Here is a 90830-nt window from a genome sequence, read left to right as displayed (position 1 = left end):
TCAATAGAATATAGAAGTCTCTACAATAATCTCAAGCAACTTCCTAAACGCCCAACCCGCAATCACCTCAATGATTTAATTGTACATTCAATCTGGCTTGATTCTTTGGGAGATATTAAACCACTCCTTGCTGATATTACAGCAGCTAAGATTCAACACTTTGCTGCCGAAGCGAGAGTATTAGATGCAAGCGAAATCAAAGAGTTTAATTTACCAAAACGAATTACTTTAATACTATGCTTGATTTACTCAGCGAGCGTGATGACGCGAGATAACTTGGTTGAGATGTTTCTCAAAAAAATGCAGTTAATTCATAATCATGCCAAGAAAGAGTTAGAACTTATCAAACAAAGATATCACGAGACTGTTGAGAAGTTACTGGGGGTTTTCAGTAATGTTCTACAAGTATTGGTTGATGAAACGCCAGAAGTTGGGGCTGTCGTTAATGTCAAAAAAGTTGATAAGGTCGAGCAAGTTAATCAAGTACTCATTCCATCTGGTGGTGCTGAAAAACTATTAAGTGAATGTGAAGCGATAAATGCCTATAAGGGAAATAATTATTTTCCCCTATTGTGGCAATTTTATAAAAGTCACCGCAGTACTTTTTTCCGGTTGCTAGGTGCTTTGAAGTTTTCATCTACTACCAACGAACAAAGTGTAGTTGAGGCATTGAATTTTATTTTAGAAAATCAGTCACGGCGGGGCCAATTCTTCAATAATACTATTGATTTAGATTTTGCTTCTCCTCAATGGCAGAAACTTTTATTTGTCGAACAAGGAAACAAAACTAAAATTGTGCGTCGCCATCTGGAAGTTTGTGTTTTTTCTTACTTAATGGCTGAATTGAGGTCGGGGGATATTTGCGTAAAGGGAAGTGAAAATTACGCTGACCACCGAGAACAATTGTTGCCTTGGTCAGAATGTTTACCACTGATTGACCAGTATTGTGGAGATTTGGGTTTTGCTAGTGATGCGGTTGGTAATGTTTACCAACTCAAGTCTTTGTTGACTGACACTGCGGCTATAGTGGATGCTGGTTATCCTGATAATCGTCAGCTTGTCATCAATGACTTGGGAGAGCCAGTATTAAAAAAGTCTGTGCGTCATGAGTTAAGTCCAGCAGCCAAGGTTTTACTAGAAGCGGTAGAAGAACGGTTCCCGGAACGTAATTTGATTGATATCCTGCGAAATGTTGATTATTGGACTAATTTTACACGCCATTTTGGGCCGATGAGTGGCAGCGACCCGAAATTGTCACGGGCGACGGAACGTTATTTGTTGACTAGTTTTACCTATGGTTGTAATTTGGGGCCGACTCAAGCTGCAAGACATATGCGGGGTATTGTCACAAGTAAGGAAATATCGTTTGTTAATCGCCGTCATGTAAGTGTGGATAAACTGAATGCAGCCCTTGTGGATATTATTAATCGTTACAATGTTTTAAAGCTTCCGAGCATTTGGGGTGATGGGACAACGGCGGCGGCGGATGGGACTAAGTACGAACTCTATGAGGAGAATCTGCTGTCTGAGTATCATATCCGCTATGGTGGCTACGGAGGGATTGCTTACCACCATGTTTCCGATACCTATGTGGCGCTGTTTAGCCATTTTATTTCCTGTGGGACTTGGGAGGCTGTTTATATTATTGAGGGTTTGTTGAAAAATCTTTCCGATATTCAGCCTCATACGATTCACGCAGATACTCAGGGACAATCAACGCCTGTGTTTGCATTGTCACATATGTTGGGGATTAAGTTAATGCCCCGGATTCGGAATTGGAAAGATTTAAATTTCTTCCGTCCAGATAATGATACGGTTTACAAGCATATTGATTCTTTGTTCAAAGATGCGATTGATTGGGAGAAAATTCAAAACCATTGGCAGGATATTTTACAAGTTGTGCTGTCGATTCAAACTGGCAAGATTTCGAGTGCGGTGCTGTTACGAAAGCTGGGAAATTATAGTCGTAAAAACAGATTATACCAAGCTTTTCAGGAGTTAGGACGGGTAATCAGAACGGTATTTCTGTTGCAATATATTTCGGATATGAAGTTACGACAACAGATTACTGCGGCTACGAATATCGTTGAGTCTTATAACGGTTTCTCAAAGTGGTTTTTCTTCGGTGGTTTTGGGGTTATTGCTAATAATGACCCAATTGAGCAGGAGAAGATTGTTAAATATAATGATTTGGTTGCTAATGCTGTGATCTTCCACAATGTTGTGGATTTGACTGAGATTTTACGGGATTTGCTGAAGTCTGGTTATTTGATTACTCGTGAAGATGTGGCGGCGTTGAGTCCTTATATGACAAGTCATATCAAGCGTTTCGGCGATTACTTGATTGATATGGAGACTGTGCCGAATTTGTTGGATGATGACAAGCTCTTAGTTTTGGTTTGAGAAATTGTGAAGGTAGGTCTGGCAAGGGTTGTAGAGCTATTGTTTACAAAACTTTACAACGTGTCCCATTTTGCACGTATCCCGGCTGTACCCCATTTTCGGCGGAGTTTTTGCCGCATCATATTTTTACAAAATTATTCCCGAAACATTTTTAGAATCAGTCAGAGATTTTTTAGAGCCCTCAGATCTGTTTATTATTTTGCTAAAAGGGTTTATTTTTGGTGTGCTGGTTGCGGTTATTGGCTGTAGTTGGGGATTAACTACTAAGGGAGGAGCAAAAGAAGTAGGAGAATCGGCAACGAAAGCAGTGGTTACTAGTTGGATATCAATTTTTGTGATGGATTTTTTCCTTTCGGTACTGCTGCTTGAACAGCCTGCATTTTGAAACCAAGCATTGTACAAGATTCCCGGCTTTTTTAGCCAGTTGGGAACCTGAGCCAAAAAGGAAGTTGTAGGTTAAGCAATACTGGTTCTGAAGCGTTGGCGCAGCCCGGCGCAGGCATCGCTAGCTTTTTTAGGTATACTTTATAACGTTAGCGAAATTTAGGAATATATTAACTTGTAGATTAGCGCACCCAAGGCCAAACCGATCAATGAAAAGGTAGATGTAGTCCAAAAGGCTAGCCCTTCCCTAAGACCTGCTGTTTGAAAGTCTATCTTGACTAATATAGTTGCCGAAACGATCAGCAAAGTATCAAGAAATACCCGAAACCAGGCAATCATAACAAAGAACAAGAAAGCTCCTAAAACGGCAACGGCGAAAGACCTCGTATTTGATTTCAGCAAAATACTGAAATAATATCTCATTTTCATCCAAGGAATGGTCAACGTTACTATTAAAAGCAAGATAGCAACGACAGTCGCCACCCACACAGACACAGGAGCGAGTGTTTCAGCTATTACCCAGCCCAAAGTACTGTAACTAAGCAGTACTAATGCCAGGGACACCCAAGGAACTCTTTGCAAAATTGACATGGGTTAATACTCCTAGTACAGGGTCAACAAGAGGAAAAGGGGCAGGGAGCTCTTAGCTGGGGGGAAATCCTCATACATATAATGTAGGGCTGCTGAAAGTTTGGACGTATTATTTCTGGTGTTACACATCTCGTTCGCGCAGCGTGCCGTAGGCATAACAAATATCTTTACTTTTGAGTATAAATAAATTTATAGCTGCTGAAACCCTTGTGGCAGGTGAATTACAGTATTTTTCCCCTGCTTCCTTCCCCGTGCTCCCCTGCCTCTTAGGTCAAGGTCTTATTCCATTATTGAATCTTATAACTATTGACTAATAGCTAAACAATCATTTTCTGCCCACCAAGCGTAGATGGGCGTGTCGCGGTCTGGTAAAACGCCAAAAGTATTCGGTTGCAACACATTTATGCTAATGCCATTTGTTAATTCCACAACATAATTAACATGTGTGCCCAAATACATAACATTGACAAGCCGTCCTTCAAAACAGTTAGTTGGCAAATTAGGTGGATAAAGCGAAAGCTGTATTTTTTCTGGCCGCACGCAGACTACCACTGGTTGTGATAATTCTGATGGTGTATCTTCAGCGCGGCTAATGACAATTGAGAGTCCCGTTTTTGTCGAAATTTTAATATTAGAAGAGTCTACTGCTACAATTTCACCGCTAAATAAATTAGTATCGCCAATAAAATCAGCAACAAAGGATGTGCAAGGACGTTCGTAGATTTGGCTCGGAGTGCCAACTTGTTCAATTTTACCTTGGTTCATCACAGCAATGCGATCGCTCAAACACAATGCTTCTTCTTGATCGTGTGTCACCATCACAAAGGTCACTCCCAAATCTTTGTGTAAATTTGATAACTCCACTTGCATTTCTTTACGTAGCTTTAAATCTAACGCCCCTAACGGTTCATCGAGTAATACGACGGTGGGACGGTTGACTAGGGCCCTTGCTAAAGCGACTCGCTGCTGTTGACCACCAGAAAGTTGATTGGGAAAGCGCGATCGCAAACTTTCCATTTTCACGAGTTTTAAAGCTTCTTCGACTCTAGCTTCAATTTTCGCATTGGGTATTTTTTTTAACCGCAGTCCGAAGGCAATGTTATTCCAGACATTCAGGTGGTTAAATAGAGCGTAACTTTGAAATACAGTATTGACCGGTCGGCGGTAAGGCGGCACATTAGTCATAGACTGACCCTGAATCAACACCTTGCCAGCGTCAGCGATTTCAAAACCAGCGATTAAACGCAGTGTTGTTGTTTTACCACAACCGGAGGGGCCTAAAATACTAAAAAATTCTCCCTGTCTGATATCCAAATCAATTCCATTTACTGCTGGTTCTTGGTTAAAAAACTTGAACACGTTACGCAGTTCAACATCAAGTGGCTGAAAAGTTGTTATCCCCCTTTGATTCTGCATGACAATTTGAGCCATAATCCTCAGTAAAATGCCGTGATATTACGTGATTTTGTCAGTAGTCTATTGGGCAGACTAGATTTGACACTTTGGTTTATTGTATCTGCCAAAAACAATTGTTCAAGAATATACTTGCCCAATTCTTTTATACCCAATACTGGGCATGAGTTTAGGGTAATTGTATACAGATAATACCCCTATTGGAATCATTATTTGTCTTATGTCTTTATTCCCATCAATTGGCAGCAAAAAAGATACACGTACAGTTGGACGTGGTTTCCAATCAATATTTTTAATCGTATTTACCGTATTAATACTCGCTGGTATTGAGGCTCGTTTGGCATATTTGCAAATTGTTGAAGGGCCAAAACTCCGGGAACGAGCCGAAGAAAACCGCGTTCGGATGATTCTTAAACAACCCGAACGGGGAAATATTTTTGACCGCAACGGTAAACTTTTAGCCAGTACTCGTTATCCTAGTTCTGTATATTTGTGGCCGATGGCACATACTAAGCCTTCTTGGTCTGTAGTCGGCCCGCGTTTAGCGCAAATTCTCAACATTCCCCAAGATGAAATGGAAAAGAAATTAGAACAAGCTGGTGCTAATTCTTCTTCACTCATCCGGGTTGCTCGCGATCTAAATGAAGCAGAAATCACAGCATTAAAGGAGTATAAAAATGAACTTCCGGAAGTAGAAATCAATACAGATTCTGTGCGTTATTATCCCCACGGCGAGCAATTGGCTCATGTACTAGGCTATACGCGAGAGTTGACCCCCGACCAGTTAAAGGACAAGAAGCAGCAAGGCTACCGACTCGGAGATGTAATCGGTCAAATGGGGGTAGAAAAGGCTTATGAAAAAATGCTGCGCGGTGAATGGGGCGGTCAGCAGGTGGAAGTAGATGGTGCGGGTAGACCAATCCGGGTTTTGGGGGAGAAACAGGCAAAAGCTGGTAACGATTTGCACCTGACCATAGATTTGGATGTGCAAAAGGCAGCAGAAAAAGCCTTGGGAAATCACCGAGGTGCGATCGCAGCAATCGATCCGAATAACGGTGCTGTTTTAGCACTGGTATCTTACCCCACCTTTGATCCGAATATCTTCTCTAAACAAAAACTCTCCCAGAAAGATTGGGAAACCTTGCAAGGAAAAGATCACCCCTTAGTTAATCGTGCCCTGAGTGCCTTTCCCCCTGCCAGTACTTTCAAAATTGTCACCACGACAGCCGGGTTAGAATCAGGTGAATTTTCTCCTGATACAATATTACAGACCTTTGGTTCTCTGACCGTTGGTGGGGTGACTTTTGGTGAGTGGAACCACGCCGGATTTGGGCCATTAGGATTTCCCAGAGCGATCGCTATGAGTAGTGATACTTTCTTCTATCAAGTTGGTAGAAAAGTCGGTGGCCCAACTTTAATCGAATGGAGCCGCAAATACGGATTTGGTCAAAGAACTGGCATTGAATTTCAGGGCGAAGAATCAAAAGGTTTGGTTCCAGATGAAACATGGAAGAAGAGAGTTTTGAAAACACCTTGGACTGTAGGCGACACCATTAATATGTCAATTGGTCAAGGTGCTTTGCAAGTGACACCCCTGCAATCGGCGATTATGTTTTCTGTCCCTGCTAATGGCGGGTATCGAGTTCAGCCGCATTTGCTCAAAGACAACGAACAAGCAAAAAGTTGGCGAGAATCCTTAAATATGAAGCCGACAACTATTAAAGTTCTCCGCGACGGACTGCGGCGGGTAGTGAGTGAGGGTACTGGTAAACGCTTGGACGTGCCGACAATTGCCCCAGCGTCTGGAAAGAGTGGCACTGCTGAAGCTGGTGTTGGTCGCCCAAATCATACTTGGTTTGGTGCTTATGCCCCCACTTATAAGCCGGAAATTGTGGTTGTGGCCTTTGGGGAAAACTCCGGCGAACATGGCGGTACTGTTTGCGGGCCAATGGTTTTACAAGTGCTAGAAGCTTATTTTCAGCATAAGTATCCAGGTAAGTATCAAAAACCTCAGCCCGATCCATCAGATGCTAAAACTCAGAGTTCAGGACATGGAACTGGAGACTAGTGCCGCAGGGCGGAAGTCAAAAGTCAAAAGTCAAATAGGTGTACATTATACTTCTTGCTCATCCACGCTTTTTCTTTCTTTAGCGATCGCCTGTAAGCTTGTGGAGACGGATGCACCTTTGTTGCATTGCTCTGCATGTTTGTTGTATCGCCCTGCACCTTTGTTGCATTGCTCTGCATGTTTGTTGCATCGCCCTGCACCTTTGTTGCATTGCTCTGCATGTTTGTTGCATCGCTCTGCATGTTTGTTGCATTGCTCTGCATGTTTGTTGCATCGCCCTGCACCTTTGTTGCATCGACCTACAAAAATTAACCCACCTAGGTTACACAGCAACTGTGTACACTGTAGCCTTTTAGGAGAGAGGCTTTAAATCTTACTCCCCAACGCTAGAAGGGAAGGGGTTAGGGGTTAGGTTTGTATTTCATGCAATTGGCAACCGCTATATTTAATCAGGAACTAATATTAACCCGCAAAATTAATGGGACAGAGGATTATATGCCTTTAAGGTCATAAATTCGCCTACGCCTTACCCCCATGCTTGAAAGCAGGGGCTTCCACGGCGCGAGATGTTCTGTAAACAAGTAGCAATTAATAATAAAGTAATGTCTGACTATATGTGACTATACAGAACTGAACTATGAGATACTCAAATCATTTTTTCTTAGCGCTGTTCACTGCATTTCTATGCATAGCCTTATCCCCTGTTTTAGCAAAACCTCCTGTCGTCTACTCTGCCATGCAAAATTTGACCGAGCAAAAGGAGTGGGGAAAACAAGGAAGTAGTGAAAGCAGGGAATTGATCAATGCCAAATCCCCTACTGTCTATTCCCTACTTCCCCTTAAAAGCGGCCCATCCCAAACAGCAAGTGTAGTGGAACAGGGCAAAATATTATACGACAGGGGACAGTTTACTGAAGCGATAAAAGTTTTGCAACAGGCTGCTGCTGCGTTTAAAACCTCTAGGGATGGATTACAAGAAGCGATGACGCTGAGTAATCTCTCCTTGGCTTATCAGCAACTTGGCTTGTGGGCAGAAGCTGAGGAAGCGATCGCCCAAAGTTTAAAATTATTACAGTCAGGGGAAAATACGGGCAGTTCCGGTGAGCGTTCCCAACTTATTGCCCAAGCCCTAGATGTGCAAGGACAGTTACAACTGTCACAAGGACAAGCAGAAGCGGCTTTAACTACCTGGCAAAAAGCCGCTAATATTTATCAGCAAATAGGCGACAAGGCTAGATTAACTCGTAACCGGATTAACTCTGCACAAGCTTTGCAAGCTTTAGGGCTTTACCTTCAGGCTAACAAAACTTTAAACGAAGTACAGCAAACCCTTACCAGCCTTCCAGACTCACTTGTTGTAGCTACAGGGCTGCGTAGTCTTGGTAACATCCGCCGAGTTGTCGGTGATTTAAACGTATCACGGTTGGTATTGGGGAAAAGTTTAGCAGTGGCAAAACGAGTGCAATCTCCAAAAGCGATCGCAGAGGCTCAACTCAGTTTAGGCAATACAGCCCGCGCCCAGCAAGACACTGAAGCGGCTTTGCAATACTATCAGGAGGCTGCTGCTGTATCTGTTTCCTCCATCACCCGCATCCAGGCTCATCTAAATTTACTTAGTTTACTTTTGGAGAAAAACCAAGATCAAGATGCATTGGCGTTGTCGTCTCAAATCCAGACGGCAATTAGCAACTTGCCACCCAGCCGAACATCAGTATATACTCGCATTAAATATGCCCAAAATCTTACACAATTAAAAGAAAAAATTAGCATAGATACCCCCTCGTGGCTGAACATTGCCCAGCAATTCTCCACCGCGATCGAACAGGCACAGAACTTGCAAGACCAGCGAGCAGAATCTTATGCTATGGGTAGTCTTGGTGAGTTGTATGAAAAAACCGGGCAGTTAACTGATGCTCAAGAGCTTACCGAGAAAGCTTTATTCACAGCGCAAAGTATTAATGCATCAGATATTGCTTATCAGTGGCAATGGCAACTAGGACGCATACTGAAAAAAAAGGGAGATATTAAAGGCGCGATCGCATCCTATGATGTAGCCTACAAGACCCTTCAATCTCTGCGTGGTGATTTAGTAGCTCTCAATCCAGACGTTCAATTTTCCTTTCGGGAAAATATCGAACCAGTATATCGAGAGTTAGTTGAATTGCTGTTGCGTTCTCCCCAAGGCAGCAGCGCTTCTGTTCCCTTCGAGAAGCTAGAGCAACGGGATGCTTCTCTATTAAAGGCTAGCGCTAACGGTTCACTCTCGCGATCGCCACAAGAGGATATCAATCAAGACAATCTAAAGCTTGCTCGTGATGTAATTGAATCTCTGCAATTGGCAGAACTGGATAACTTCTTTCGGTCAGCCTGTTTAAATCCTACACAGGAACTTGACCCAGTGGTTGACAAAAAAGACCAACGAGCAGCAGTGATTTATCCAATTATTTTGCCAGATCGCCTAGATGTTATCCTCAAATTGCCTAATCAAGACTTGCGCCACTACAAGACTGTAATAGCTCAAAATGATGTGGAAAACACAATAGCAGAACTGAGGAAAAACTTACTAAATGTCACCGCAACTGCTCGGGTTCAGCAGCAGTCTCAACAAATATATGATTGGTTAATTCGACCAGCACAAACAGAGTTAGTCAATAGTGGGATAAAAACCTTAGTGTTTGTACTTGATGGTGATTTGCGGAATATCCCGATGGCGGTTCTCTACGACAAACAACAGAGGCAATATCTAGTAGAGAAATATGCGATCGCCTTGACACCAGGTTTGCAACTCCTCGATCCCAAACCTTTGCGACAGGTACAGCTAAATGCTTTAACAGCAGGAGTCAGCGAAAAACGCCCAGTAGAAGGCAAAGAATTTCCTGAATTAGAAAATGTACCACGGGAATTAAAAGAAATCAAATCTGAAGTATCCAAGAGTGAAGAACTGTTAAATCAACAGTTTACCCAAACAAACCTGCAAAATAAGTTGCAAACAGTTCCCTTCTCCGTGGTTCACCTAGCAACTCACGGTGAATTTAGTTCTGATGCTGAAAAAACCTTTATTCTTACCTGGGATAAACTGGTTAAGGTTAAGGAATTTGATAATCTACTGCGAGTTAGCGACAAAAACAGATTTAGTAGCATTGAATTACTCGTTCTCAGTGCTTGCCAAACTGCTGAGGGAGACAAACGAGCAGCTTTGGGACTGGCTGGGATAGCTATGCGGGCGGGGGTACGCAGTACACTAGCAACATTGTGGTCAATAGATGATCGCTCCACTGCCGATGTAATGAGTGAGTTCTATCGACAGCTAAAGGCTGGGGCCAATAAAGCCGAGGCGCTCCAGAGTGCCCAATTAGCTGTTTTTGCTAAGGAAAAAGCTCCATATTTCTGGGCACCCTATGTTTTAGTAGGCAATTGGCTCTAATGCGCTTCAGAAACAAGAAGCAGGAGTAAACCAGGAACTATGAGGCAAAGCTTTCGGCGCATTAGCCGTGAGTACAACTTCACCTTTAGCATTTCTCACCCACCCTTGCGCTTCCACAATCGGCGCTGGACTGGAACTATTTACCTGATTTGAATTTGTAATAACACGGTTTTCACCCTTTGGGTTAAGAGTTACCCAATCTAATTCAACTGCATCAGGAGTGAGTGGTTCGGTTCTAGGGTTGGGTGGTAGGCCGCCGCGTCCGGTAATCGTAAAACTACTTTGATTTTGTGCTGTAAGCGCTTGACAGCCTTGGGACACTTTGGTGTCAACTGGTACGCCTGGTAAGTTAATTAATCCTTGAGAGGGGTCAACATCAAGCGTGTTGATATCTACAATGCCGCTTAAATCAGGTCTTGTTTGGGAAATTGCCGTAATATCATTTGTCTGAAGTTGACGCGGGTCTAAATCCGTAGGGCGCAACCTTTTAAGGTCTTCCTCAGTTAGTGATGCAATGCCAAAAATATTAGTAGCTTTAATTGTGACTCTCCCACCACTACCACTAAATGCATTGGCGGTGATATCGCTGTTTTCATTTGGGTTGGCGACGATGAAGCCGTCAGGGATATTGATGGTGATATTACCGCCATTTCCACCAGACCCTCTAGTACCTGCTGAGGTAGAAATCTCACTGTTGCGGCGCAGTAACAATAAGTCTTGCAAGTTCAGCGTAATATTGCCACCATCACCGGAGTTTGCTTGCCCAATCAGCTTACCTTGGTTATCCAATTTGATAGAACGAGCGGTGATTTCCAAATCACCTGCCTTGTTTGTGCCTTGACTGCTCACAGTTATGTCAGCGTTATTTAAGACATTTAATTCTCCAGTCTTAACTATAATGCTTCCCCCCTCTCCAGTAGATTCTTTAGAAGTGGAAGCTGAAACCTGCGCTCCATCTTGAACAATCAATTGCCCAGTTTCTATATTTAAATTTCCAGCATTTCCAGTAGCTTCAGTCCCAACAAATAAGCCACTAGATCCCATTTGCGAGGTTCCAATTAGTTGGATAGAGTCTGCGGTAACAGACAAGGTTCCTCCCCTTCCCTGACTACGAGTATTAGCTGAAACCTGCGCTCCATCTTGAACAATCAATTGCCCAGTTTCTATATTTAAGTTTCCGGCATTTCCAGTAGCTTCAGTCCCAACAAATAAGCCACTAGATCCCATTTGCGAGGTTCCAATTAGTTGAATAGAGTCCCTGGCGTTGATAGACACAGTTCCTCCCTCTCCAGTAGATTGTGGAGAAGTGGAAGCTGAAATTCTTGCTCCATCTTGAATAATCAATTGCCCAGTTTCTATATTTAAGTTTCCGGCATCTCCAGTAGCTATAGTCCCAACAAATAAGCCGCTTCTACTGTCACCATTTGTTCCAATAAGTTGGATAGAGTCCCTGGCATTGATAGACACAGTTCCTCCCCTTCCCTGACTACGAGTATTAGCTGAAACCTGCGCTCCATCTTGAACAATCAATTGCCCAGTTTCAATCCTTAACTCTCCAGCATTTCCAGCACCTTGGGTGACAGTAAACAAGCCACTAGGTATGGGTTTTTCACCTTCTATAATTTGCGAGGTTCCAATGAGTTGGATAGAGTCCCTGGCATTGACAAACAAAGTTCCTCCCCCTCCTGTAGATTGTGGAGAAGTGGAAGCTGAAATCTGCGAACCATCTTGAACAATCAACCGCCCAGTTTCAATCCTTAAGTCTCCGGCAGTTCCAGAGTTTGTTGTCTCAGTCAGCAGACGGCTTCCTCGCAAGAGTTCTACTGACTCCGATGCATTTATCCCTAATGTTCCTTCCGATTTTGAGACTAGGGTATTAACCGCAATATCTGAACTATCGAATGTAACGCGCCTGCCTTGTATTTGGATACCACCGCCGCCTTCACCACTAGCACTTACTGTAGTGAAATTGGTAAGAGATACATCTGCTCGCGCTACATTCTCAGGAAAACTTAAGCGGAAATTGTTGTTATCAATGTTCAACCCTACCGTTCCCCCTGCTGCCAATCCTCCTAATTCGATTCGACCATCTGGAGCGAACACGATCGCTCCTTCTAAATTCACATCGCCTCCCAATAGCACTAAACTCTGACTCTCAGGAACGAATAGAAATGCTTCATTGAGTTGAATCGGCCCAACAGGCTGGGATGGAATTTGATTGAATAGAAATGCAGAAGGATTCACACTCAGCAAAGGGTTAAGCGGATTGACAGGTGAAGTCATGGAAAATTCTCCACCACCCGGAAACTGGATCGCATTAGCTGTTGTGCCAATAAATGAACCATTAACATTTAATGAAGCACTTTGTCCAAATATGATGCCGTTAGGATTCATTAAAAAGAAATTAGCATTACCTTGAGTTTGAAGTATTCCCTGGATATCGGAGGGATTTATCCCTGTAACTCGCACCAAAATATTGTTAATGGTAGGGGCGTTTTGGAAATTAACTACCTGCTCACTTGGAATACTAAAGTTGCTAAAACTATGGAATAGATTTGTATTGCCAACGGTTGTACCCCCTGTAATATTCAAGGTAGTGTTGTCGATTTGCTGCACTTGAGTTCCCACAGAAGGATCAGCAGTGACCTGAGCGGATGTGCGTAAGCCTCCTTGTATTCCAATTGCACCCACTAGAATCACCAAGCCGGACAACCCTAAGTGACAACCGTGACCAAACCAACTTCTTAAACTCACAGAACTTATCTCCTAACCCTTGATAGTTACTTGATTGCAAGACAGAAGACTACTTTAGTAATGCTTGTGCGAACCTTTGCCCGTACCTCTCTCCAGGTAACTCTGTTGGAAGGTTAGGTTTTTGATTACTAATCTGCTGTTGTAACAGTAGTGACTGTATGAATTTTAAGACTTAACGTGACTTAGACAAACCTCTGCCAGCCTTGAACTTTAATTCAAGACTCTCCCTCTCCGACTCCGAGAGGGGCGATTTTGCGTAGTAAAATCAAGGAAAGTCCTTTTTGATTGAGCTAAATTTTGGGGACACTAGATATAAGCCGTTGAATTCACATTAAGACTTACGCACTTTACCAAATAATCATCCTGTATTTGAACCTAAATAAGTCTTTTCAGCCTTTTGCAAATCACCCTCTATTAGCTTGTGTAGGCTAGCAAAAACCACAGCAAAAAGTCGAGCCAAGCGCTAACAGATGATTTCCCGACTTGTACCCCTGCTTTTAAAGCTTGCTAGCAAGAGCGTCTTTGAACAGGAGAAGCAACTGGCGGCGGAGCGGCGGTTCCCGGTGATAGTGCAGCGTAAAGCTTCCGGCATAGCTTTGGTTAGAGCGAGTCCGTGAACGTCTGCCTGTGGCAACGCCAAAGGCGAACTGAAGTTTTCAACACAGGCATCGCAAAAAGGTAATTTAAAAATCTAATTAGAAGCCTTGAAAAGCATACCTGCTATTTTCACTTTTCTGTCACTGGCTAAGTCATGCACTGTTAGGAAAGCTAAGGTTACGAGGTAGCCAAGCTAACTGCTGATCGAGATAAAATAGAGCACCAGTAGCTGCGTTATAGCTACAATAACTAGGCAGTCCCACACCCCCGCCAATTATTGCTGCTGAAGGTTCTATAGCTATAGGATCAGCAACTCTCATGTCCTCAATCGAAACTTTTGTTAATGGTAAAACATCAGTTATAGAGTTAGTCAATTGAATAGCATTCTCAGAAGATTTAATAGAAGGCAAGGTGTTACTATTCTTGCCACCAGTGAGAATGTCATTATCAACTCCTCCTGCTAAAGAGTCTTGACCCGATTTACCTATTAAAGTGTCATCGCCTGTAGAACCTTGAGAGATGGCGTTAGTGCTGCTAATAGGAGGGGTATTAATTTTAAGAATATCGCCGTTAACTGAGAAGTCTGTAATTCTATCAATACCGCCGCTTGAGCAATCTAAGACAAAGGTATCTCTACCACTATCACCAGTGAGAATGTCATTACCACTTCCTCCCTCTACGTAGTCATTACCTAACCCACCTTTTAGAGTGTCATTACCTGCATGGCCGTATATTTGATCGTTTACTGAAGTCCCAGATCGATAGTCGTTTCCAGATGTGCCGTGAATAATTGCCACGTTCCTTACTCCCGGAGAAATTAGTGTTTCTACTGCTGATTTTAACTGGCAATTAGCATTACAGATGACATTGGTCAAAAAACAAAACAACGCGATCGCACCTAGAACACCAATTCCGTAATCAAAGCGCGAATCCCTTGCTTGTCTCTACACCGTATAAGGGAAGTTTGATTCCCCCAACTTTAGTAAGAAACTCTGCTAGAGAGTTAAATTTTTCATTCATCAATATTATTAGTTCTCGAAGCCACTACAACAGCTGTATTCCAGTTAAGGTTAGGAGATAGCCAAGCTATCTGCTGATCCAAATAAAATAAAGCACCAGTGCTTGCCTCATATGTAAAAAGACTAGAAGATCGGCTAGTGTTACTCGACCCGAGCGTTACGGAACGATTGGTAGACTTAGGAGAAACCATACCAGCATCTTCACCCACTTCATAATTGCTCAGAGATGCTCGTGTACCTATAAGATATCTAGAAGCGCTAATAGTTGATGTAGTAACTTTAAGAACGTCATTACTAACCGAGAAGTCTTTAATTCTATCAATACCGCCACTTGAGTAATTCAGGACAAAGGTATCTCTACCACTACCACCAGTGAGAATGTCATTACCACCTCCTCCCACTAAGTTGTCATTACCCAACCCACCTATTAGAGTGTCATCGCCTTCATAGCCATATATTTGATCGCTTCCTTGAGTCCCAGCTAGATAGTTGTTTGCAGAGTTGCCCTGAATATTTGCCATGTTCTTTCCTCCGATAATTTAGTGTTTCCACTGCTTATCTTAACTAGCAACTAAGTAGGTGGGCGCTAAAAAGGACAACAAATTAAGAAATATAAAACTCTTAAAAGCTTATACTTAAGGTGTTTCTAATGCTTTACATAAGTTTATGTGGTTAGTTTAATGATGCCTAGTTACTTGACAGATGTTGTATATTTGTTAACCGTCAATATTGAGTATCCTCTGTTTATCCACGGCTTTAGCTGCATCGCAATTATTTTTCCAAACCATAACGTCTAACAATTGGCGCAAAGGCAAATTCTGACAAACCAACAGTTTTTAACAAATAGCCCAATAGAAATCTCCAAGTACCCGTGATACCACGTTAGTCGCGATCGCTTCTGTATTGAGGGTAATTGATAATTCATAATTGATGATTTCAAAGCAATTACCACTTGGTAATCTCAAATCTAAAAATCGCTACGACAATTAGCTGGGTTCTGCCACGAACTATGAAGCGTGTTTGTGGGCGCATTAGCCGTGAGTACAACTTCACCTTTAGCATTTATCATCCAGCCTTGCGCTTCCACAATCGGCGCTGGACTAGAATTATTTGCCTGAGTTGAAACACTTGTACTAGAGTGGTTTTCACCCTTTGGCTTGAGAGTTACCCAATCTACTTTAACTACATCAAGACTGAGAATGTCTTTGGTGGGGTTGGGTGGTAAGCCGCCGCGTCCGGTGATCGTAAAACTGCTTTCATTTTCACCAGGACGCACTTGACAAACTTGAGACACTTGAGTATCAATTGGTACGGCTGGTAAGTTAATTAATCCTCGATAGGGATCAACATTGAGCGTATTGATTTCTACAATGCCGCTTAAATCAGGTCTTGTTTGGGAAATTGCCGTAATATCATTCGTATGAAGTTCACGCGGGTCTAAATCCGTAGGGCGTAACCTTTTAAGGTCTTCCTCAGTTAGTGGCGCAATTCCAAAAATCTTAGTAGCGTTGATTTTGACTTTTCCCCCATTACCATTGTAGGCATTGGCGGTGATGTCGCTGTTTTCATTTGGTTTGGCGACGATGAAACCGTCAGGCGCATCGATGGTTATATTACCGCCATCTCCACCCTGTTCATTAGTGCCTGCGGTAGCAGATATCCGACTATTACCGCTTAGTAACAATAGATCTAGATCATGGAGTGTAATATTACCGCCATTACCAGATGCAGTTTCAGCAGTGATTTCCCCTCCATTGTCTAAGCGAATCAAAGGAGATTTTACCTGAAGGTTGCCTGCACCCTTTGACCCTTGAGAGCGAACAAACAAGCCACTGTTAAGAGACTCATCCTCAACAAGGCCCCCATCAATTCCTCGGACAAGCCGTTTGAAGGGAGCGCTGCCAGATATAGTCACCCTATCAGTAGCAGTAACTGTGATATCACCTGCAAATCCACTGCTGCCTGTGAAAGCATTTGCAAGGATTTGTCCGCCATTAACCGCTTCCACAGTATTCGCGTTCACCGTGATATTGCCAGCATTCCCCTTACCCAAAGTACGGGCATCTACAACCCCATTGTCTGCTACCTGAAAAGCATTGGTATTAATAATGATGTTTCCTCCCTGCCCCCCTTGAGTGGTACGTGAAAATAATCCACTTGCCGTTCTATCTATGCCAACTCCAAAAATGTTAACAGCATCAAAGGCATTAACTTCTATGTCTCCACCGTTTCCCTCCCCCAAAGAACCAGTAACTATCTGTGCGCCATTTCCCACAATTAACTGCCTAGTCTTAATCGTCAAATTACCAGCATCTCCAACATTGTCAGTCAGAGTAGATAAAGTGCTAGCACGCTGCCCATTGGATGATATTCCTGTTCCTTGTAATTCCACCAAATCGATAGCATCCACAAACAAATTTCCTCCCTTTCCTTCACCTTGAGTACCAGTTAATACTTGTGCTCCATCCTGGACACTCAAGTGTCTGGTCTTAATTGTCAAAGTTCCAGCATTTTTAGCACCTAAAGTTTGAGCGAACAAGCCGCTACCAACACCAACAACTTCCAGCAAATCAGTGGCGGTTACAGTCAAATCTCCCCCCTGCCCCTCGCCTGAAGTAGAAGTTGATACTCGCGCTCCATTCTGAGAACTTAATCTTCGAGTAGCAATTGTCAAGTTTCCAGCATTCCCAGCACCTAAAGTTTGAGTAAACAAGCCGCTTCTTGTTGTTCCTGATAGTTCCACAAACTCCGAGGCGCCAATGGTAAGATTTCCCCCTCGTCCCGTCTCGCCTAAGCTACCAGCTCTGATAAATGAGCCATCCCCTTGGATACTCAACTGTCCAGTTTCAATCGTCACATCTCCCCCGGTTACAGTTGCTGTTGATAAAATATCGGCTTTAATCCGCGAACCCTCAGTGAGAGTAACCGCCTTTGTTGTGTGGACAAGCACCTCTCCACCAGGCTCTGTACCTATTGTATCGGCAAAAATCCGTGAGCCTTGAGTTAGAGCCAAATTACTGCTCTGAATCTGAACATCACCACCGCCAGCACCGGTAACAGCGACATACGCTTTGTCTTCCAATCCAATATCGCCAAAATTATTTACAGAGGTGTACCCCAATACCCAATCGTTATCTTTCTGGTTCAAGCTCACTTCTCCAACACCAGCGACACTACCTAGCTCAATCCGTCCTCCTGGAGCTTCCAAATTCGCTTGTGGTCGATTTAAAGCTGCCCGTTCACCTCCCTGCAAAGTCACATCACCGCCCACAAGTGCTAAAGTTTTACCAGGTTGCACTTTAAGGTCAGATCCTTCTACACGAATATCTCCTGCTACTCCCTGAAATTGCAAGCCAATGGGAACACTTACTGTTAGCAGAGGTGGGTTTTGGGGAGGAAACGCGCTAAACAGAGCGCCATCTGCAAATTTGAGACGGTTTGCTGTAGTTGCAATGAAAGAACCCTTGATGTCCAATTGGGCATTAGGCCCAAAAATAATTCCATTGGGATTGAGAAAAAACAAGTTAGCAGAGCCATCACGATTGGCTCTAATCAGACCATCAATGAGAGAAGGAGAATTACCCGTGACGCGGCTGATGATATTTTGAACATCTAAACGGTTGTTGAAGTAAGCCTGACTGCCAGTGGGTACAGAAAACTGCTCAAAACTGTGGAAAAGATTACTTCCAGCTTGAGTTCCTCCTTCAATAATTCTGGTATTCCCCTCTAATTTGACAGTGGAATTATTGGGTAAAGTGCTATCAGGCGTAATTTGAGCAAAGGTGCAATCCCCAGCATTGACGTATGCGCCACTAATAGCTGAAGAAATCATTAACTTTAAAAGCCAGCACGAACCGCGTAAGTTTTCAGTCATTTGATGAATTTCCCTTAACAACAGTAATGATCAGGGTTTTGTGTGCAGTTTTGACAGCATAAATTATAAAGTTTTGTGAAGAATCGGCACAATTGGCAGAAAAATTTATACTGTAAGTTTGGTTGTTAAATAGAGGTGATTTTACCTCTAAGGTAAAACAATTAATTGGGTGATTACTATGCATCATTCCTTGAAAATAAAAATCCTGGATTTAGACTATATTGAATCAATTGTTGAGCAGGACATCATGGATGTGGAGGCTGAAAAAATTGTAGGAGGAATACAAGCTGTAAAAAGAGAAAAAATTGTAAAAGAAGAAATTATTGTAGGAGAAAAAGTATGTGCTGACGATGACTACTACTGTAAAATGAATGTAGATCCTATGCATGACCCCGGTTCTCCTACCTTGTCCTGGAGACTTGCCTATAATCTCAAGTTAAATGCATCTAAATTACTCTTGAAAAACACCTCGGCTAATGCATTAAAAAATTAACCTATGTAACGAAATTTAAAAGCCGCCACTTTATTCTTTAAACCACAATTTTTCTGAGCCATAACGCGCAACAATTGGCGAAGAGGCAAATTCTGATAAACTAATAGCTTTTAACAAATTAGTCCAATCATCGCAACAAGAGCGATCGCCTGAATTAGTGCGGCGCATATCTGCTACATTAGTTACAAAAGATAATTAACAATATAGGCAACGTACTCTCGATTTTGCCGTCTTTAAGTTACTTTTAAGGTCGCTTGTTAGCGACACCCGTTGTACCCATGATCTTAGATGAAAATACTCAGATGTGATTTAGCGATCGCTACAAGAAACTTTGAAGTACCATTAATACTTGTTGTTTGTTTTCAGAGCTTCTTGCAGACTTGGAAGTAAACCGATGCCATCACACCAGATTTTTTAGCCAGCCTCAAAGCCGTTTGGTAGATGTCTTTGCCCCTTTAATCTTGAAATAAAAACTCTCCAGTGCATAAGCTTGTAAGTAACTATGGTAGATAAATCCAAAAGGTCGGATACTCAGAGACTGTTAATGTAAAATTTACTTTGACAAAATTTATAAATCCTAACGAAAAAGGGTAAGGTGCGATCGCCACCTTATCCTTTCATATTTAAAACCGAACGGCAAAATGACAAACTTTTACGCCAACGCCAATTATTTAGAGATTATTCGGGTTGATTCCCTTCTGTTCTAATCTAGATAAAAGTTCCTGAAGCTGTTGTTGTGTTTGCTCTAGTTGTCGCTGTTGCTCAACTGTCACTTCTTCTGGTGTTGAGTATCTATTACCACTTTCATCATACCAATACAACCATTCTCGCGTGATTCCTTGGTAGGTTCCCCGTTCACGTCCCATGCCTAAACCAATTTCTGGCATCCAGATTTTATCGCCTGGTTGTAAAATATATTCACCATTAACTAAACGATAAACTTCTAAACGCTGACGCTTACGACGTAACCGGGTTGGTGCATAAATGACATAATACAAAATGCCTAATTGGGCATAATCTGCTTTCTTTTGTTCGTATTCAAAATTGTAAGTTTGGGAAATAATTTCTAAGGATAAGATTGGGGAAATGCCATCTTCTTCCCAAAGTACATAACTAGAACGCCCATTTTCTCCAACAAAACGTTCTACACCCAAACTTAAAAACCCATCGGGGACAATGGCAGGTTTATTGATTGTATAATAAATTCCCATGTTGATCCCAAAGAACCAATCATCGCGGGTTTGCCAAATAGCAGCTAATATCGCTAACAATAAGTTGGGAATTAATATTTGCAGTTCGTTATCCACAGGCGTGTCATCAGAATCTGGCAATTCTGCTGATGAAGGTAGGCACTCTAATGGATTGTAGTTGAACATAAGCAGTTCTCAATCCCAATTGATAAATATAAACCTGTTTTACCATAGCTTTAGGGTAGCTCAGGCTGCACATAATACTTGGTGAGTTCGTTGCCCTTAATTTCGGTAAATCACTACCTCTTGCATAAATGAGAAATAAAAAGTCTATCTATTGAAGACTAAGTAAGGGTTGTAGTCCATGATTAGTGGACTTAGGCTATAAGAAAAGAGAATTTATTCTTAGGTGGGATAGGCAGGTGCAATATATAACTCACCCTAAATGCAGAAACTGTCCTGGCAACATCACAACTGAAGTGGCTCCCGTTAAGTCTGAAGTGGTTCCCGTTAACTCTGAAGTGGCTCCCGTTAACTCTGAAGTGGCTCCCGTCAAGTCTGAAGTGGTTCCTGTTAAGTCTGAAGTGGTTCCCGTCACGGCTGATACAGCAGATTGCAACAGGCGTGAGGTAGAGATAATCGTAGGGGCACAACATGTTGTGCCCCTACCCGTGTACTTCATTTACTTGAAATACGCTGTATCATGTCTGCTTGATTACTTACTAAGCCACAAGAACCCCAAAAAACCAAAGCTACGCTTCGTCTCCCCTCTACGGTGTACACACAAGTCGAAGTAAACTACGTATCTAGGGTGTGAGTGCAGGAGTCACTGAAAATTCATTTCTTTAGTTTATCTAAAGTCGCATCTAAGTTATCAAATTACCTTTCTAAGATAGAAGCAGCAACCATAAGTTGCCATACACGACTAAAACCCAATTAACAGCTAGTGGCTGCGGAGAACACAAAAATGGCTAAAGCGCCAGATTCAATAGATTCGTCTATCAATGAAATTACAGATAAATCCTTAGATCGTGATTGTACAACCTTATCGCGTCACGTCTTACAGCAACTTCAGAGTTTTTCGCCAGATGCACAGGATTTAAGTGCGTTGATGAATCGCATCGCCCTTGCAGGCAAACTGGTTGCTCGCCGCATGAGTCGCGCTGGTTTAATGGAAGGCGTTCTCGGATTTACTGGGGAAGTTAATGTCCAAGGAGAATCCGTCAAAAAGATGGATGTCTATGCCAATGATGTATTTATCTCAGTATTTAAGCAAAGCGGCTTAGTCTGTCGCCTAGCTTCTGAGGAAATGGAAAAACCCTACTATATCCCTGAAAATTGCCCCATTGGTCGCTATACCCTCCTGTATGACCCAATTGATGGCTCATCCAACACTGATAATAATCTCAGCTTGGGTTCTATTTTCGCCATTCGCCAACAAGAAGGAACTGATAGCGATGGTAAGGCAACTGACCTCCTCACCAACGGACGTAAGCAGCTTGCTGCTGGATATATTCTGTATGGCCCCTGCACGCTGCTGGTTTATAGTATAGGTAAGGGGGTTCATTCCTTTGTTCTTGATCCCAGCTTAGGAGAATTTATTCTCACAGAAGAAAACATTCGGATTCCTAACCACGGTTCTGTTTACAGCGTGAATGAGGGTAATTTCTGGCAGTGGGAAGAATCAATTCGAGAATACATCCGCTACGTTCATCGCACAGAAGGCTACAGCGCTCGTTATAGCGGCGCAATGGTGAGCGACATCCATAGAATTTTAGTTCAAGGGGGCGTGTTTCTCTACCCAGGCACAATTCAAAACCCAGAAGGTAAATTGCGCTTGCTTTATGAAACTGCTCCTCTAGCCTTTTTGATTGAACAAGCAGGTGGTCGCGCCACTACAGGACTGATGGATATCTTGGATGTAGTGCCGAAAAAATTGCATCAACGCACACCTTTAATTATTGGTAGCAAAGAGGATGTAGCAAAGGTGGAGTCTTTTATTCAAAACGGACACTAGCACCGCAAGGCGGAAGTCAAAAGGAGCCAGTGCGTTGGGCGGCTCTGCCGACTTGTTCGCTCTTAGCGTTCCCGCAGGGTAGCAACTGGCGTTCAAAAGTCAAAAGTCAAAAGGCTTTAATTTTGGTCTTTCTGGCTGTAATGAAATGGCTGCTGACATGTATTAGTGTAAAAAGGCACAATTTAGGAGCAAATAAAGCTTGTAAATAAAGCTTTTTAAACTTTTTCAACTGGATAGTTATTTTTGCCATGCTGCACTAGAAGACGGTAATAAAAGGATCAAGGATGCGTCTAGCATCTGGCATTAATTAAAAGTTAATCATGGTGATTTAGGATTGGCAATGCAGAATAGCACTTCTTAAAGATGTATTAAAGATTATCTCAGCTGGCCGATGCGATAAGTGATTGGCAACGCCACAATTCAAAAGTAACCATCAAATTTTGATGGCTTTTGCCAACTTACTTAGAAACATCACTATACAGGAGTGAAACAAATTAGAGCTATGTCTACCAATCATCTACTAGAAATTAACCAATACGGTCAAAGTATCTGGATGGATAATTTGAGCCGTGACATTATTCAATCAGGCGAACTCAAGGACATGGTTGAAAATCAAGGTATCTCTGGGATTACTTCTAACCCAGCTATATTTGAGAAAGCGATCGCAGGTAATGTCATTTATGATGCTGATATCGAAACCGCAGTTCGTGCTAATTTACCCACAGATAAAATTTACGAATCGCTAGTTTTTGCAGATATCCGTTATGCATGTGATATTTTACGCCCCGTTTATGAAGCTTCGGATAGACTAGATGGTTATGTGAGTATCGAAGTCCCACCAACTATCGCCCATGATACTGAAGCAACAATAACCGAAGCCCGGCGCTATTTCCAAGAAGTTGGTCGGGAAAATCTAATGATTAAAATTCCCGGTACAAAACCTGGTTTGCCAGCAGTGGAACAGGTAATAGCCGAAGGGATGAATGTTAACATTACCTTGCTGTTTTCTGTAGAAAGCTACGTAAACACAGCTTGGACATATATTCGGGGCTTAGAAAAACGGCTGGCTGAAGGTAAAGATATCAGTAAAATTGCTTCAGTCGCTAGCTTCTTCCTCAGCCGGATTGATAGCAACATTGACGCCAAAATAGATGCTAAGTTGAAAAAAGGCGTTGATGATATTTCCCTGGAAGCAAAGCTAAGAGCTGTTAAAGGGAAAGTAGCGATCGCTAACGCCAAGATTGCCTACCAGGAATACAAGAAAATTATCGAGAGCGATCGTTGGAAAGCTTTGGCAGAAAAAGGGGCCACAGTACAACGGTTACTTTGGGCTAGTACTAGCACCAAAGACCCCAGCTACAACGACGTGATGTATATCGAAGAGTTGATTGGGCGAGATACCGTTAACACCGTACCACCAGCGACGATAAAAGCTTGTGCCGATCATTGTAACGTAGGCGATCGCTTAGAAACAAATGTAGATAATGCTTACACGCTGATCGAAAACCTCAAAGATCCCGACATCAACATCGATCTTGATGCCGTCATGGATGAACTGTTAGTTGACGGTATTGACAAGTTCATTCAGCCCTTCCAGTCCTTGATGAACTCTTTAGAAGAGAAGATCAAGGTATTGTCACCAGTGTAGGGACTAGGGACTAGGGACTAGGGACTGGTGACTGGGGACTGGGGACTGGTAAACAATTTTCCTAATACTAAACCCCCAATACCCAATACCCAATACCCAATACCCAGTCCCTAATACCCAGTCCCCAATCTCAAAATCCAAAATCCAAAATCCAAAATTCCTATGGTTAGTCTGTTAGAAAATCCCTTGCGCGTTGGTCTGCAACAACAAGGGATGCCCGAACCCCAGATTATAGTTATCTTTGGCGCTTCTGGTGATCTCACCTGGCGCAAACTAGTGCCAGCACTTTACAAATTGCGGCGAGAACGGCGGATACCGCCAGAAACTACCATTGTCGGCGTAGCCCGTCGAGAATGGAGCCATGAATACTTCCGTGAACAAATGCAGAAGGGCATGGAAGAGGCCCATCCTGATGTCGATTTAGGGGAACTTTGGCAAGACTTCTCTCAAGGTCTGTTTTACAGTCCTGGGGATATAGACAACCCCGAAAGCTACAAGAAACTAAAAACCTTATTGAGTGAATTAGACGAAAAACGGGGCACGCGAGGTAATCGCATGTTCTACCTCTCCGTTGCCCCCTCATTCTTTCCCGAAGCGATTAAGCAGCTAGGAAGCGGTGGGATGCTAGAAGATCCCTACAAACATCGTCTAGTAGTTGAAAAACCCTTTGGTCGGGACTTGGCTTCTGCCCAAAGTCTTAACCAAGTGGTACAGAAATATTGCAAAGAAAATCAAGTATACCGCATTGACCACTACTTAGGTAAAGAAACAGTCCAGAATTTGCTGGTGTTTCGCTTTGCAAATGCGATTTTTGAACCCTTGTGGAATCGTCAATTTGTTGACCACGTACAAATTACCGTGGCAGAAACCGTGGGTGTGGAAGACCGGGCTGGTTACTATGAAAGCGCCGGCGCACTGCGGGATATGTTGCAAAATCATCTCATGCAACTTTACTGCTTAACGGCGATGGAAGCACCCAACGCAATGGATGCCGATAGCATCCGCACAGAAAAAGTGAAGGTACTCCAAGCTACTCGTTTAGCTGATGTTCACAATCTGTCGCGGTCAGCAGTGCGTGGTCAGTATAGTGCTGGCTGGATGAAAGGTCAAGCAGTGCCAGGGTATCGGACAGAACCAGGCGTTGACCCCAACTCCACCACACCCACTTATGTAGCGATGAAGTTTTTGGTAGATAACTGGCGCTGGAAAGGTGTTCCTTTCTACTTGCGTACCGGAAAGCGGATGCCGAAAAAAGTAAGTGAGATTGCCATTCACTTCCGCGAAGTTCCATCTCGGATGTTCCAATCGGCCGCCCAACAGACAAACGCCAACATTTTGACGATGCGGATTCAGCCAAACGAAGGAATTTCCCTACGTTTTGATGTCAAAATGCCGGGGGCAGAATTCCGCACCCGTTCTGTTGACATGGACTTTAGTTATGGTTCCTTTGGCATCCAAGCAACATCCGATGCTTACGATCGCCTATTCCTTGATTGTATGATGGGCGATCAAACATTGTTCACACGCGCGGATGAAGTAGAAGCAGCTTGGCAAGTAGTAACACCAGCCCTTTCCGTTTGGGATGCACCCGCCGATCCTAATAATATTCCCCAGTACGAAGCCGGTACTTGGGAACCAGAACAAGCAGAACTCTTAATTAACCAGGATGGCCGTCGCTGGCGCAGACTGTAGAAAGTTAGGAGTTAGGAGTTATGAGTTATGAGTTATGAGTTATGAATTTTTGAGTTTTTGAGTTAAGAATTTCAGTTGTTCTAACTCCTAACTTTCAACTCCTAACTCCTAATTTTCAACTCCTAACTTTCAACTTCTAACTTCTAACTTCTAATTTCTAACTCCTAACTCCTAACTTCAAACAAAGCTGACAACTCAAAACTACTATGGCTCTCCAAACTTCTACAATTTTTTCACTCCAGGCACCGAAAGATATTTCGCTTAACGAAATAGATGCCGAACTCAATCAAATTTGGCAAAGTTACGGTATTACTGGCGAGGACGGTGGGCTTCCCAGTGCTACTAGGGCAACAACATTTACTTTAGTGGTCTACGAACCAGAAGAAACTCAGTATTTGTTGGCTGCTTTAGGATTTTACAACGGCCCAATTGATGGGATTTTAGGGCCACAGATGGTGGCAGCATTGCGGGAATTCCAAAAGGAACATAGTCTGCCAGAAACTGGAACAGCAACACAAAAAACTCTGACTGTATTACGAGAAGAATTCGCTAAAGGTCAGCGAGGTGGGACTGTAGCAGAACATCCTGCTGCTGGGTTAAGTAGCGGTAGCCCCAGAATTGCCGATGAAATCGCTCTCCGCAACCCCTGCCGCATCATTGCGCTATTTCCCATTGCTGGCGAAGATGAAGGGGTTAAGGCTCAAGTTTCTGCCTATTGCCCCATCCAAAAGCAATCGTCAAGCACACTTATCTGCTGCGAATACATCACTCTCAGTGGAACTGCTGCTGCCTTAGAACGTATTGGTGGTATGATTCCGGCATTGTTGATTGGCGGCTTGCCAAAGTTTCTCTGGTGGAAGGCAACACCAGACCCTAATAACGGTCTATTCAAGCGCCTAGCAGCAGTCTGCAATAATGTGATTGTAGATTCTTGCAACTTCAACGAGCCAGAAAGTGATTTACTCCACTTAGAAGAGTTGGTAGAAACGGGTGTACCTTTAGCTGACTTAAACTGGCGTCGCCTCGCATCATGGCAGGAATTGACAGCTGAGGCTTACGACTCACCTAACCGTCGCGCCGCCCTCAAAGAAATTGACCGCGTTACGATTGATTACGAAAAAGGCAACCCTGCCCAAGCTTTGCTGTTTTTGGGTTGGTTGGCAAGTCGGTTGCAATGGCAGCCAGTTTCTTATGAAAAGGAAAGCGGTGATTATGACATCACTCGCATCCGTTTTATTGCTCAAGAGCAGCGACAAGTAGAAGCAGAGTTAGCAGGAGTTCCGGTTGCTGATGTGGGCGATATTATCGGCGACTTGATTGCCTTGCGCCTGAGTTCGACAAATCTTCAGGCAGACTGTGGTACAGTTATCTGCTCAGAAACTGGTGGTTGTATGCGGATGGAAACCCACGGCGGCGCTCAATCTGCCGGTCTGTTTCAACAGGTGACTTCACTTTCGGAACAAAAAGCGGAAGCTTTGCTGAGTCAGCAGGTGCAACGCTGGGGCCGCGAATCACTTTTTGAAGAAAGTCTAGGAGTGACAGCAAATATTTTCAAATTGGCTCATTAATCCAGGTCTAGCCCCCCTACCTCCCTTCCCGGGTCGGGAAGGGAGGAATTTTTATTGAAAGGATAGGTCGTATGCGCCTCCACGCTCAAGTGCCTGTTTGTAAGCAGGTCGCCCATGAATGCGATCGATAAATTCTTTAAGCTTTGGTCGGCTCTCCACCTCTTCGGGGAGCATAGCGACTAGTTCGAGAGGAAAGCTCATTTGAATATCGGCGGCGGTAAATTCCTCACCGACAAACCACGTACTTTTACGTAGTTCACTTTCTATGTAGTCAAAGTGAAGTTTGATCTGAGGGGCGACGAATCCCCTAACAACGCTGCTGTCTCCTTCCCCGAAATTGTTCAATACTACCCGCATTACCAGAGGTGGCATTGCAGACCCTTCGGCGTAATGCAGCCAATATGTATAGCGTAGATGCTCTGGTGTATGGGATGCTGGGACTAGCCGACCATTGCCGTAGCGATTAACGAGGTATTCGACGATCGCGCCCGACTCAGCAACCGTGACGTCTGCATCTGTGATCACTGGTGATTTGCCAAGCGGATGAACTTGGCGTAGCGACTCTGGTGCTAGCATCGTCTTTGCATCGCGTTCATAGAATTTGATCTCGTATTCGATATCTAATTCCTCAAGCAGCCACAGCACACGCTGCGATCGCGAGTTGTTAAGATGATGAACAACGATCATAAAATGTTCCTCTTTTGATGGCTCATTACTATCCGATGTCGGCTAATCTCTAGCTATATTATTAGACTATCTTTTTCAGCCTAACTCCCCTAATTGGTATAAAAACCTCATTTGTTTCATTTATGGCTTTAATCATTGCTGGAGAACGTAGTGGGGTGGGCAAGACAACAGTTACGCTCACCCTTTTAGCATCTTTGTGCCGTCGCGATCGCCTGGTGCAATCTTTCAAGGTAGGCCCAGACTATATCGATCCGATGTTTCATCAACACGTAACTGGTCGTCCTTGTCGCAATTTAGACTCAGTGTTGACTTCTGAAGCCTACGTTCAACAATGTTTTGCCCGTCATAGCCAACTGAGTGAATATGCCCTAGTCGAAGGGGTAATGGGGCTATTTGATGGAGTGAAGGGGAGTAGGGAATGGGGAGTGGGGAGTGGGGATGAGGGAGCAGGGGGAGCAGGGGAGGCAGGGGAAGCAGGGGAAGCAGGGAAAGAAAAATTATTGATTAATACCCAATGTCCAACAGATTTTGCGAGTACGGCACACATCGCGCGGCTTTTAGATTTACCTGTGGTGTTGGTGATTGATTGTAGTCGTTTATCTGGTTCTGTAGCTGCGATCGCTCATGGCTATCGGTCTTTTGATCCTAGAATTAAAATAGCTGGGGTAGTATTAAATCGGGTGGGGAGCGATCGCCATCTCTCTCTACTGAAAGATTCTCTCGAACCCTTACAATTACCGATTTTCGGCGTACTGCGGCGTCAAGATAACATCACAATTCCCGATCGCCATTTGGGTTTAGTACCCACAGCAGAACTTCCCGAACTCAACGCTTTAATTAATCGCCTCGCCGATTTAGGAGATACCTGCTTCGATTGGCAACATTTATTACCCCTATTAAAATCAAAACCTCTCCCTCATCCCCCTCATCCCCCTCATCTCCCTCATCTTCCCTCATCCCTAGTCAGAATTGCAGTAGCCCGCGATCGCGCTTTTAATTTCTACTATCAAGACAATCTTGATTTGCTGCAACAACTTGGCGCAGAACTAGTTTTCTGGAGTCCCTTAGAAGATGCTGCAATACCAAAAGATGTGCAGGGAATGTATTTTGGGGGCGGTTTCCCAGAAGTTTTTGCCCAGCAACTAGCAGAAAATACTAGCGTTCGTGATGCAGTGAAAACAGCAATTCTTCAAGGAATGCCTGCGATCGCTGAATGCGGAGGATTAATGTATTTATGTGAGCAAATTATCGATTTTGAGGGTAAATCTTGGTCAATGGCGGGAGTTTTACCGACATCTGCTGTAATGGGTGGGCGTTTAACTTTAGGCTATCGTCGGGCAGTAGCTTTGCAAGATAATCTGTTAGTTAAGGCAGGTACAACTGTTTACGGACATGAGTTTCATCGTTCCCATTTAACCTTAAATCCTACTCAGCCCCTATTTGAAACTTCTCGCTACGACTGTGAGGAAAATATGGGATGTGAGGGATGGGGTTTGCCTAAAAATGTTTATGCTTCTTATGTGCATTCGCACTGGGGAGGAACTAGAGAAATTCCCCAACAGTTTCTTCAAGAATGTCGAAAACTAGCATCTATAGAAACGTGGAAATAAGCGCAAAACCCAGTAGGGTGAATTAAAAGCTATCAGAGAATTAACTCCGTAAAGAGGTGACACTCAGATCGTCATTCAACTTGCGAATCAGACGGGATAACTCACGAATGATATTCACAGCAATTTCGGGAGTTTCTTCGATCGCATCATACAGCTGCTCTTGCGTCAGTTCTAAAAATTCACAAGGTTCTAAAGTCGTTGCGCTCGCGGAACGAGGTTGAGTATCAAATACTGCCATCTCACCAAAGTATTTTCCCTGTTCCACCTCTGCCAACTGTTTATTGCCAATGTGAACTTTAACTCGGCCTGAGACGACAATATAGAGCGATCGCCCTTCTTCTCCCTGGCGAAAAATCGTGTAGTTAGCTGGAAATGACAATTCGTTCATTACTGAAGTGAGCCGCACAATAAAATCATCCCGCAATTCCTTAAAAATTGGGACTCGCCGGACAAATAATAAACGGTCAACACTGGTTAGCATAATTACAAGTTAAATATTAAACATTACTGTAAATTTTAAAACTGAAGCCACGCGATTAGTCATATTAACCGACGTTGAACGCTAGCCGTCAAGAATATCTTAAACTTTACCGACAGAAAACCACTTACCATCTCTTCAATAGGAGCGATGCCTACGGCGGTAAACTACGCAGAGAAACTTCTCAAACTCAGTATTAGGTATTCTCTCGTTCCCATGCTCTGTGGCTGATTAGGGCTGCTGCTTCAAGTAAAACATTGAGTCAGAGTCTCAATGAATGCATTCCAGGAACGAGGAAACGAGGCAAACATAATGGTTAAATTATGAATCACTTTTATTTATCGTTTTAAAAAACAAGAGTATTTGCTCTTATTGGGGTGAAAGCCATAATATTGACTGCATGAGCTCCCAAGGTACCTTGCTGAGAAAAAAATCACCAATCTGATTAGAGGCAATAGCTTCTAAAAACTGGGGAACTGGCTAATGGCTAACGAACCGCGATCGGTGGTCGTTAGGTAAAACAGTCACAAAATCTGCTGAACTGCCCTGACATCGGGGAGCACAGAAGGACTAGGACAAACAGCATTGAATTATCGTGAGCAACAATTATGACTTGGCTAATTAGTACATTAATTATTGGAATCTCTACCGCTTTTGCAACCACCTTTGACGACAATTTATATTTGACAGCTTTCTTCGGAAAAGTCAATCGCAGCTTTCGTCCTAAGCATATTGTTCTTGGTGAATTTCTGGGGTTCACAGCCTTAGTATGCGCTAGTCTCCCTGGTTTCTTCGGCGGTCTGCTAGTTCCAAGTACCTGGATTGGTTTGCTGGGTTTGCTTCCCATCACCATTGGTATCAGTAATCTTATCAGTCGAGAAGAGGAAGAAGAGACAGTGCAAGCTGTATCAATTGACTTAACCTCTCCTATGAAATCTGGACGCCAGAAGAAATCACTATTGGAAACCATCCGCGATCCGCAAACCTACCGCGTTTCTGCTGTCACCATTGCCAATGGAGGAAACAATATTGGGATCTATGTACCGTTGTTTGCCAGTAGCAATCTTCCAAGTTTGGGTGTAATTCTGTGTTCTTGCTATTTCACTGTTGGGATGTGGTGCTTACTGTCTTACAACCTGACTCGTAATCCTCTCATGGCTCCCGTTTTAACTCGCTATGGTCGGAAAATCTTCCCCTTTGTCTTAATTTACTTGGGACTCTCTATCTTAATTAAAAGTGAAACATATCGGCTTTTGCCTAGTCTGGCAATGCTTTCTCATTAAGCATGAAGCGATTGCACCCGATCTGAAAACTCGAAATTATTGATGGGTGCTATCTCCCAGATATAACCAAAAAATCAGCGATCGTTTCCCATCTAAAAAAATTTTTAATCACTTGAATTTATCAATTGGAATCAAAATAATATTTGATGTTATCAATCAAGTTATCTAAAGTGAGAATAAAGCACATTATTGATGGCTCTTATAAAAGCAAGCCCAGCACTACGAATCAGCTTATGAAGGAACTAATGAATCAATCAAATTCTAAAAAATTAACTCGCTGGATCGTAACAGCAGTATTTCTGGTACTTGTAATAGGATTTTCGCTCCTTGACCAGCAAGCAGTTAAAGCTCAAACACTAACGCCATCCATACCTACGGAATCTGAATTAGCTCCAGTAATATCTCCGGTTTCATCCCCAATGGAATCTGTAACTTCCCCACTAATATCTCCGGTTACGTCCCCAATAGTGTCTGTTGCAGAAAACGTTAGACGTTTATTACAAACCAACGAATGTGCCGGATGTAATCTGACTGGAGCAATGCTAAAGGACGCAAATCTGCAAGCGGCAAACTTGGAGGGTGCTAACTTACAAAATGCAGATTTAGAAAGGGCTAACTTACAGCAAACAAATTTACAAGGGGCAAACTTTCAAGGAGCAGATTTAGGTAAGGTAAACCTTTTGGGAGCAAACCTTGTGGGAGCAAACCTATTTGATGCAGACCTAGAGAAAGCCAACCTGCTAGGAGCAAATCTGCAAACGGCTAACCTACAGGGCGCAGACTTGGAAAAGGCAAATCTCACAAATGCAAACATCCAAGGGGTTAACCTGATGGGGGTTGATTTGGAAGATGCAATCAGACCAGAAGGATTCACTGTTCAGTAATTAAACTGAAGTTCTCCGTGCAAATGTATTAATAAACATCAAAAGCCTGATTCAGTAATGAATACAGGCTTATTTTTTAATCAGATCGTGTCCGCTTGATTACTTATTAAACCCGAATTTGCTAGGTTGTTTGATTTGCTTCCAACCAGTTAAGTAAATCCTCAATGGTTGTAAAATCCAATAAAGCCTCGCCAAGTGCTTCTAATTGCTCTAGGGAAAGAGTTTGAATGCGCCCCCGAACCTCTTGTGGTAACTCTCCTACCCGTTTTTGTAGTTGCCGTAGGACTAGTGTTTGTCCTTGTTCCTGTTTTCCCCGCTCGTAACCAATGCGTTCACCTGTGGTAATGTAGCTCATAGTCCGCTCCTGCTCAAATTGCTTAAACTCTTGCCAAAATTCTGCTTCCAATGCTTTTGGTAAAATCATAACCCAATCAATAAATCGGTAAAGGTTACGAATATCTTTTTCTTGCAATCCTAATTCATACAATCGGCGAATCAAGCTAAATTTCCAAGCTTTGCGTTCTCCTGGCTTTTTATTTGTTTGCTGTGTCTTCAAATGCGCCATTACTACAGTTGCAAATGGATTGTCGCTGGCTTCTAATTCTGTCCAACGACTTTGATAATCCAGCAGCTTGACGGTTCCAAATTCAAAGTTCAGCCTGGTATTGGGATAATTATAACTATATTGATTGGGTCGCCATGTCGGATCGGTATCGCACAAAATCGCCAAACTAATGGCAGGTTTCGCAAATCTGTCAAAAATTCGCAGGTTGTAGGAAAACATTCTTTCTGCAAAAGTATCCTCTGATTTTGCTTGGATTTCTACATGGATTAATAGCCAAGTTTCTTGTCCTTGAATTTGCCAGACTTTAACTAATTTATCTGCATATCTCCTACCAAATTCTGCTTCGCGGGCGATTTGTTGAAATTCCTTATCGAGGAATTCGTGGGGAAGTTCCCAATTAATTAGTTCTGCTGTTTGGGGAAAGAAAAATTGCATTGCTTGGGGAAAGTAAGCTTCTAAAATTTCTTTCCACGGACTATCATTATCTGCTCTTTCTAGTTCCTCGGCCATCAGTTGATTGTTATACCACCTAGTAATCTTAAATTATTTGTGAACAACAAGATCCCTGACTTCTTAGAGTCGGGGATCTGAGGCTGGCAATTTTCATCAATATAAAAGGGATTTGCACGAAAATAGCAGTCGAACTCACGTTTTAAAAGTTTCTACCCACGTAATTGTCGGAACTTGCGATCGCCACAATAGTAGATAAAGGAACTTCAGCAAAATACTGTTGCTGAAATTGTTCTTCTCTGACAGCAGCTAAAAATCGTTCCACTGCTGCCTCAGCCAAGTTTTCTGCACTATCGCTTGAATGCCAGGTGATTTGCAGATAACGGTCTTGTCGTTTGACTGTAAACCCTAAATATTTTAAAGCTTTGATTCCTAGAAGTAAGGTTTGGTCAGTGATACCGATTTTATCTAAAAGTTGGACGCGGGTAACGAGTTGATTTGTGCGACTAAGATATTTGGCAATTCCTACAAGAGTCAGCCAAATTTGATTGGGTGGTTGCAGGTTGGGTTTAGGCCAAGCGATCGCTAATTGTTGCGAACTACTTATCGTTAAACATCGCCGCAACCACGCACGTAAATCATCCCAATTCGTCGGACAATCTTCAAGCAAGAGTGGGGGAATCGGTAGAGACGCGATTAATCGCGTCTCTACCTGAGAGTGGGGAGTGGTTAAATTACGCCAGTCTAAGATGAGTGGTAAATTCCGAGTGTTAAGTGCTGAGTTAACACTGGGACGCACGGCAATTAATCTGATTTCATAACGTTTTTTGAAGGTGTTGTAGTCTAATTCTGCTATGCAATCACACCTTCCTATGGGCAATTCATCTTTGTAGTGTCCCCACCATATACCAGGAAAAGCACTTCTGTTGGAATCATCCCGAATATCAAACTCGGTTTTAATGTACTGTACCTTTTTCCCTTGCCAATCCTGCTGATTACGATGCCAAGAATTTTCAAACCAGCAGTTTTGAATTAGTAACTTCGGAACAGGATTACCCATTCCACAAGGTTCTAGCAGTTTCAGTTCCAAAAATAACTCTTTCCCCAAGTCTGCGACTGTTACCGTCAAGTCTGCTTGCACACTTGGCGTTAGAGTTGTACTACCTAAAGATTGCCGCAACTGCTGATTAATCGCTGCTGTAAATAAAGGAATATTCTCCACTAACAAACTCAAACCTGCTGCAAAGGGATGTCCCCCAAAACGATGTAACAAATGTGCTTGGTCTTTTACCAGTTGGTATAAATCAACTGAATTCACCGAACGGGCGGAACCACGGGCTAGGGATTGGGGATTAGGGATTGGGGATTGGGAAAAATCCTCCCCAGTCCCCAGTTCCCAGTCCCCAGTCTCCAGTCCCTCTGTACTTAACAAAATAGTCGGGCGACCTGTTTCTTGTGCTACTTGTCCAGCAACTAGGCCCAAGACACCCGCAGGCCATTGGGCATCTTCTAGGACGATGACGCTGGTGGTTGATAAGTCTAATTGAGTAAGTTTTTGTGCTACTTGCGCTTGCACATCTTTTTGCAAAGATTTGCGGCGGGTGTTTGCGAGTTCTGTAACTTCGGCTAGTTCGTTACAACGTTTAGCATTTCGACTAGTTAATAATTCAACGCAAAAACTAGCATCGCCTTGGATGCGGCTGACGGCGTTAATTCTTGGCCCCAAACCAAAGGAAATATCTGTAGGGCGATCGCCACTTTTTTGGCACAATTCTAATAATCGCCCCACCCCCGGACGCCGACGCGCTGCTGCTGGCTGTTGAAAATCTGCTTGCAGTCGTTGAATTCCCATCTGTGCTAAATAGCGACAATCTCCACTTAAGTGCACTAAGTCGGCAATTAATCCTACTGCTACTAAATCTAATAAATCCTCTAACGGATTTTTTGCAATATTAGGCAGACTTTGATATAGCGCTTCCACTAACTTATAAGCTACCGCAACCCCAGAAAGATTGAATAGTTGATGGTCTCTGGGCAAATAACGAGGATTAATAATTGCTACGACGGGTGGGCGTTCGGCAGGTAAGGTGTGATGGTCTGTAACGATTACATCTATGCCTAGTTGTTTGGCATAAATAATTTCCTCAATGTTTGTGCTGCCTGTGTCGCAAGTAACAATTAATTTACAACCTTGTTTTGCGAGGTTATCAATCCCTTGATTATTGAGTCCGTGAGATTCTTTCAGGCGATTGGGAATATAGTAAATTAACTGAGTATTTTGTGTAAAAAATTGGCCTAATCCATCCCAGAGTACAGATGTAGCGGTAATCCCATCAGCATCAAAGTCTCCCCAAATGGCAATTTTTTCTTTGATGTTATATGCTTGTTGCAACCGGGCGATCGCTAAGGGCATTTCTTGCCCAAACTCAAAGGGACTCGCTGGTTGATAATCTTTGTGGTTAATAAAAGCTATTAACTGTTGATGATCTTTAATTCCCCGTTGCCACAACAATTGTGCTGCATATATTCCACTTGATGCGGGTGTATACTGTTTCACCGCTTGGATAAACGACTCCGGGGGTTGTTCGGTTGCTGCTATAGTCCACTGCTGTTGTTCTGGCATACTAAAGTTAGGAGTTAGGGGTGAGAAGTTAGGAGTTAAGAGTTTTAATTGATAACTCCTAATTACTAACTTTTAACTGTTAGTTCGATAAAACAATCCTGCGGATAAAATTAAAGTGAGACTTCTTGAATGCTGTCAAAATTTGGCAATGAATCTCTCACTGCTTCTTCAGTTGTTTGTGTGCGTAGTTTACCACCGTAGCCATAGCACCGTTTGGCAAATTGACAATAATCACAGGTTTTGCTGCCTTCCACCACTTGAGGAAATTGCTGGTTATTTTGGTAAGATTCCAGCCAAATAGTTAACTGGCTTAACAGTTGATTAAGTTTCTTTGCTATTTGTGTATGTTGAGCAGTATTGTAATTAAATTTAATATTTTGTGGTTTTCCTTCAGATTGGACAAACCAGTAAGTCATCGAAATATTTTCTGGCAAATAGTTGCTAGTTTCAGTCAACACATACAGATAAAGCTGTGTTTGCCAGTTGGATTCTAACTTGCGTTTATTGGGTGGTTTAGGATAAGTTTTCCAGTCGAGAATTTGCGCTTGTTGGTTATCTGCAATCAATAAATCATAGACAACCGTCAGCAAATAATCCTGAACTTGCAGAGTTCGGTAGTGTTCACTCTCACGGAAAGTTTGATTATCAGATGCAGGCGTTAAAATTTCTGGGGCTGCATCAGCAAAAGCTAGCATCCAGCTTTGCAGTTTAGCATCTGCTTGCAGAAAACTATCAATTGGCAGACCCATTTCTTGCTGCTGCATTAGCAAGTGAAAGCGACTACCCAAAGTTTGCCGTTCTTCTTGTTCTGGATTTGAGGGCGAATTTAGTTGTTCTAGGTAAGTATGTTGGAATTTACGCGGACAAGCTTCTAGTAAGTTTAGTTGTCCTTGAGACAGTCGCAGTAGTTGAGTAGGAGTTGACAGCATTCTTCTATTTTAGAAGCGATCGCTGGGGTTACAGGGTTAACGGCAAAGCACTTAGTGACGCTAAAAGCTTTTGGGGCCGTGGAAGATGGAGAGCAAAAATAAAAGGTAAAAGAATGAATTTTGCCTTTTTATTTCATCCTTTTACCTTTTTTATATACCTGATGCTTATTTCATGTTAGCCCTTGCGTCCTTCACTGCGGCGAAAAAAAATAATCCTGTGAGTGGAATGCTCAATGCCAGAATAATCGCAGTGGCTGTGAAACCAAAATCTGGTCGTCCGTAACTGAGTTCAAAAATCGAACCAACAGCCGCGATCGCACTTACACAAGAACCACCCAGAAATAAACCGCTTTTTGGAGTTAAATACACTACTAGCCCCCTATTTTATTGGTTTCACCGCTTGATACGAGAAGCCATTCTTAGATAGCTCCTGGGCTAAAGTCAAGGAGTTTTCCACGCGGTCTACAAATACCACGCCGTTAAGGTGATCCATCTCGTGCTGAATGCAGCGTCCCAGGAGGTCATTAGCTTTTAATGTCCGGGGACGACCGTATTCGTCTTTGTAGGCAATTTCTACGACTTCAGGGCGCTTTACATCTAGATATACGTTGGGAATACTCAAGCATCCTTCTTGGGCTACGGAGATGTCGCGGCTTACTTGTTTAATAGTGGGGTTAATCAGCACCAAAGGTGGATTAGCTGCATTCTCTGGTTCCAGGTCGATGACAATTAGTTGTTTGTGAATTCCCACTTGGGGTGCAGCCAAACCAATGCCATCTTTGCTATACATAGTTTGCAACATTTCGCGCACTACTTGGCGGAGTTCGTCATCTATTTTCGCAACTCGCTTTGCAGCTTGACGTAGGACGCGATCGCCTAAATAATGAAGCTCCAAAGGTGGATTTTTTAACTTTTTTTTCTCTACAGCAATTTCAGAGGGCATGAGTCTTGATGGCTAGATGGTGAAAATTCCTACTATCTTTATTCTATAAGACTCATATTTAATTTTTGAAATACATGTAGAGGAGACAGTGCTTTACAGAGGTTCCCGACGCTCGATAGCGTAGCAGCGTTAGCGATAGCGTAGCGTTAGCGGGAACCAGCGTCTGACTTGCTCTAAACGAGCGCGAGTGCGTTTAGTAGCCAAGATGACTAAAATATAGACAAAAATCTTTAGGGACTTCCAAATACAAAAATATCTCAAAACCGACGCAAGAATTCTCTCTATTTCTTCTCTCTGTGTTCTCTGCGTCTGAAGTGGTAACGTGCGGTAAGCCGCCAATTTTTGACTTCCCCTGATTGCAACTAAGATTCCTATACAATATTTTTTTAATAAAAAGATTTATTCAATCTATTTTTTATTGAAATAAACCTATTATTTAACAATATTTTCTTGCATCCTCACCACATTCATTAACTAAATATAATAAACACTTAAAACGAAGACCAACTATTTGTTCATAAAGAGGATTAATTTTACACAAAGGTGGAATCTGCAATAGAGTCCGACCGAAAACTGTTACAGTTCTTTCAAAAGGGCAATTAGAGGGAATTACTTTGCACAATAGTTTAGCTAGATGATAATCATGTATTTCTACAGACTCAAGTTGATATCGGATCTGGCTTAATAAGTTATTATTCAAATTGGCTTTAGTTAAGAAGTTCATAATTTAAAATTCCTTCAATCAATCAACCTTGTTTGTTCCTTTAAAGTTACACCTCCCCTCAGATAGTAAACATCGTAGAATTACCAAACTATTTTCCCCCTTTTTTAAAGTCAGTTGTAAAAACAGTAAAATTGCTTAGAAAGCAGAACAGGTAGCCAATTGTTATTAATAACTGTGGGAGCGACAGTGAGTGTATCTATAGCGAATGGCACGAAGGCAAGGTAAATGGTCGAGACAGCAGGAGCAAAGGAGCAGCAAGGAAGTAGAAATGTAGAAAAGCTGATGTATTGGCAAACTTTGCACTATTGACTATAAATAGTGATGTTATTGACGCAAAGACGCAAAAATTAAACTTAGCGCCTTGACGTTAAGTTCATTCAAATATTGAGGTGATGTGTGTTTAAATCTTTTACGAAACTTGACTACCTGCTAAAAGAAACTTTCCTCGGTTTACTGCGGGGAGGTTGGATGAATTGGGCAGCTGTAAGTACTGTTACGGTTTTACTGTTTTTATTTGGCTTGAGTTTGCAAACCTCTTGGCAAGTTGAAAAACTCCTCTATCAGTTTGGTAGTCAGCTAGAAGTTTCAGTTTATCTCGAACCGGATACGCAAGTCGAAACCATTGAGGCACTAATCGCAACAATGCCACAGGTGGCGGCGATACAAAGCATTACCAAAGAGCAAGCTTGGACTAAGTTAGTTAAGGAAATGAGAATTTCTGATATTGAGGGGGCTACGCAGCAGCTAGGTGAGAATCCTCTGGTTGATGAGATGAAGGTGAAAGCGCGTAATTCTCAAGTTGTACCAACTTTAGCAACGGAGTTGGCTAAATTGCCGGGAGTTGAGACGGTGCAGTATGTGGATGAAGCAGTTAAACGCATTGCCCAATTGCACCAAGGTCTGAACTGGATTACTTTAACAATTACGATTATTCTGACTTTAACAGCGATCGCAGTAACTACTACGACAATTCGGCTGATTGTCATGGCGCGACGCCAAGAAATTGAAATTATGCAACTAGTGGGAGCAACGTCTGCTTGGATTTACCTCCCATTTATTTTACAAGGGATTACCTTCGGTTTGGTTGGTGGTGCGATCGCTTGGAGTTTCATTTCTGTGATTCAACAGTTTCTCGGTAAGTTGCTAGCTAATCAACCTGAGTTTATCCAAGCTATCACCAACGGGGTGCAACTCACTCCAGCCCAAATTTTACTCTTACCTCTGATTCTCTTAAGTTTCGGTGCAGCTGTAGGATTAATGGGAAGCTTATTCGCTGTTCGACGTTTTGCCAAAGGTTAATCATTAATCATTGGCCATTGCAAAGGACAAATGACTAATGACTAATGACAAAACCTTATGAAATCGCAATGGGAATGTTTTCTGCAAAATCTCGGTGTATGGGAAGGTTCATTTACCAACTTTTCTCCTGAAGGTACACTTCTGAACGATACTCCTAGTCATCTTTCTCTAGAAGGTTTAAACAATAACCAGACAGTACGCCTAACTCTAAGCCGTTCAGGAGGAGATGATCTAATTAGAGAATATAGTTCTGTGGGAGGGGGTCTACTTTTTTTTGAAAATGGTTCATTTTCTGAAGGTTTAATTCAGCTAGGGCCATTTTCAGAATTTGGTGCAGAACTCGCTTTTGTTCATGGAAATCGCCGCTTACGCCTGGTGCAACTTTTTGATAAGACTAGTAATCTAAATAGACTAGTTCTAATTCGAGAACATCTAGCCAGAACCCCAGCAACAGAACGTCCACCTTTGCAGATAAATGACTTGTTGGGAGAATGGCAAGGACAAGCAGTGACAATATATCGAGATTTGCGATCGCCTGATATTTACTCTACAACTTTGAAAATACAACTTGATGATACTGGGCGATTAATTCAAAGTACCTCTTTTGGCGATGTCTTACGACAAGCCGCTTCTCTACGAGAGGCTACGCCAACGCGTCTACGTACAATTACCTCAACTGCTACCATCAAAGGTTCCATCGTTCTCTTTGACCAAGATCCCCAAAAGCAGATACAAGTATTATTGTTACCTGATGGCGCTTCTGCAACTTCTCCTCTAAAGGTGCAATTACGTCAACCCTTATTTTTGGAAGCAGGTTGGTTAATCCAGTCAAATTTGCGCCAGAGGATGATTCGCAGCTATAACGATAAAGGCGAATGGGTTAGTCTGACATTAGTTACTGAAGAAAAAGTGTAAGGGATTTGAGAGTGCGATCGCTTATCTCTAGTAACTTCGATCAACACTTTATATCGTAATCAGGCAATTTGCAGCCTGCCAGGTTCAGGAATAGATTCACCTTCTACTTGCCTAGCTTCCAAGCTCTCGCAGATTTTTCAAATCCAATTCAAAGTCCTCAACATCGTAGGAGTAGAGAGGGATGTTTCGCTGCTTGAGGAGTTGGCGAAAAGTATTGGGTTGCATATCCGCAAGCTGACTGGCGTAGCCTATCGTTAAGCGTCCTGTCTGGAATAGGAACAGCGCAATTTCTTGACAAAACTCCCTTGGGGTAAGCTGAGATGTTTGGAGAATTTCGTCTGAGATTACAACACTCATAGCAAGGCTAATTTACCGATTGTATCTTTAGGTTAGCCCAAGAAACCTCAAACTACTTTACGGTGCAATAGGTTTGTTAAACTGCGATCGCTTCATTACTCCTCTGCTAACCATTTTTCGTAGTTGCAACTCATCAGCTTTTGCTTAACCGAATCAATGACCTCAGATGGAAAAGTCGTCATTGACCCAACTCGGTAAACGTCATTTAAGACAACGTGGTAATCTTTCCCCGTATACTCAGCAATTACTTGAGCTAAACTGCGATCGGACATATTTATGTAGAGTATTGACAGCAAAGGTAAATACCTCTGATCGTCAATGCCTTGGGGAAAAGCACACTGGATCAACTGATAAGTACTTGCTAAATGGGCTGGAATTGTCTTCTGCATAATTCAGCTACCTGTTAATGAAAAGGGGAGATGAAGATAGACACTAAAATAAACCCCTTGGGCAATGGCTGCGCGAACAGCTTTTGCATCTGCTGTCATGGTTACAACACCCATTTGGTCGCCTGTTCCTAGAATGATTATATCGTTAGCATCCAGACTCCGAGTTGGTCTTAATTTTTGGGCTGCTGCTGAAGGATTGTCTGGAACAACCGTAACTCTTTGCAAAAAACGATTTGCTCTTGTCTGTTCTGAGCTACCTGCTGAGTACTGCACAATATTGACGAATTCATTAAATGCAGTTTGTGCTATTACCATTTGTTGCTTGTTGACAAACGCTTGTAATTCATAGCGAACAGGAGAACCTTCGGCAATAAATGCAACTGCGGTATTAGTATCTAAATTAATCACGTTTTATGTAAACCAAAAATCACAGTGCCTATATTTTGGTGTGATGTGATTTTCCCATAAGTAGTTGTGCGATTTAACGAAATTATCGCTAAATAATGGATATTGACCACTCTATTACCTGTAATAGCAGAAGTGGTTAAGATTGTGAGTGAAAAAAGATGTTGGGTTTCCTAGCGTCAACCTAACCTACAATATCAGCGATCGCACTAGAATCTATTTACATCGTACCTGAAGAGAAAATAGAGCGATCGCATTATCCATCTCAGAGAGATACAAAGTTATGGTATGCACCAATGTATTCATCATATGAAAATTTGCTTTTCCCTTTCAGGTATTCAAAAATTTTGAGAAAAAGCTCATAGTCATTGCTTGTATAGTAGAAAGATAGCTGATCTTTTATCTCACCCAGTAAGTATTCTGAATACTTCCTAACAAACTCAACGTGAAAAAAATCTGCTTTACAAAACACTCTGTTCGGATCTTGTTTTTGTTCTTTAAAATTCTCTTGAAGAATAGAGAGCATTGTGACTATATCTCTAGGTCGCTATAGCGAATACCTTAAAAATCCAATGAATGAAGGATCATCCCCATCTGAAATCGTTTTATTGCTGGAGCTATTTTCAATTGTGTAAGGAAAGTAGTAGTTCCAGGAATTTTCATATGCAACTTGTGGATCTTGCTGCTTGCCCAAAAGTTTTCCTGACATCTCAAAAATTTTTGAATTTTTGTGATCTTTATAAGTTGCATTCCAACTTAAAAGTACACTCTTTCAGAGATTACTCTAAACTGAGCTTACATTCAGTTTGTGCAATGTAAATGTCTAAACTCAACCGTTGTGATGATTTTACATTGCTCGGTGAGGGGTTATGGGTCAACTATACCAAAAAACAACGATATTGCAATGCTTGCTTAAGTAGCATTTGATATTCTTCATCCTCAACCTGATAAGCCCCAAACCTCTCCAAATGGGGATTCATCATTTGGGCATCGAAAAACACAAATTTCCTCTGGCGCAATCTTTCCACCAACTTTACCATCGCTACCTTCGAGCCTTCAGGAATCCGGTAAAACATCGACTCTCCAATAAAAGCCCCACCAATAACAATCCCTAAAATTCCCCCAGCTAACTCGTCACCCTGCCAAGTTTCAAAACTAAAAGCATAACCACTCTGGTAAAGTAGCCAGTAAATCTTTTGTAATTCCGGTGAAATCCAAGTTGTCTCTCTGTCAGCACATCCAGCCACCACAGCTTGAAAGTCCCGATTAATAGCCACACTAAAACGCTCTTGATTCAAGACACGCTGCAAAGACTTAGGGTAGCGAAATCGTTCATCCAAAGGAATAAAAGTTCGATCGCGACTTGCATACCAACTCAGGCGATCGCGCTCATCAGCCATGAGAAAATAGCCTTGTGCATAACCCTCAACAATAGCGGCGATATCATATTCCATAAATAAATATAAAAAAAACACTAGAGAAACGCAATTTGATGCTATCAATCATCCTCTGCGTTCCTCTGCGTTTCCCTCCGCGTCCCTCTGCGTTTAAAATAAAAAAAATGACTCAACCAATTCCACCCATTACCCTACCACCGCCTGAAAACCCTCTGCTCGAAGGTGAATGGTTACGAGAACGCTTACAACGGTGGCTAGATACAGAATTTATCCCCGAAGCAGTCAACCAAAAAATTGCCCAACGAGCCGCACAGATTTTTGTGCGTCAACGGATGGAAGGAGAAAACGACCTTGGTTCTCTGGTAATTGCCATTGTCACAGAGATGCAGTCGTATGATTTTTCCAATAGCTTCTATGGAGAGTTTGCGATCGCTAACGCCGTCAGCGATCTACTCTTAGAAAGTCTGGGAATTGATAAGTGTTGTGGTCAATAATATTTTGTCATTTGTCCTTTGTCATTAGTCCTTTTTTATTTCCCAATGACCAATGACTAATGACTAATGACTAATGACTCTTAACTACCAACTAGACTTAACAACTCCAGGCAATAGACCTTGATGCGCCCATTCTCTGAGCACGTTCCGAGACAGTCCAAAATCGCGGTAAACACCTCTAGGACGACCAGTCAACCAGCAACGATTGCGGTGGCGGGTGGGCGCACTATTCCGGGGTAGCTGTTGAATCTTCCGGTGGATTTCCAGCTTATCTAGGGGAGATGGTGCACTTCTGAACTCTTCCAAAAGAGCTTCCCGCTTGTCAGCATACTTTTCTATCAACTTAGTGCGCTTTTTCTCGCGCTCAACCATGCTCTTTTTTGCCATTATTCTCTAACTTATTTAAAGACACCGTTCTCTATTCTACAGTTTCTCCATCAATTCTGGGATTACTTGTGTTGCTTACCCTACAACCACTGGCTTATTAGCAGCAGGACATAAATCAGCAAGTTCACAAGCAATACAGATGGGAGAGCGTGCTTTACAAATAGCACGACCGTGATAAATCAGTCGAATTGACCAATTTTCCCAATCAGGCTGAGGCAATAAAACCATTAAATCCTGCTCAATCCGAACGGGATCTTTTGCTTGGGTTAAACCCAAACGTTCGCTAAGGCGCTTAACGTGAGTATCTACCGTCACTCCAACATTAATGCCGTAAGCATGACCCAGGACTACATTTGCTGTCTTCCGGGCCACACCCGGAAGCCTTAATAATTGCTCCATTTGGTTAGGCACAACAGAGTCAAATTCGCTAACAATCATCCGACAGGCAGCTTGAATGTTCTTAGCTTTATTGCGATAAAACCCTGTTGAACGCACCAAGTTTTCTAATTCTACCAAGTCAGCGATCGCTAAACTAGCAGCATCAGGAAACCGATCAAATAAAGCTGGTGTCACCTTATTCACCCGCTCATCAGTACACTGAGCAGAGAGAATCGTTGCCACCAACAATTGTACTGGCGTTGAGTAGTTCAAAGAGCAAGTAGCATCTGGATAAAGACGCTTTAAACGAGCTAAAATTTCTATCGCCCGTTGCTTCAAAGGTAAAACTTCCTTTTCCCTATTCCCCACTCCCTGCTCTCCACTCCCTATTTTCACTGAAACAATCTTTGCACCCACTCTAATTGACTAGTTAATTGAGTAGTTTCTTTGACGATCAGAAAAATTCCTAACCCTAAGAGTAACACCAAACCAGTTTGCATTACACCTTCTTGAATCCGGGCTGGTACAGGCTTACCGCGTAAACCTTCAATTAGCAGAAAAGCGAGTTGTCCGCCATCCAAAGCTGGTAAAGGCAAAATATTGATAATAGCCAAGTTAATGCTGATAATTGCCGCAAAAGACAACAAGTTTACGCTATTGTCTTCAGCTAATTTTGCACCAATTTTGACAATATTAACTGGACCAGAAACTTGTCCAGCAGTTTGTTGAAAGTTGGTAATCAACTGCCCAAAACCACTGAGTGTCCCAACAAATAATTGTTGAAACCTGTTAGCAGCAAGACCAAAAATTTCAAAAGGACTATTAGGACGCCGATAAACTGCTGTAGCATTTGGACTAAGTGCTACACCAACTACACCTTTGCCATCGGCTCCCAGTTTTGGCGTTAATTTCAGGGTTTGTTGTTGGTTTTCACGCTGAATTTTCAGTTCGATTTGCTGATTGGGATGAGTTTGAATTTCTTTTGTCAGCAAAGGAGTTGATTTATCAGAAGCCGGGAGTTCTTGACCGTTAACAGCCAGAATAATATCTCCTTCCCGAATTCCTGCTTGATAGGCAACAGATTCTTGATTAACAGGCTGTACGGCGACACCAGCTTTATAATTTAATTCTTTGGGAATGCCGACGATACCCAATTGCAGAACCAACACCAAGTAGGCAAATATTAAATTTGCGATTACTCCGGCACTGATGACAATCGCCCTATCTAAAACTGGACGGTTACGCAGCAGATTCGGGTCATTGGGTGGAATATCGCTATCGGGGTCATCATCGGGAAAGCCCACAAAGCCGCCTAAGGGAAAGGCACGGACAGCGTATTCGGTTTGCTTTCCTTGATACTTAAGAAGAACTGGGCCAAAACCCAAAGAAAAACGGTTAACGAGAATGCCTTGAGAACGGGCTGCAACAAAATGTCCCAACTCGTGTACCAAGATTAAAACAGCCAAAACTGCGATCGCTGCTAAAACTGACATAGAGCAAATTAGTGAAAATATTAAGCTATAGTTATCTCCATTCTAATTGGGCATTGGGTATTGGGTATTGGGTATTAGTCATTGGTCATTGGTCATTAGTCATAGTTCGATTTTTCTTCATCAGGTTCTAACATCTAAAGCTGGTAGGGTGCGTTACGCTGTCGCTAATGCACCATTTTGTCTACATACTCCAAATGTAAATTTTGGTCAGATGGTTTTTCTGCTAAAACAACAATGATAGTATTACCCACACAACATAAGAGGCGATTGGGAGCCAAAACAGCAAATCAACAATATAACGGTATTGGAATTGTATTGTTGGCTTTGAAATACGTTCTGGTAAGACTGGTTGCAAAAGTTGGGGTACAATTGGTAACTTTTGAACTCTTTGTAAATTTTGCAGCGATGGAAAACCTAACGTTTCTCCCTGTTCAAAATAAGGTTGCAGGACTTCTGGTATCCTCACTGTCCCATCCGGTTCTTGATAATTCTCCAAAATTGCTGCCATAGTCCGTCCCACAGCCAAACCCGAACCATTGAGGGTATGTACAAACTGAGTGCCTTTCTTCCCCGCCTCTTTGAAGCGAATATCAGCCCGTCGCGCCTGAAAATCTATAGTATTGGAACAGCTAGAAATTTCGCGGTATTTGCCAGAAGAGGGCAACCAAACCTCTAAATCATAAGTTTTGGTAGAGGCAAATCCCAAATCTCCAGTACTTAAATTTACTACTCGGTAAGGCAACTTCAACGCCTGTAAGATTGCTTCTGCATTCCCTACCAATTTCTCCAGTTCATCAAAAGATGTACTGGGTTCGACAAATTTCACCATTTCCACCTTATTGAACTGATGCAGGCGAATTAATCCCCGCATATCGCGCCCATAGCTACCAGCTTCGCGGCGAAAACAGGGAGTAAAAGCACAGTGGTAGATAGGCAAGTTTTCAGCAGCGAGAATTTCACCCCGGTAGAGATTTGTAACTGGAACCTCCGCCGTAGGAATCAGCCACAAGTCATCATCAGCGCATTTAAAGCTTTCTTCCGCAAACTTGGGTAACTGACCGGTCGCTGTCAAAGACTCGGTATTCACTAACAGAGGCGGACTGACTTCCACATAACCAGCTTGAGTATGGAGAGACAGCATAAATTGAATTAATGCTCTCTCCAATGCCGCACCAGCGCCTATCAATGTCACAAAGCGACTTTGGGCAACTTTTACAGCCCGTTCAACATTGAGAATGCCTAGCTTTTCGCCAATTTCCCAGTGAGGGAGAATATTCGGATTTTGGGGAATGTACTCATCACCCCAACGCCGCACTTCTACGTTATCTTCCTCATTTTTACCAAGGGGTGTAGAGTCGCTTGGTAAGTTGGGAAGTGCCAACACAAGTTGGGCAATTTCAGCTTTGAGGTTTTTTTCCTGGGGTTCCAGTTCGCTCAACGTAGCTTTGACAGAGTTACCTTCATCCCGCAAAGCCTGAATTTCTGGGTCTTGAGGATTTATCCCAGATTTAATCTTTTGCCCGACAATTTTACCAATTTCGTTGCTACGAGCTTGAAGTTGACTGCGTGTCCCCTCAAGTTCCCGTTGTTGCCGATCTAACAGTAATATCGGTTCAATGTCATATTTACCACTACGACTATTCAATCGTTCTTGAACTAATTGCGGATTTTCCCGTATTTGCTTAATATCCAGCACAGATTTTTCTCAGTTTTTAGTCTAAAATCTTCCTGTCAATCCAGTTAACATATAAGCATTTAGCATATAGTAATTTTGCTTTGCTGTAACTGGAAAAACAAAGTTTATTAGAAAAATCAGTTTCAATCTCTGATCGAGATTTTCTAGCATCACTGCCAGGGCTAAGAAACCATATAATGCATTAAAACAATCATGAACTCGTATTTGGAGTTACTGTCGTTTCAGAAACCTGAGCAAGACTCTGACCATTACTATTATTGTTATCAGTGGCTGCAAACGTCCTTTGAGTAATATTCGGTGGTTCCTTACGATCTCTATTTTGTCCAGGTGAAGGCAACCAAAAAAGTATGATTAATTTCGTTTGACTCCTGAAAACTCAGCACTCATATTAGGGTCGGTTAATGCGATTAAGTAGCCAAAGTGACGCAATAACTCCTGCAAAATGTGCTGAGACAGTATTAGTGTTTGCCTGTACCACAAGCATATCTAGACCGCTTATAATCCGGGTGGGGTCAAAAAATTGGGTAGTTATAGCTTGGGGAGAAATGGATCTTGCTACCAGTGTACCAACGATCGCTTGCGCTCCCAAAAGAGTTACCAGCGTTCCCCCTAAATTCACCCACAGCCCTAAGCGTAATACTTGCACAGTCTCGCTTTTCCGAGGTCGGTTGCTGGGATTGGAGGATTCCAATTGCTTGCCAATTCTAGTGTAACGGTAAGCTAAATAAATACCTCCGCCCAAAATAACCAATCCACAAATTGCTAAAAATACACCAAAGCCAGTCCCAGGATTATTACTAGAACTGCCGGTTCTTTGATTAAAGATGGCGAACAGCAGCACAATTATGCTAGAAACAACGCCTAGTACTAGCTGAATCCAGAAGCTAATCCAACCTGTAAGGCGAAAAGTTTGGGCAATTGCCCGCAGAGTTAAGGAAGATGATGGAGCATCGGGAGTTTGTGACATAGACTGAACCAATATGCTGGGCGCTTGATTAAGGGACGCGAGGACAAGGGGACACGGAGACACAGAGAGTTATTTCCCCTCCTCCCCACGTTTCGCCGTCTTTTTTCTGACTTTTCACCGTATCTGGAAAACCTCACTTCTAAATCTCTCTCCTTGAAGGAGAAAGACTTTGAATTTTTCCCCCTTCCCGCGACGAGTTGGGGGTTAGGTTTTTCCATATAACGTGAAAATCAGGTCTTCTTTCCCCCGCCTTGAGGTCTTCTTTGATAAATTTACTATCACACTTGCCATAAAAGACAAAAGATTATCTTGTTCAGAAAATCAGTGATGGTTACTGCTTAAGTGTTTCCACTGCGGTAGCAGCTTTAACCCAGACATATCCCTCAGCGTAAACTTTTGGAATTCCATTGGAAAATCACTGGAAAACAAAGTGTTTATGAACTTTTACAGACAAAATAGCATTTTACCTGTAAAATTTCTTCGATGGCATTTTATTGCTTCAGCAGTTCTAACTAGCTCGGCATTACTTAACACCAAGACAGTGACTTTGCCACTGTCTGTTCGCTCCTCACCACCCGTATCGAGCTTGAGTAGGGATACACTATTTTGTGCCCCTAAAACTCGCAAACTCGTCCCACAACTTCACAGGCGTGGGTAATTATTTCGTATTTACGCAATGGATATCTAGTCTAAGTAGCTTTATATATATTACTCACTTAGAAGTAGCACTATATACTGGCTACAAGGATTGTAGACCCTACCCTAAGACATTTTTTAGCCATTCACTAACCATGAAACTTGAGGATATATATCAATTCTTTGAGAATCCTCCGCCAACTTACCTTTGTCAGGAAGTAGCAGTTTGTTACATACTGTCTGTTTTATTACAAGGTGAATCTTACGGAACCGAGTTGATTGAGCAATTAGAAACTGAATATCCAACCTATAGACTTTCGGATACCGTACTTTATAGTGCAATCAAGTTTCTGGAAGATGAAAGGGCAATCACTGGATATTGGAAGAAACTCGAAGGACGAGGACGCCCCAGGCGAATGTATCAAGTTTCTCCAGAATGGCAAGTTCAAGCGCAGGATTTAGCTTTTCAATGGCTTGACTACATCAATAGGAGGACAAAGTAACGAATAATTGATAATGAATAAGTCTCCTCCAGTCAAACAATAACAATTAGTTATGGATAGTGCTATTTTGCCATCTACGTTCCTGCTAACCTTGTTGTTATCAGTTGGGCTGTTTTTCTTTATTCGTGCCTCGACTAAAGACCGCATAGAAACAGCACAACTAGTATCTGAGCAAGACGAAGCTGCTTTAATGTCTCAATTAAAAGAGTATTTTCGCTCGCGGTCTTACCGAGTAGCAGAGGTAGACCGAGAACAAAACAAAGTGACTTTTGAAGGTAATGTTCGTCCCAGTTGGTTCTTAGCTATATTTTTAACTCTGCTGGCAGCGACTGGTATTGTTTGTCTATCACTAGTCGTGTACCTGCTTTTTCCTAACCTCAGTACCTTTGTTTTGCCTATGGTACTGCTGTCGCCTTTGAGCGGTCTATTTTATTGGAAAAAATCTGGAAGACTTGAGAAAGTGTCGCTCAAAGTAGAAACAACTCAGAGCGAACAAACCTCCTCAAGTAAAATCACTGTAGTCGCCCATCGAGATGAACTGGGCGAGTTACAGAGGATTCTACAACTCAAGGCTGCTGAATAATTGTTGGTTTTTATAACCATCTCTTAACTATGATATGCAGACTTCTTATCTGACCTACTCTTTAGGCACTGGAAAGTAGGAAGGAGCAAATTAAGACTTCTGCTTTGTCAATTTTCCCCACGACAAAAGTAGTGGGGAAAAATTTAAATTCATTAACTTAAATTTGTTGACAGAGCAAGGTTTAACAATTTACGGCATAAAACGCAACTTCACTAGCGCTTTTGGAGGCGCTTGGCTCTATACCCACTCCCTTCGGCATCTTCAACATAGTATCAATCCATGCAATCTAGCGTGGTTTGACATAAGTTGATTTTCCAACTACCTGGACTAGCCTTAAAAAGCAAATCAGCTCCAAACTAAAAAAAAATTAAATTTTGCATAAACTTAGCAATTTTGCCAGTTAATGATAGTTAGGAGCCATATTCAATGCCTAAGATGACTGTTTATGGTTCACCGACTAGCTAAAGCAAGAGGTTCTTGACCTGGCGAAGGTTCTAACACCCTCAAGCTAGGAAACAAGAAATGATTTTCCTCTACGTATTGAGCACCAAAGAGTCCCTTTTCTGCCCAGAAATAGCGGTCTGTGGTGTGTTCATTGCGCTTTACGAGTAACAAGGCGGGTGGCAAAATACCTTCAGCTTGAATGAATCTTCTCGCTGCTGTCACAGGTTTTTCTTCGCCACTTTCAATGCTATATTGAGGCACATGTTCCAAAATCCGCCGTCCTTCCTGACGACGACGACTTTTCCTTTTGCGTCTCCTTGCCAATCTATTGTCCTCCTCTTTCAAGCTATAGATTGTAGTGATAGCTACAAAATCAGTCGTAATTATATAGGTTCTAGTTCAAAATATCAATAGTTTTTAACCTTTTAATTTAAGAAAATTAATATCTTTGGAGATAAAGAAAACAAAACCACCTAAGGATATAATCCCTTGGTACAAACCATCACTAGAAAGATTTTAGTTAAGCTTTATTAAATTGGTAAGGTAAAAACTAAGTATCTTCTCTTAATCATGCCTCAAAATCTGTAATATTGAGCAAAAGCTAAAAAATGTTAATGTCTGCCAGTTCCGATTTTCTTGCTCTATGTCGAGAGCAAATAGCGCTGCTAACCCAAGGGCTGGGAGCAACTTTAAGTATTGTGTACCTGACACAAGAATTGGTAGAGACTCCCTCAGATGAGGCCAAACTGATTCCTGTGGTAATTTACCCGGAAACAGCATTATTACCGCCAGGGGAAGAGGCTGCTGAAGCTACAGGACACAAGCAGCTTCAAGTTGGAAATGTGTTTATATTACCCAATCAACAGAGAAGGTTATTGACAGCAGGATCAGAATCTCCAACCTCGTCACCGGAGCCTGAAATACCAGGTGCGTCTCAACCCCATCTAAAAGAGGAATACCTATTTAGTGGTAACCAAATCGTTTTACCTCTAGTTTATGAGGGTGTGATGATGGGGTTACTGGTAACAGGTAGAAAAGACCGGGCATGGAATGAACAGGAGGAAAGTCAGATTCAACGGATAGCCCAAACATTAGCGATCGCTTGTATTTTAGATCAACGACGAGCATGGTTTGAGCAGCAATTGCATGAGCAGCAAGTTCTCCAAGAAAAACAGCGAGATTTGCTAGATAACCTGTTGCATCAGTTTCGTAACCCATTAACAGCATTGCGGACTTTTGGTAAACTGCTATTGAAAAGGTTGCGACCAGCAGATACCAACCGAAATGTAGCAAATAGTATTGTGCGGGAAAGCGATCGCCTCCAAGAATTGCTGCAACAATTTGATCAAGTAATTGATTTAACAGAGGCAGATTTAGCACCACTACATCTCCCTGAAGAAGTATTTGTAGAAGCAACTATCCAAAAAGACGCTAAACCGCCGCTATTATTGCCGGGAACGGGAGATAAAGCAGTTGACTGCTCGTTAGCAGATATATTAGAACCATTATTAATATCAGCCAAAGCGATCGCCCAAGAGCGAAAACTAAAACTAATAACTGAAATTCAACAAAATTCACCCCTAGTACGTGCCAATGTCAAAGCATTACAAGAGGTGTTAACTAACATTATTGATAATGCTTTGAAATATACTCCCACTGGTGGCAAAATTTTGATTCAGGCGGGGCAAGAAAAGGCTAATCTTCAGGGAATTGTCATTAGTGACAACGGGCCTGGCATTCCGCCCCAGGATTTAGAACATCTTGGAGAACGGCATTATCGGGGTGTACAAGCGCAAACAGAAATCCCCGGTACTGGTTTGGGGTTAGCGATCGCAAAACAATTAATAGAACAAATGCAGGGCGAAATCGAGGTTTTCAGCCCTGCAATCAACTCTAAGATAACTTCAACCGATGCACCGGGAACTACGTTTATTATTTGGTTACCGGAAGTTGAGAATTAGTCATTAGTCATTGGTCGTTTGTCATTAACAAAAGACAAGTTACTCTTAACTATTTGAGCGAGACTAGTAAATTTTGATTGATGGTCATTTGTAAATCGGTATCTGGGTCAATGGCGATTAAGTCAACACTATTTTTACCGAAGAACAGACCAACCAACGCACCGATACCAGCACCACCCAAGACTTCTTCTGTGGCAATGGCGCGATCGCCTGTGACAGCAGATACCGCAGTTGCTGCACCTGCGCCCAACACAGTATCTTTGATAATTGAACCAATACTAGTACCCTTCTTGACGGTTTCAGTTTTGGTAATCACGCCTGAAGTAGCGTTAAGCTGATACTCTTGACCATTGGTCAAAACTAGTTTCTGGGCAACGAATTGAGAACCACCTGTGGCAGGTTTGAGTTGACCAATAACCTGACTACCAGCCGGAATCACTACAGACCCGTCCTGCGTAACCACGTTTTGGGATACTGTTAATGTCAAAGGTGCTGTTTCATCCTTTGTAACCAGAATTTTTTCTGCCTTGTCATACTTGACAGGGATAGCAGTCCCTTGAGGAATTGTGACTGATACATCTGTGGGGGTAGTAGACCCGACAGCCACAACATAAGGCGAGTTAATTGCTGAGGCTTGATTAGAACTAACCAACGCTTGGTAAATAAAAGCTGCTACCTGGGCGCGAGTGGCGGTTGCAGTTGGATTCAGGAATTTCACATTAGGATAGTTCACCACAATTTGCTTTTGGGTTGCTGCTGCGATCGGGCTACGGGCATAGCTAGCGATGTTAGAAGCATCGTTGAAGTATTGCAGAGTGCTTTCGGTATTGCCGCTAGGAGTATATGCCAAACCGTTAGCGAGGGAAACCAAAACCTGTTGGCGGGGAATAGCTTGATTAGGCTCAAAGCGATTTCCAGGATAACCAGATAAGAAACCTATAGTGTAGGCTTGCCCAATGGCACTGGATGCCCAATAGTTGCTCGGCACATCAACAAAATTGATTGCCTGCCGTTGCTGTGCTTTTTGGAAAGCTTTGTTGACCATAGCGGCAAATTGAGCGCGTGTCACCGCGTCTTCAGGGCGGAAAGTACCATCAGGAAATCCGGCAATTACTCCTCGCTGTGACAATTGTTGAATAAATTGTGCTGCCCAATAGTTAGATGAAACATCAGAAAAAGTGGTTTGAGCAAAAGATGGCGAAGCTGTAATGAAAGGCGCTACAGTAGCGACTGTGACGCTTAAAGCCATGAGTGCAGCTGTTCCAGATTGCAAACGATTTAAAGTAAACATTAATTTTTAACTCCAGGACACCAGTACAATTATTTTTTTTACTGTTAATTAATTAGACCTTTACTGAGGTATTAGGTTCCCTATTATCTCTGCTTTTTGTAAAAACTATTACTTACGGCATACAGTAAAATCAGCTAGCCTAATATCAATTCTCTATGAAGATGCACAGAATAAAACACTTGAAATTCCATACTAGGCAAGGGAATTATTCTATGCAGCCTCATCTAGATTTGGTATAAATCAGAAAATACCTGTCAGCTAGCAAGAGGTAACAGTTTAATCAGCCTCTTACTGATTAAGGCTATTAAATAAGTATTTTAAAAAATATGAATATTGAGTGAGACGATACAGAGATAGAATAGTTGCTAAAAAATAGATTTTATAGGGTTAAAAATGAAGGCGATCGCCCACTATAGTTAAAGTGGCGATCGCCTATCAGAGGTGATTAAAGTCACGACTTGAATTGAGTTACGACATCAAGCAGTTAATTCCTGGGGTTTGACACGACATAAGGCGAGTTAATTGCTGGGGCTTGATTAGAACTAACCAGTGCTTGGTAGATAAAAGCTGCTACTTGGGCGCGAGTAGCAGTTGCGGTTGGATTCAGGGACTTCACATTAGGATAGTTCACCACAATTTGTTTTTCAGTTGCTGCTGCGATCGGGCTACGGGCATAGCTAGCGATCTTAGAGGCATCGTTGAAATACCTCAGAGTGCTTTCGTTATTGCCACCAGAAGTATATCCCAGACCGTTGGCGAGGGACACCAAAACCTGCTGGCGGGGAATAGCCTGGTTAGGCCCAAAACGATTACCAGGATATCCTGCTAAGAAACCAATGCTATAGGCTTTCCCAATGGCACTGGATGCCCAGTAGTTGCTAGGCACATCAGAAAATTTGATCGCCTGTCGTTGTTGTGATTTTTGGAAAGCTTTATCGACCATAGCGGCAAATTGAGCGCGTGTCACAGGTTCTTCAGGGCGGAAAGTACCATTAGGAAATCCAGCAATTACACCTCGCTGTGACAATTGTTGAATAAATTGTGCCGCCCAATAGTTAGATGAAACATCAGAAAAAGCAGTAGTTTGAGCCGAAGATGAACCAGTAGTTTGAGCCACAGATGTCGAGGAGCATCCCGCTTGGATAGGTTTGCTTTGCAAAGTATAAGTCATTGGCTGACAAACTAAACTTGCCGACTTAGACTCTACATTATTCCGCGTTGGCGGATTTTGTTTATCTAGCTTTGATTTCCAATTGCTAGATATTTTTTCAATAGTGGGATGCTTACTTAAAAACTCTGAGTCTGCAACAACATCGTGGGGTCCTTTAACACTTATCTTAGAACTATTGAGGTAGATATTATAGTCATAAGTAACATTTTGAGTATTGTAATTACTGTTAATAACCTTGCCAGGATATGCATAGAGAATGTTTCTTAAAATTTTGACATCAGATGACTTATTAGCAAATATTTGCCCATTTTCAATTTCTGGACTCTGATTATTTAAAATAGCAGTATTATTTACAATATCAACATGATCGCTTAAAAATGAATGAATACCAGAACCACCATTATTAAATGAAAGATTATTTTTAACTAAAGTACGTCCTGTATATGGACTCATTTTTAATTTCTTATCACCATTTCTTGAACTATCAATAATGATGCCATTTCCGTCTGTGATCTTTCCGACTGCGAGCCAAGGGATGTACATGCGATTGTTATAGGTCTTGTTGTTGCTAACCAATATCTTGTATCCCCGGTTATTGTCAGAATTCCAATTGTTCAATATTGAAATGCCACTGTTACCATAAACACTATACCAGGCATTATTAAACACCACATTATTATCTATTGTCACATAGTCGGATTGAATCGCTGAAATACCTGCTCCTCCACACTCATGCGCTTTGTTGTTCAGAATACGGATGTGATGACTACGACCATTTTTTCGTCCGTCAACGTTGATGCAGTTTCCATTAGTGAGTGGGTTTACTTTGTTAGTCTTCTGACTCATCGCATAATCAAGGGTGATATTGGCATTGTTCCCTATCACCTCCAGCCCGTTGATCTCAATATATGAAGCTCCATGTGAAATCAAAATACCATTCCATGTATTGTGCTGAATTTTTGGGGAATGCCCAGGATATGCTTTATACCTAATCCATGCATTTGCTTTTCCAGAACGTTTAATATTTACTACACTCCCAGCTTTGGCTATATTTTTGTATACGCCGTTCATAATCAATACTGTATCGCCAGGGTTAGTAAGGTCTGCTGCCTTTTGAATTGTCCTAAAGGCGGATGAAGTAGAGAGTCCGTTATTTTTGTCGTTTCCACTACCACTAACATAGTATGTTTTCGGTTTTGAATTCGCGCTAATTAGCTGGCGGCTAGATAGGCTCATTTCCTTGTTAGTGGATACCTGATAGACGTCTTCAACTAAAAATTCTTTTATCCTTTCTCCCTGAGTTAAAAGACCTAATACTACAGGAATTGCAAGACATGTCCCTATACCGAAACCTTGAATTTCCACAAGCAAAAGCTCCTTTATTACCACTATTTAATAAAAATATCAGGATATTACGTAATTTTGAATACTCTTTTGGATAGAGAAGAAAATAGAGCCGATTTTCCTAACTCTCTACACCGTACAATTAAATAAGTATTTTAATAAATATTGATAATAATTAAGACGATATAAAGGTAGAATGGTTGCTATTGAATATAATTTTTCACTGTTAAAATTTAAGGCGATCGCACAATACATTTAAAGTTGCGATCGCCTATTAGGGGTGATTAAAGTCACGACTTAAATTGAGTTAAATCTAGTAGCGGGATTGTGGTACTAAATTCAAGTTAGAATTCAGTGTAAGCTTCAAATCCTGTGCGGGTCTAAGAACAAAGGCACTTCCTTGTTTTTTCCTCAACAGCACACTTGCTCCCGCACCCGCAGCCCCACCGAGAACAGGTTTTAAATCGTCAATTTTGCGGTTACCAGTTACTAGTGAACCTAAAAGACCAGCACCAGCACCGATAGCTGCATCAGTTAAAACCTGAGTTGTGCTGGGGGCCTGTGAAACTTTTTGAGTTGTGGTATATGTCCGAGAACTTGCATTAATTGGCTGACGCTGACCATTAGAAAATTCTAATTCTTGAGCTACAAACCGCACGCCTTTGGCTTGATTATCCTCTGTAGTTCTTGAATAATAACTATCTAAATCAACAGATTCTAATCGTCCATTTACTTTAGTACCGGCGGGAATCAAGACATTTCTATTTCTGTCAATAATGTCATTCGCTATTCTCAAGGTTAGAGATTTAGTTTCCCCAGGAGCAATAGTGATTGTCTCTTTCTCGTAGGTAACAGGTAAAGCAACCCCAGAAGGAATGGTAACGTTTCCATATTGCCCAACTCTGTCTTGCCCAATTCTGTATTGTGCATTAGCAGGAGCTAAAGTTAACAGTGGGGCAGTGACGCTTGCAGTAACGGCTATTGCCATGAGCGCAGCAGTTCCAGATTTCCATTGATGTAGGCGAGTCATAAGTCGGTAAACCTTTATGTATGTGATGTATTTAATGACGTTGATTCACTTAGTTTGTTTCTAAAATTTATGAAACCTGTTTATAGGCGCATTCTGAATATGAAAGTGCTTATATAACCTGGAGTTTGTGTTGCAACCAGTCCTATCTGAGATATTCCTCCTCAGAATTTGTATCTTGCTAATGTACGTCAGTAAATATATGGTGAGATACTCTCAACATGACGCAAAATTAATCTAATTGTTGCCAAAGTTGTTTTATTCTTTACGTCTGGGAGAAGACGGGACTACCTTCAGGATACGATTGGCTCATCGTGGTATATTTTCAAAAATCAAATATGATTCCTATATCTACACCACTAAATAGAGGCGAATGGGCTGACTGCGAACTATTAAGCTAATCTGCATTAAGTTGCATAAAATCAGGGCTAGAGCTACTTACTACAAGCGAATCATTCTGAAAAAATGAATGACGATTAGCTTACTTCTATTGTAGATTTATTTCCTAAAACTTGGGAAAGCTTTGCGGTTTCTTGGTTCAGTCAGGAGCAAAGCCAAGGATACCCTACCTCATGGTCAGAAGACCAGAGCAGGAGTTTCATATAGCCTTCCTTCTCTTCTCCTTCTTTTATGGTCGCTGCTGCGCGTAGCTTGCTTTTACAAAGTGTTACAAAGACTCGCGTTCCCTTAGAGCGAGTTCGCGTCTCTTACGCGTCTTGTAGAGAGCGTCTTTGGCTTTGCTCCTGAATTCTTCTATGGGAATAAATTTTGATGCGATCGCAGCAATTCTTGTGCTGGGTTAAAATTTATCAATTATGGAATATGAGTATGTAGCGGTTCTCAATTGCATAAAAGACAGGAGTCATTTATGTGGACGCCTTAAGAGAGTTGAGCAAACTGGGGTATCGTCGGTAGGATTTCTCACAGGTGTAAGAACCGTTACAAACCCCGTATTGGAACCGAAAATTTTCTAGTGTAATGACATCCTCAAACGTGAACACGAGCAGATGTTTTAACAGCTAAAGCTCTGACTATTTCTTCTCCAGCAATTTTTTACTAGATATCAGGTACATCCCTACCAGGAATAGACCCGCTACTGTTGTAGGTTCAGGTATGGTTTTGATTTTGGCATAAATAGCTGTTTTAGTTGTGCCTCCTTCAAGAGCCTTAATACTTATCTGTCCAACGTCTGGATTAAAACCAGTTAGTTCAAGCGTGTATTTATTGCCTTCAAAGGCAAAAGTCGGATTACTCAAGTTTTCGTCTATAAATACAAGGTCTGCATTCTCTTCTTCAGAATTGGTTACGCTATTAGGCGTATTTACTAGATGCAATTTCAAGTCAAAAAATTGGCTGATTCCAACGGGAGAGCTGAAGGATACATTGAGGTTTAAAGGCACTTCTTCAACGCTTGTACCTTTAACTACAGTTCCATTAAAGTAAGCTAAATCAGCTATTTTGAATACAGAGTTAATGTCAGTTGAAAACGAATTTCCACTAAAGGTAAGTTTATTTGAGCCTGTTATTGTACACCCACTAGGATTTGGACTTGGTAGACACACATTAGCATCACCCCAAGTAAATATGTTGTTTCCCACACCTGTGTATATGGGATTGGGATTGATATTGATGCTTCCTGAAGTAGGTTCTCCCCATGTACCAGTAGAGATACCAGAAAAAGTTAGAGCATCTGCTTGGTTAGAGAAACCAAGTGCTATAGTCGCACCCACAAAAAAACTAGATATAGCAGTCGGAAAAACCAAACTTAGTTTCATAACTTAAGTATCCAAATCTAATTTTGGAGCTTTTTTAAACTATGTTTCCAGTCTAAATTAGTAAATTTTCTTAAAACGCGCCAATATTTTGCTGGATTTTATTATAAAATATTATCTAAATAATTATTTGATTAAGTTAAGCTTATGAATTGGCAAAAAAATATTTTAATAATTATAAATTGGTAAAACAGTAATTGCGTAGGCGTAACTTGTCGTAGACATCGTTACCTTACTTGCTTCTTTGATCAATGTCAAGTCAATATAAAGTTACTTTTTTTACACTCTCTGCACTATTGAGACGAATGTGATTCTTTGGTCAAATTCAAGGAGAAATCAAGAGAAAATTTTAGTATTTTTTACTACTGAAATAACCCTAAATACACTTGCTTTTTTCTCTCCCCTGCCTCCCTTGTCTCTTTTTTAAGGGTTTTCGGTATATGCTTTATAGCTTTGACAAAATTTCTGGCAACAACTGACTAGGAACTTTAGATAAAGCCAGATTCTGTCCTTGTATGCCTAATTCATTATGAAAAGCACGAATAGTTTTCACTATATAATTAAAGGTTGTTTGATAAGCCTCTGGCTGTTTACTTAATCCGTTTAAGGCTTGTAAATGATTGTCTAATGCTACTTCTAAATGTTGAGAACGTGTTGCTTTGTCATCATTAAACGACTTATCTATTACTAGCTGATAATGTGCTAGTCCCAAGTTATTGTAAGAGGCAAGCAAATCAAAACTTAAAGGAATACCGCTAAGTGAGTGAGCCAAGGCTATGGCCTCTTCGTAAGCACTGATACATAGTTGCAGATACTTTTGCCGTGCCTCTTTAGTTGTTTGAGATAGGTTTGCTAGATGCCAGTAGGCAGTACCGAGATTATTTTGTGTAGCGGCGCAGGCGCTGGGAACATTAGCTGGAGTGCGATACTTGAGAGCTTCAGTGTAGACATCTATAGCTAGCTGGAGATTTTGGGCAGGTTGTTCGTATTGTGCTAGATTCCAACAGGCGGTTCCTATGTTGTTTTGAATCATGCCATATTTGAGCGGTTCCTGTTCGGGGTTGTAGTGTATAAGTGCTTCATTGTAAGCTGCGATCGCTTTCTTTAAATGCACAATCGGTTGGTTGTATTGCCCTAAATGCCAGTAAGCAGTACCCAAATTGTTCTGGCAAGCCGCATACTTTAATGAATCCATCTCGGCTGTACGGTAGCTCAGTGCTTCATTGTAAGCTAAAATTGCTTGCTGCCAATTTTCAGATGGGTGAGAAAAACGAGCTAAATCACCATAAGCCGTCCCCAAATTATTTTGCACACGAGCGTAAGTTTCTGAATGTGTCTGGGGCGAGATCATGTTCAACGCCAACTGATAAAATTCTATTGCCTGCTCTATATAAGTTTGTCCTTCCTCAGAATTAGGCGGTGTATGGTATAGCATCCAGTAGAGTGTACCCAAATCATTTAAGATATCTGGGAGTTGTGGTGAGGTTTCGTCATAGCTAATTGCCTCTTGATAGGCAATAATTGCCACCATCAGATTTTCTAAGGTTGACTCTCCTTGCTCAATGCGAAGGCGGTATAAAGTGCCCAAGCGATGATAAGCTTCTGCCACTACTTCCCCTGGAACTTGTTTTTGGTGTAATTCTTCAATCTCCAACAAAATCTGCTGCGGTTGCCAGTAATCCTCTGTATGTTGAGCAATATTTGTATTTATTGTTGCTATTACTAGCTCCGTTAATTCGCTACTAATATGAGATAAAGACGACAGAGATTGATTATTACTTGCGCTACCAGACCTATTAGTAGATTCCTGCTGTTGTGGCGCAGCCTTTAATAAATCTGCTGTCGATGGCGATTCCTGGGTTTTATCTACGCTATTCCCTTGTGTTTCTACCGGGAAATCGGAATTAGTCTTCAACTTTGACTCAGTACCTGCGCTTCTGAGTTCTGTTTGGGTAACTGATTCATCTACAATCGACTGCTCAATATAGCCTAAATCCAAGCTTCTGGGATTAGAAAAACGTTCTGGATAACCTGAATTCTGAGTCGCTGGTGTAGGTTCTCCGGCAAATACAAATACGCCAGTCCGACAATGCCAAAACTGTGGCGCTGATTGCTTGATAGCAGATAACCAAGGACGCGGTATCCACAACAGCAAGTTAGATTCAAGGAATCGGCTAGATTCTTGTAAAGAGAAATATTGTTCGCTTAAGCGGAGATGGTGCAAAAATAACCGTTGTGTAGCGACTGGTTGCTTAGTGAGATGCTCCACGCCGACAATCTGAAATGCTGGGACTGGAAAAGGTCTTCCGGGGGTATCTTTTGATGCTCCAACAGTTGGCGGTGGATAGTTTGCCAACCATTGATTTATTTGAAGTATGGGATTGGGATCATTTAAATTCAAACGCAACGTAACTAATCGCGGATAAGCTAGAGTGCTATTTTCTTGGGCATTTGATGGCTGAGATAGCACTTGTCCAATAGGATAAGCCAATGTAGAATGCAGACGAGTTGCTACTTGATTTCTTAAGTGTAAATCATCACATACTGCTAAAAAAAGTTGCCGTCGTAAGCCAAGACTTAGGGCAAGCTTCAATCGTTGGTATACTTGCCGATTCCAAGTGGAATTATCATTTTGTGCAGTATCATTCACGCTCATGGTGGCTAAAGAGCCAAAACACAGTACATATCACCTTTCTCGGCATATCCAAGTCGGCTAATCTCATAATAGAAATGATTTTTAAGATAACGCTGTGCTGCTTAAAATAAATTGAGTTTTTCGGGTATAGTAAAATAAACCAGTATATAATGATACTCTAATTTTTGATTCAATTTTAACAAAAAATAAAAAAGCAGGCTCCTTTTAAAATCGGAACCTGGAAACTATCAAGAAAATGAAGTTTTATTAAAATATTTTACGATCAGCTGCTCTTAGAAACAAAGAAGGCAACTAGAATCAAGCCGCCAACCAAAACTGTAGCGACTATTCCTAGTAAAAGATAAGTTCGCTTTTGCCCTTGTGTGGGGGGTTCTGCTTGATAAATCTTTGGTTCCCGGGCAAAATTATTTAGAAGGCCGCCTTCTTCGTTTGTATAGGGCATGAATTAATTCCTTTGTATTTATTGTTCATTTAATGTTACATAAATGCTAGATCCGCTCTGAAACTGCTAGACAAATCGTTACATTAGGGATTGGGGATTAGGGATTGGGGATTGGTTATTCCCGTTATCTCCCTAGTCTGTCTATTTCCCAGTCCCCATTCCCTAACTAGTAATCGTCCCAGTCAAAGGTGAACTAGGACTGGCGTAGTCTTTGATAGGCATTCTGCCAGCAAGATATGCCAAACGACCGGCAACTGTTGCTAAATTCATGGCACGAGCCATTGCTGCCGGGTTTGGAGAAAGTGCGATCGCACTATTAATCAACAAAGCATCTGCTCCCAATTCCATTGCCTGGGCGGCTTCTGAGGGTGAACCAATTCCGGCATCTACCACCACTGGTACACCCGCATTTTCGATGATGATTTGGATGTTGGCAGTTGTTTTTAGCCCTTGTCCAGAACCAATCGGCGATGCTAAAGGCATGACTGTAGCACAGCCTACTTCTTCTAAACGTTTGGCTAACATGGGGTCAGCGTTAATATAAGGCAATACTGCAAAACCTTCTTTAACTAATTGCTCTGCGGCTTGCAGCGTCCCAATTGGATCTGGGAGTAAATACTTAAGGTCAGGTATTACTTCTAACTTTATAAAATTATTATCTTCCTGTCCTAACAATTTCGCCATTTCTCGCCCTAAACGCGCCACCCGAATCGCCTCTTCAGCAGTTTGGCAACCTGCGGTATTAGGCAACATCCAGATTTTTGTCCAATCTAAGGCTTCAGCCAAACCTTCATGTCCAGGGGCCTTCGTTTGTACCCGTCGTACTGCCACAGTGACAATCTGACAATCACTAGCGGCAATGCTTTGCTGCATTTCTTCAATGCTGCGATACTTACCAGTTCCAGTCATCAAGCGGGATTGGAAGGTTTTGCCAGCAATAATTAGTGGGGAGTGGGGAGTGGGGAGTGGGGAATGGGGGGATATGGCAGGACGATTCCCGTTGGAGAAATTGGCAGAGTGAGTCAGCATTGGTGTGGAGGTAGATGGCTTGGACTGGAAGCGCGAATAGTGAAAATTAGCAAGTAGAGGGTCAGACTTTTGTTCCAAGATGAAATCGGCAATCAAGGCGGCTGTTACGGGTGCAAGTAAAATCCCGTTACGGTAATGACCTGTAGCAAGGGTTAAATTTTGACAATGGCTAGTGCCAAGGATGGGCAACTCATCGGGGGTGGCTGGGCGAAATCCCCACCAGAATTCTTGGATGGGATAATGCTTAAGTTGGGGATACAGCCGGATGGCAGCTTGTAGTAATGTTTGAATGCCTTCTGGGGTGTTGTTGGGAATGAAGCCAACGTCTTCGCTGGTTGCGCCAATCACAAGGCGATCGCGCCTTGGTACGATGTAAATATCCTGCCCAAACAAAACCCGCTTCAAGGGCAATTCCGGCGCAATTTCTGGTATCCGCACACTCAGCATTTGCCCTTTTCTGGGACGCACGGGTACTGGTAATAACTCATTTGACCAAGCACCTGAAGCTAAAACATAGTGCGCGGCGCGAATTATGCCCGCATTGGTTTGCACGCCAACCACTTGTCCTTGCTGCTGTAAAAATGCTTCTACTGTAATCCCATCTTTGAGTTCAACACCAACAGACTCAGCCGCCGTCCACAATACCTGAGCTAGAGCTTTATTATCAACTTGTGCATCTTCAGGATACCACCAGCCACCAACTACCTCGGTTCCCAATCCTGGCTGATATTGATGAATTGCCTCTTTGTTTAACCAGTAAGCCGGGGAAGAGTCAGGGGGGCAGGGAGAAGGGTGCTGAGGAGAGAAATTTTCCTCCTGCTCCCTGCTCCTTACTCCCTGCTCCCTACTCTCTGCTCCTTGCCCCCTGCTCCCTGCCCCCTGCTCCTCTGCCTCTTCAAATACGGGTGCGAGGATACCGCAGGAACGGTAGCCAGTATTTAAGTCGGTTAATTCTTCTAGTTTGCGTGTCCAGTCGGGATATAAAGCACGCGATCGCCAACACAAAGAATGCATTGCCCCATTAGGGATGTTTTCCGCATCTGGTGCTAACATCCCGGCGGCGGCATGAGTAGCGGCAGCCTGGAAGTCACGACAAAGCACGGTGACACTTGCCCCGCGCAGTTTTAGCTCAATGGCGATCGCTAAACCAATAACGCCGCCACCAATAATTACAATCTCACTAGTCATTAGTCATTAGTCAGTAGTCATTAGTCATTAGTCATTAGTACATAACTAATAACTCATAACTCATAACTTATAACTTATAACTCGTAACTATAGACGGATCTATCGTTACCACAAGGCGCGAATTGGTTCGTTGCCTTGATTTGTATTGCTGGGCGTATTTGTTTGTGAAGAATCTGTATTGTTGTCTGTTGTAGTGTCAGCAGGTGATGTTGAGTCATCAGAAGAATTCTGAGCAACGTTACTCCTGTTGTCAGGTCTTGGAGCTACAATACCGCGTCTGTTTGCGTTTGTTTCGGTTGTTTCATTTCCTTCAGTTGCAGTTTCTTCATTCTTGCTGCCAGCACTGCTATTAACATTGATATTAGCTGGAAGGACTTGTGATTTTTTATCACTGGGAGCGTTAGCGGTTTGTACTCCCATAGGAAAGTTGATGCCCAGTAATGTACCAAGCAGAATGGCCAAACCTCCAGCCATTAAAATTAATGGTGTCCATCTACCCATCTTGTTTTACTCCTTTTTAACCTTTTGGTGTCCACACTATTCGAGAACCTTGTCCCCAAAATCCATCAAACTTTGTCACTTTCACATCGCCTAAAACCAAAGTTTGGCAGGCTAAACGCAAGTCTGTTGTAGGAGAATGGGGAGGAAGCGAACGCCGTGCTCGGTCACGCCAATTCGCTGCTGATACTTCACCTTCTACCTTAACCGCGCAAGTTCCGCAACTGCCAATGCCCCGACAGTTTATTACCTTAGCACCGTCATTGTAGAGTTCAATTCCATTTTGCAGCAAAATTGTTCGGAGATTGCTTTTGCTTACGCACTCAATTGTTTTACCTTGAGCTAGTACCTTAGGCATTTTTAAATTGCCAAACTGGCGTTTTGTTGTATATTGACACATTGCCTTGAAAGTTGTCTCGTCGGTCCCAGTTTTATGACCACAAATTCTTCACCTCAACTTTGGCTCTATGACACTACATTACGAGATGGCACTCAGCGCGAGGGGCTATCAGTATCGATAGAAGATAAGTTACGTATTGCTCGTAGACTCGATCAACTGGGAATTCCCTTTATTGAAGGCGGTTGGCCTGGTGCCAATCCCAAGGATGTACAATTTTTCTGGCAACTCCAAGAAGATCCACTCAAACAAGCTGAAATTGTGGCTTTTTGTTCGACTCGCCGCCCCAATTCCACTGCCGCAACCGAACCGATGCTACAGGATATTTTGGCTGCGGGGACTCGCTGGGTAACGATTTTTGGTAAGTCTTGGGATTTACATGTCACAACAAGCCTCAAAACGACATTAGAAGAAAATTTGGCGATGATCCGCGACACCATTGAGTACCTCCGTTCTCAAGGGCGTCGCATTATCTACGATGCCGAACATTGGTTTGATGGCTACAAGCACAATCGAGATTATGCTTTACAGACATTAGAGGCTGCGATCGCATCTGGTGCTGAATGGTTAGTCCTTTGTGATACTAATGGTGGCACTTTACCCCATGAAATTAGCCAAATTGTTCAAGATGTGGTAAAGGTGACTGGGGAACTGGGGACTGGGGACTGGGAGCTAGGGACTAGGAAGGACTCTTCCCAATCCCCAATCCCTAATCCCCAATCCCCAATCCCCCAAATTGGAATTCACACTCATAACGATTCGGAAATGGCGGTTGCTAACGCAATAGCCGCCGTGATGGCAGGTGCAAAGATGGTACAGGGGACAATTAATGGTTACGGTGAACGTTGCGGTAATGCTAACCTCTGTTCGTTAATTCCCAATTTACAATTGAAGCTGGGTTACAGTTGTATCACAGAAGACCAGCTAACACAACTTACAGAAGCTAGTCGTTTTGTGAGTGAGGTGGTCAACCTCGCGCCAGATGAACACGCTCCCTTTGTCGGACTTTCGGCTTTTGCCCATAAGGGCGGTATTCATGTATCAGCCGTGGAACGTAATCCCCTGACTTACGAACATATTCAGCCGGAACAAGTCGGGAATCATCGCCGCATCGTCATTTCTGAACAGTCTGGACTTAGCAATGTTTTAGCCAAAGCCCGCAGTTTTGGAATTGACCTCGATCAACAAAAGGCTGAAGCCAAGCAAATTCTTCAGCGCCTCAAAGATTTGGAGAGTGAAGGATTTCAATTTGAAGCAGCAGAGGCCAGTTTTGCGCTGTTGATGCACGAAGCTTTAGGAGGCCGCCAGAAGTTTTTTGAAGTCAAAGGTTTTCAAGTCCACTGCGACTTGATTGAGGGGAAAGAAACTAGCAACGCCTTAGCTACGGTTAAACTCGCTGTTGACGGCAAAAATATTTTGGAGGCGGCGGAAGGTAACGGCCCTGTGGCAGCTTTGGATGCGGCTTTACGCAAGGCTTTGGTGAATTTTTATCCCCAAATAGCAACCTTTGATTTGACAGATTATAAAGTGCGGATTCTCAACGGACATACGGGCACTGCGGCAAAAACTCGTGTGTTGGTAGAGTCAGGCAATGGTCGGCAACGCTGGACTACAGTAGGGGTTTCCACCAACATTTTGGAGGCTTCTTATCAAGCGGTGGTGGAAGGGTTGGAATATGGTTTGTTGTTGCACTCCCAAACAGAAGCAGCTTTGAAAGCTCCTAGTTGATCAAAGTTACTATTTAGTGTATTAGAGGTTACATGAAAACCTAGCTTTAGCTAGAGGTAATTCCAGCTTCTAAATTACCTCTAGCTAACGGGAAAATAGCTTTGATATTATGCTTATGCGGTTCGTTTAAACAACCTAAACTCTAACTAGTGCGATCGCTCACCGTATTTGCGACAGCAGCACGATAAAATTCTAAAACTATAATCGTAATAAAAGGTCTAAATGGCAGAAACACTATTTTTCAACGCCTTACGCGAAGCCATTGATGAAGAAATGGCGCGTGATTCCAGCGTATTCGTTCTCGGTGAAGATGTCGGACACTACGGCGGTTCCTATAAAGTTACCAAAGACCTGTACCAAAAATATGGCGAACTCCGCATTCTAGACACCCCCATTGCCGAAAATAGCTTTACCGGCATGGCAGTGGGAGCAGCAATGACTGGGTTACGTCCCATCATTGAAGGCATGAATATGGGCTTTTTACTGCTCGCCTTCAACCAAATATCCAACAACGCTGGGATGCTGCGTTATACTTCTGGCGGTAACTTTAAAATTCCGATGGTAATTCGCGGCCCTGGCGGTGTCGGACGACAGCTAGGCGCAGAACATTCCCAGCGACTAGAAACTTACTTCCAAGCTGTGCCAGGGTTGAAAATTGTTGCCTGCTCCACACCAAGAAACGCTAAAGGACTACTGAAATCCGCTATCCGCGATGATAACCCCGTGTTGTTCTTTGAACACGTTCTGCTTTACAACTTGAAAGAAGATTTACCAGAAGAAGAATATTTACTACCTCTAGATAAAGCAGAAATTGTGCGCGAGGGTAAAGATGTAACCATTATTACTTACTCGCGGATGCGGCATCATGTGCTACAAGCAGTAAAAACTCTTGAAAAACAAGGATATGATCCAGAAGTTATCGATTTAATATCTCTAAAACCCTTAGATTTTGATACAATTGGTGCATCAGTACGTAAAACCCATAAAGTCATTGTTGTAGAAGAATCCATGCGAACTGCGGGTATTGGAGCAGAAGTCATAGCCTCAATAAACGATCGCTTATTCGATGAATTAGATGCGCCAGTACTGCGGCTGTCTTCCCAAGATATCCCCACACCTTACAACGGCAACTTAGAACGACTAACAATCATCCAACCAGAGCAAATTGTAGAAGCTGTGGAAAAAATGGTAGCGTTGCGAGTCTAGGGAGTAGGGAATAGGGAGTAGGGAATAGGTAATAAATTCAACCCCTACTCCCCACTCCCCACTCCCCACTCCCCATTTCCTAACTCCTAACTCCTCAAAAGAGCGCTATTATAGCCTTTGTCAGTTGCGGGTTATGGTATGCAAAGACAGCGATCGCTATTAATTTTGATTTTAGTCATGATAATCGCCGCAATTACGGTGATTGCCACAATTCCGATACCTCTTGGGCTGGACTTGCGCGGAGGCTCACAGCTCACAATTCAGGTGAAACCATCAGCCGATATTCCCCAAATCACCGAACGAGAATTGGAAGGTGTGAAGAAAGTTGTCGAAGGGCGGATTAATGGTCTGGGTGTTTCTGAGCCATTGATCCAAACAGTCGGCGCAGATAAAATACTGGTGCAACTACCAGGAGTCAATGACCCAGAGCAAGCCGAACGGGTGCTAGGTGGTACGGCGCAGTTAGAATTTCGCACCCAAAAGCCGAATACAGAAACTCAACTGCTTGCTTTTCAAGCATCTAGAGCCGAATTGAAAGCCAAGCAAGAAGAGTTGAGAAAGAGTACAGACAAAGCAGCAATTGTCAAGAATCAAGAAGATTTGCAAAAAAATAATCAAGCGATCGCAGAATTGTTTGAAAGCACCAAACCACCTCTAATTGGTAAATACCTCAAGGATGCCTATGGTGAACCCAGTCAAGGTGACAACTGGCATGTTGCTATTCGCTTTGACCAAGAGGGTGGTCAACTGTTTGCCAATTTGACAAAAAATCTTGCCGGTACTGGACGTAGCATTGGTGTTTTTCTGGACAATGAACTAATCAGCGCTCCTAACGTGCCTATAGAATTTGCAGCCGCAGGTATCAGTGGTGGCTCTGCCATCATTACAGGACGGTTTACGGCACAAGAAGCCAATGATTTAGGCGTGCAGCTACGTGGTGGTGCATTACCCGTACCAGTAGAAATTGCAGAAAGGCGGACAGTAGGGGCAACTTTGGGTAAAGATAGTATTCAAAGCAGTATTTATGCTGGGGTTGGTGGTCTAACTTTAGTATTAATATTCATGGTGTTTTATTATCGATTACCAGGACTGATTGCGGATGTGTCACTAGTGATCTACTCCCTCTTAACTTGGTCAACTTTTGCTTTATTGGGTGTTACCCTAACTTTGCCCGGAATTGCCGGTTTTATTCTCAGTATTGGGATGGCAGTTGATGCTAATGTGCTAATTTTTGAACGGACGCGGGAAGAATTGCGGGCTGGTAAATCCCTGTATCGTTCTGTGGAATCTGGTTTCTACAGAGCATTTTCTAGTATTTTAGATAGCAACGTCACTACGTGGATTGCTTGTGCTGCCCTGTTTTGGCTGGGGTCTGGTTTAGTCAAGGGCTTTGCACTGACCTTAGCTTTGGGGGTGGCTGTGAGTATGTTTAGCGCAATTACCTGTAGTCGGACATTGCTGTTTTTGGCAATTTCAATTCCCTCTTTGCGGAAGACAGAACTTTTCTGTCCAAACCTGCCAGTGTCGAAGAAGGCAGAGGTGGCTCAATGAAACTGAGTATAAACAAATCGCGATCGCTTTGGTGGAGTATTTCTGCTGCGATTATTCTTGCTGGTATCATCTCAATGGTGATTTCTTGGCAACAGCCCAATATTCACGCACCCTTACGCCCCGGTTTAGATTTTATCGGTGGTACACGGTTGCAGTTTGTTCGAGATTGCACCAAACCAGGGAATTGCGACAAACCAATTGATATCAACGCTGTTCGGGAAGTAGCAAAAGCACAGGGACTTGGTGATAGCAGCATCCAACTTGTCTCAGAAAATGGGGCAGAAAATGGTGTATTAATTCGGTCAAAAGATTTAAGTGTTGATCAGCGCACCAACTTGCAAAATGCTTTAAGCCAACAAATTGGTGCTTTTGATCCACAAAAAAACCAAATTGACTCCGTTGGCCCTACCTTAGGAAAAGAACTGTTGAGGTCTGGGATATTAGCTCTGATAGTTTCCTTCATCGGTATTACTATCTATATGAGCTTCCGCTTCCAGTTTGATTATGCGGTGTTTGCGATCGTTGCCTTATTGCACGATATTTTGATCACGGTAGGGGCTTTTTCAATTTTGGGTTTGGTGGCTGGTATCGAAGTAGATAGCCTTTTTATCGTCGCCTTACTTACCATCACAGGTTTCTCAGTCAACGACACAGTGGTGATTTACGATCGCATTCGAGAAACCATTAAAATCCATCCTGAACAGCCGATTGCCGAAATTGTAGATGATGCAGTTAACCAAACCCTAACAAGATCAATCAACACGACCTTAACCGTGTTGCTAACATTATCTGCTATCTTTCTATTTGGCGGAGAAACACTGAGAAACTTTTCTTTAGCTTTGATTATTGGCTTCACGATGGGAGCTTATTCAAGTATTTTCATCGCCAGTACTCTCCTTACTTGGTGGCGAGAAAGGGGTCAATCTCAAATGGTAGAAAGCTTAGAGCCGATTGATACATCTACCAGTTCCCAGGATAGTTAAACTTGTGTGCATTTCACAATCGGTTTACTGATTTTGAATTGCTCACCTATGCTTTGGAATTTTATTCCCCTATGGATCAACAGGAAGAATCATTAATTACTGACCCAGACTTGGAAAAATCTGACCCATCTTTTGCTCAACAAGTACAAAGGCTACACCAGTTAACAATATATGGCAGGTGGCTGTTTGTGGGCTTTTTGTGGCTCACCATTGCACCTGTTAGCTTGTGGGGTCTACGTGCAGAAATTTCTCTGTGGGAACAATATTTTACCTGGGTAGCGGTGCGATATGGACTCTTCTACCATCCACTGTCTACCTTTGGTTTAGCCTTTTGTGTTGGAATGACTGCTGCTGTTTTAGTTTGGCAAAGTCGAAATATCTTACTTGGACTACCAGAGCAGGAAAAACAACGTTTAGAAAAACAAGTTTATCGGATACGTCAGCAGGGGCCAACTCATCCTCTATGGAAGTGGGTTTGTCATTAAATATTGAGATAGATGATTAAACTTTCTTTCTCGTTGCATGTACATATACACGTACAGCATTTTCTAGCAAAATATGGCTTAAATATACAAAGATACTGCCAAAAGTGGATGCCATAATGAACGAGTCTCAGATTCAATTTAGCGAACAGCTGCGCTGCGCCAAAGGCGAACGCAAGTCTGAAATTGACCTTTACCAACTTCAAGAACTGTTAAATGTTTCAGCTTTCTGGGCAAAAGGTCGCAGTATTGAAGATTTAGGTATAGCTATTGCTAACAGTGAGCCAGTGATTTTTGTCTGCGATCGCGATCGACTAATTGGCTTTGCTAGAGCAACATCTGATGGCATATATCGCGCCACAATTTGGGATGTTGTGATTCATCCAGAGTATCAAAGTAGTGGGCTGGGAAGCAAGTTACTAGAAACCGTTTTGAGTCATCCCCGCATGAGGTCGGTTGAGCGCGTTTACCTGATGACTACTCACCAGCAGGGTTTCTACGAAAAGATTGGTTTTCAACCCAATACCACCACTACGATGGTGTTACACAACCAACCTAACCTTGCTTTCGTTCCTGCTACGGAAGTTCAGTTTCAGGAATCACTAGGGGGATAGAGATTTGTAATCTGCTAATCTCCTGATGTGGTTCCTTCGCAATGTTCGAGGGCAGGATTTCTAACTTTCCTCCCATAACTTCCAGCAGAGTTTGATTGATTAATAGCCTCATTCCTGGTGAAAGAGCAGCGTTTTCTTGGTCAATACCGGGTGGCTGATCTTCAGATTTAATTAAATCAATCGGTTCGCTCCAGGGTATGGCATGGGTTGGTACATCCAACCAAATGTTTACAAAATCACTTGTAGGTACTGTGCTGCTGGAAATACAGATGCTGCCTTCCTCCATTTGAGTAATGGCAGTATCTATTAAACTTATCAGTATTTGGCGGAGCCAGAGGTAATCTGTCAAAACATAAATTTCTGGGTCGGCGGGTAAAAATTGCAAGGGAAGATTACGATTGGCCGCCAGCATATAAGTTAATTTATGAACTTCCTCCAAAACTTGGGCTAATGGTCTAGGCTGAATATCTAATTTATTAGTACCGTGTTCAGTTCTAGCAACGCTGAGAATTTCATCCATCAACTTGAGTAGCTTCAGCGTTCGCTCGTAAGCTTGGGCAATAAACTCTCGCTCTTCAGCCGGATCTTCACACAGATCCGACAAAATTAACTGATGTAAGCCGATCAGACCACTGAGGGGCGATCGCAATTCATGGGTAGTCCGCGCCAAAAAACCAGCTTTAAACTGGCTCATTTCCCTTGCCATAAGGTATGCCAGCTGCGTTTGCTGTAGCTGTTGCGATATTGGTGGCATATCCTGTTGATCTAATGGCGCTACTGGGGATGAGCTAGATGCATTAGGCGATCGCACAAATAACTGACGGAAAATCACACCTAGTGCTATTCCTGCTCCTAGATATATCCAGTTGCTCCAATTCATAATTTGGCAATTATTAACTTGTTAATTGACCACAACAGCGCAAACTAAAGTTCCAGATTTCTCTGTTGTTAAAACCAGGAAGACAACATTATAGCGACCTATATTTGGTTATCACTGGAAATATCTAACTTTATTGCACCTTGCCGCAAAATCTGCCAATTTATTCCTGTCCATTTAGCAACGGTGGAAGGTATACCCACGCCTGATATTTCACCCTGGTATTCTAGAGTCAGAACCTTGGGAAACTGAACCTCAATTTCTGTCATCGTTTGTAAAGGCGGTTGACCAGAAAAATTCGCGCTAGTAGTAGCAAGTGGGCCTGTTTGCGCCAAAATATTTTGAGCGATCGCACTGTTTGGGACTCGAATACCAATTGTCGTTGGATCGATAGGGTTCATAACTTTTGGCACGCGATCGCTTGCTGGTAAAACTAATGTCAGTCCTCCTGGCCAATATTTATCTGCTAGTTCTTGCCAAACTTTATACTCGTTCTCATCACCTTTAACATACAGCCACAAATTTTCAGCACTAGCAGCCATCAAAATCAAAGGTTTGTCTTGACTGCGTTGCTTCGCCGCAAAAATTAATGCTGCTTTTTCTGGTACAGCTGCAAGCGCAGGAACAGTATCCGTGGGAAAACTCACCAAAAGCCCAGCGCGTGCGCCAGTTATGAGATTTGTTAGAGAAACTTGTGTCATGTTTACAAAGTTAGGAGTAGAGATGCGATTAATCGCGTCTGTACAGGAGTTAGGAGTGAGCAATTGTCATAACTCATCACTCCTAACTTTTATAAGCTACAGCAAAGCGTTCAATTCCAGCTAAATCAGCGTGAATTTGAATTTTACAATAGCTACCTTGATTTTGTAAAAGTTCTCGCACTGCATCCGCCTGTCCTGCCATCATCTCAATTAACCACACGCCACCAGGTTGCAAATAGCTGGGAGAAATTTCTATCAAATGGCGAATGCAATCTAAGCCATCAGTGCCACCATCCAAAGCTAGATGTGGTTCATGGTTAACTACTTCTGGTTGCAGGGTAGGTAAGGTACTGGTGGGTATGTAAGGGGGATTCGACACCATACCACTGAACTGACCTTTGAGAAATGTCAGTGGCTCCCACCAGGAACCTTGATAAAATTTAATCCGGTCAGCAAAACCTAAATTACGGGCGTTGGTTTGGGCGATCGCCAAAGCTTCAAGACTGTAATCAACACCATGAATTGTTGCTTTTGGCAAGGTATCTGCTAATCCCAAAGCGATCGCTCCACTCCCAGTGCCTAAATCAGCCCAGTTTCCTGAAGCATTACTGGCAGATGCTAAAGCTAAATCAATTAAGAATTCTGTCTCTGGTCTGGGAATCAAAACCGCACTTGACACTGCAATTTGAAAGTTACGCCAAGGTGTAACTCCGGCAATATACTGCACTGGTAAGCGGTCATTTAATCGCCTCTGCCACAAACGATCTAACTCTTCTAGAGGCAATTGCAGCTGAATTTGCGGCCAGTTTTTAAAGGACTCCAAACGCAGTGCCAAGCGGTCTAACCCAGCAACTTCTAATAGCAGCCAATCTACCTCGGCAGGCGGGACATGAGTGGCGATCGCTGCTTGGAGAGCAGTATTGCGCCACTGCCAAAGTTGTAAACCAGATATCAGATGTTTCTCCCCCATGCCTCAACTTTGGAGTGCATAACCATTATTTTTTCCGAATGGGCGCAGCAGCAGGCTTGGCAGCTGGAGCTTTATTCGGTGCAAGCGAGCGAATAAAATTGATCGACTCCCGCGATGGATAGAGAACAATTTTATTTATGCTAGGGTCGGTACTGCTATTGAGAGCTTCCATAACACCGTACAAATCCACCACCTGAATTTCAGTGTTGGCTCCTTCCTTTGGCACGGCTTTTTTGAATTCGTCTAACAGAGCCGTTGCTTGCTCTTTCTCAAAAAAGAAAGGGATATACCGCTCTTTACCGTTGGGGACGGGAATCGTCAAATAGCTATTATCTTTCTTAAATTTAGGTACAAATAAGGGAATACCATTAAATTGCTCCCCTTTTTTACCATTTTGATTCAGCATACTTGTTGCCGAAGCTACCTGTGCTTGCGTCGGTACTAAAGTATAAATTACAGAGTCTGATTTCTTTTTGCTTTCTTGGACTATTTTATAGTAGTCTGCCAACGACAAAGGTCTTACCTGTAGTGTGCTTGCCAACTGGGGGTTTTCTTTCTTAAGCCGATTGTCAAGGAATTTTTGAGCATCTAGCTTGCTAATAAAAAATCCCACTTGCGACACTGGCTTGGACGCGTTGTTCCTTGAAAGGACTACGAATTCGCCTTTAGGATTGGTGAGCGTGAATACAGGTACTTCTTGGAGCTTTTTCACTACCTGATCTTGTGGTAATGCGATCGCCTCTTGATTGCCTATTCCTGGTAAATTGCCTATTCCTGAAAGCCCTGTTAAAAATACAGTGCCAGCTATACCCAATGTTGCGCCCAAGCGAATAAATGATTTCATGATTGCTCCTCGTATTAATAGTCCAATTAATTAAACAAATGGTTGGATATTGCACAGCACCAACTAGCTTTAGTTATATAGCAATCTATTTCAATTGTGAAAAATTCATTGTGCGCGTTGAGGTTAAGTGTTAAGTGTGAGGCAGCCCGATCTTGTTGTTCCAACAAAGAGGGACTGCCGTTAGCGCAGCGTTAGCGACGCAGGAGCGTCACCCGGAGGATCAACGGTCAAAATCCAATATTCCGCAACTATTTAGGGTTGCCATAATAGCGTTTTGAAAAATCGACTGGGCGAAAGTTGTGTTTTTCTCGATTTCGTTTTGTTCTTCACCACGAAATGCTGTAGATGCCTATTATATGTCTTCTTAAACAGTCAAAAGTCTCTCTGTATTCGACCTTGGATCTGATAAATGCCATTTTATCTGGCTTTCGCTAATATGGGGTGACGCTATTACTTAATCAATCGTTCCATCCCGCTTGCTTTAATATCTTCTAAAATCTATACAAAGCTTAGTGTCAGGAATATCTTACTGCTTAAAAGCGAAATTTGCCTGTTAGGCTTCAATACATAACTCAACACTATAACAGGCAATTTGTTCTTATCGGAAAAAATTTACAATTTAATTGCACATCTTAGCAGGACAGCTTTAGACAATCCACCTTAGCTGTTAAAGATATTAATTATTTCAAAATCGGGATGACAGGATTTGAACCTGCGGCATCCTGCTCCCAAAGCAGGCGCGCTACCAAGCTGCGCTACATCCCGTTTAGACTTATCTGCTTTTTCTGGTTTGGTTTTATTCGATCAAAGCGATCGCGCTTTACCAAAAGCATTAAGATAACTATATCACATCAGACCGCTTATGCCTAATCTTTTTTATCCTTTGCCAAAGACAAGATAGATTACATTTTTCCACTGATAAAGGTTTTTTGCCGACTTAGTTTTACAAGATATGTACTTGCGCCTTCGTCGGCAGAAAAAAACCAAAACCACATCAAAATAATAGATTTTCGCTATTTTACCTGATTTTCTTGTGTAAATCGGGTTTAATTTTGATTAAGTGCTAGTGAGGATACCAGAACATGCCTTTAATGCCTTCCGGATCAGCCATAAACCCCATAGTTCGGTAGAAATCTACAACATGGGGATCAGCGAAGAGAGTGACATTACTAATTTCTTCACTCCTAAGTTTTTTGAGAACGTATTTCATCAGTGCCTTGCCCAGTCCTTGACTTTGAAAGTCTGGGTGAACCACGACATCCCAAATAGTTGCATTAAACGCGTGATCTGAGGTAGCACGGGCAAAGCCAATGAGCCGCTTTTGGTTTCCTCTCACCTGCCACATTGAGGCGACGAGAAAACTATGCTCAATAGCTTTTTTCACTTTTCTTAGAGGACGACGCGACCAACCAACTGCATCACAGAGTTCTTCTAGCTCATAAAGGTCAATGTCTCGCTCCGTACTGAAGACGATGCGAGTCTCCTTTGAAGAAGCTTCGCTAAGGCTGCTGGAGTTGGAGTTGCCCGCAGCATCGGCTCTATATTCTTCAAAGGGGTTTGTCCTACTAGGCGCTACAGATTCAGGAGTACTAAACCAAGTTTTCCAAAAACCCATGCCAACGTGGTTCGGGTAGTATAACTGAATTGGTTTCCACTCTCAAGAGCGTTGATTCACGTCTAACATAGCTACGCCATTTACTACCTTTTACACTCAAATTTTTTCGGTTGTTTTCGGGATTTGCAATGGTAAGAGCCAGTTAGGGCGTGTTTCACACCAATCATTTTCAACTTTAGCATTTTGTTGTAGAGGCTAGGATAAATTCACCAAAAGGGTAAGGATATAAATAATTCAAAATTCAAAATGAAAAAACCTAATCCTGGCAATTGCTCGTATAGAGCTTAAATGCACGTTAACTTAGGAGTGAATTGCATACAAGAAATTGAGTATTTGAGAAAATTTTTCCTCAGTCCCCAGTCCCTAACATTTAGCCCCTAGTCCCCAAGTGATGAAAGCAAGCGAGTCTTACCCTTAACAATGGCTTCTGGTTTAAAATCTTCGACACTGGAACTCCTAAAACGCTTTAACCGAGCGTTTCCTCAGTTTTATGAGCAATTCGTCAGCAGTGAGATTCAACTGCAAAATTTGCGGCTAGCCTACCGTCTCTATAAAACTAGACGCGCTGTTATTGAACTGAAACCTGAAGGTAGCAAAAGTGCCCTGCATTTTGCTTACCGTAACCAGTCTTTTCTTCTCAGCGATATTTTTGGTGTACTAGCAGCTTATGGGTTGACTATTCACGGTCTGAGTCTATACGGTCAGATCCGTCCGCCAATGTTAGTTTTTATTAAACTGTTGGTGTCTCGTGGTAGTAAAGCCTTAACCGAGAAAACCGCAGAAAATGTCTGTCGTGCTATTCGTGAAGCTTTAGGAGGTCGGTTTGAGGTAGAAGAGATGCTGGCAGTAGAATTCAATCTTGATACTGGCTTAGAGCAAGTACAAACTGAGTTCTATGTCGATCCGGTCTTTCATCTCCCTGCCCTAATGATTGAAGCCGATAATCAACCAGGATTATTCTACAAAGTGATGTACGCCATCTGGCAGGAAGACCTGCTGGTAGTCAATGCAAATTTACTGGTTTGGCGCGGACGTACACGGCTAATTCTCTACTTGTTGGGGCCGAATGAAAGCCTTATTCCTGAATATTTGGGTCACAAAATTGCTGAAGGGGTGCGACAGAGGTTGCTGGATAAATGAAAAAGTTATGAGTTAGGAATTATGAGTTAAAAATTAACAACTCCTGTAGAGAGGCGATTAATCGCCTCTCTATTTCTAACTCTTCACACTCCGTATTTAGTCGCACCCGCCCTTAGGGGTACGATATAAGTATGGCAACTATCGAAATCTTGGGCGTTCCACACGCATACGAGCTAACGGCTCCCACTTCCTGCCCCGATGCTTTAGTATTTATCCACGGTTGGCTCAATAGCCGTGGATATTGGCAACCTGTGATTTCCCGCCTATCAGATGATTTGCAGTGCCTTTCCTATGATTTGCGGGGTTTTGGTGAATCCCAGTGTCAGGTAAAAACCGATTTTAGTCGGGCAGAAATGTCTTTGAGCCTAACGCCCATCTCCAGTAGTGCGCTTGGCTCAACAATCGATTCTCTTTATACTCCTGTTGCCTATGCTCAGGATTTAGCAATTCTCCTGAAACAATTGAATATTAAGAGTGCTTGGCTCATTGGTCACTCTTTGGGAGGCACGATCGCTCTTTGGGGAGCAGATCAAGTACCTGAGTGTGTTAAGGGAGTGATCTGTATCAACGCTGGCGGTGGTATTTACCTCAAAGAAGCCTTTGAGCAGTTTCGCTCGGCGGGTCAGAAATTTTTGCAAATCCGCCCGCGCTGGCTATCCCAAGTACCTTTGATTGATTTGCTGTTTACCAGAGCCAGTGTCGCTCGTCCTTTGGGGCGCCATTGGGCACGTCAACGGGTAATAGATTTTGTTGTGGCTGACCCAGAAGCGGCTCTGGGAAGTCTGTTAGACTCTACAACCGAAGAAGAAATCAATCGTTTACCTGAACTAGTATCCCAATTGAAGCAGCCAGTTTATTTTTTGGCTGGTGCCGAAGATAAGGTTATGGAACCCAAGTATGTGCGCCATTTAGCTAGCTTTCACAGACTGTTCCAATATTGTGGTGACAATGTTCTGGAAATTCCTGATTGCGGACACCTGGCTATGTTGGAACAGCCCGATGCAGTGGCTGATCACATCCGAGCAATAGTCAATAATTATAGGGCATAGGGCATGGGGCATTGGATCAAACAGAAAGTTCTTCTCTCCTGACAAATGACAAATGACTAATGACTACTCAATAGGTTGATACAACTTCATCACCTGGGTAAGGGCTAACCTAGACTCAACGCCTAGCGTGAGGGGGGATGTATGACCACGAGATAGATGTTCGGCGGCGGCACAGCCAATCATGGCGGCGTTATCGGTACAGAATTTTAGAGGTGGGAATAGGACGCGTAGGTTATGTTCAACGGCGGCGGCTTGGAGGTTTTTTCTCAAGCCGCTATTGGCTGCTACACCGCCACCAATTGCAATTGTGTCTAGACCATAGTCTAGGGCACAGGCGATCGCTCTTTTAGTTAGCGATCGCGCGACGGTTTCCTGAAAGCTAGCTGCTACATCTGCCACTGGTACTTGTCTACCATCTTTCTCTAACTGCTGCACTAAACGCAATACAGCCGTTTTTAATCCACTAAAACTCGCATCATAACGATGGAACCCCCCACCAGGTAAAGAAACTTTTCCTTCGGGTAGAGCAAAGGCTTGGGGATTCCCCTGTTGTGCTAACTTGTCAATTATTGGGCCACCCGGATAACCCAACTTTAACAATCGCGCCACTTTATCAAAGGCTTCACCGGCAGCATCATCACGAGTTTGTCCCAGAGTTTCGTATATACCACAATCTTTGACAAAAATCAAGCTTGTATGTCCGCCAGAAACTAATAAACTCAAGAAAGGGGGATTTAAACTTGGTTCGCTCAAATAAGTTGCGTAAATGTGACCTTCAAGGTGATGAACTCCCAAAAATGGTTTGTTGTGTACCATTGCCAAGGTTTTGGCAGCAGTTAACCCCACCAACAGCGCTCCTACGAGTCCAGGGGCAGAAGTGGCGGCAATTGCGTCAATTTTCTCCCAATCTAGTTGGGCTTGCTCTAAGGCTTGTGCGATCGCAACATTTATCGTTTCCAAGTGTTCACGAGACGCTACTTCTGGTACTACCCCGCCATACTGCTGATGGACTAGAATTTGCGAGGCTACAATACTGCTACAAACTTTACGATTGTTAACAATTGCGACTGCTGTTTCATCACAACTGGTTTCTATTGCTAAAACGGTTGTCATTGGGAGTGGGGAGTGGGGAGTAGGGAGCGGGGAGTAGGGAGTTCCGAGTTATGAGTCCTGAGTTTTGAGTAGCACAAACAAAATCTTGCTTGTTTACTACCGTACAATGATATTTATTATACTCAGCACTCCATAACTACCCTACTACAATCAATTATTATCCTTAGCGCTCCCCATTCCCCATTCCCCACTCATCACTCATTTTGGTTGAGAAGCTTTAACTTTTATTTACTTAAACTTTACTCGGTTCCCACCCAAGAGTATGATGACTTCCTAGTTATGCAAATAAACAACTGTACAAGCCGCTTCGTTTTGTACATAAAACTTTTTGTTTTGTAGTAAAAGGAAACAACTCTATGCGACGATTGTTTGCTTTGATTTTAGCGATTTGTCTTTGGTTCAATTTTGCCTCCCCAGCAAAAGCTTTAGGGGCTAATTTGACACCGTGCAGTGACAATCCCGCTTTTCAACAGCTAGCTGCTAATGCCCGTAATACCACCTCTGACCCCCAATCAGGGATAAAGCGATTTGAGCGTTATTCTCAAGAGCTATGTGGCCCTGAGGGTTACCCCCACTTGATTGTTGATGGTCGTCTAGATCATGCTGGTGATTTCCTAATTCCCAGCATTCTATTCCTCTATATTGCTGGTTGGATTGGTTGGGTAGGCCGTGCCTACATACAAGCGAACAAGAAAGAGGGTGGCAGCGTGGAAATGAGAGAAGTAATGATTGAAGTTCCTTTGGCACTGCCAATTATGCTCTCAGGCTTTACTTGGCCCCTAGCAGCTATAAAAGAATTTCTGTCCGGCGAATTAACAGCTAAAGATACAGAAATTCCGATTTCGCCACGCTAACCCTTACCGCAACCTTTGATTTATTTGGGAGAATAATTCATGCAGCAGAAATACTTCGTTAAGTATCTATCGTTGGGCCCAGTTTTGCTTTTTGCCAATTTGTCTTTGACAGCCGTTTTGTTGATTTTAGTTAACTACTGGTTTCCTGACCTACTTTTCCACCCACTACCATAAGTTGAAGACAGAATTTAAAAATTTGTTAGCCGTTAGTTGGCAATTCACTAGTAACTACTAACTAAACTACTAACAAATTAATTCTTTGAAACTCGTGATCCTGAAACCAGCTTGCGAGTTTCAAAGTTTTGACAGCAGCTAAATTAATTTTTCTAAACTTATTACGCAAAAAATATCTTTAGCGACAATTATTATTAATATAAAAATGCCACCATTTTAAATTTAGAGGCGAACATAAAATATGGCACAAGCAGTAGATGCATCAAAAAATCTCCCCAGCGATCCCAGAAATCGGGAAGTTGTTTTTCCCGCATTCCGCGATCAGCAATTGGGCAACCTAGAAACCCCGATTAATGCTTCTCCCTTGAGCAAGTGGTTCATTAATAACTTGCCAGCTTATCGTCCTGGGATAACTGCTTCGAGACGCGGGCTAGAAGTTGGTATGGCTCATGGTTACTGGATATTTGGCCCCTTTGCCAAATTGGGCCCACTGCGGGATACAGATAATGCAAACTTAGCTGGATTATTGGCAACCTTTGGCTTGATTGTTATTTTTACGGCGGGCTTATCCCTCTATGCGAATAGCAATCCACCCAAAGCGCTTGCCAGTGTTACTGTACCCAACCCTCCAGTAGATGCTTTTAACTCTAACGAAAGCTGGAACAACTACGCCAGTTCTTTCTTAATTGGTGGTATTGGTGGTGCAGTAGTTGCTTACTTTTTGACTAGCAATCTGGGAGTAATTCAAGGTTTATTTGGTTAATTTACAAATGACGAGTTAGGAGTTAGAAGTTATGATTTTAAAATCATAACTTCTAACTCTTAGCCTATTTAAACAAAACCGTTTCAATGTCATTTAAAGCAGTTTCAAAATCGTCATTAACGATTTGAATATCAAATTCATCTGCGGCTTGAATTTCTTCTTGGGCGCGGAGTAGACGACGGCCGATCGCTTCTTCAGAATCTTGGGCGCGATCGCGTATCCGTTTCTCTAATTCATCAAAAGAAGGCGGTAAAATAAAAATGCTGAAGGCACTGGGGAAGGAAGTACGAATTTGTCTTGCTCCTTCTAACTCAATTTCTAGCACTACCAACTTGCCAAAATGAATTTGGTTAAGTACAGCTTCACGGGGAGTGCCATAATAGTTCCCAGCGAATTCTGCCCATTCCAAAAATTCACCTTCAGTAAGTAATTGTTCAAACTTACTGCGGCTGATAAAGTAATAATCTTTGCCATCGATTTCTCCCGGACGGGGAGAACGAGTCGTCACGGATACGGAATAATACAGTACTGGATGACGTTTTAGAAGCGATCGCATTAAAGTGCCTTTACCGACCCCACTGGGGCCAGTTAAGACAATCAACCTGCCTAAATGTAAGCGTTCTTCGGTAGTAGCAATACTCTGGATGGGTAAAACTGGCATCATCCCTTCAACCTGTGAATCAATCAATAGATATTATTTATTAGTTTTGTGTTCCTGGCCAAGTCCACTAGTACCGCAAGGCGGAAGTCAGCCCTTTTGGGGAAGTCAAAACTCAAAAGTCAAAAGGCTTTAATTTTGGTCTTTCTAGCTGTAATAAAATGGTAGGTTTATTTCCGCCGGACTGTACTAGAGACTAAAGAATTTGTAGCAAGGGTGACAGAAAACTTGTCTAATTCACATAGTACTGCTGATGTGGTGCAAATAGAAGTGAGATTGTTAATCCACTCTTAATCAATTATCTACAGTTTGATGTTCGCGGGAAATCACAAAGCGATTCGCTACCGTTTCCGGCTGAATCGCCGACAGAATTACGTGGCTGGAATCGGTGATAATTACAGCCCTAGTCCGCCGACCGTAAGTTGCATCAACCAGTTGACCCCTGTCCCGTGCATCGGTAATGATCCGCTTAATCGGGGCAGACTCTGGACTAACAATGGCAACTACTCGATTGGCAGACACGATGTTACCAAAACCGATATTGATTAACTGAATCTCCATAAAAAACTGACGCCAAACGCGGTTTGAGAAGCTTGAAGTAAACTTATTTACATGTTATCGCCAAAAAACAGGAGTCACAACGATTAAATTCAAGCCAGCCTTCGTTTTTCAATAATGTCTGCTTTTTTTCGCTATTTATCAGCTATTTCTCCTCAAAATCCTCCCATAGATACAGGCACAATTACACTGATACAAGCTAGCTGGGTGATGTACCTTATCAATAAATAAATGGTGGTAAATAATCCGCATCTAAAATTTGCTCAATGCTATAGGGGCAAGTTTGTGGAAAACAATTCAATCCACTTTTCTTTTTTGCTTGTCGTAGCGCATCAATGTAGACTTCTTCAAGCACCGTGAGCAGATAGTTGTAGAGGTTTTTAGATTTGGTTAATTTCCTAAGTTCCACCCGAAAATTATCAATTTCCACTTCCCAATGATTTTTACATTCAGGAAGACTCCAATGTTGATACAAAAGCAGATGTTTGAGAAGTTGCAATAAATAACTTTCGAGCTTGTGTTTCTGTTCATTACTTAATCTTTCAATCTCCTCAATCAAATGATCCCAATCAAGATGCTCTAAATCTCGTTCTTGCAATTGTTTCAATGTAGTTTCTAACCATAAGTGATAATCCTGTTCATAAATAATTTGAGTGAGTATTTTAGACATTATTTAATATTCTCCTAATCTACGAAGATTTGGAATTAGCTTTCATGACCAAAGAGGCAGGGGAGCATGGAGGGCTTTGCGGGGGAAAGAATTTTGAAATTCCCCTGCCTTCATAGTTACAGAGCAAATAAATTTATTTATGTTCAAAGTAAAAATATTTATTTCGATAGCGCAGCGTTAGCGAGTCAGACGCTCCTACGTCGCTAACGCTACGCTATCGAGCGTCGAGGCAAAGCACGTTCGCCTTTAGCGTCTCGTAGAGAAAAATAATGTGTCCAAGTTTTCAGCAGTCCTAAATTTATGGGGTTCTTTCCCCTGCCGCCTGCCCCCCTTGTACTGAGCGCAGTCGTTGGCGCAGCCTCTCGTAGAGAAGTATGCCCCCTGCCCCTTTTCCTCTTCTTTGACGTACACTTCCAGCTTGACAATCGCGTAACCAAGTTTTAACTCCTTGGGCAACAGTGCCGTTACTACTATCGCGTGGCGGAGATAGTGGCTGCTGTGCTGAATAAGAACCAATTTGAGAAAACATCATCACTAAACGCCAACCAATTTTAGTTTTAGTCAACAATAGCCAGTGGAATTCCTGCAATTCTACCGCTTTCTTTCCTATGTACTGCCGCTCTAAGGTAGTGAAGAAAACTTGCTCAACTCCTGATGCAGAACTTTTAGAAGCGTCTACACTATATTCTTCAAGGTTAAGGGGCAGAGGAATAAACTCAGGTCTTCCTGCTACTAGCATATAACTGTAAACATCACTGCTTCTGCTGAGGCGGCGGGCGCGTTGACTAGCGCGATTAGTATAACTAGGTAAATCTTGCAGTAGCTGTATAGTTAATGTTTCTAAATTTTGCTCAGAACACAAAGACTTCACCCCACCGTTGACATTTTCCTTTTCTGCTAGCGCAGAAGGTTTAGGGGTGAGGTTTATCGAGAACGCTGGGTAAGCAAAACTATTTGATACTAAAACCCAGAAGCTACAAGCTAAAAGCCAACTATAATTTTTCTTTTTGAGCGAAGATGTAAGATTCTTCTCCCCTACACCCTGTACCCTATCCCCCGGCTTCTTACTGACTTTTAGCTTCATGCCACCGTGGTTAACTCCTCAGAAATCCTCTTCCAGGCTAACTCCGGCTCAGTAGCAGTAGTAATGGGACGCCCAATCACGAGATAATCTGCACCAGCAATAATTGCTTGTGCTGGAGTAAGCGATCGCTTTTGATCGCCAATATCAGCCCAAGTTGGTCTAACCCCCGGACAAACTAGCAAAAAGTGATCTCCACAAGTTTGTCGTAGCTGTGCCGCCTCTTGGGGCGAACAAACTGCCCCATCCAATCCCGCCTCTTGAGCCAGCAGTGCCATTTCTAGCGCGTATTCTGGTAATTCTAAGGGAATCTTTAAATCAAACGCCAGTTGTCTAGCAGAAATACTCGTTAATAAAGTAATAGCAATTAACTTAGGCGGTTTTACACCTGCTTGGGCTGCCCCTTCTTGTGCCGCTTCTGTTGCAGCTTTCAGAGCTTCTTTACCACATGCTGCATGAATTGTCAACAAATCTACCCCGTAACGAGCTGCGCTCCGACTTGCACCAACGATTGTGTTCGGGATATCGTGAAACTTTAAATCTAGGAAGATGCGCTTTTCCTTGGACTTTAGCACTTCTAGAATTTTCGGGCCAGTGCTGGTAAACAACTCTAAACCGACTTTCCAGAAATTAACTTGCGGAAGTTGATCTATAAGAGCGATCGCACTTTGTTCATCCGCCACATCCAAAGGCACTATAATTCGTTGTGCCTGTTCACTATTCCCCATTCCCCACTCCCCATTTAAGGCACTAAACGCACAAACTTATTTTTCCCAACTTGTAAAACCTTACCTTGTAATTCAGCAGGTTCAGCAAAAGTAGTATCAACATCGGTAATGCGATCGCCATCTAAGCGCACTCCACCTTCTTGAATTTTTCGCTTTCCTTCACCCGTACTTTTGCATAAGCCAGTGACGTTGAGAATATAGGCTAACTTAGCGGGATGCGATACCTCAGCTAGAGAGAATTCTGGAACTGCACCTTCCTTTCCACCGCTTTGGGCGGCTTCTTTAGCCTCTTGGGCTGCTTGTCCGCCGTGGTACTGTTTGACAACTTCCCATGCTAAAAGTGTTTGGCGATCGCGGGGATTTTCTGGCAGATTATCCAAAGGTAAATCCGTCAGCAGTTCAAAATACTGTTCCAGTAGATTATCTGGAACCCCTTGTAACTTTTGATATTTTTGCCCCGGATGTTCCGACAACCCAATATAATTACCTAAAGACTTGGACATTTTTTGCACCCCATCCGTGCCAATCAAAATCGGCGTTAGCATCCCAAACTGTGGCTTTTGACCAAAATGACGCTGCAAATCTCTGCCCACAGCAATGTTAAATTTTTGATCAGTCCCTCCTAATTCCACATCTGCCTCAACGGCAACGGAATCAAAACCTTGCATTAACGGGTACAGGAACTCATGGATAAAAATTGGATTCTCTTTTCTATAGCGATCGGCAAATCCTTCCTTAGCTAACATCTGCCCCACCGTCATCGTCGAGAGTAACTCCAAAATTTTCTCTAAGTTTAGCCCAGAGAGCCATTCGGAGTTATAACGCACCTCTAACCTTCCTGGTGTGTCAAAATCCAAGATAGGACGTACTTGGTCAAGATAAGTCTGAGCATTTTGGGCTACATCTGCTTCTGTAAGCTGACGGCGCACTTCAGATTTACCTGTCGGATCGCCAATACGTGCGGTAAAATCGCCAATAATCATAACTGCTATATGTCCTGCATCTTGAAACGCTCGCAGTTTCCGTACTGGTATGCTATGACCAAGATGAATATCAGTACCTGTAGGATCAATACCCAATTTGATCCTCAAAGGTTGGTTTGTAGTTAACAAGCGCTTTTCTAAACTTTCACTGTTAACATCAACTGGTTGTGGGAAAACTTCTACCACACCACGACGCAGCCAAGCAAAATCTTGCGTCATACTAGAAAATCCACTGTTAGCTATGTTTTGCACACCAGAAGTTAAGTTGGTTATAAACACTTGCAATTTATCCGCTTTCTCATCTGCCAAACTACTATAATTGCAAAAAATTAACCGCCTTGCTTCGTCCAATCAATTACAGTTAAATTTACAAGTGAGGAAGTGAAATCGCCGTGTCGTCTTCTAGGACTTTTGAAGATAAACAGCCACAACGTCGGGCTTCATCAGGTTTTGAGTTTTTAAAAGGAGTCGGTCAGGTAACTGGCGGTACTCTCCTCTCAATGACCATGCTGGCAAGTTCCATTGTAGCCGGAGGACTGGTTGGTTTAGCCATTAGTTTCCGCAATTTGCCAGATGTGAGACAGCTACGTAACTTTTTTCCCTCAGAAACAAGTTACATCTATGACGTTAAGGGTAAACTTTTAACCAGTATCCACGGGGAAGCCAACCGAGAAGTTGTACCCCTGGATAGAATTTCCCCAAATTTAAAACGGGCGGTATTAGCAAGTGAAGATAGCCACTTTTACGATCACCACGGTATTAACCCTACTGGTGTTGGCCGTGCTGTAGTAGTTAACACTGTAGCAGGTGGAGTCAAAGAGGGTGGCTCTACTGTTACTATGCAATTGGTAAAAAACCTATTTTTGTCTCGCAAGCGTGCCTTTACCCGTAAGTTAGCGGAGGGGGTGCTAGCAATCAGGTTAGAACAAATTCTCACTAAAGACCAAATATTAGAAATGTACCTCAATCAAGTTTATTGGGGTCATAACAATTATGGTGTACAAACGGCAGCACGCAGTTACTTTAATAAGTCAGCAGAATATTTAAGCTTGGGTGAGTCAGCAATGATGGCGGGTTTGATCCAAGCACCAGAAGAATTCAGTCCGTTTGCGAGTATGAAGCTGGCAAAACAGAAACAAAAAGAAGTGCTAGGACGGATGCTGGAGTTGAACTGGATCAGCCAGTCAGATTACGACAATGCCCTCAAACAAGAAATCAAACTTGGTAGAATCAAATCCTTTCAAGGTAGTGCCCTACCTTATGTAACGAACACCGTAGCGCAGGAGTTGGCTAAAAAGTTTGGGCGTGAGACACTGCTCAAAGGCGGGATGCGGGTACAAACTACGGTTGATGCCAACTTCCAAATCATGGCAGAGGAAACTGTTGGTAAGTGGCATAAATCACTGCTTGGGCAGGGATTATCTAAGAATCAAATTGCCTTGGTAGCAATTGATCCGCGCACGCATTTTATCAAAGCACTGGTGGGTGGTGTAGATCCTAAGATCAGTGAATTCAATCGTGCAACTCAATCTCAACGTCAGCCTGGATCTTCCTTTAAACCGTTTGTATACTATACTGCTTTTGCTACTGGTAAGTATGGGCCAGACTCAACGGTGGTAGATGCCCCAGTCAGTTATCGAGATGGTGACGGTTGGTACTTTCCCAGAAATTATGATGGGGGTTTTAGCGGAGCTATGCCAATCCGCACAGCTTTAGCCCAGTCACGCAACATTCCCGTGATCAAGATTGGTAAGGCTGTGGGGATGAATAGAGTCATAGAAACTTGCCGCACCTTGGGCATTATGAGTCCGATGGAACCTGTTAGCTCCCTGCCTCTGGGTGCAATTGGTGTTACTCCCCTGGAAATGGCTAGTGCCTATGCTACCTTTGCTAATTATGGCTGGCAATCTCCACCAACTGTAATTGCCCGTGTCACCGATAGTAGTGGTAACGTCTTGCTAGATAACACCCCTAAACCACAGCGAGTTCTCGATCCTTGGGCATCGGCAGCAATTATCGATGTGATGCGAACGGTAGTTACTAATGGTACAGGTAAAGGTGCTGCAATAGCTCGTCCAAGCGCTGGGAAGACGGGTACAACTTCCTCAGAAAAGGATATCTGGTATGTTGGCACTGTGCCACAACTAACCACTGCTGTTTGGGTAGGCAGGGACGACAACAAACAATTAGCTAGTCGTGCTACAGGTGGCGGTATGGTTGCTCCTATCTGGAAAGATTTTATGGAGAAGGCACTTAAGAACACACCAGTAGAAAACTTCAAGCCACCTTCCCAGTTTCCTCGACCCAAGTCAAATTAAAGTTAGGAGTGATAAGTTATGAGTTATGAGTTGATTGAGAACTCCTAACTCCTAACTTTTGTTAGGCTTGTTTTTCTAGTTCGGCTTTCATCCGTTCTAAAGTGAGGTGCATTTGGTCAAACATTTGTTGTGGGGTGACACCAAACTGACCTAATTGTGTTTTCAGTTGTTCTACTGTCATTTGTGCCATAAAATCTTCTGATAGCTCGAAGCGCTTCATAAAGATGCGATACCGATCCATCATGGCTTCCATTTGCTCAATAAATAGCTTTTTGCCATCGCGGTCAAATTTGCCGTAGTTATTACCAAGCTTGATTAGTGCTTGATAATCCTCAAACAGCTGTTTTGCTTCTTGCTGAATTATCTCAGAATCGAAGAATCCCATATTGCTTATATTAAACTGACTGTCTAAACTCAGGAGCTTAATAGTTTTACTTCTATTATTATTTTAGTCTAGGAGAGTAATCTAGTGACGAAGCTTCGGTTTTAGTACGGTTTGTTACCGAAATTTCACCACTTGACTTGAGAACCTTTCCTTTGAGTAAACCGACTTAATAAAGCCGCAATACTCATAGCTTTAGCCATTGATTTAGGATTGGTGTTTTTACCAGATTGAATCTTCAGCCCAGGAGCATATTTCAAAGCTAGGGAATTTTGCGGATTCAGTTTTAATGCTTGATGGATGTAAACCCTGCCCATCCCGATACATTTCTGTTTGAGATGTACCAAACCTAATAAGGCATAATAGTCGCTGTTATTTGGCTCTAATTTAATGGCATCGCGCAATTCTTGCACGGCTAGAGGCCATTTGGCTAGCTTGACATACTCCATTGCTCGTTGGTAGTGACGTTGAGCGTAGTTTGTCAAAACTGGTTTGACATCAGTTTTTTCATTTAATGTCAATTCAATTGGCTTAACTTCTACCTCAGGGAGGATGCTAACAGCTTTTTGTTTTAATGTAAGGTCTGGTTTATGCAACCGTAAGTATACTAAATTCAGTGTACTAATTTGTTGTGTCACCTGATAAAACTGCTCTAATGATTTGTATTGATCTTCTGCGTAGCAAGTGATCGCTTCTTCGTAAAACAATTCTGCTTGGGGTGTAGACATTTCCATAATTTTCTGAGCTATGGCACTTTGAGAAGACAAAGGCTTCTGCTCTAAATCTCTTGCTTGCGATCGCAGCATAGCGATCGCCATCAAGCGCTTCTGTTGATGTTTCAGTTGTTCATAAGCTGGATTGATTAAATGGCTAAATATTGCCGTTGCTAATTCTTTGTCTGTATTGCAGCTTTTGGCATGGCGATCGGGATGTAGCAGCTTCGCTAAAGCGTGATAGCGTTTGAAAATCTGACGATCGTCAGCAATTACAGAAATTCCTAATACAGCGTAAGGATCACAAAGCTGTTGAAGCCATTTTGGCGGTATGAGGGTCTGTGACATAGTAGTAATTAAGCTGTTAAAAACTTAAAATTAGCATCAAAGCTCAATGCACAGTCATGTGAAACTTACTCAAATTTCTGCAAATACTAAATTATGTCTGGGACTTCCTATCTAAAAATCTCAAGGGCAAGACAGGGTAGTTGACTGTCTAATTGTCGGAACTATGGTATTGGTATATTTATTAAAAATATGTTGACTAAGCGCAAAAGTCGAAGTGTTGCTGCTGTTTTAGCTTTTTCCGGCACGTTGACAATTTCAGGATTACATAAATTCTATCTGGGACAGCCGTTGTGGGGT

80 protein-coding genes, 1 tRNA gene and 3 pseudogenes (1 of these 84 running past the window's edge) are annotated in these 90830 nt (G+C 42.6%); 32 read left to right on the top strand and 52 right to left on the bottom strand.

Going from position 1 to position 90830, the window contains the following annotated elements; genetic code table 11:
- Together LC608_RS12400 and LC608_RS12395 are read left to right on the top strand one after the other, a co-directional pair.
- The coding region (locus LC608_RS12400; protein WP_229553825.1) for a Tn3 family transposase at positions 1 to 2403 on the top strand (2403 nt) is incomplete at its 5' end.
- Between the two features lie 85 nt (positions 2404 to 2488).
- Positions 2489 to 2788, top strand: a pseudogene (locus LC608_RS12395) (MlaE family ABC transporter permease); the annotation flags it as partial.
- A 158-nt stretch (positions 2789 to 2946) separates the two neighbouring features.
- On the opposite strand, the gene LC608_RS12390 reads toward LC608_RS12395, so the two are convergent.
- Both LC608_RS12390 and LC608_RS12385 read right to left on the bottom strand, forming a co-directional pair.
- Complete coding sequence (locus LC608_RS12390; protein ID WP_229553823.1) at positions 2947 to 3378, bottom strand: hypothetical protein; 432 nt, start codon at positions 3376 to 3378, stop codon at positions 2947 to 2949.
- 303 nt (positions 3379 to 3681) lie between these two features.
- On the bottom strand, positions 3682 to 4809 hold the full coding sequence (locus tag LC608_RS12385; protein WP_229553822.1) for an ABC transporter ATP-binding protein: 1128 nt from the start codon (positions 4807 to 4809) through the stop codon (positions 3682 to 3684).
- Between the two features lie 202 nt (positions 4810 to 5011).
- Between LC608_RS12385 and mrdA the strand changes: the two genes are divergently transcribed.
- Positions 5012 to 6859 carry a penicillin-binding protein 2 gene (gene mrdA, locus LC608_RS12380; protein ID WP_229553820.1) on the top strand — a complete coding sequence of 616 codons (1848 nt, stop codon included), beginning with the start codon at positions 5012 to 5014 and terminating at the stop codon, positions 6857 to 6859.
- Between the two features lie 23 nt (positions 6860 to 6882).
- Here the strand turns inward: mrdA and LC608_RS12375 are convergent, their stop codons facing one another.
- Positions 6883 to 7122 carry a hypothetical protein gene (locus tag LC608_RS12375; protein WP_229553819.1) on the bottom strand — a complete coding sequence of 80 codons (240 nt, stop codon included), beginning with the start codon at positions 7120 to 7122 and terminating at the stop codon, positions 6883 to 6885.
- A gap of 374 nt (positions 7123 to 7496) precedes the next feature.
- On the opposite strand from LC608_RS12375, the gene LC608_RS12370 reads away from it, so the two are divergent.
- Positions 7497 to 10283, top strand: a complete 2787-nt coding sequence (locus LC608_RS12370) for a CHAT domain-containing protein (protein WP_229553818.1) — start codon at positions 7497 to 7499, stop codon at positions 10281 to 10283.
- A 6-nt stretch (positions 10284 to 10289) separates the two neighbouring features.
- On the opposite strand, the gene LC608_RS12365 is transcribed toward LC608_RS12370, so the two are convergent.
- A complete protein-coding gene (locus LC608_RS12365) occupies positions 10290 to 13037 on the bottom strand; it encodes a filamentous hemagglutinin N-terminal domain-containing protein (RefSeq protein ID WP_229553817.1) in 2748 nt (915 codons plus the stop codon).
- Between the two features lie 470 nt (positions 13038 to 13507).
- On the opposite strand from LC608_RS12365, the gene LC608_RS12360 reads away from it, so the two are divergent.
- Complete coding sequence (locus LC608_RS12360) at positions 13508 to 13654, top strand: hypothetical protein (RefSeq protein WP_229553816.1); 147 nt, start codon at positions 13508 to 13510, stop codon at positions 13652 to 13654.
- A gap of 132 nt (positions 13655 to 13786) precedes the next feature.
- Here the strand turns inward: LC608_RS12360 and LC608_RS36840 are convergent, their stop codons facing one another.
- The 3 genes from LC608_RS36840 to LC608_RS12340 all read right to left on the bottom strand — a co-directional run bounded on the left by LC608_RS36840 (position 13787) and on the right by LC608_RS12340 (position 18527).
- Complete coding sequence (locus LC608_RS36840) at positions 13787 to 14431, bottom strand: calcium-binding protein (protein ID WP_308189860.1); 645 nt, start codon at positions 14429 to 14431, stop codon at positions 13787 to 13789.
- A 215-nt stretch (positions 14432 to 14646) separates the two neighbouring features.
- Positions 14647 to 15174 carry a hypothetical protein gene (locus LC608_RS37250; RefSeq protein ID WP_308189859.1) on the bottom strand — a complete coding sequence of 176 codons (528 nt, stop codon included), beginning with the start codon at positions 15172 to 15174 and terminating at the stop codon, positions 14647 to 14649.
- A gap of 446 nt (positions 15175 to 15620) precedes the next feature.
- Entirely contained in the window at positions 15621 to 18527 is a 2907-nt protein-coding gene (locus LC608_RS12340; protein ID WP_229553815.1) for an S-layer family protein, read from the bottom strand.
- A 178-nt stretch (positions 18528 to 18705) separates the two neighbouring features.
- On the opposite strand from LC608_RS12340, the gene LC608_RS12335 reads away from it, so the two are divergent.
- A complete protein-coding gene (locus LC608_RS12335; protein ID WP_229553814.1) occupies positions 18706 to 19020 on the top strand; it encodes a hypothetical protein in 315 nt (104 codons plus the stop codon).
- Positions 19021 to 19050: 30 nt separating this feature from the next.
- Here the strand turns inward: LC608_RS12335 and LC608_RS12330 are convergent, their stop codons facing one another.
- The 3 genes from LC608_RS12330 to LC608_RS12320 form a co-directional block, all read right to left on the bottom strand.
- The gene (locus LC608_RS12330) at positions 19051 to 19188 is read right to left on the bottom strand and encodes a DUF928 domain-containing protein (RefSeq protein WP_229553813.1); all 138 of its coding nucleotides are present in this window, start codon (positions 19186 to 19188) and stop codon (positions 19051 to 19053) included.
- Between the two features lie 503 nt (positions 19189 to 19691).
- Positions 19692 to 20396, bottom strand: a complete 705-nt coding sequence (locus tag LC608_RS12325) for a Uma2 family endonuclease (RefSeq protein WP_229553812.1) — start codon at positions 20394 to 20396, stop codon at positions 19692 to 19694.
- A gap of 250 nt (positions 20397 to 20646) precedes the next feature.
- Positions 20647 to 20892 (bottom strand): hypothetical protein, encoded by a 246-nt coding sequence (locus LC608_RS12320; protein ID WP_229553810.1) that lies wholly within the window; start codon positions 20890 to 20892, stop codon positions 20647 to 20649.
- Between the two features lie 285 nt (positions 20893 to 21177).
- Between LC608_RS12320 and fbp the strand changes: the two genes are divergently transcribed.
- The 4 genes from fbp (at position 21178) to opcA (ending at position 27135) form a co-directional block, all read left to right on the top strand.
- A complete protein-coding gene (fbp, locus tag LC608_RS12315; protein WP_229553809.1) occupies positions 21178 to 22227 on the top strand; it encodes a class 1 fructose-bisphosphatase in 1050 nt (349 codons plus the stop codon).
- A 502-nt stretch (positions 22228 to 22729) separates the two neighbouring features.
- Positions 22730 to 23875, top strand: a complete 1146-nt coding sequence (gene tal, locus LC608_RS12310; protein WP_229553807.1) for a transaldolase — start codon at positions 22730 to 22732, stop codon at positions 23873 to 23875.
- Between the two features lie 162 nt (positions 23876 to 24037).
- Positions 24038 to 25567, top strand: coding sequence for a glucose-6-phosphate dehydrogenase (gene zwf, locus LC608_RS12305; protein WP_229553806.1), 1530 nt, complete (start codon positions 24038 to 24040; stop codon positions 25565 to 25567).
- A 206-nt stretch (positions 25568 to 25773) separates the two neighbouring features.
- The gene (gene opcA, locus LC608_RS12300; RefSeq protein WP_229553805.1) at positions 25774 to 27135 is read left to right on the top strand and encodes a glucose-6-phosphate dehydrogenase assembly protein OpcA; all 1362 of its coding nucleotides are present in this window, start codon (positions 25774 to 25776) and stop codon (positions 27133 to 27135) included.
- Positions 27136 to 27186: 51 nt separating this feature from the next.
- Here opcA and LC608_RS12295 read toward each other — a convergent pair whose 3' ends face one another.
- Positions 27187 to 27822, bottom strand: coding sequence for a glutathione S-transferase family protein (locus LC608_RS12295; protein ID WP_229553804.1), 636 nt, complete (start codon positions 27820 to 27822; stop codon positions 27187 to 27189).
- A 122-nt stretch (positions 27823 to 27944) separates the two neighbouring features.
- On the opposite strand from LC608_RS12295, the gene LC608_RS12290 reads away from it, so the two are divergent.
- A complete protein-coding gene (locus LC608_RS12290) occupies positions 27945 to 29432 on the top strand; it encodes a cobyrinate a,c-diamide synthase (protein WP_229553803.1) in 1488 nt (495 codons plus the stop codon).
- Positions 29433 to 29472: 40 nt separating this feature from the next.
- Here LC608_RS12290 and LC608_RS12285 read toward each other — a convergent pair whose 3' ends face one another.
- Positions 29473 to 29913: a Crp/Fnr family transcriptional regulator gene (locus LC608_RS12285; protein WP_229553802.1), complete on the bottom strand. Its 441-nt coding sequence runs from the start codon at positions 29911 to 29913 to the stop codon at positions 29473 to 29475.
- 605 nt (positions 29914 to 30518) lie between these two features.
- Between LC608_RS12285 and LC608_RS12280 the strand changes: the two genes are divergently transcribed.
- Together LC608_RS12280 and LC608_RS12275 are read left to right on the top strand one after the other, a co-directional pair.
- On the top strand, positions 30519 to 31193 hold the full coding sequence (locus LC608_RS12280; protein WP_229553801.1) for a cadmium resistance transporter: 675 nt from the start codon (positions 30519 to 30521) through the stop codon (positions 31191 to 31193).
- Positions 31194 to 31438: 245 nt separating this feature from the next.
- Positions 31439 to 32077, top strand: coding sequence for a pentapeptide repeat-containing protein (locus LC608_RS12275; RefSeq protein WP_229553800.1), 639 nt, complete (start codon positions 31439 to 31441; stop codon positions 32075 to 32077).
- Positions 32078 to 32198: 121 nt separating this feature from the next.
- Here LC608_RS12275 and LC608_RS12270 read toward each other — a convergent pair whose 3' ends face one another.
- From LC608_RS12270 to LC608_RS12245, 6 genes are all read right to left on the bottom strand, one after another.
- Positions 32199 to 33152: a DUF4351 domain-containing protein gene (locus tag LC608_RS12270; protein WP_229553799.1), complete on the bottom strand. Its 954-nt coding sequence runs from the start codon at positions 33150 to 33152 to the stop codon at positions 32199 to 32201.
- Between the two features lie 142 nt (positions 33153 to 33294).
- Complete coding sequence (locus LC608_RS12265) at positions 33295 to 35715, bottom strand: DHH family phosphoesterase (RefSeq protein WP_229553798.1); 2421 nt, start codon at positions 35713 to 35715, stop codon at positions 33295 to 33297.
- 110 nt (positions 35716 to 35825) lie between these two features.
- Entirely contained in the window at positions 35826 to 36644 is an 819-nt protein-coding gene (locus LC608_RS12260) for a PD-(D/E)XK nuclease family protein (RefSeq protein WP_229553797.1), read from the bottom strand.
- Between the two features lie 165 nt (positions 36645 to 36809).
- Positions 36810 to 37013 (bottom strand): hypothetical protein, encoded by a 204-nt coding sequence (locus LC608_RS12255; protein WP_109011114.1) that lies wholly within the window; start codon positions 37011 to 37013, stop codon positions 36810 to 36812.
- Positions 37014 to 37023: 10 nt separating this feature from the next.
- Positions 37024 to 37587 (bottom strand): peptide deformylase, encoded by a 564-nt coding sequence (def, locus tag LC608_RS12250; RefSeq protein ID WP_229553796.1) that lies wholly within the window; start codon positions 37585 to 37587, stop codon positions 37024 to 37026.
- A gap of 436 nt (positions 37588 to 38023) precedes the next feature.
- On the bottom strand, positions 38024 to 38311 hold the full coding sequence (locus LC608_RS12245) for a Mo-dependent nitrogenase C-terminal domain-containing protein (RefSeq protein WP_229553795.1): 288 nt from the start codon (positions 38309 to 38311) through the stop codon (positions 38024 to 38026).
- 396 nt (positions 38312 to 38707) lie between these two features.
- Between LC608_RS12245 and LC608_RS12240 the strand changes: the two genes are divergently transcribed.
- Positions 38708 to 39610, top strand: coding sequence for an ABC transporter permease (locus LC608_RS12240; RefSeq protein ID WP_229553794.1), 903 nt, complete (start codon positions 38708 to 38710; stop codon positions 39608 to 39610).
- A gap of 57 nt (positions 39611 to 39667) precedes the next feature.
- Positions 39668 to 40525, top strand: coding sequence for a DUF3598 family protein (locus LC608_RS12235; RefSeq protein WP_229553793.1), 858 nt, complete (start codon positions 39668 to 39670; stop codon positions 40523 to 40525).
- Between the two features lie 111 nt (positions 40526 to 40636).
- Here the strand turns inward: LC608_RS12235 and LC608_RS12230 are convergent, their stop codons facing one another.
- From LC608_RS12230 to aat, 4 genes are all read right to left on the bottom strand, one after another.
- Complete coding sequence (locus LC608_RS12230; RefSeq protein WP_229553791.1) at positions 40637 to 40882, bottom strand: UPF0175 family protein; 246 nt, start codon at positions 40880 to 40882, stop codon at positions 40637 to 40639.
- 95 nt (positions 40883 to 40977) lie between these two features.
- Positions 40978 to 41271 (bottom strand): DUF3349 domain-containing protein, encoded by a 294-nt coding sequence (locus LC608_RS12225; RefSeq protein WP_229553790.1) that lies wholly within the window; start codon positions 41269 to 41271, stop codon positions 40978 to 40980.
- A 3-nt stretch (positions 41272 to 41274) separates the two neighbouring features.
- On the bottom strand, positions 41275 to 41679 hold the full coding sequence (locus LC608_RS12220) for a DUF1308 domain-containing protein (protein WP_229553789.1): 405 nt from the start codon (positions 41677 to 41679) through the stop codon (positions 41275 to 41277).
- 875 nt (positions 41680 to 42554) lie between these two features.
- Positions 42555 to 43130: a leucyl/phenylalanyl-tRNA--protein transferase gene (gene aat, locus LC608_RS12215; protein ID WP_229553788.1), complete on the bottom strand. Its 576-nt coding sequence runs from the start codon at positions 43128 to 43130 to the stop codon at positions 42555 to 42557.
- Between the two features lie 107 nt (positions 43131 to 43237).
- Between aat and LC608_RS12210 the strand changes: the two genes are divergently transcribed.
- Entirely contained in the window at positions 43238 to 43567 is a 330-nt protein-coding gene (locus tag LC608_RS12210; protein ID WP_229553787.1) for a hypothetical protein, read from the top strand.
- 84 nt (positions 43568 to 43651) lie between these two features.
- Here LC608_RS12210 and rpsN read toward each other — a convergent pair whose 3' ends face one another.
- The 5 genes and pseudogenes from rpsN to LC608_RS12185 form a co-directional block, all read right to left on the bottom strand.
- A complete protein-coding gene (rpsN, locus tag LC608_RS12205; protein WP_229553785.1) occupies positions 43652 to 43954 on the bottom strand; it encodes a 30S ribosomal protein S14 in 303 nt (100 codons plus the stop codon).
- Positions 43955 to 44029: 75 nt separating this feature from the next.
- Complete coding sequence (gene nth, locus LC608_RS12200) at positions 44030 to 44722, bottom strand: endonuclease III (protein WP_229553851.1); 693 nt, start codon at positions 44720 to 44722, stop codon at positions 44030 to 44032.
- 2 nt (positions 44723 to 44724) lie between these two features.
- Positions 44725 to 45825: an RIP metalloprotease RseP gene (gene rseP / locus LC608_RS12195; protein ID WP_229553784.1), complete on the bottom strand. Its 1101-nt coding sequence runs from the start codon at positions 45823 to 45825 to the stop codon at positions 44725 to 44727.
- A gap of 436 nt (positions 45826 to 46261) precedes the next feature.
- Positions 46262 to 47521: pseudogene (gene serS, locus LC608_RS12190) on the bottom strand (serine--tRNA ligase); the annotation flags it as partial.
- A gap of 388 nt (positions 47522 to 47909) precedes the next feature.
- Positions 47910 to 48488 carry a DUF3611 family protein gene (locus LC608_RS12185; RefSeq protein WP_229553782.1) on the bottom strand — a complete coding sequence of 193 codons (579 nt, stop codon included), beginning with the start codon at positions 48486 to 48488 and terminating at the stop codon, positions 47910 to 47912.
- Positions 48489 to 49279: 791 nt separating this feature from the next.
- On the opposite strand from LC608_RS12185, the gene LC608_RS12180 reads away from it, so the two are divergent.
- Together LC608_RS12180 and LC608_RS12175 are read left to right on the top strand one after the other, a co-directional pair.
- Entirely contained in the window at positions 49280 to 49627 is a 348-nt protein-coding gene (locus LC608_RS12180; protein ID WP_100899707.1) for a PadR family transcriptional regulator, read from the top strand.
- A 52-nt stretch (positions 49628 to 49679) separates the two neighbouring features.
- Entirely contained in the window at positions 49680 to 50210 is a 531-nt protein-coding gene (locus tag LC608_RS12175; RefSeq protein WP_229553781.1) for a cofactor assembly of complex C subunit B, read from the top strand.
- Positions 50211 to 50660: 450 nt separating this feature from the next.
- On the opposite strand, the gene LC608_RS12170 is transcribed toward LC608_RS12175, so the two are convergent.
- Complete coding sequence (locus LC608_RS12170; protein ID WP_041566316.1) at positions 50661 to 50978, bottom strand: DUF3155 domain-containing protein; 318 nt, start codon at positions 50976 to 50978, stop codon at positions 50661 to 50663.
- Between the two features lie 284 nt (positions 50979 to 51262).
- Here LC608_RS12170 and LC608_RS12165 point away from each other — a divergent pair, with 284 nt between their 5' ends.
- Positions 51263 to 52615, top strand: coding sequence for an ATP-binding protein (locus LC608_RS12165; RefSeq protein WP_229553780.1), 1353 nt, complete (start codon positions 51263 to 51265; stop codon positions 52613 to 52615).
- A gap of 49 nt (positions 52616 to 52664) precedes the next feature.
- Here the strand turns inward: LC608_RS12165 and LC608_RS12160 are convergent, their stop codons facing one another.
- The 9 genes and pseudogenes from LC608_RS12160 to LC608_RS12120 form a co-directional block, all read right to left on the bottom strand.
- Positions 52665 to 53906, bottom strand: coding sequence for an S-layer homology domain-containing protein (locus LC608_RS12160; protein ID WP_229553779.1), 1242 nt, complete (start codon positions 53904 to 53906; stop codon positions 52665 to 52667).
- Positions 53907 to 54405: 499 nt separating this feature from the next.
- Positions 54406 to 55077: pseudogene (locus LC608_RS12155) on the bottom strand (S-layer homology domain-containing protein); the annotation flags it as partial.
- A 1657-nt stretch (positions 55078 to 56734) separates the two neighbouring features.
- Positions 56735 to 57451: a conjugal transfer protein TrbI gene (locus LC608_RS12150; protein ID WP_229553778.1), complete on the bottom strand. Its 717-nt coding sequence runs from the start codon at positions 57449 to 57451 to the stop codon at positions 56735 to 56737.
- Positions 57452 to 58479: 1028 nt separating this feature from the next.
- The gene (locus tag LC608_RS12145) at positions 58480 to 59223 is read right to left on the bottom strand and encodes a choice-of-anchor K domain-containing protein (RefSeq protein WP_229553777.1); all 744 of its coding nucleotides are present in this window, start codon (positions 59221 to 59223) and stop codon (positions 58480 to 58482) included.
- Positions 59224 to 59665: 442 nt separating this feature from the next.
- The gene (locus tag LC608_RS12140; RefSeq protein ID WP_229553776.1) at positions 59666 to 61876 is read right to left on the bottom strand and encodes a tetratricopeptide repeat protein; all 2211 of its coding nucleotides are present in this window, start codon (positions 61874 to 61876) and stop codon (positions 59666 to 59668) included.
- Positions 61877 to 62138: 262 nt separating this feature from the next.
- Positions 62139 to 62318: a photosystem II assembly protein Psb34 gene (gene psb34, locus LC608_RS12135; protein ID WP_229553775.1), complete on the bottom strand. Its 180-nt coding sequence runs from the start codon at positions 62316 to 62318 to the stop codon at positions 62139 to 62141.
- Between the two features lie 162 nt (positions 62319 to 62480).
- Positions 62481 to 64535: a thiazole synthase gene (locus LC608_RS12130; protein ID WP_229553774.1), complete on the bottom strand. Its 2055-nt coding sequence runs from the start codon at positions 64533 to 64535 to the stop codon at positions 62481 to 62483.
- A 105-nt stretch (positions 64536 to 64640) separates the two neighbouring features.
- Entirely contained in the window at positions 64641 to 65036 is a 396-nt protein-coding gene (locus LC608_RS12125) for a hypothetical protein (RefSeq protein ID WP_229553773.1), read from the bottom strand.
- Positions 65037 to 65052: 16 nt separating this feature from the next.
- On the bottom strand, positions 65053 to 65391 hold the full coding sequence (locus tag LC608_RS12120; protein ID WP_229553772.1) for a 2Fe-2S iron-sulfur cluster-binding protein: 339 nt from the start codon (positions 65389 to 65391) through the stop codon (positions 65053 to 65055).
- 75 nt (positions 65392 to 65466) lie between these two features.
- Here LC608_RS12120 and cimA point away from each other — a divergent pair, with 75 nt between their 5' ends.
- The 6 genes from cimA to LC608_RS12090 all read left to right on the top strand — a co-directional run bounded on the left by cimA (position 65467) and on the right by LC608_RS12090 (position 71994).
- Positions 65467 to 67158: a citramalate synthase gene (gene cimA / locus LC608_RS12115; RefSeq protein WP_229553770.1), complete on the top strand. Its 1692-nt coding sequence runs from the start codon at positions 65467 to 65469 to the stop codon at positions 67156 to 67158.
- A 222-nt stretch (positions 67159 to 67380) separates the two neighbouring features.
- On the top strand, positions 67381 to 68364 hold the full coding sequence (locus tag LC608_RS12110; RefSeq protein ID WP_100899866.1) for an alpha-ketoacid dehydrogenase subunit beta: 984 nt from the start codon (positions 67381 to 67383) through the stop codon (positions 68362 to 68364).
- Between the two features lie 138 nt (positions 68365 to 68502).
- Positions 68503 to 69915 (top strand): protein translocase subunit SecD, encoded by a 1413-nt coding sequence (gene secD / locus LC608_RS12105; protein WP_229553849.1) that lies wholly within the window; start codon positions 68503 to 68505, stop codon positions 69913 to 69915.
- On the top strand, positions 69912 to 70898 hold the full coding sequence (gene secF, locus LC608_RS12100; RefSeq protein WP_229553768.1) for a protein translocase subunit SecF: 987 nt from the start codon (positions 69912 to 69914) through the stop codon (positions 70896 to 70898). Before secD ends, secF begins: the two co-directional genes overlap by 4 nt.
- Positions 70899 to 70969: 71 nt before the next feature.
- Positions 70970 to 71383: a hypothetical protein gene (locus LC608_RS12095; protein ID WP_229553767.1), complete on the top strand. Its 414-nt coding sequence runs from the start codon at positions 70970 to 70972 to the stop codon at positions 71381 to 71383.
- 116 nt (positions 71384 to 71499) lie between these two features.
- On the top strand, positions 71500 to 71994 hold the full coding sequence (locus LC608_RS12090; RefSeq protein ID WP_229553766.1) for a GNAT family N-acetyltransferase: 495 nt from the start codon (positions 71500 to 71502) through the stop codon (positions 71992 to 71994).
- Here the strand turns inward: LC608_RS12090 and LC608_RS12085 are convergent.
- The 6 genes from LC608_RS12085 to LC608_RS12060 form a co-directional block, all read right to left on the bottom strand.
- Positions 71957 to 72874, bottom strand: coding sequence for a sensor histidine kinase KdpD (locus tag LC608_RS12085; protein ID WP_229553765.1), 918 nt, complete (start codon positions 72872 to 72874; stop codon positions 71957 to 71959). The genes LC608_RS12090 and LC608_RS12085 overlap by 38 nt on opposite strands.
- A 98-nt stretch (positions 72875 to 72972) precedes the next feature.
- A complete protein-coding gene (locus LC608_RS12080) occupies positions 72973 to 73572 on the bottom strand; it encodes an L-threonylcarbamoyladenylate synthase (RefSeq protein ID WP_229553764.1) in 600 nt (199 codons plus the stop codon).
- Between the two features lie 82 nt (positions 73573 to 73654).
- Positions 73655 to 74542, bottom strand: a complete 888-nt coding sequence (gene prmC, locus LC608_RS12075; protein ID WP_229553763.1) for a peptide chain release factor N(5)-glutamine methyltransferase — start codon at positions 74540 to 74542, stop codon at positions 73655 to 73657.
- 25 nt (positions 74543 to 74567) lie between these two features.
- Positions 74568 to 75386: a Tic22 family protein gene (locus LC608_RS12070; RefSeq protein WP_229553762.1), complete on the bottom strand. Its 819-nt coding sequence runs from the start codon at positions 75384 to 75386 to the stop codon at positions 74568 to 74570.
- A 691-nt stretch (positions 75387 to 76077) separates the two neighbouring features.
- A tRNA-Pro gene (locus LC608_RS12065) sits at positions 76078 to 76151 on the bottom strand.
- Positions 76152 to 76449: 298 nt separating this feature from the next.
- Complete coding sequence (locus LC608_RS12060) at positions 76450 to 77001, bottom strand: GNAT family N-acetyltransferase (RefSeq protein WP_100899858.1); 552 nt, start codon at positions 76999 to 77001, stop codon at positions 76450 to 76452.
- 420 nt (positions 77002 to 77421) lie between these two features.
- On the opposite strand from LC608_RS12060, the gene LC608_RS12055 reads away from it, so the two are divergent.
- Complete coding sequence (locus tag LC608_RS12055; protein ID WP_100899857.1) at positions 77422 to 78141, top strand: hypothetical protein; 720 nt, start codon at positions 77422 to 77424, stop codon at positions 78139 to 78141.
- Positions 78142 to 78272: 131 nt separating this feature from the next.
- A complete protein-coding gene (locus LC608_RS12050; protein WP_229553761.1) occupies positions 78273 to 79190 on the top strand; it encodes an alpha/beta fold hydrolase in 918 nt (305 codons plus the stop codon).
- 63 nt (positions 79191 to 79253) lie between these two features.
- On the opposite strand, the gene tsaD is transcribed toward LC608_RS12050, so the two are convergent.
- The gene (gene tsaD / locus LC608_RS12045) at positions 79254 to 80303 is read right to left on the bottom strand and encodes a tRNA (adenosine(37)-N6)-threonylcarbamoyltransferase complex transferase subunit TsaD (protein ID WP_229553760.1); all 1050 of its coding nucleotides are present in this window, start codon (positions 80301 to 80303) and stop codon (positions 79254 to 79256) included.
- A gap of 356 nt (positions 80304 to 80659) precedes the next feature.
- Between tsaD and LC608_RS12040 the strand changes: the two genes are divergently transcribed.
- From LC608_RS12040 to LC608_RS12030, 3 genes are all read left to right on the top strand, one after another.
- Complete coding sequence (locus LC608_RS12040) at positions 80660 to 81157, top strand: Photosystem I reaction center subunit III (protein ID WP_229553759.1); 498 nt, start codon at positions 80660 to 80662, stop codon at positions 81155 to 81157.
- Between the two features lie 39 nt (positions 81158 to 81196).
- Entirely contained in the window at positions 81197 to 81331 is a 135-nt protein-coding gene (locus LC608_RS12035) for a Photosystem I reaction center subunit IX (protein ID WP_229553758.1), read from the top strand.
- A 241-nt stretch (positions 81332 to 81572) separates the two neighbouring features.
- Positions 81573 to 82094 (top strand): photosystem I reaction center protein subunit XI, encoded by a 522-nt coding sequence (locus tag LC608_RS12030; protein WP_229553757.1) that lies wholly within the window; start codon positions 81573 to 81575, stop codon positions 82092 to 82094.
- A 64-nt stretch (positions 82095 to 82158) separates the two neighbouring features.
- Here the strand turns inward: LC608_RS12030 and gmk are convergent, their stop codons facing one another.
- The 6 genes from gmk to tyrS form a co-directional block, all read right to left on the bottom strand.
- Entirely contained in the window at positions 82159 to 82758 is a 600-nt protein-coding gene (gene gmk / locus LC608_RS12025) for a guanylate kinase (RefSeq protein WP_229553847.1), read from the bottom strand.
- A 288-nt stretch (positions 82759 to 83046) separates the two neighbouring features.
- Positions 83047 to 83313: an extracellular matrix/biofilm regulator RemA gene (gene remA / locus LC608_RS12020; protein WP_109011161.1), complete on the bottom strand. Its 267-nt coding sequence runs from the start codon at positions 83311 to 83313 to the stop codon at positions 83047 to 83049.
- 217 nt (positions 83314 to 83530) lie between these two features.
- Positions 83531 to 83980 carry a DUF29 domain-containing protein gene (locus tag LC608_RS12015; protein WP_229553756.1) on the bottom strand — a complete coding sequence of 150 codons (450 nt, stop codon included), beginning with the start codon at positions 83978 to 83980 and terminating at the stop codon, positions 83531 to 83533.
- A 298-nt stretch (positions 83981 to 84278) separates the two neighbouring features.
- Positions 84279 to 85064 carry a hypothetical protein gene (locus LC608_RS12010; RefSeq protein WP_229553755.1) on the bottom strand — a complete coding sequence of 262 codons (786 nt, stop codon included), beginning with the start codon at positions 85062 to 85064 and terminating at the stop codon, positions 84279 to 84281.
- Positions 85061 to 85789, bottom strand: a complete 729-nt coding sequence (pyrF, locus tag LC608_RS12005; protein WP_229553754.1) for an orotidine-5'-phosphate decarboxylase — start codon at positions 85787 to 85789, stop codon at positions 85061 to 85063. Before pyrF ends, LC608_RS12010 begins: the two co-directional genes overlap by 4 nt.
- 14 nt (positions 85790 to 85803) lie before the next feature.
- Complete coding sequence (gene tyrS / locus LC608_RS12000) at positions 85804 to 86991, bottom strand: tyrosine--tRNA ligase (RefSeq protein ID WP_229553845.1); 1188 nt, start codon at positions 86989 to 86991, stop codon at positions 85804 to 85806.
- A gap of 173 nt (positions 86992 to 87164) precedes the next feature.
- Between tyrS and LC608_RS11995 the strand changes: the two genes are divergently transcribed.
- Entirely contained in the window at positions 87165 to 89090 is a 1926-nt protein-coding gene (locus tag LC608_RS11995) for a transglycosylase domain-containing protein (protein ID WP_229553753.1), read from the top strand.
- 61 nt (positions 89091 to 89151) lie between these two features.
- On the opposite strand, the gene LC608_RS11990 is transcribed toward LC608_RS11995, so the two are convergent.
- Both LC608_RS11990 and LC608_RS11985 read right to left on the bottom strand, forming a co-directional pair.
- Entirely contained in the window at positions 89152 to 89475 is a 324-nt protein-coding gene (locus LC608_RS11990) for a DUF1825 family protein (RefSeq protein ID WP_109011164.1), read from the bottom strand.
- Between the two features lie 125 nt (positions 89476 to 89600).
- Positions 89601 to 90533, bottom strand: a complete 933-nt coding sequence (locus LC608_RS11985) for a DnaJ domain-containing protein (RefSeq protein ID WP_229553752.1) — start codon at positions 90531 to 90533, stop codon at positions 89601 to 89603.
- 189 nt (positions 90534 to 90722) lie between these two features.
- Between LC608_RS11985 and LC608_RS11980 the strand changes: the two genes are divergently transcribed.
- A protein-coding gene (locus LC608_RS11980) for an NINE protein (protein WP_229553750.1) crosses the window boundary here: on the top strand, positions 90723 to 90830 show its beginning. Its footprint extends 267 nt past the window's final position; the window shows 108 of its 375 coding nt (coding positions 1-108); the start codon lies at positions 90723 to 90725; its stop codon lies beyond the right edge, outside the window.

Source organism: Nostoc sp. XA010 (assembly GCF_020829625.1).
Lineage (GTDB): Bacteria > Cyanobacteriota > Cyanobacteriia > Cyanobacteriales > Nostocaceae > Nostoc.
The sequence above is the reverse complement of the archived record's forward strand: the minus strand, read 5'-3'. Positions and strand labels throughout refer to the sequence as shown.

Excerpts from the sequence above, each read along its gene's own strand:
- LC608_RS12390 (WP_229553823.1), bottom strand. The coding sequence starts at position 3,378 with ATGTCAATTTTGCAAAGAGTTCCTTGGGTGTCCCTGGCATTAGTACTG.
- LC608_RS12385 (WP_229553822.1), bottom strand. The coding sequence starts at position 4,809 with ATGGCTCAAATTGTCATGCAGAATCAAAGGGGGATAACAACTTTTCAG.
- mrdA (WP_229553820.1), top strand. The coding sequence starts at position 5,012 with ATGTCTTTATTCCCATCAATTGGCAGCAAAAAAGATACACGTACAGTT.
- LC608_RS12375 (WP_229553819.1), bottom strand. The coding sequence starts at position 7,122 with ATGCAGAGCAATGCAACAAACATGCAGAGCGATGCAACAAACATGCAG.
- LC608_RS12370 (WP_229553818.1), top strand. The coding sequence starts at position 7,497 with ATGAGATACTCAAATCATTTTTTCTTAGCGCTGTTCACTGCATTTCTA.
- LC608_RS12360 (WP_229553816.1), top strand. The coding sequence starts at position 13,508 with ATGATTTCCCGACTTGTACCCCTGCTTTTAAAGCTTGCTAGCAAGAGC.
- LC608_RS37250 (WP_308189859.1), bottom strand. The coding sequence starts at position 15,174 with ATGGCAAATATTCAGGGCAACTCTGCAAACAACTATCTAGCTGGGACT.
- LC608_RS12340 (WP_229553815.1), bottom strand. The coding sequence starts at position 18,527 with ATGACTGAAAACTTACGCGGTTCGTGCTGGCTTTTAAAGTTAATGATT.
- LC608_RS12335 (WP_229553814.1), top strand. The coding sequence starts at position 18,706 with ATGCATCATTCCTTGAAAATAAAAATCCTGGATTTAGACTATATTGAA.
- LC608_RS12330 (WP_229553813.1), bottom strand. The coding sequence starts at position 19,188 with ATGCGCCGCACTAATTCAGGCGATCGCTCTTGTTGCGATGATTGGACT.
- LC608_RS12325 (WP_229553812.1), bottom strand. The coding sequence starts at position 20,396 with ATGTTCAACTACAATCCATTAGAGTGCCTACCTTCATCAGCAGAATTG.
- LC608_RS12320 (WP_229553810.1), bottom strand. The coding sequence starts at position 20,892 with ATGAAGTACACGGGTAGGGGCACAACATGTTGTGCCCCTACGATTATC.
- fbp (WP_229553809.1), top strand. The coding sequence starts at position 21,178 with ATGGCTAAAGCGCCAGATTCAATAGATTCGTCTATCAATGAAATTACA.
- tal (WP_229553807.1), top strand. The coding sequence starts at position 22,730 with ATGTCTACCAATCATCTACTAGAAATTAACCAATACGGTCAAAGTATC.
- zwf (WP_229553806.1), top strand. The coding sequence starts at position 24,038 with ATGGTTAGTCTGTTAGAAAATCCCTTGCGCGTTGGTCTGCAACAACAA.
- opcA (WP_229553805.1), top strand. The coding sequence starts at position 25,774 with ATGGCTCTCCAAACTTCTACAATTTTTTCACTCCAGGCACCGAAAGAT.
- LC608_RS12295 (WP_229553804.1), bottom strand. The coding sequence starts at position 27,822 with ATGATCGTTGTTCATCATCTTAACAACTCGCGATCGCAGCGTGTGCTG.
- LC608_RS12290 (WP_229553803.1), top strand. The coding sequence starts at position 27,945 with ATGGCTTTAATCATTGCTGGAGAACGTAGTGGGGTGGGCAAGACAACA.
- LC608_RS12285 (WP_229553802.1), bottom strand. The coding sequence starts at position 29,913 with ATGCTAACCAGTGTTGACCGTTTATTATTTGTCCGGCGAGTCCCAATT.
- LC608_RS12280 (WP_229553801.1), top strand. The coding sequence starts at position 30,519 with ATGACTTGGCTAATTAGTACATTAATTATTGGAATCTCTACCGCTTTT.
- LC608_RS12275 (WP_229553800.1), top strand. The coding sequence starts at position 31,439 with ATGAATCAATCAAATTCTAAAAAATTAACTCGCTGGATCGTAACAGCA.
- LC608_RS12270 (WP_229553799.1), bottom strand. The coding sequence starts at position 33,152 with ATGGCCGAGGAACTAGAAAGAGCAGATAATGATAGTCCGTGGAAAGAA.
- LC608_RS12265 (WP_229553798.1), bottom strand. The coding sequence starts at position 35,715 with ATGCCAGAACAACAGCAGTGGACTATAGCAGCAACCGAACAACCCCCG.
- LC608_RS12260 (WP_229553797.1), bottom strand. The coding sequence starts at position 36,644 with ATGCTGTCAACTCCTACTCAACTACTGCGACTGTCTCAAGGACAACTA.
- def (WP_229553796.1), bottom strand. The coding sequence starts at position 37,587 with ATGCCCTCTGAAATTGCTGTAGAGAAAAAAAAGTTAAAAAATCCACCT.
- LC608_RS12245 (WP_229553795.1), bottom strand. The coding sequence starts at position 38,311 with ATGAACTTCTTAACTAAAGCCAATTTGAATAATAACTTATTAAGCCAG.
- LC608_RS12235 (WP_229553793.1), top strand. The coding sequence starts at position 39,668 with ATGAAATCGCAATGGGAATGTTTTCTGCAAAATCTCGGTGTATGGGAA.
- LC608_RS12230 (WP_229553791.1), bottom strand. The coding sequence starts at position 40,882 with ATGAGTGTTGTAATCTCAGACGAAATTCTCCAAACATCTCAGCTTACC.
- LC608_RS12225 (WP_229553790.1), bottom strand. The coding sequence starts at position 41,271 with ATGCAGAAGACAATTCCAGCCCATTTAGCAAGTACTTATCAGTTGATC.
- aat (WP_229553788.1), bottom strand. The coding sequence starts at position 43,130 with ATGGAATATGATATCGCCGCTATTGTTGAGGGTTATGCACAAGGCTAT.
- LC608_RS12210 (WP_229553787.1), top strand. The coding sequence starts at position 43,238 with ATGACTCAACCAATTCCACCCATTACCCTACCACCGCCTGAAAACCCT.
- rpsN (WP_229553785.1), bottom strand. The coding sequence starts at position 43,954 with ATGGCAAAAAAGAGCATGGTTGAGCGCGAGAAAAAGCGCACTAAGTTG.
- rseP (WP_229553784.1), bottom strand. The coding sequence starts at position 45,825 with ATGTCAGTTTTAGCAGCGATCGCAGTTTTGGCTGTTTTAATCTTGGTA.
- LC608_RS12185 (WP_229553782.1), bottom strand. The coding sequence starts at position 48,488 with ATGTCACAAACTCCCGATGCTCCATCATCTTCCTTAACTCTGCGGGCA.
- LC608_RS12180 (WP_100899707.1), top strand. The coding sequence starts at position 49,280 with ATGAAACTTGAGGATATATATCAATTCTTTGAGAATCCTCCGCCAACT.
- LC608_RS12175 (WP_229553781.1), top strand. The coding sequence starts at position 49,680 with ATGGATAGTGCTATTTTGCCATCTACGTTCCTGCTAACCTTGTTGTTA.
- LC608_RS12165 (WP_229553780.1), top strand. The coding sequence starts at position 51,263 with ATGTTAATGTCTGCCAGTTCCGATTTTCTTGCTCTATGTCGAGAGCAA.
- LC608_RS12160 (WP_229553779.1), bottom strand. The coding sequence starts at position 53,906 with ATGTTTACTTTAAATCGTTTGCAATCTGGAACAGCTGCACTCATGGCT.
- LC608_RS12150 (WP_229553778.1), bottom strand. The coding sequence starts at position 57,451 with ATGACTCGCCTACATCAATGGAAATCTGGAACTGCTGCGCTCATGGCA.
- LC608_RS12145 (WP_229553777.1), bottom strand. The coding sequence starts at position 59,223 with ATGAAACTAAGTTTGGTTTTTCCGACTGCTATATCTAGTTTTTTTGTG.
- LC608_RS12140 (WP_229553776.1), bottom strand. The coding sequence starts at position 61,876 with ATGAGCGTGAATGATACTGCACAAAATGATAATTCCACTTGGAATCGG.
- psb34 (WP_229553775.1), bottom strand. The coding sequence starts at position 62,318 with ATGCCCTATACAAACGAAGAAGGCGGCCTTCTAAATAATTTTGCCCGG.
- LC608_RS12130 (WP_229553774.1), bottom strand. The coding sequence starts at position 64,535 with ATGACTAGTGAGATTGTAATTATTGGTGGCGGCGTTATTGGTTTAGCG.
- LC608_RS12125 (WP_229553773.1), bottom strand. The coding sequence starts at position 65,036 with ATGGGTAGATGGACACCATTAATTTTAATGGCTGGAGGTTTGGCCATT.
- LC608_RS12120 (WP_229553772.1), bottom strand. The coding sequence starts at position 65,391 with ATGCCTAAGGTACTAGCTCAAGGTAAAACAATTGAGTGCGTAAGCAAA.
- cimA (WP_229553770.1), top strand. The coding sequence starts at position 65,467 with ATGACCACAAATTCTTCACCTCAACTTTGGCTCTATGACACTACATTA.
- LC608_RS12110 (WP_100899866.1), top strand. The coding sequence starts at position 67,381 with ATGGCAGAAACACTATTTTTCAACGCCTTACGCGAAGCCATTGATGAA.
- secD (WP_229553849.1), top strand. The coding sequence starts at position 68,503 with ATGCAAAGACAGCGATCGCTATTAATTTTGATTTTAGTCATGATAATC.
- secF (WP_229553768.1), top strand. The coding sequence starts at position 69,912 with ATGAAACTGAGTATAAACAAATCGCGATCGCTTTGGTGGAGTATTTCT.
- LC608_RS12095 (WP_229553767.1), top strand. The coding sequence starts at position 70,970 with ATGGATCAACAGGAAGAATCATTAATTACTGACCCAGACTTGGAAAAA.
- LC608_RS12090 (WP_229553766.1), top strand. The coding sequence starts at position 71,500 with ATGAACGAGTCTCAGATTCAATTTAGCGAACAGCTGCGCTGCGCCAAA.
- LC608_RS12085 (WP_229553765.1), bottom strand. The coding sequence starts at position 72,874 with ATGAATTGGAGCAACTGGATATATCTAGGAGCAGGAATAGCACTAGGT.
- LC608_RS12080 (WP_229553764.1), bottom strand. The coding sequence starts at position 73,572 with ATGACACAAGTTTCTCTAACAAATCTCATAACTGGCGCACGCGCTGGG.
- prmC (WP_229553763.1), bottom strand. The coding sequence starts at position 74,542 with ATGGGGGAGAAACATCTGATATCTGGTTTACAACTTTGGCAGTGGCGC.
- LC608_RS12070 (WP_229553762.1), bottom strand. The coding sequence starts at position 75,386 with ATGAAATCATTTATTCGCTTGGGCGCAACATTGGGTATAGCTGGCACT.
- LC608_RS12060 (WP_100899858.1), bottom strand. The coding sequence starts at position 77,001 with ATGGGTTTTTGGAAAACTTGGTTTAGTACTCCTGAATCTGTAGCGCCT.
- LC608_RS12055 (WP_100899857.1), top strand. The coding sequence starts at position 77,422 with ATGGCTTCTGGTTTAAAATCTTCGACACTGGAACTCCTAAAACGCTTT.
- LC608_RS12050 (WP_229553761.1), top strand. The coding sequence starts at position 78,273 with ATGGCAACTATCGAAATCTTGGGCGTTCCACACGCATACGAGCTAACG.
- tsaD (WP_229553760.1), bottom strand. The coding sequence starts at position 80,303 with ATGACAACCGTTTTAGCAATAGAAACCAGTTGTGATGAAACAGCAGTC.
- LC608_RS12040 (WP_229553759.1), top strand. The coding sequence starts at position 80,660 with ATGCGACGATTGTTTGCTTTGATTTTAGCGATTTGTCTTTGGTTCAAT.
- LC608_RS12035 (WP_229553758.1), top strand. The coding sequence starts at position 81,197 with ATGCAGCAGAAATACTTCGTTAAGTATCTATCGTTGGGCCCAGTTTTG.
- LC608_RS12030 (WP_229553757.1), top strand. The coding sequence starts at position 81,573 with ATGGCACAAGCAGTAGATGCATCAAAAAATCTCCCCAGCGATCCCAGA.
- gmk (WP_229553847.1), bottom strand. The coding sequence starts at position 82,758 with ATGATGCCAGTTTTACCCATCCAGAGTATTGCTACTACCGAAGAACGC.
- remA (WP_109011161.1), bottom strand. The coding sequence starts at position 83,313 with ATGGAGATTCAGTTAATCAATATCGGTTTTGGTAACATCGTGTCTGCC.
- LC608_RS12015 (WP_229553756.1), bottom strand. The coding sequence starts at position 83,980 with ATGTCTAAAATACTCACTCAAATTATTTATGAACAGGATTATCACTTA.
- LC608_RS12010 (WP_229553755.1), bottom strand. The coding sequence starts at position 85,064 with ATGAAGCTAAAAGTCAGTAAGAAGCCGGGGGATAGGGTACAGGGTGTA.
- pyrF (WP_229553754.1), bottom strand. The coding sequence starts at position 85,789 with ATGGGGAATAGTGAACAGGCACAACGAATTATAGTGCCTTTGGATGTG.
- tyrS (WP_229553845.1), bottom strand. The coding sequence starts at position 86,991 with ATGACGCAAGATTTTGCTTGGCTGCGTCGTGGTGTGGTAGAAGTTTTC.
- LC608_RS11990 (WP_109011164.1), bottom strand. The coding sequence starts at position 89,475 with ATGGGATTCTTCGATTCTGAGATAATTCAGCAAGAAGCAAAACAGCTG.
- LC608_RS11985 (WP_229553752.1), bottom strand. The coding sequence starts at position 90,533 with ATGTCACAGACCCTCATACCGCCAAAATGGCTTCAACAGCTTTGTGAT.